The following is a 112,007-nucleotide window of genomic DNA, read 5'->3' as shown; positions in this document are numbered from 1 at the left end:
AGTCGGCGTACTTCTCGGTGACCACGTGCACCCCGTTGCGGGTGATGTTGCGGGCCTTGTCGGCCTGGCCGTAGCTGCACGGGAAGTCCATGACGACGCCCTCGTCGCGGACCACCTGGATTCGGTGCGAGGAGACCTCGGCGCGCACCACCTGCCGTCGGCCGATCGAGAAGTCCAGGCTCATGTCCTGGGCGCCGAACGCGCCGTCGCCGAACGCCAGCCCGTACAGCTTGGCGGCGACGCTGACCTTGGTACCGGCCGGGAAGTAGTCGCGGCTGCGCCAGTGCACCCGGGCTCCCTGCGCCTCGTCGGGCAGCCACGCCCAGCTGCCCTCCACCGGCGGATCGCAGGTGATGCTCAGCGCCCGCTCGACGGCGGCCTTGTCGGTGATCGGCGCGTCGAACTGCAGGATCACCGGGGCGGCGACGCCGACGGTCTGCCCGTCGGCCAGCTGGAACCCGCCGTCGATGACGACGGCCGGGGTCACCGTGGTGATCTTGCCGGCGATCGGCACGGCGTGACCGTCGTGCCCGACCACCGAGCCGCTCCAGGTGTAGACGGCGTCGTAGCCCAGCGGTTCGGTGACGGTGTACTCGGTGCGCTCGTCGTTGTACGTGCCGGTCAGCACCTTGCCGGCCGGACTGGTCAGCGTCACCCGCTGGAACCAGCCGTCGCGCACGCTGACGCCGAGTTCCGCCGTCGGCAGCACATCGGTGGTGCCGTCGGCGGGGCTGAACGTCAGCGCGGGTGCCGCCGGTGCGGTGGCATCCGACGGTTTGCCGGCGCGGCTGGCGCAGGCCGCCAGCGCGTTCGGGGCCAGCACCCCCACCGCCAGCGCAGCCAGCGCCCGGCGTCGACTGACCGCCGGGCCTGCCGTCGGCTCGTCCCCCCGGGTGTTCACGGCAGACCAAGATACCGGCCCAACCCTCTGACCACCTGAGATGCGGTGAACGAGGACTTAGAGCGTGCAGCCGACCAGCACCGGTTCCGGGTGCAGGGTGATCGAGAACACGTCGTGGACCCCGTCGCGCACGGTGCGGGCCAACGCCAGGATGTCGGCGGTGGTGGCGCCACCGCGATTGGTCAGCGCCAGCGCGTGTTTGCTCGACAGGCCGGCCCGCGCCGCCGGATCCCGCGGATAGCCCTTACCGAACCCGGCTCGCTCCAGCAGCCAGCCGGCAGCCAGCTTCACCCCGCCGGGGGCATCCCAGTGCGGGACGGGCCCGTCGGCCTGCTCCACCACTTGTTGATAAATAGCTTGCGGCACAACAGGATTGGTGAAGAAGGAACCCGCGCTCCAGGTGTCGTGGTCGGCGTCGTCGAGCACCATGCCCTTGGCGGAGCGCAGCGCGAGCACCGCGGCGCGCGCCGCCGCCGGGTCCGCCCGGTCCCCGTCGGCCGCCCCCACCGCCGCAGCCAGCTCGCCGTAGCGCAGCGGCGCGCTGCGACCGGCCGGGTCCAGCGCGAACTCCACCTCCAGCACCACCGCCGCATCCGAATGCTTCAGCACGCTGGTGCGATAGCCGAAACCGAGTTCGGCCGCCGGCACCCAGGCCACGTCGCCGGTGCGCCGGTCCAGCAGCCGCACCCGGGTGAGCAGGTCGGCGACCTCCACCCCGTAGGCACCGACGTTCTGCACGGGGGTGGCGCCGGCCGAGCCGGGGATGCCGGACAGGCACTCCAGCCCGCCCAGTCCCAGCGTCACCGCGTGCGCCACCACGTCATCCCAGACCGCGCCGGCCTGCACCCGCAGCAGGTGACCGTCACGCTCGACGCCGTCACCGGCCAGCCGCACCACGGTCAGGTCGGTCAGATCGTCACTGATCACCACGTTGGAGCCGCCGGCCAGCAGCAGCGGTTCGCCGTCGAGCGCGCCCAGCGTCGCGACGATCTGCTCGGCGGTGACGCAGGTGATGACCCGGCGGGCCACCGGCCCGACCCGCAGTGTCGTCAGCGGCGCCAGCGGCACCGCCTCGGCGACACGCGCACCCGCGAACTGAGAACCCGCCACGGGCGACAACGGTAGCCTGACCAGCTATGTCGCGCACATTCACGCTGTCGCAGCACTATCCGGCGACCGTCGACCAGGTGTACGCGGCGTTCGCCGACGAGCGCTACTGGCGGGCCCGGCTGGCCGACTCCGGGGCGGACACCGCGACGCTGGACTCGATGACGGTCAACGGCGGGATCGCGGTCACCACCACCCAGGGCATCCACCGCGACAAGCTGCCCGCGCTGGCCGCGCAGTTCCACCCCGGCGACCTTCAGGTGTCCCGCAGCGAGCACTGGCATGCGGTCTCCGCCGGGCGGGCGAGTGCCGAGTTCACCGGCAAGATCGTCGGCGCCCCGGCGAAGGTCTCCGGCGACGCCGTGCTGGAACCGGCCGGCACCGGCTGCGAACTGCGGCTGAGGGCGACCGTGCACGTCGACATCCCGCTGCTGGGCGGCAAGATCGAGAGCTTCATCGGCGGGCAGCTCACCGAGCTGATGACGGCCGAGCAGCGGTTCACCGCGGGCTGGCTGGGTCAGCACCGCTAGGCCGAAGGTGAATCGCCAATGCAGGCGAAACCGGCCACAATCGGTCGATCGACGCCGAAGGCCATCCCAGGAACCGGCTCAGCCGGATATTTGCCGCGCAGTCGGCGTCGGCGAACGCCGACCAGCACGCAGCGGTCAGGCGTTGGCAAGGGTTCGGTCGGTACTACGAACGGGTACAGGCAGCGGTGACGGACGAAGAGGATCCATCCACCGAAGCCGTGCGGGTCGCAGCCGCACTGCAGGAGTTGGCCTCGCCGCTGAGCGGCGACGTCCAGGTGTGGCGAGGTATCCGATCCATCGAAGACACCTTCGGGACCACAGTCGACGGGCTGAAAACCTGGTCGTCCAGGATCGTGAACCGGTTCATGTCGACCACCGTGCACAGAGACCTTGCGTGCGGTGAATTCCTACAACCGGGTAGCGACCCCGCCGTGCTGAAGGTGACCGCTCGCGCTGGTTCGTACGCGATCTGGGTGCCGCCGATCGGCTCCCCGGAGCACGCCTACCAGGGCGAACTTCTCTTCACCCGCGGACATCCCCTGCGTATCCTGTCGGTAGGCATGTCCGGCGAAGTGCCGTTGATCGAAGTGGAGGTGCGCAGGCCATGAGCCGGTTCTCCGACGACCTCGATCTGGTGTCCCCGCAAGACTATCGGCCTGCCTCAATGCAAGACCTCCTGCTTCACCTGCATCTTGAGGACGCGCCGCCCGCCGAGCAGGAACCCGCGATCCGATCCTGGTTGAGCCAACACCCGCCGGGAAAGCTGATGACGCTCACGTTGAAGCGCGGCGGTTTCGCACACCTGCTGGAGCGCCGCTCAACGGCCTAGCCCCCGGCGCAGCGCCCCGAACACGCCGCCCCGATCCAGTTCACCCCTACCCTGGACGCATGCGGATCGCCCTCGCCCAGATCCTCAGCGGCACCGACCCCGCGGCCAACCTGCAGCAGGTGGCCGACTACACCCAGCGGGCCGCCGAGGCCGGGGCTTCGTTGGTGGTGTTCCCGGAGGCGACGATGTGCCGGTTCGGGGTCCCGCTGGGACCGGTCGCCGAACCGCTCGATGGGCCGTGGGCCGACGGCGTGCGCACCATCGCGGCGCAACACGACATCACCGTCGTCGCCGGGATGTTCACCCCGGCCGGTGACGGGCGCGTCACCAACACCCTGCTGGCCGTCGGCCGCGACGTCGACACCCACTACCACAAGATTCACCTGTACGACGCCTTTGGATTCACCGAATCACGCACCGTCGCACCGGGTTTCGTGCCCACCGTGATCGACGTCGACGGGGTCGGGGTGGGCCTGTCCACCTGCTACGACATCCGGTTCCCGGCGCTGTTCACCGAACTGGCGGACCGCGGCGCACAGCTGATCGCGGTCTGCGCGTCCTGGGGCGCCGGCCCGGGCAAGCTGCGACAGTGGGAGCTGCTGGCGTGCGCCCGCGCCCTGGACTCCACCTGCTACGTCGCAGCGGCCGGGCAGGCCGACGGCGGACCGGCCAACAGCGCCAACGCGCCGACCGGGATCGGGCACAGCCTGATCGCCGCACCGCTCGGGGAGATCACGGCCTCGGCGGGCGCCGAACCGGAACTGCTGGTCACCGAGATCGACCTGAACGCGGTCGCCGCGGCCCGCCGGACACTGGCCGTGTTGAACAACCGTGCAGACTTCACGCAGGCCGGTAAGGCAGAATCGCGCGGGTGAGCATCCCGCCCGGACCGTCCAACGGCCCTGCCAGTGAGGACCAGTCGGCGTGGGCTCGTCCCACCGACCCGCCGGCGCCCGGCCATCCGCACCCGCCGGTGCCGTCGGAGTCGCAGACCCGCGCGATGCCGGTCGGCAATCAGCAGCGCGACGAGTCCACCATCCGGATACCCGCGACCCCGCCCCCACCTCCGGCCGCGCAGTCGGCCGAGACGCTGACGACGCCGGTCGGAATCACCCCGCCGCCACCGCCGCCACCGCCGCCCCCGCCGGCCGTCCCCGCACCGGAGAGCGCGCCGGAACCCGAGGCCGGCCATCGCACGGCCCACCTGCTGCGCGACCCACTGGCACTGGTGCTGATCTTCATCACCGTGATCGCGCTGGTGCTGGCCGGGGTGATCGCGGCCGAGTTGATCGCCCGGCGTATCGCCGACGGCAAGGTGGCTGCCGCCACCGAGTGCGTGGTGCACGACAAGGCGACCGTGTCGTTCGGGGTGACGCCGCCGTTCCTGTGGCAGCACATCACCGGCGAGTACACCAATATCTCCATCCGCACCGCCGGGCACAACGTCAAAGACGCCCAGCAGATGACGGCCGACGTCAACATCGCCGACGTGAACCTGCATGGCAACGGCGACTCCAAGGGCACCATCGGGGCCCTGGACGTCACCCTGACCTGGCCGGCCACCGGCATTCAGGAGACCGTGCAGTCGATGATCCCGCTGTTCGGCGCCGCGGTGACCGACCTGAAGACCAACGCCCACGACGGGACCGTCGAACTCAACGTCCCGCTGGCCAACATCACGGTCAAGCCGGAGGTGGTCGACGGCGGACTCTCGCTGCAGGTGCAGAAGCTCTCCGGCCTGGGTATGTTCACGCTGCCCCGGGAGCTGATCCAGCCCGCACTGGACGAGTTCGCCAGGCAGCTCACCAAGCGTTATCCGCTCGGATTGCGCGCCGACAGCCTCGAGGTGACCGACACTGGCGTGGTGGCGAAGTTCTCCGCCCGCGATGCGGCCATCCCCCGCACCGATGACCCCTGTTTCGCGAAGTTGTGAGGGATTGACGATGACGACGACACCCACCCCGCAGCATCACCGGTTCACCGGTCTTCCACTGGCGATGCTGGTACTGACGGCACTGCTCGCCATCGTGCTGGTCGGCGGCCTGGGCGCGGAGATGTTCGCCCGGCACAAGGCGGACAGCCTGGTCTCCGACGCCGTGCAGTGCGAGGCGCAGGACACCGCGACGGTGTCGTTCGCCACCAGCCCGCCGATGCTGGCGCAGTACTTCCAGGGCCACTACCCGGACATCTCCGTGCAGACCGCCGGCAACCAACTGCGCAGCGCCAAGGGGATGAAGCTCAACCTCGACATCCACGACATCCAGGTGCAGAAGACCGCCGATTCCAAGGGCACGATCGGGTCCATCGACGGCACCATCACCTGGCCGGCCGACGGCATCAAGTCCTCGATCGAGGACGTGGTGCCGGTGATCGGCAGCCTGGTGGCCAGCCACGTCACCACCAGCCCCGGTGACGGCACCATCGAACTCAAGGGTCTGCTCAGCCACGCTACGGTCAAGCCGCAGATCAGCGACAACGCCCTGAAGCTCGAGGTGGTCGACCTGTCGGCGCTCGGACTGGACTTGGACAACGCCAAGGTGCAGAGCAATCTCGACGAGCTCACCACCAAGGCCACCAACGATCTGCCGCTGGGCATCCACCTGGACAGCGCGCAGGTCACCGACTCCGGCCTGGTGATCAAGTTCGCGGCGCAGAACTCGACGATCCCGGCGCAGAGCTCCAGCTCCAACGGCTGCTTCGCGAGCCTCTAGCCCTCGGTCAGCCCGTCGAGCACCGCGCGGGTGCCGGACAGGCCCAGCCGGCTCGCCCCGGCGTCCAGCATCGCCAGTGCGTCCGCGGCGGTGCGGATGCCGCCGCTGGCCTTCACCCCGAGCCGCCCGCCGACCGCGTCGGCCAGCAGCGCCACCGCCCGCACCGAGGCGCCGCCGGCCGGGTGGAACCCGGTGGAGGTCTTGACGAAGTCCGCGCCGGCGTCCTCAGCGGCCCGGCAGGCACCGGTCACCGCGGCATCACCACCGGATTCCAGCAGCGCGGCGGACTCCACGATCACCTTGAGCACCGCGTGCGGCACCGCGGCCCGCACCGCCGCGATGTCGGCGCGCACCGCGGCGAAATCCCCCGCCAGCGCCGCACCGACGTCGATCACCATGTCGATCTCGGCGGCCCCGGCGGCGACGGCCAGCGCCGCCTCGTGCGCCTTCACCGCCGGCAGGTGCTTGCCGGACGGGAACCCCGCCACCGCGGCGATCGGCACCCCGGCCCCCGCACCGGCCGCGACGGCGACCATCGACGGCGACACGCAGACGGTGGCGACGCCCAGGTCGGCGGCTTCGGCGACGACGGCGGCGACCTGCGCCTCCGTCGCCTCGGGTTTGAGCAGGGTGTGGTCGACGAGCGCGGCCAGTTCGGCACGGGTGATCGGCATCAGAACGTCTCCTCGGGTCCGCCGGGGTTACAACCGGTTTCGAGCATGGTGACCTCGTCGACCACCGGCCGCCACGGCTCCAGGTTCCAGCTGGTCTTGCCGGGCTGGGCCAGTTCGGCGTAGTCCCAGTGGCAGCGGAACTGCTCGCGCATGCCGGGGGTGTCGGCGTCGGGTGCGGCGGTCAGCACCTCGCGCCAGGCTGCGTCATCGTCGGTGTCCAACCGGGCGGCCGCCGCCCGGCCGGCCGGGGTCGGATACACCCGCAGGCTCGGCCGGCCCGCGAGGCTCACCCATTCGGTGTGATCGACCAGCGGCGCCTCGGCCCGGGCCGGGACCGCGATCGAGAACGAAACCGAGGCCGCGAGTGCCACCGGCACCGCGGCGATCCAGCAGCGCATCCGGTCAGCGGGACTTGCCCTGGACCTCCAGCAGCCGGGGCCGGACGTCCACCAGGTAGATGCTCGCCGCGCAGATCGCCACGACCGGCAGCAGCACGTCCATCCCCGACCCGCGCAGCGCCACGAAGGCCAGCAGCGCCCCGATACCCAGGATCACCAGCCACACCGGCTTGGTCAGCTTGTCGGTGGCGGTGTAGGCATCCGGCCGCTGCATCGCCGCGTGAACGAACGCGTAGACCGCCGTGAAGAACACGGCGATCTGCAAAACGAGAAGGACGGTACCCACCAGGCTCATAGCGAACACGCTGCAAGCCTAGGCGGGCACCGCCCTCAACGTCGACTGCGACTACTTCTGGGTGACCTTCTTGGCGGCAGCAGCCTTCTTGGCGGGAGCCTTCTTGGCCGGGGCGGCCTTCTTCGCAGCCGGGGCAGCCTTCTTGGCGGCCGGGGCAGCCTTCTTGGCAGCCGGAGCCGGCTCGGCGTCCTTCTTCGGCAGCTCGATGCCGACCAGCTTGGCGGCGCGCTCACCGACCTCGCGGGTCTGCGACGCGACGTTGCCCAGCACCTCCTGGGTCAGCTCGACGGCCTGGTCGACGTAGCCCTCGACCTGCGCCGACGCGTCGTCGATGCGGGACTGGTTGCGCAGCCGCTCCAGCGCCGCCTCGCCGCGGGCCACCAGGTCGTTGTAGCGACCGGACGCGGCCTCCACGTAGCCCTCGGCCGCCTTGCGCAGCTCGTCGGCGGTGAAGCGCTCGCGCAGCTCGGCGAACTGCTCGGGCAGGTCCTCCTGCAGCTTGGTCAGGCGAGCGCGGCTCACCTCGACGCGGCTGGTGCCGGCCTCACGGGCGTCCTCGGCACGCTCACGCAGGCTGACGACCAGGTCGTTCACGGTGGCCAGGGCCAGGTCCGCGGCGCCGAGCGCGGCGAGCAGCGGGGTCTTCAGTTCATCGATGGTCGGGTTCTCCGCCATGGTCATTTCCTTCCGTAGGGATTTCTCGTTGTGGTCTGGTCAGGTGTTGGACGGGAGATCAGGCAGATGGCGTCTCCTCACCGTCGGCTTCGTTCTGCTGGACGAAGGACGCGTAGGTGTCGAGCAGAAACTGCTTCTGCCGTTCGGTGATCGCCGTGTCGACGATGACGGCGTCGCGGACTCCGCTGCGCTCGCTGGGTTCGAGGATGCCCGCCCGGATGTAGAGCACCTCGGCGGAGACCCGCAGTGCCTTCGCGATCTGGTTGAGGATGTCCGCGGAGGGCTTGCGCAGCCCGCGCTCGATCTGGGACAGGTACGGGTTGCTGACGCCGGCCTTGTCGGCGAGTTGCCGCATCGACACGTGGGCCGCTTCGCGCTGCGCCCGGATGAAGCCGCCGATGTCCGACGCGGCCGTCGACACGACGGCGGCGAGCTTGTCGTCCTGCGCCATGGTGACCCCCTTCACGTCGGCGACGAATGCGGACAGTCACCACGCTACGGGGCGGTGCTAATTTTTGCAAGCGTTCGCTAGCGTGAGTTAGCGCAGGTCAGAACATAAGTTGGGCTATGGTGTAGATCGCCAGCCCGGCCAGGGAACCCACGACGGTGCCGTTGATCCGGATGAATTGCAGGTCACGGCCGACGTGCAGTTCGATGCGCCGGCTCGCCTCGTCGGCATCCCAGCGCTCGATGGTCTCGGTGATGATCGCGGTGATCTCCACCCCGTACTGGGCGACCAGCCGGTTGGCGGCCCGCACGATCCAGTTGTCCACCTTGTCGCGCAGTTCGGCGTCGTCACGCAGGGATTCGCCGATCTGCACCACCGCCGCGGCGATCCGGGTGCGCAGCGGACCGGTCGGATCGTCGACCCCTTCGAGTACGTACCGTTTCAGCGTCGCCCACGCCGTCGCCGCCGCGCGCGCGACCTCCTCGCGCGCCATCACCTGGTCCTTCACCGAGTCCGCCTTGGCGATCGTCGCCGGGTCGTGCTGCAGGTCGTCGGCGAACTCGAACAGGAAGCGGGTGGCGTTGCGCCGCAACTCGTGGTCGGGGTTGCGCCGCACCTTATCGGTGAAGTCGATCAGCTCACGGTGGATCCGGTCCCCGAGCAGATGGTCGACGAACCGCGGGGACCAGCTCGGCGAGTCCCGCTCCACCACCCGCTGGATCACCTCACCGGCGTTCAGCGACCACTGGAACGCCCGGTCCGCCAGCAACTGGATCATCGCCTCCTGCCGGTTCTCCGCGAGCAGGCTGCCCAGCATCCGGCCCACCGGCGGTCCCCACTGCGGCTCGGCGATGCGGCGGACGATCATCCGGTCGATGACGTACGCGATCTCCTCGTCGCGCAGCAACTCCACCAGCACCCGCGCCACGGTCGCGACCTCGCCGGCCACCCGCTCGGCGTGCGCGGAGTCGGCGAGCCATTTGCCCAGCCGGCCCGAGATCGCCGCGTCGCGCAGTTTGGCCTCCACCACCTGCGGCGACAGGAAGTTCTCCCGCACGAAGTTGCCCAGCCCCTCCCCCAGCTGATCCTTCTTGCGCTTGATGATCGCGGTGTGCGGGATCGGCACGCCCAGTGGATGTTTGAACAGGGCGGTCACCGCGAACCAGTCCGCCAGCGCACCGACCATGCCCGCTTCGGCGGCCGCCCCGACGTACCCGACCCAGGCCCCCGCCCCGCCGTCCATCTGCACCCACCGGCAGAGCAGGAAGACGACGGTCGCACCGAGCAGAAAGCCCAGCGCCACCAGCTTCATCCGCCGCAGATCCCTTAGCCGCTTGGCGTCGGCGTCCGGGTCGGCGCCGGCAAACGACTCCGCCAGCGATCGCACTGCCCGCCCTGAACCGGTTCGATGCACCACCCGACCATAATCCGCCATTTCACCCTCGGTAACTGTTACCGCTGCGCGGATGTCGCAGCACCGGGCCGTATTATCTGAAACGTCTAGTGAATGGGAACCCGCGATAGTGGCAGAACAGCTCCGAGCCGGATCGGCGAAGACCGATGGTCGCAAGCGGCGGTGGCACCAGCACAAGGTCGAACGTCGCAACGACCTGATCGACGGCACGATCGAGGCGATCCGGCAGCGCGGCCGGTACGTCAGCATGGATGAGATCGCCGCGGAGATCGGCGTCTCCAAGACCGTGCTGTACCGCTACTTCGTCGACAAGAACGACTTGACCACCGCGGTGATGATGCGGTTCACGCAGACCACCCTGATCCCCAACATGGCCAAGGCGCTGTCGTCGAACATGGACGGCTTCGACCTGACCCGCGAGATCATCCGGGTGTACGTGCAGACCGTGGCGTCCGAGCCCGAGCCGTACCGGTTCGTGATGGCCAACAGCTCCGCGGCGAAAAGCAAGGTGATCGCCGACTCCGAGCGGATCATCGCCCGGATGCTCGCGGTGATGCTGCGGCTGCGGATGAACGAGGTCGGCATGGACACCAGCGGCGTCGAGCCGTGGTCGTACATGATCGTCGGCGCGGTGCAGCTGGCCACCCACTCCTGGCTGCTGGACCCGCGGATGACCGCCGACGAGCTGATCGACTACCTGACCATGTTCGCCTGGAGTGCGCTGTACGGGATCGTCGAGGTGGGCGGCTCGCTGGAGAAGTTCAACGCCGTGCCGCACCCGTCGCCGATGCTGCCGTGGCGACGGGTGCCGGCGGGTGATCAGTAGGTGTAAAAACCCCGGCGGGACTTCTTGCCCAGCTGGCCGGCCTCGACCATCCGGAGCAGCAGCGGCGGCGCGGCGTACAGCGGTTCCTTGAACTCGTCGTACATCTTGTCCGCGATCAGCTTGAGGGTGTCCAGGCCGACCAGGTCTGAGAGCCGCAGCGGTCCCATCGGGTGCGACAGCCCGGCGACGACGGCCTTGTCGATGTCCTCGACGGTGGCGAACCCGGATTCGAGCATCCGGACCGCCGACAGCAGGAACGGCACCAGCAGCGCGTTGACGACGAAGCCGGACCGGTCGCTGCAGCGGACCACCTGCTTGCCGAGCACGGTGCCGGCGAACTCCTCGACGCGGGCGGCGGCGGCGTCGTCGGTGACCAGCGTGCTGATCAGCTCGACCAGCGGCAGCACCGGCACCGGGTTGAAGAAGTGCAGCCCCAGCACCCGCTGCGGGTTCTTGGTGGCGGCGGCGATCTTCATGATCGGGATCGACGACGTGTTCGACGCCAGCACCGCATCCGGATCGGTGATGACCGCGTCGAGTTCGGCGAAGATCTTCGCCTTGACGTTCTCGTCCTCGATGACGGCCTCGATCACCAGCTGCCGGTCGGCCAGATCGGCCAGGTTGGTGGTGAAGGTCAGCTTGTCGATGGCGGTGTCGCGCTCGCGCTCGGTGATCTTGCCGGCGCTGACGCCGCGTTCCAGCGACTTGACGATCCGGTTGCGTCCCGCGGTGACCAGTTCGTCGGTGGTCTCGAAGACCTTCACGTCGACGCCGGCGCGTGCCGACACCTCGGCGATGCCGCCGCCCATCTGGCCGGCTCCGATGACGCCTACTCGTTCGATCGACACTGTGTTCCTTTCATGCCTTCCATACGCCGCGAGCGTGCAGAGTTGTACGCCCCGACCTGGGGAATACCGTACAACTCTGCACGCTCGCGCTCAGTGAGCTAGTGAAGCTTAGGTTAGTGGCTTACGCCTTCGGTTCCACTTCACCTCGGGGCTGGCGCCCCTCGGCTTAGTGGCTTACGCCTTCGGTTCCACTTCACCTCGGGGCTGGCGCCCCTCGGCTTAGTGGAACTGGCCCTCTTCGGTGGAACCGGCCAGCGCGGTGGTCGACGACGTCGGGTCCACGGTGGTGGCGATCTTGTCGAAGTAGCCGGCGCCGACCTCACGCTGGTGCTTGGTGGCGGTGTAGCCCCGCTCCTCGGCGGCGAACTCGCGCTCCTGCAGCTCCACGTAGGCGCTCATCTGCTTGCGGGCGTAGCCGTGCGCCAGGTCGAACATCGAGTAGTTCAGCGCGTGGAAGCCGGCCAGGGTGATGAACTGGAACTTGAAGCCCATCGCGCCCAGCTCGTTCTGGAACTTGGCGATGGTCGCGTCGTCCAGGTGCTGCTTCCAGTTGAACGACGGCGAGCAGTTGTAGGCCAGCATCTGGTCCGGGAACTCCGCCTTGACGCCCTCGGCGAACTTCTTCGCCAGCTCCAGGTCCGGGGTGCCGGTCTCCATCCAGATCAGGTCGGCGTACGGGGCGTAGGACTTGGCGCGGGCGATGCAGGGCTCCAGGCCGTTCTTCACCCGGAAGAAGCCCTCGGAGGTGCGCTCACCGGTGACGAACGGCTGGTCGCGCTCGTCGACGTCGGAGGTGATCAGGGTGGCGGCCTCGGCGTCGGTGCGGGCGATGACCACGGTCGGCACGTCGGCGACGTCCGCGGCCAGACGCGCGGAGGTCAGGGTGCGGATGTGCTGCTGGGTCGGGATCAGCACCTTGCCACCGAGGTGGCCGCACTTCTTCTCCGAGGCCAGCTGGTCCTCCCAGTGGCTGCCGGCGACACCGGCGGCGATCATCGCCTTCTGCAGCTCGTAGACGTTCAGCGCGCCACCGAAGCCGGCCTCACCGTCGGCGACGATCGGGGCCAGCCAGTTGGCGACCGAGGTGTCGCCCTCGACCTTGGCGATCTCGTCGGCACGCAGCAGCGCGTTGTTGATCCGGCGCACCACCTGCGGCACCGAGTTGGCCGGGTAGAGGCTCTGGTCGGGGTAGGTGTGGCCGGACAGGTTGGCGTCACCGGCGACCTGCCACCCGGACAGGTAGATGGCCTTCAGGCCGGCCCGGACCTGCTGGACGGCCATGTTGCCGGTCAGCGCACCGAGGGCGTTGATGTAGTCCAGGTCGTGCAGCTGCTCCCAGAGGACCTCGGCGCCGCGGCGGGCCAGGGTGTGCTCCTCGACGACGTGGCCCTGCAGCTTGACGACGTCCTCGGCGCTGTAGGTGCGGGTGACGCCCTTCCAACGCGGGTTGTGGTCCCAGTCGTGCTGAATCTGCTCGGGGCTCTTCGGCGTGCCGACAGTCGACATAGTGCGCTCCTTCATCTTGGCGATCACCCCTCGAAGGCTTGCTAACCCTCAACAGATTTACCGGGGTGTTAAGGCGACCTTGGCATAGCCGATCCGCCCAGGTCCACCGGTTTTCGCTGCCAACTTAAGCAATGAAGTAACGAGCGTTTGCTAATTCTGCGAAGAACTGGCAGGTATGGCCATCGTGGAATTAGGCAGTGAAGCTACCGATCGGTAACCGGTTTGCACAGGTCAGCGTCGGCGTTAGCAGTACGGACGTACTGACTAGAACGTGTTACAGCGCGAAGATCGCGGCGAGGGCTTTCACCTCGTCGCCGACGAGGTATGTGAGCGTTCTAACAGTGCGATCGGCCAGGTCGGGGCCGAACAGATCGGTCGATCCGGCGGGGTGGACGTGCGCGACGATCTCCAGCTTGTCGCCGAGCGCCACCGGCGCCTCGTGCTCCAGGGTCACCCGCAGCGGGGCGGCCAGCAGCTCCGGATAACCGGACAGGTAGTCCTCCACCACGCTCCAGTACACCGAGTTGTTCATGTGGTCGAACAGGTCGATGTCGGTGAACCGCAGCGGGAAGTCATGGATCTCCGCAGCGTCATCACGACCGCCGGCCTTCAGGTAGGCCTTCCAGCGCAGCCGGTCCACTGTGGTGGTGCGTTTCAGGCCGGCCTGGAAATCGTCGACGAGCAGCGACGGGCCCTGCGTCTCCCGGTTGATGTTGATCCAGAACGACTCGGCTTCGATGCGGCCGCCGCGGCGCCCGTCGATGCGGACCCGCATCTCGCACCAGCGGCTCGACGTCCCCGAACACCAGCGCCGCACCCGCAGCATGTCCTGGAACTCGATCGGCGCAATCATGTCGATCATCGTCCGGCGCACGATCCACAGCGGGTGGACGTCCTGGTAGCCCATCTCCCGCAGCTGGTCCTGGCCGATGTCCTGGATGTAGCGGGCGGCGCCGTCGAACCGCAGCCGGCCGGTACGGTCGATGTCGGCGACGCGCAGCGGCCACTGCCGGTCGAATACGTCGGGATGCGGATCCGGCACCGGCATCAGAACCTTGCCCAAACCGGTCTGCTGCTGCGATTCGCTACCTGTCATACCGTGCGCTCCCTGCCCCGGATCATCTGTGCAAACGATAGTCGGCGACCCGGCCCAGCACGTCCCGCACCACGTCGTCGCCGAGCGACAGCGCCATCGACAGCTCGGCGAAGGCGTGCGTGCCGCCGGCCGCCGCGGCGGCGAACAACCCGATGAGCGCGGCGGGCATGTCGGGCTCGGCCCGCACGGTGCTCGCGAAGCCGCCGTGCAGCAGCCAGCCGGCGACGGCGCCCGCATCGTCGCCGCGCGCCGCGATGGCGATCCGCGGATCGTCCCGCCCCGCAACGCAGACGTCTGCGACCACCGCCGGCGTCACCAGCCCGAGCCGGCCGACGGCCACCGGTTTCACGGCACCCGACGGGTCGGCCCAGCGGACCGCCACCCATTCGTCGGGCAGCGTCCCGCTGCCGGCGATGGCGTAACCCTCCGGGAAGGCCCGCGGCCCGTCGACGGTCTCCAGCACGTCCCACCGGTCGTCCTCGACGTACACCTCGTAGGACTCCGGCGGGTGCGCCTCATCGAGCATCCGCAGCAGCAGCGGCAGCTCGTCCAGCACGTCGCGGCGGCCGCAGATCTCGGTGACCTCGATCGGGTCGATGCCGTGCAACCCCGGATCGGCGGCGATCGCCGCAGCGGCGCTGTGCTGCGGGCACGGGCTCACCCGGCCGTCGCCGTGCCGCACCGCCAGCGAGCCGTCGGCGCCGGTGATCAGCTGCCGGCGGCCGCTCAGCCCGTCGGAGTCCTCACCGCGGCGGTAGCGGGCGATCTCGTATATCGCGTCGGCGTCCACGTCGTGACACTACCGCCGGGCCGGCCGCCCACCGCCGGCCTGCCAATCATGCGAACAGCCTCTTCGCAGCCGGGTAACCTCGGCTGGGTGGCGAAGACCTACGTCGGCTCCCGGGTGCGCCAGCTGCGCAGCGAACGCGGGTTCAGCCAGGCCGCACTGGCGCAGATGCTGGAGATCTCCCCGAGCTACCTCAACCAGATCGAACACGACGTCCGCCCGTTGACGGTCGCGGTGCTGCTGCGGATCACCGACGTGTTCGGGGTGGACGCCACCTTCTTCGCCTCCCAGGACGACACCCGGCTGGTCGCCGAACTGCGCGAGGTCGCCATGGACCGCGACCTGGACGTCGACGTGGACTTGCCCGAGGTCGCCGAGCTGGTCAGCACCCACCCCAAGCTGGCCCAGGCGATGGTCAACCTGCACCGGCGCTACCAGATCACCAGTGCGCAGCTGGCCGCCGCCACCGAGGAGCGCTACGCCGCCGGCAGCGGGGTGATCACGATGCCGCACGAAGAGGTCCGCGACTACTTCTATCAGCGGCAGAACTACCTGCATGAGCTCGACACCGCCGCCGAGGGCCTCGCCACCCGGATGCGCCGCCACCAGGGCGAGCTCGCCGTGGAGCTCGCCAACCGGCTGACCGAGGTGCACGGGGTGCACATCAACCGCCGCATCGACCTCGGTGAGAGCGTGCTGCACCGCTACGACGCCGCCACCCGCACCCTCGACATCTCCAACCACCTGTCCTGGGGGCAGCGGGTGTTCAAGATGGCCACCGAGCTGGCGTTCCTGGAGTTCGACGAGCTGATCGACAGCCTGGTGGAAGAGGGCAAGTTCACCTCCAAGGATTCCCGCACCCTGGCCCGGATGGGGCTGGCCAACTACTTCGCGGCGGCGATCGTGCTGCCCTACGGGCAGTTCCACGACAGTGCCGAGACGTTCCGCTACGACATCGAACGGCTGTCGGCGTTCTTCCGGGTCAGCTACGAGACCATCGCCCACCGGCTCTCCACCCTGCAGCGCACCTCGATGCGGGGAGTTCCGTTCTCGTTCGTGCGGGTGGACCGCGCCGGGAACATGAGCAAGCGCCAGTCGGCGACCGGGTTCCACTTCTCGTCATCGGGCGGCACCTGCCCGCTGTGGAACGTCTACGAGACGTTCTCCAACCCGGGCAAGATCCTGGTGCAGATCGCCGAGATGCCCGACGGGCGCAAGTACCTGTGGGTGGCGCGCACCGTCGAGCGCCGCGCCGCACGCTACGGCCAGCCCGGCAAGATGTTCGCGATCGGGCTGGGCTGCGAATTGCGGCACGCCCACCGGCTGGTGTACTCGGAGGGCTTGGACCTGCACGGCGGCACCGCCACCCCGATCGGGGCGGGCTGCCGGGTCTGCGAGCGCGACAACTGCCCGCAGCGCGCGTTCCCGGCGCTCGGCCGCGACCTGGATCTCAACGAACATCGCAGCACGGTCTCGCCGTATCTGGTAAAGCAACAGCGGTGACCTCCCGTATCCCCGCCTCCCCCGGCCTGCGCGATCTCGGCGTCGCCAACTGGGTGTTCTGCAAGCTCGCCGCCCGACGTCAGCACGTCCCACAGGCGCATCTGTTCACCACGCTCGGCCAGCACCGCCGGCTGCTGTGGAGCTGGCTGCCGTTCGGCGGGGTGCTGATGCGCGGTGGGAAGCTGCCGACCCGGGACACCGAACTGGTGATCCTGCGGGTAGCCCACCTGCGGGACAGCCGCTACGAGATGCAGCACCACACCCGGATGGCCGCCGCGATCGGCCTGGACGACGCCACCCAGGCCCGCATCTTCGAGGGGCCGGCGGCCGACGGGCTGACCGACCGGCAGCGGGCGCTGCTGACCGGGATCGATGAACTCGTCGACACCCGCACCCTCTCGGATGCCACGTGGGCTCAGCTGTCGCAGCACCTGGACCGCACCCGGCTGATCGAATTCGTCATGCTGACATCCCAATACGACGCGCTGGCGGCGACGCTGAGCGCACTGCGGGTGCCGCTGGACTACCCGGGATAATCACGTGGTGGATTTCGCGCTGCGCTCCTGCGGACTGCGCGGGCATGCGACCTTCGCCCCCGACGAGCCGGACCTGCGGGAGCGACTGCGGGCCGACACCCCCGCCGGTGAGGCGTGGCGCTGCCTGCGCTGCGAGACGTTCGTCGTCGGCCCGCCGCGGCGCCGTGGGCCGGCGGCCACCGCACCGGAGATCCCCCGCGGCCGGCTGCTGCGGGACCGGACGCTGATGCGCGCACTGGCCGTCGAACGGATGCTGCGCGCCGTCGTCTTCGTACTGCTGGCGGTCGGTGTGCTGAAGGTCCGCGGCTCGAAAGCCCAACTGCAGCAGGCCTTCGAGCAGGACCTGCCGCTGCTGCGGCCGCTGGCGGATCAGATCGGCTGGAACCCGGACGACTCCAAGATCATCCAGCACATCGCAAGCGCGTTCACGCTGTCGTCGTCGACGCTGCTGTGGATCGCCGCCGGGTTGGCCTGCTACGCGGTGATCGAACTCGTCGAGGCCGTCGGGCTGTGGTTGATGCGGCGCTGGGGCGAATACTTCGCGGTGATCGCGACCAGTGTCTTCTTGCCGCTGGAGATCTACGAGCTGACCGAGAAACTGACCGCCCTGCGACTGGGCGCGTTGCTGGTCAACATCGTCGCGGTGGCCTGGCTGCTGTGGAGCAAGCGGCTGTTCGGACTCAACGGCGGTGCCGCCGCCTACGCGCAGGAGCACCGGGCGGAGAGCCTGCTGACGGTGGAACGCGCCGGCCTCGACGGCCCGCGGCCCGGCGCGTGACGGCGCTGATCCGGCACGATCTGGCCGTCGCCGGCGGTGGGACGCTGCTGATCGCGGCGGTGCTGATCCTCACCGGACGGCTGTTGGTCCGGTTCGGCGCGGGCCCGGTCGTCACCCGCAAGATCCCGCACGCGCTGTGCGGGGCGTTCGCGGCGCTGGCCGCGTTCCAGCTGTCCAGCGGTGCGGTGGTGGCGTGCGTGCTGGCGGTGGCCACGGTCGCGCTCGCGCTGATCGTCGAGAAGGGCCTGGTCCCGGTGCCGGGGGTTTTCGACGGCACCCGGATCCGGGATTACGGGCTGGTCGGGTTCGCCGCTGGCGCGCTGATCGCGGTGCTGGCGTTCTGGCCGGATCGGGTGGCGATCGCGGCGGGCGTGCTGGTGCTCGGCCTGGCCGATGCGGGTGCGGCACTGGTCGGGCACCGGTTCGGCCGGCACCGGGTCGCGGTCAGCGGTGCGGTGCGGTCGCTGGAGGGGTCGGTCGTGTTCGTCGCGGTGGCGTTCACGGTGTCGCTGACGTTCTGCCTCACCGGGTTGCGGATGAGTCTCGTTGTGGCGCTGGCGGCTTCGGCGTTCGTCGCGGTGACCACCGCCGCCGTCGAACTGCTGGTGGCACCGGCCGCCGACAACCTGCTGATCACGCCGTGGGTGGCGCTGCTGCTGCACGTGGGTCGCGACCTGTCCGATGCGGCGGCGTTGCACTGGCTGGTCGGGCTGGCGTTCGGCTGCGCGATCGTGCCGTTCATGCTCCGGATGCGCTGGCTGGATCTGCCGGGCGCGATCTGCGGCGGGCTGGTGGCGGCGGTCGCGGTGGGCCTGGGCGGCTGGGCCTGGATCATCCCGGCCGCGGTCTTCTTCTCGGTGACCAGCGTGCTGACCGCCTATCGGCGGCCGAAGCAGACCCGGGGGCTGCGCGGCATGAGCCAGGTTGCGGTCAATGCGGGCCTGCCGGTGGTGGTGCCGGTCCTCGGCTATGCGCTGACCGGCGCCCCGGTCTGGTTCGCGGTGTCGATCGGTGGGATCGCCGCTGGCATCGCCGACTCCTGGGCCTCGGAGATCGGCCGCTTCTCCTCGAAAGAGCCGCTGTCACTGCGCAGTTGGCGGCGGGTACCGAAGGGCACCTCGGGGGCGGTCTCGCCGCTGGGTTCGGCGGCGACGGTGTTGGGCGCGGTGGCCGTCGGCGGTTTCGGGGCCCTGTTCGCCGGGCCGGCGATGATCCTCGTCGGTGTGGTGGCGGGCATCGTCGGCTCGCTGACCGACACCGTGATCGGCGCAACCGTGCAGGGCCGGTTCACCTGCCCGGGGTGCGGCGCCGTCGTCGAAGACCGGGAGCACTGCAGCGTCCCCGCTGTCCCGCGTTCCGGCTGGCGGTGGGTGAGCAATGACGCCGTCAACGCCGTCGCCAATGCCGTCGGCATGCTCACCGGCTTCGCCGTCGGCGCCGTCATCTAGACCACCCACGCGATTTCGGCGCGGTTCGGCCCGCTGAGCGAGCCGAACCGCGCCGAAATCTCGGACTACCAGCGGTGCCCGACCGTGCTGAGGTCCTGACGGTTGTGCTTGAGGTCGTGCTTCTCCTGCTTCAGCGCCTTCTTGCGGTCGTGGTGGTCCAACCGGATGTCCGGACCGGACTGGCTGAACACGCTCATGCCCGGCTGGAACTCCGCGGGGGCGGCGTTGGCCGCCCCGATCCCGGCGCCGAACAGTCCGGACAGCCCGACCCCGACTGCGATCGCGGACGCACCCATCACACGCTTTGCGTTCATGATCAACCACCTCTCTCGATTCGATCCCTGGTGCCGGCTGGGCCGACAACCCCCAGGTTGCAGCAACGCCCTTGCGGAACCCTCGACGGATTCTTGAGGAATTCTTGCGCCGCAGGACGTTCAGCGGTCTCGGAGGAATCACCGGTATACCTGTTACGTCTCGGCAGCGGGCCGACACCGGCGAACCTCGAAAGGGTGGTGACGCGATGCCGACCCCCACCCTGGAATTCGGCGTCCTGGGGCCGCTGCAGGTCAGTGTCAACGGGACGCCGGTGCCGCTGGGCGCGGCGAAACAGCGGGCGGTGCTCGCCATGCTGGTGATCCACCGCAACCGGCCGGTCTCCGTCGATTCCCTGATCCACGCCGTGTGGGGAGATGAGCCGGTCGCGGCGGCCCGGGCGAGCATCCACTCCTACGTGTCCAATCTGCGGCGGCTGCTCGGCACCGCCGGGGTCGACCCGCAGGCAGTGCTGGCGAGTGCGCCACCGGGATACCGGCTCTGCTTCGCCGACACCGACTGGGATCTGGGCCGCTTCACCACCGAACGGAACCTGGGCATGCAGGCCGTCACCGCCGGGCGCTACGGCGGGGCCGCCGGCCACCTGTCGGCGGCGCTGGCCGAATGGCGCGGTCCGGTCCTCGACGACCTGCGCGATTTCGCGTTCGTCGACGCCTTCGCCACCGTGCAGTCCGAGGACAAGGTGGTGACCCAGGTCGCGCGGGCCGAAGCCGACATCGCCTGCGGGCGCGCCCACGCCATCATCGGCGAACTCGAGACGCTCAGCACCGAACATCCCTACCGGGAACGGTTGTGGGCGCAACTGATCACCGCCTATTACGTCGCCGAACGCCAATCCGACGCACTCGACGCCTACCGACGGCTCAAGACGGCCCTGGCCGATGACCTCGGCATCGACCCCGGGCCCACGGTCAGTTCGCTGCATGACCGGATCCTGCGCCAGCAGCCGCTGCCGGCCGCGGCAGTCGCCTGCAGCACCACCGCGCACCGCGTCGCCGACCTCGTTCCGCAGGTCGGCGTACTTGAGCGGCCCGCGTCGGCGGAGTTGCGTGACGCGACCGGACGCCGTCATCGGCTGGACGCCGCGGCCATCCGGATCGGGCGGCTCCCCGACAACGACATTGTTCTCGACTCCGACGACGCCAGCCGCAACCACGCCGTGATCGGTTACACCGGAGCGGGTTTCGTCATCACCGATCTGCGGTCGACCAACGGTGTCGTGGTGGCGGGCCGGCGGATCGATGCCAGCGTCGTCCTCGCCGACGGTGACCGCATCCGCATCGGCAGCCACGAGTTCGTCTTCGAAAGTCGCCCCGGTCAGGGCTGACCGGGCTGTGCCGTTGGCTTGTACCGGGAACTGAAGCGCAGCAGGAAGATCGCGGCGGCGACGGTCAGCACCAGCAGGCCCAGCGCACCCAGTTCGTAGAGCAACCGGGTCAGTTCGTCACCGGTCGGGTTCTGCTCGAACGCGGCGGTGACGATCAGGATGCGCCGCACCGCCGCGATCAGGCCGATCAGCAGGAACGGTTCGGCGGCGATCTGCCGATACTGCAGCACGGTGCGCAGGGTGTAGGCCAATTCGGCGACGATCAGCACGAGCAGGACGCGATCCAGGATCAGCACTCCACCGTCAATGGCGTCGACTCGCCGGGTCACCGCGGCGACGACAGCGTCGGCACTGCCGATGACTACCAGCACCGCCGAGATCACCAGCAGCAGGAACGCGACCGCGTAGATGACCGGCTCGAAACCCACCACCAGGGCTCCCAGGCGTCGGCCGAGCGCGCCGTGCGTCGGCGTGTCGCTGTCCGCGGTCATGTAACCAATCTCCGACACCGGCCGTATTTTGACCAAGAATTGCTGGTGTTAGATTTCCCACACCAGATGGCCTGTCCCCCATCGTTTCCCGGTCGTTAGGCTTCGGCCCATGACCCAGATCGCCGAATCCCACTCGACCGCGGACCTGCTCGACCGGGCCGTGACCGCCAGCCGCGACGTCGTCGCACGGCTGACGCAGCACGTCGAAGGCGGCGATGGCATGACCGCGCTGGAGCAGAGCGCCCGGGGCACCGCACTGATCCACGAGCTTCGCCAGCACATCAACGAACTCGACAAGCTGCTGCCGTTCAAGGGCTGAACCGGCGACCGCGGGGGCAGTACCTGCGCTAACGTCGTCGGCATGCCCCTCCACCACGTGATTTCGGCGCGATAATGCCCGCTCAGCGACGTTTATCGCGCCGAAATCGAGGGGCCGCCGCCGCGGTGGTGGCGCTCGGGCTGGTCGGACCGGGCTTGGCAGGGCCGGCGCACGCCGACCCCGACCCCACCTGGTTCCGCAGTCCCACCGGCAACATCGTCTGTGACATCCGCCCCGGCGATGACGTCCCGTACCTGCGCTGCGACGTCAAGGACCCGACGTTCACCCCGCCGCCCGCGCCGCCGATCCACACCCGGTTCTGCGGCCAGGGTCCATGGGGTCGCAGCCTGCAGATGAGCCGCGACGAGCCGGCGCACTTCCAGTGCATCTCCGACACCGTGTTCAAAGACGGCCTGCCGGTGCTGGCCTACGGCACCGAGACCACCCGCTACGGCTTCCGCTGCGCCAGCGCCACCGACGGCATCACCTGCACCGACCAGGGCACCGGCCGCGGATTCCGGTTGGCCCGGGACTCCTACGCGATCTTCTGAGCCGGCCGCACGTCCGGATCAGAAGTTGATCATGTGCCCGATCAGCCCGTGGAAGCACTCCTGCAGCGCCTCGGACATGGTCGGGTGGGTGTGCACGTTGCGAGCCAACTCGGTGGCGGTCAGGTCCCACTTCTGCGCCAGGGTGAGCTCTGGCAGCAGCTCGGAGACGTCGTGGCCGACCAGGTGCCCGCCGATCAGCTCGCCGTACTTGGCGTCGGCGATCAGCTTGACGAACCCGCTCGGGTCACCGACACCGTGCGCCTTGCCGTTGGCGGTGAACGGGAACTTCGCGACCTTGATGTCGTAGCCCTCGGCCTTCGCCTGCTCCTCGGTGAGGCCGAAGCTGGCGACCTGCGGCTGGCAGAACGTGGCGCGCGGCATCATCCGGTAGTCGCCCAGGCTCATGGTCTCCACGCCGGCGATGGTCTCGGCGGCGACGACGGCCTGCGCCTCGGCGACGTGCGCCAGCTGCAGCAGTCCGGTGACGTCGCCGATCGCGTAGATGTGCGGCTGCGAGGTCTGCAGGAACTCGCCGACGCCGATCGCGCGGCGTTCGGTGAGCGCCACCCCGGCCGCCTCGAGCCCGTAACCGTCGACGTTGGGCGCGAAGCCGATGGCCTGCAGCACCTTGTCGGCCTGCAGGGTCTCGGTGGCGCCGTCCTTGCTGACGGTGACGGTGACAGTGGAACCGTCATCGTTGATGGACTCGACCTTGGTGCCGGTGCGGATCTTCACGCCGAGCTTCTTGAACTGCTTCTCGATCTCCTTGGAGACCTCGGCGTCCTCGTTGGGCAGCGCGCGCGGCAGGAACTCCACCACGGTCACGTCGACGCCGTAGTTGGACAGCACGTAGGAGAACTCCATGCCGATGGCGCCGGCGCCGGCGATGACGATCGATTTCGGCAGCTCCCGGGTGAGGATCAGCTGCTCGTAGGTGACGACGTTGGCGCTCAGCGACGTGCCGGGCACCAGCCGGGTGCTGCTGCCGGTGGCGATGATCGCGTTGCCGAACGTGACGGTCTCGGTGCCGCCCTCGTTGAGCTCGACCGCCAGCGTGTTCGCGTCGGTGAACCGGCCGTAGCCGTGGATCTCGGTGATCTTGTTCTTCTTCATCAAGAAGTGCACACCGGTCACGCGGCCCTCGGCCACCTTGCGGCTGCGGTCGAACGCCGCGCCGTAGTCGAACGTGGCCTCGCCGCTGATCCCGAAGTCCTTGGCTTCCTTGGTGAAGATGTGCGCCAACTCGGCGTTGCGCAGCAGCGCCTTGCTCGGGATGCAACCGACGTTGAGGCAGACTCCGCCCCAATATTTCGGTTCGATGATGGCGGTGTTCAGGCCCAGCTGGGCGGCGCGAATGGCCGCGACGTACCCGCCGGGGCCGGCTCCGAGGACAACGACGTCAAAGTGGGTCACCCGTCCACCCTATCCGGGCGTCGCCCGCACCGGACAGTGGCGGTGCGCACGTGCAGAATCAGGCCAGATCATGACTGTGTTTCAGGGTTACACTGAAACACATGCCGTCGAAGAACATCACGCTGACGATGCCTGCGGAACTGGTGCGACGAGCGAAGGTTCTGGCGGCTCAGCGCGACATGTCGGTGTCAGGCCTGGTGGCGCGACTGCTTGAGCAACTCGTCGGCGAGGTGGACGACTACGACGACGTGGCCGAACGCGAACGCCGGATTATGAGCGGGGATTCCGGGCTGCAGATCGGGCCGATGACGTGGTCGCGCGACGAGTTACACCAGCGCTGATCATGGAGTTCGTCGACACCAACGTCCTGTTGTACGCCTACGATACGACCGCCGGCGATCGCCATGACGCCGCTCGCGCGCTGGTCGATCGGCTGTGGCGGGAACGACGCGGCGCTCTGAGCATGCAGGTTCTGCAGGAGTTCTACGTCAACGCGACGCGCATGGCTGCCAAGACGCTCACCCCCGAGTCCGCAGCCGACCGCTTGAAGAGCCTGTCCCGGTGGCGGGTGCATTCACCGCTGGCGGACGACGTCGTCGCCGCGGCGGCGTGGACAACCCGGCACCAACTATCCTTCTGGGACGCGATGATCGTTCGCAGCGCCGCCGAACTGCGTTGCGAAACCCTCTGGACCGAAGACCTCAGCCACGGCCAGGTGATCGAAGGGGTCCGGCTGGCGAATCCGTTCACTGCTTCGTGACGGGCGAGGTCACGGAGTCCGCACCGACGTTTTCTAGGCGGGTTCACAGGTTTCGAGCCGGTAATCTATCTTTCCGAAGTTTTCGAGAGGACGGATAGACCGTGACCGGGCCGAGCATGGAAGTCGATACTGCGCATCTGCAGGCAGGCGCGGGCCGGTGCGGTGACGCCGCACAGACCGCGTCGACCGCAGCAGGCAATCTCGCGGGGAAGAAGCCGGCAGCCGGGATCTTCGGCGATTTCGCCGAAGCCCACGCATTCCACCAGGCGGTCTCGGCGGCACACCAGGGCCATGTCGAGCAGTTGCAGAGTCATCACCACACCCTGACCGACATCGGCGACAAGAGCCTGTCCGGCGCCCAAGCATTCACCGCGCGCGACACTGCGTCCGCCGACTCCCTGCGGGCGGCCGAAACCGGCTTCGGCACCACCTGATGCCGTGGCCGCTGGGGTTGGTCAAGCTCTCTGTCCGTGCGCTAATCGATGAGGCGGGCGGGGATCCCTGGCAGCTCAACGACGAACTGCAAGCCGGGGACGCCGGCGCGATCAACACATTGGCTGACGCCTATCACGCGGCGGCCGGCTCCGCCACCGAGGTCGAAGACGACTTCAAGAGGGCCAAGGAATATTTTGAGAAGGGCTGGCGGCACAACGGTGCCGAGCATCCGATCACCGAGTCGCCCGAGGTGACCTACGCAACCGAAACTTTGCGCCTGCAGAAGTCCCAACTCGGCAAGATCGCACTGCAATTGGAGAACGTGGCTACGGCGTTGGCGACAGCGCAGCGCTCCTGCGATGCGGAGATCGCGGTAGTGGACAACGGACTCCATGAACTTGACGATGCGATCGGGGCCGCCGAAGCCAACGACGAGGATGCCCAGGAACTGCGCGACGGGGCAGTCGCGATGGTGGGGGTCGCATTGGGCGACGTCCAGGCCACGCGTGATGGGTACGCGGCCACGATGGCAACTGCCCAGGCGTCGATCGAGGCGGTGCAAACAGCCGGAAACGCAGGTGCTGACGGTGGGGCAGGCGTGCTGGGCTCGCCCGGTGAGAATTCGGCCCGCGGAGCCGAAGGGGACGGCGGCGCAGGCGGTTTGGGCCTGCCCGGAACGGTGCCGGCACCAACCGGCAGCCCCAAAAAAGACACAACGAGGCGCGACGTGATACTCGGTAGCGCAGGGGCAATCACTGGTGGCACCGCGGACGGTGTGGGCAAAGCGGTGGAAAAGGTTCTCGCGGAGGGTCCCAAAACCGGTCCCGGCGCACCCAGCCCTACCTTGACGAAGTTCTTACAGGATCCGACGATCCGCGGCGTCGAATTGAAAGGCCTCTCTCGCCTCGGGCGAGTCGCCGGTGCGGCCGGCGCGATTCCGGCTGTGTTCACCGATCACGCCGACGGCAACTCCTGGTCGGAGGCAGTATTCCGGGAAAGTGCCGGAACTGGTATAGGGCTCTATGCTGGTGCGGCAACTGGCGGTTTCGTGGCGGACATGTTAGCTGCTGGAGCAATTGGCTCTGTCGTTCCCGGCGCGGGAACTGCGGTTGGCTTGGTAGTCGGCGCAGGCGTGGGGGCGTTCGCTGCCTTCAAAGGATCAGCGATCGCCGGGGATGTGTGGGAGTGGACAGCAGATAATGTTGTTGGCGGTGCAATCCGCGGCCTGAAGTCCGTATTTGGGTCAGGGTAGGACATCGATGATGCGATTCGATGAGTTCGTGCAGCAGCATGGAATAGCCATGTCTCCAGCCGACCGCTTCGGCGGATTTGCAGTGGAGGTGGAAGGCCCACCAGGATGGGAACTCTTCGACTCCGCTGTTGGATGCCGCATATGGATCTGTCGCACCGACCCGTACATCGACACGTTCTGCGCTAACGCGGTGCTGACGAAGCATCGCATCAAGGCGTGCTTCGCTACTGTTGAGTTGTTCGCCATGCTAGCTGAACAGCAGCTGCAGTCGGTAGCGCAGTGTCATGAATTGCATCGTGAACTTGGACCGGCCGCTGAGGGCCCTGGCGCCGCAGGGACACTCACCATGCAGATCACCCATGAACTCGGGATTCTCGACAGTCAGTCACGGTCTCGGATCATCACGGAGGGAAAGGAGACGCTCATCGCACAGTTGACGGTGACCGCGTTGCATGCCTCACCGGTCGACCGTAAAAACGTTCAACTGTCGGTCCGAATTGACGACACAAGACAAACGGATGGTGCGGCAGGTCCAACATCCGCGCATGGCTACGGCAACGCTCCAGTAATGAGAACACGGGACGGTCGCTGATGGCAGACAGCGGAGTAAAACGCGAATCGAGACGCGTCTTCCCATACGTTTTCAGCGGGTTCCTCTGCCTCATGGCAGTGGTAGCAACAACGCAAGGGAACGCACCCTGGTACGACTCAGTAGTACTTTTATATGTAGCAATGATTATCATGGTCGGTAAACGCCGCATCCTTCGGACGAGCGTCAGACGTATGCCCGATGGGATCATCTGCCGCTACATCCCGTGGTACGAGGGAAATGCATACATCGTACTCCTGGCACTTCCACTGATGGGAGTCTCCGCCATGGTAGCGGGGGGCGATCCCGGCAACCCGCCATGGCTTCGGTTCGTAGGAATACTGCTACTCGCCGTGACACCATTCACTCTGATCAGCGCCGTCAGCATGTGGCGTCTATGCATCCTCTACATTTCCCCATCAGATCTGACCGTACGATTGGCCAAGATCGGTTCTGACCTCATTCGAATTCAACGCGAGCAAGTCATTTCGATCATTCCGTTAACGGTTTCGAACGGGGTGGGTGGACGGTCGTTGCAGGTTGAAATCGCCTATCATCCCGAAGTTGCAGGAGTCGATAACAACGAGGTCAAAAAACTTCTGATCGGCCTACAATTCAGCGTCCGTCCAATCAACCTTACCAATGCGCTCATCGCATGGGAGGACGCCGCCATAGACGACCCAGACGAACTGCTAGACCTGATCGAACGCATTCTCCAATCAAAATCCGTGTCCGATGTGATACCGCCACCGAGTCGCTCAGCGCTTGAATCCAACGCCGATGTGCACGACGACCGTTCCGATCACGAGTGACTCGAACACTCGCTAATGACCAGCAGCCAAGCGAGATTCTCCCAGAGGAACATGCTGCGATACAGTTTAGCGTTCGCACTTTGCCTTCTGGCAGTCGCAGCGATACAGGGAGGCCTGGAGTGGTACTGGTCCGTTTGGATTATTTTTGCAGTGTTCATCATTGCCGTTGGGCGGCGACGAATTTTTCGGCCAGATGTCATCCGAACGACCGATAGCATCATCTGCCGCTACGTTCCCTGGTACGAAGGCAATAACTATTTCTTGTGCCTGCTGCTCCCACTAATGGGCGTCGCCCTGATCGCGGCGGGCCGCGATTCGGACAATCCGGCCTGGCTCCAGTTCGGCGGCATCGTTCTCTTGTGCCTGATGCCATTATTCCTGCACAGCATCATAAACATGTGGCGGCGATGCGTTCTCCACATCTCGCCATCCGCATTGACACTACGGTTGGGTATGCCCGGGTCTGAATTGACCGAAATACGCCGCGACCAGATCGTTTCGATCACGCCCATGATCGTCACAACGGGGCCGAACAAGTCATTGCAAACGCAGATCGTCTACCACCCCGTCACCGGCGAAACCGAAACCATCCTGCTCGGCCTACAACTCACCGTCCGGCCGATCGACCTCGCCAACGCGCTCATGTCCTGGAATGATGCCGACGTCGATGACCCGGACGAATTGCTGGATCTGATCGAGCGGGTGCTCCGCGGCGGGCGGCCCGCGATTCCGGTGAAACCGCCCCAGGACCGTTCAGATCACGACTGAAGCACCCCACCCGATCGGATCAGCTCCTTGATCTCCCCGATCCGCCCCATCACGTTGACCGTCATCCCGGCGAGCACGCGGTCGTCGGCGGCGAGCCAGAACACCAGGTAGGCACCGGAGTCGACGTCGCCCTGGAACACCACCCGCGCATAGTCGGGGGCGTAGCCGACGTACTCCATGCCCAGTTCGTACTGGTCGGTGAAGAAGTACGGCAGGTCGGCGTACTGCGCCTGCTGCCCGAGGATGCCCGCGGCCACCACCGCCGGCTGCTTGAGCGCCTCCGCCCAGTGCCCGCCGGCCAGTCGCGCCCCCAGCAGCGGATGCTCAGCGGCCGCGACGTCCCCGACGGCGAAGACGTCTGGGGCGCTGCTGCGCAGTGCGGCGTCGACGGCGACTCCCCCGTCGGCCACCGTCAGGCCGGCCTCACAAGCGAGTTCGACGTTCGGTTGCGCCCCGACCGCGATCAGGACGGTGTCGGCGGCGACCACGGACCCATCGCCCAGTTCGACACCGGTCGCGACCCCACCGGCGGTGCGAATGCTCACAACGGCAGCCGACAGTCGCAGGTCCACTCCATGCCCCCAGTGCAGGTCGGCGAAGATCTGACCGACCTCAGGACCGAGGGAAGGCAGCGGCAACGCGGAACGGCCCAGCACGGTCACGTCGACCCCGCGTGCCCGGGCGCTGGCGGCGACCTCCAGTCCGATCCAGCCAGCCCCGATCACCACCAGCGACGAGCCCGTACGCAGCACCGCATCCAGCGCGGCAGCGTCGTCAGCGGTGCGCAGGTAGTGCACCCCGGCCGCGTCGGCACCGGGAATCGGCAGCCGGCGAGCCCGCGCGCCGGTCGCCAGTACCAGCCGGTCGTAGCCGACCCCGCTACCGTCGGCCAACGTCACCCGGTGTCCGGCCGGGTCCAAAACGGTCACACGAGTCCCCACCCGCACCTCAACACCCTGACCGGAATACCAGTCAGCGTCGTGCACGGTGATGGCGGGCAGCCCCAGCCGCCGGCCGGCCTCGGCATAGCCGACCGCCACCGCCGAGGTCTTCGCGGCGAGGAAGTCCTTGGACAGCGGCACCCGGTCATAGGGCAGGTGCGGCTCCGCGGCGAACAGGGTGATGCGGCCGTCGAACCCCCGGTCGCGCAGTTTCTCAACGGTTATCGCACCCGCCAGCCCGCCACCAACGATCACCACAGCCGTCACGGCAACAGCCTACGAGGCGCTCAGTAGGGCAGGATGCCGGCCAGGCACCGGCTGGCGTGGTGGCAGTAGTGATGCCCGTACAGCGGCGCCGCGGCCACCCCCGAGGCGAACACCGCCGACATCACCGCGATCGCCACCGCCGCGACCAGCGGTTTCTCCCCGACCATCGCCAGGATCAACCCGGCCACGACGCACACCACCGCGTAGACCAGCGTGACGAACACCGCGGGGGTCTTGTCGGCCAGCGAGTACCACCAGGCGAACAGCCCCAGCCCGATCCCGGCGGCCGGTATCCACACCGCGGCCAGCACCAGCGGCAGCTGCCACCACTGCAGGAATTGCAGGTGCCCGCGCACGGTCACCGACCCGGCCGACGACGACCGCGGCCGCTTCGGGACTTCCGGTTCGACAGCGACTTCCTGAACCGGTTGCGGTTCCGGTGTCGACTCCACCTCATCAGACAGCGGCGTCGGGTGCGGGCCGGTGTCCAGGCTCGGCGGCCAGTGCGGCTCGGTCATCGGCAGCGACCCGGTGTCGACCACTTCCTGCTCAGCCACCGGACGCCACCTGCACCACGGTCAGCACCCCGAACCAGCCGACCCCCAGCGCGAGCAGGGCCGCCCCCAGCCCGGTCAGCCACCGCCGCGTGGAGAGCACGATCGTCAGCAGCCCGGCGGCGCTCGGCACCGCGAGCACCAGCGCGATCACCACATCCGGGCGCGGCCGCACCGAGACCAGCAACGGCACACCGACCCCCAGCAGCACCCCGGCGGCCACTCCGACCAGCATCGCGGCACTCAGGGCCCACGGGCGCGGCAACGGGATCACACCTGCAGATTTTACGGTCGCCGCTCCCGCTCAGCGTGGTAGCGGCTCGGCGCGCCCACCCGGCATCTCGGCCACCACCGGACCTCGCGTCGCCGGCCGCTCCCCGCGCTCGTAGTCGGCGCCGGTGATCACCCCGGCGGCGTCCAGCGCGGTGTTCTCGGCACCGGTGAAAGCCCGGCTGCGGGACAGGAATCGCATGCCCTCCGGCGCCTCCAGGCTGAACCCGGCCCCGCGCCCCGCCACCACGTCGAGGATCAGCTGGGTGTGTTTCCACGCCTCGAACTGCGGCCCGGAGATCCACACCGGCACCCCGTCACCCACATCGAGCACCCCGAGCAGCACGTCGCGGTCGCCGACGATGAAGTCTCCGTCCGGGTAGCACATCGGCGCGGACCCGTCGCAGCAGCCGCCGGACTGATGGAACATCAGCGGGCCATGCCGGGACATCAGCCGGACCAGCAGGTCGGCCGCGGCGGCGGTGACGACCACCCGGTCCGGAACACCCATCAGAACAGGCCCTGTGCCTTGTCGGAGTAGGACACCAGCAGGTTCTTGGTCTGCTGGTAGTGATCGAGCACCATCTTGTGGTTCTCCCGGCCGATGCCGGACTGCTTGTAGCCGCCGAACGCCGCGTGCGCCGGGTAGACGTGGTAGCAGTTGATCCACACCCGGCCGGCCTGCAGGTCACGGCCCGCCCGGTAGGCGGTGTTGCCGTCACGGCTCCACACCCCGGCAGCCAGCCCGTAGAGGGTATCGTTGCCCTGGGCGATCGCGTCGTCGTAGTCGGTGAACGACGCCACCGACACCACCGGGCCGAAGATCTCCTCCTGGAAGACCCGCATCTTGTTGTGGCCGGAGAAGATCGTCGGCTGCATGTAATAGCCGCCGGACAGGTCCCCGCCGAGTTCGGCGCGCTCCCCGCCGATGACGGCCCTGGCACCTTCCTCCTTGCCGATCTCGATGTAGGACAGGATCTTCTCCAGCTGGTCGTTGGAGGCCTGCGCGCCGATCATCGTCGTGGAGTCCAGCGGATCGCCCTGCCGGATCGCCTTGGTGCGGATCGCGGCCAACTCCAGGAACTCGTCGTGAATGTCGGCCTGCACCAGCGACCGGGACGGGCAGGTGCACACCTCGCCCTGGTTCAAAGCAAAGCCTGCAAAACCCTCCAAAGCCTTGTCCTGGAAGTCGTCGTTGGCGGCGAGCACGTCGTTGAAGAAGATGTTCGGGCTCTTGCCGCCCAGTTCCAGGGTGACCGGGATGATGTTGTGGCTGGCGTACTGCATGATCAGCCGGCCGGTGGTGGTCTCCCCGGTGAACGCGATCTTCGCGATCCGGTCGCTTGACGCCAGCGGTTTGCCGGCTTCGGCGCCGAATCCGTTGACCACGTTGATGACTCCGGCCGGCAGCAGGTCGCCGATCAGGCTCATCAGGTACAGGATCGACGCCGGGGTCTGCTCGGCAGGCTTGAGGACGACGGCGTTGCCGGCGGCCAGTGCCGGCGCCAGTTTCCAGGCGGCCATCAGGATCGGGAAGTTCCACGGAATGATCTGGCCGACGACGCCCAGCGGCTCGTGGAAGTGGTAGGCGACGGTGTCCTCGTCGATCTGGGACAGTGCGCCCTCCTGGGTGCGGATGGCCGCGGCGAAGTAGCGGAAGTGGTCGGCGGCGCCGGGGATGTCGGCGGCCAGCGCTTCCCGGATCGGCTTGCCGTTGTCCCACACCTCGGCCACCGCCAGCTGCTCGCGGTGCGCGTCGATCCGGTCGGCGATCGTGTTCAGGATCGCCGCCCGTTTGGCCGGGGCGGTCTTGCCCCAGGCCGGCGCGGCGGCGTGCGCGGCGTCCAGGGCCAGGTCGATGTCGGCCGCGGTCGAGCGCGGCACCTCGCAGAACACCTGACCGGTGACCGGCGTGCTGTTCTCGAAGTACTCGCCACCCACCGGCGCCACCCATTGACCACCGATGAAGTTGCCGTAGCGGGACTCGTAGCTCATCAGTGCGTCTGGCGAACCCGGACGGGCGTAGACGGTCATCTGGCCTCACTCCTCGTAGGACGGTGTTATACAGCTCACACTACCGTCGTCGGCACAATGTCTTCCATGCCTTCCCTGCCCAATGCAGCACCCGAGGACCCGTATCTGTGGCTGGAAGACGTCACTGGCGACGACGCCCTGGACTGGGTGCGCGCCCACAATGCGCCGACGCTGGCGCGGTTCTCCGGTGACGACTTCGAGGCGATGCGCACCGCCGCGCTGGAGGTGTTCGACACCGACGCCCGCATCCCATATGTGCGCCGGCGCGGCGAATTCCTGCACAACTTCTGGCGCGACGCCGACAACCCGCGAGGGCTGTGGCGGCGCACCACACTGGAGAGCTACCGCAGCGACGCACCGGAGTGGGACGTGCTCCTCGATGTCGACGAACTCGCCCGGGCCGACGACGAGAACTGGGTGTGGGGCGGCGCGAACGTCATCGAGCCGGAGCGCACCCGGGCGTTGATCACCCTGTCGCGTGGCGGGGCCGACGCCGCGGTGGTGCGTGAATTCGACCTGGAGACACGGGAATTCGTCACCGACGGTTTCGAATTGACCGAGGCGAAGAGCCGGATCGCCTGGGCGGACCCGGACACCGTGCTGGTGGGCACCGACTTCGGTGAGGATTCACTGACCGATTCGGGCTATCCGCGGATCGTCAAGCTCTGGCGGCGCGGCGAGCCGCTGCCGCAGGCCCGCACCCTGTTCACCGGGTCCCGCGAGGACGTGACGGTGGGCGCCGGCACCGACCGCACACCGGGTTTCGAGCGGGTCTTCATCTCCCGGGCGATCGACTTCTTCAACGAAGAGATCTATGAACTGCGCGGCCTGCCCGACGATCTGGAGCTCATCCGGATCGACGCTCCCACCGACGCGACGGTCTCGACGCACCGGCAGTGGCTGCTGATCGAGTTGCGCACCGACTGGGTCACCGGAACCGCGTCATATCCGGCGGGTGCGCTGCTGGCCGCCGACTACGACGAATTTCTCGCCGGCACAGCGGAGTTGACGGTGGTGTTCGAACCCGACGCACACACCGCGCTGAACCACTACGCGTGGACCCGGGACAAGCTGGTGATCGTCACGCTGGCGGATGTCGCCAGCCGGGTCGAGATCGTCACGCCCGGCGACTGGCAGCGCGTGCCGGTGGCCGACGTGCCGCCCAACACGAACACGGTGATCGTGGCGGCCGACGACACCGGTGATGAGATCTTCCTGGACTCCAGCGGATTCGACCGGCCGTCCCGGCTGCTGCACGGCGCGGTGGACGGACCGTTGACCGAGATCAAGTCCGCACCGGCGTTTTTCGACGCCGACGGCATCAGCGTCACCCAGCATTTCGCCACCTCCAAGGACGGCACGCAGATCCCGTATTTCGTGGTGCGCCCGCCGAACGCCACCGGCCCGACCCTGCTGGGCGGCTACGGCGGCTTCGAGGTGTCGCAGACACCCGGCTACGGCGGGGTGCTGGGCCGGCTCTGGCTGGCCCGCGGCGGCACCTACGTGCTGGCGAACATCCGCGGCGGCGGCGAGTACGGGCCGACCTGGCACACCCAGGCGATGCGGGCGGGCCGGCACCTGGTGGCCGAGGACTTCGCCGCGGTCGCAACGGATCTGGTGGAGCGTGGCATCACCACGGTGGCACAGCTGGGCGCACAGGGTGGCAGCAACGGCGGCCTGCTGATGGGCATCATGCTCACCAAGTACCCGCAACTGTTCGGCGGCCTGGTCTGCCAGGTGCCGCTGCTGGACATGCGCCGTTATCACCTGCTGCTGGCCGGCGCGTCCTGGGTGGCCGAGTACGGCGACCCGGACGACCCGGACGACTGGGCGTTCATCGGCGAATACTCGCCGTACCAGCACATCTCGGCCGACGCGACGTATCCGCCGCTGCTGATGACCACCTCCACCCGCGATGACCGGGTGCATCCGGGGCACGCCCGCAAGATGACGGCGGCACTGGAGGCGGCCGGGCACCGGGTGTCCTACTACGAGAACATCGAGGGCGGCCACGGCGGGGCGGCTGACAACGCGCAGGCCGCGTTCAAGTCGGCGCTGAGCTTCGCGTTCCTCTGGGAGACGCTGGGTCGGCACTGAGCGACTCACGGCCCGCCCGATACGTCGAGATTGCCACCACGGTTGCACTCGACGGCGATTCACGACCCTGACGGCGATCTCAGCGCACACGCCCGACCCGCTGGGAGTACCAATTCGCCGTTAACAACCGTGCCATTGACAACTGGCACGGTTTCTGGTGTCGTTTGATCTCATGCAGTCCTGTCCGCAGGTGCCCACGGTCGCCTCGACCCGCTCGAAGGTCACCGCCTTCCTCACCCGGTACACGCTGGGCGTGCTGACCGGGATCATCCCCACCAACACCGCCGGCGTGTGGTTCTCCCGGGGCCTGATCGCCACGATCATGGGCGTCGGCGGGTCCAAGCCGCGCGGCACCACGGTCACACCGGTGCGGGCGCCCGGCGTGCGCGGCGAGTGGGTGCTCGCCCCCGGCGTCAGCATGGGTGCCGCACGAAACCGGGCGATCTACTACGTGCACGGCAGCGCGTACGTGATCTGCTCGGCGCGCACCCACCGCAAGATCGTCGCCCGGCTGTCGGAGGCCACCGGCCTGCCGGTGTTCGTGGTGGACTACCGACTCGCCCCCGAGCACCGCTTCCCAACTGCGGCCGACGACGTCGCCGCCGGTTATCGCTGGCTGCTCACCCAGGGCTTCGCCGCGTCCGACATCGTGTTCGCCGGCGACTCCGCGGGCGGGCACCTGATCTGCGACCTGCTGCTGGCCCACGCCGACGAGCCCGGATTCCAGCCCGCCGGCGTCACGTTGTTCTCGCCGCTGATCGACCTCACCCTGGACCTCGCCGAGCGGCAGGAGAAGATCGCCGGCCGTGACCCGGCGATGTCGGCCGGCGCGGCCCGCGAGGTGGTGGCGCTGTACACCCGCGGGCACAACCCCGACAACCCGCGACTGCGCCTCGACTTCACCCGCGCCGACCGGTTGCCGCCGCTGCTGGTCCAGGTCGGCGGGGCCGAGATGCTCGCCGCCGACGCCCGTTACCTGGCCGATCAGCTGACCCGCCACGGCGGCGACGCGACGCTGGAGGTCTGGCCGGGTCAGGTCCACGTCTTCCAGGCGCTGCCGCGCATCGCCCCCGAGGCCAAGCAGGCGCTGCGCCGGGCCGCCGACTTCATCGCCGCCGTGTACGCCACCGATCACACCGAACAGGAAGTGAGCTGATGCTCGGTCCACTGGACAACCTCTTCAACAAGCACATCTCGGCGAACGCCAAGGCCGTCGTCACCGGCGCCGGCAGCGGCATCGGCCGGGCCTTCGCGCTGGAACTGGCCCGCCGTGGCGGCGACGTCGTCTGCGCGGACATCGACGCCGACCGGGCCACCGAGACCGCCAAACTCATCGCGGACCTCGGCGTCGGCAGCGGCCACCCGGTCACCTGCGATGTCTCATCCCGCGACGACGTGGCGACACTGGCCAAGCTGGCACAGGAGATCTTCAACGGGCCGCCGACGCTGGTGATCAACAACGCCGGCGTCGGGATCGGCGGCAAACCGGTCGGCGAGATCGGACTCGACGACTGGGACTGGGCGCTCGGGATCAACCTGTGGGGCGTCATCTACGGCTGCGAGGTGTTCACACCGCTGCTGCGCGAGGCCGGCCGCGGCGGGATCATCAACGTCGCCTCGGCGGCCGGTTTCGCCGCCGCCCCGGTGATGGGCCCCTACAACGTCTCCAAGGCCGGCGTCATGTCGCTGTCGGAGACGATGGCCGCCGAACTGTCCGGCAGCGGCGTCAACATCACCGTGCTCTGCCCGACGTTCGTCAAGACCAACGTCGCCAAGGACGGCCGGATCACCGCGGGCGCATCAAGCCTGGCCGACCGGCTGATGGCGTGGACCGGCCTCTCCCCGGAGAAGGTCGCCGCGCAGACCCTGGACGCCAACGACCGCGGCCGGCTGTATGTGGTCCCGCAGTTCGACGCCAACGTCATCTGGCATCTCAAGCGGCACTTCCCCGGCCCCTACGCACGCGGCGCCGGCCTGCTCGCCCGTGTGCTCCCCGACAACTGACCAACTCCCCGCTCTAGAAAGGAATCACCGCCATGGCAATGGATTTCGACAGCATGCTGCAGAAGATCAAGGACAAGCAGTGGGCGCTGGCAGACATCGACTGGGACGCCCCCGGCGCCGAACTGATCGATGACGAACTGCACGCCAAACTCAAGCCGTTCATGGCCGACCTGATGTGGATCGAGAACGTCGGCGCCCGCGGTTTCGCCGCGCTGGCCAAGAAGGCCCCCACCCCGACGCTGAAGAGCATCTACGAGCACTTCCACGCCGAGGAGCAGAAGCACGCCAACGCCGAACTGGCGCTGATGCGGCGCTGGGGGATGCTCGACGACGACGAGATCCCGGCCCCCAACGTCAACGTGCAGTTGATCATCAACTTCCTCGACAAGCACTCCGACGACATGTCGCTGTCGTTCCTGGGCACCGTCATCCCGATGCTCGAGGTCGCACTGGACGGCGCGCTGATCAAGTTCATCACCGACGAAGTGAAGGACCCGGTGGCCCAGGAGGCGTTCAGGCGGATCAACTCCGACGAATCCCGGCACCTGGCCGTCGATTTCGAGGTGATGGACCTGCTCGGCCACACCGCGATGCGCAAGCTGCTGATCGAGTTGGTCGGCGGCTGGATCAAGCCGACGTTCCTGATCGGTGTGCTCAGCTACATCCCACTGCTGAACAAGATGCGCGACAACGTCATCGCGATGGGGGTCAACGAGGAGAGCCTGTACGTGGCGCTGGGCCGCTTCCAGAAGGTCGGCGAGCGCAGCGAGTTCGCCCGCCGACTGCCGATGTACCAGGTGATCTCCTGGCAGGCCCGCAACGTCATCAACCGGAAGTCGAAGTACCACTGGATGGCCGATTCGCTGGTGAAGGTGACCGGCCTGATCCCGATGCCGCTGGTGCAACGCACGCCCACCTGGTCGCAGGAACTGACCTACGAGCCGGTTGCGTGAGGACGGACGACATGACCATTTCCGTAGCGATCATCGGTGCCGGTTTCGCCGGCATCGGCTCAGCAATCCGCCTGAAGGACAAGGGCGTCGACGACTTCGTCATCTTCGAGCGCGGCGACGCCGTCGGCGGCACTTGGCGGGACAACACCTATCCGGGCGCAGCCTGCGACATCCCGTCCCGGCTGTACTCGTACAGCTTCGCGCCGAACCCGGACTGGTCGCACACCTACTCGGGCAGCGCGGAGATCCTCGGCTACATCGATCACATGGTCGAGTCGCGGGACCTCAAGCCGCACATCAAGTTCGGGCATAACGTCACCGGCCTGACCTACGACGCGGCCGCCGGCGAGTGGACGATCACGTTCGACAAGCGCAAGGCCGTCCGCGCCCGCACCGTCATCGTCGGCTCCGGGCCGCTGGCCAACGCCAGCTTCCCGGCGATCCGCGGGATCGAGACCTACGAGGGCCACAAGATCCACAGTGCCCGCTGGGATCACGACTACGACTTCACCGGCAAGAAGGTCGCCGTCGTAGGCACCGGAGCCAGTGCGGTGCAGATCATCCCGGAACTGGTCAAGCAGGCCGACAGCGTCAAGGTCTTCCAGCGCACCCCCGGCTGGGTGCTGCCGAAGCCGGACAAGGCGACCAGCGGGCCGCTCAAGAGCCTGTACCGCAACTTCCCACTCAGCCAGCGCCTCGCCCGCGCGGCCTGGTTCTGGGGCCACGAGTCGGTGGCACTGGGTGTGGTGTGGGACAGCCCGTTCACCCGTGTCGTGGAGGCCGTCAGCACCGCGCACCTACGCTGGCAGGTCAAGGACCCGTGGCTGCGGCGTCAGCTGAAGCCGGACTTCTCGGCGGGCTGCAAGCGACTGCTGCTGACCAACGACTACTACCCGGCGCTGCAGGCCGACAACTGCAAGCTGGTCACCTGGCCGATCGCCCGGTTGTCCCCCAAGGGAATCCGCACGGTGGAGGGCATCGAGCACCAGTTCGACTGCATCGTCTTCGCCACCGGGTTCGACGTCTGCAAGGCCGGCACCCCGTACCCGGTCACCGGGCTCGACGGCCGGGACCTGGCGACCGAGTGGAAGGGCGGCGGCTACGCCTACCGCAGCGTGGCGGTGTCGGGTTACCCGAACCTGTTCTTCACGTTCGGGCCCAACTCCGGCCCGGGGCACAGCTCGGCGCTGGTGTACATGGAGGCGCAGATCAACTACATCACCGATGCGATATCGACGCTGCTGCAGCATGACTGGACGTCGATCGACGCGCGCGAGGAGATCCAGGACGCCTACAACGAGGACATCCAGCGGCGGCTGAAGGCGACCACCTGGAACTCCGGCTGCCAGAGCTGGTACCTCACCGACGACGGGTTCAACGCGACGATGTTCCCCGGGTTCGCCACCCAGTACGTCAATCAGCTCAAGAACCTCGATTTGGCGGACTACAAGATCACCGCAAGGCAGACTGTGACGTCATGACCGAATACCGGATCGACGACCTGGCGCGCGCGTCGGGGACGACGACCCGGAACATCCGGGGGTATCAGGAGCGGGGGCTGCTGCCGCGGCCGACACGGCGCGGCAGGACGGCGATCTACGACGACTGGCATCTGCGGCAGTTACGGGCGATCAACCGACTGCTGGGCGACGGGTTCACCATCAAGCACATCACCCGGTTCCTGACCGGGCTGCAGCGCGGCGCCGGCCTCGCCGACGTGCTCGACGTGCCCGATCTGACGGACCTGCTCGCCCAGCGCTGGTCGGATTCGCCGGAGGGCACGCTGTCGGTGGCGGATCTGGAGCAGCGGCTGGGGCCGATCGACCCGGCCGGGCTGGCCGGGCTGGTCGACGCCGGGCTGATCCGGCCCACCGACGCGCCGGAGTCGTTCACGATCACCGACCTGGACGCGATCGACAACTTCGCGGCGCTGATCGAACGCGGCATGGACCTGCCGACGCTGATCGACGTCCACGTCCGGATGAACGAGAAACTCGAGGAGGCGGCCCGGGTGCTGACCGGCGCCGCCCGCGAGGAGGTCGCTCGGCAGCGCGGCCCCGGCTGGATGCCGGCCACCGCCGACGAGAACGCCTGGGCGACCGACCTGGTCGCGACCATGCGGCGGGTCGCCACCCAGTCGTCGCACGCCGCGATGAACCGGGCCCTCGACGAGGCGCTGCGCACCGAACTGCGGCTGCACCAGCAGGCCGGCAAGCACGTCGAGCCGCAGGCGGCGGATGCCGGGTCGACGGCGCAGCCCGTGCCGTGATCTGCTGACGGTGGTGACACCGTAACTGGCGGGAGGACGACGTTGACCCGACGAGTTGTGCTGCTGGCGGCTTCCGCCGCGGCGGCGACGGCGTTGCTCACCTCGTGCACGACCCTGGTGCCCGGATCAGCGGTGCCGGAGCCGGGTGCCCACGGCGCCGTCGAATCCGACGCCACCCCGACCGCCACGCCGTCCGCGTGCGAGCCGGTGTCGGCGCCACTGGTGTCGATCGACCCGCGGGGGGCGGATGAGCCGGGCCTGCGCATCCCGGAGTTGCCGGGCTGGGTCCGGATCACCCAGTTGGACTCCGAGTTGGTCCGCTACGTGCTGCGCAACGACGAGCTGGCCGCCGATGGGTTCGCCCCGACCACCGTCGTCACCCTCGAATCGAAGCCGGGTGTGACCGACGAGGACGAGGTGTTCGACGAGGAGGAGGCGGGGGTCAGCCGAGTCGGGGCCACCGACCTGGTCAGCACCCCGACGACACGATGCGGCTACCGCGCCCGGACCGCAACCTTCACCCTGCCCGCCGACGGGCCGCTGCAGGAACGCCGCGCAACCGCGCTGACCGTCGTCGCCGCGTTCGGCGACACCATGTACGCGGCGACGGTCACCATGCAGGCCGCCAACGCCGACGATCCGGCCTACACCGACGCGGTGAACACGGTGATCACCGGCTTCGAAATGCTGCCGCCCGGCCGGTGACCCGGCTCGACCGTCGGGTCACCGCGCCCAGCATCGCCACCAGTGCCCCGACCACCACCAGCGCGGCACCGCCGGCCAGGGCGCCGTTGAACCAGCCGTGCAGGCTGTCCTCGGCGAGATCGGCCAGCACGTCGGCGATCCGGCGGACGTCGGCGGTGGTCTCGGCCAGCGCACGGCTCAGGTAGCGCCGCCCGGTCTCCAGCCCCGCCCAGCCGGCCGCCCCCACCAGCAGCGCGGCGACCCCGAGCGCAGCCAACGCCCGGCCGCGGTGCCGGGCGACGCCGACGGTCAGCACGGCGCAGACCCCGGCCAGCGCCGCCAGCCCGAGTGCCAGGACCGGCCCCCAGCGCGTCAACGGTTGCAGCGCACCGGACTGATCTTCGTCGGCCCCTGGCGGTGCCATCCGGATCGGCAGCGTCTTCGGCATCTCGACACCGCGATCGGTCAGCAGCGATGCAAATGCGGTGTCGCGCAACATCGGTTCCACGTCGATCACCCAAGGACCGGTCCGCCCACGCTTGAAAAGCCAATCGTGCGCATCCCGGTTGAGCCGCACGAACTGCGCCGGGAATGCGCGCCCGGCCGTGTAGTCGGACGCGGCGTCGCGCACCTCCGCCGGGTCGACGGTGTACCCGTGCGCGGCGATCAGACGCACCGCCTGGACGCTGAGTTCGGCGGCGACCGCCTGCTGCAGCGTCGGATCGGCCGCGGCCCGCTGTGCCAGCCGCGCGTAGCCGGAGGGGTCAATCACGTTGCACTGCAACCACGTCACCGGCAGCGCCGCCGCCAGGGCCGCCGTGGCGAGCAGCCAGCACAGCGTCGCCGCGACGAACCGCACTACTTTGCGGCGCGGCGCGGCCGTCGCAGCGCGACCTGCGTGATCATCTTGGTGGTGGCCGCCAGCCGCTTCAGCGAATTGTGGTAGTAGTTGCCGCCCGCGCCGACGTTGGTGCGCGGTGCGACGACCGCCTCCTGCCGGCAGAACTTGCGCATGCCGTCGGCGCCGCCGAACCGTGCGCCGATGCCCGACGACTTCCAGCCGCCCATCGGCGCCGTCGTGCACATCAGGTTGGAGATCACGTCGTTGATGTTGACCGCGCCGCAATCCAGTTGCACCGCAATGTCCTTGGCTCGGGAGACATCCCCGGAGAACACCGAGGCGCTCAGGCCGTACGGGCTGTCGTTGGCCAGCCGGATCGCCTCGTCGACGCCGGCGACCTTCATGATCGGCAGCGTCGGGCCGAAGGTCTCCTCGGTCATGCAGGTCATCGAGTGGTCGACGTCGACCAGCACGGTCGGCGGGTAGAAGCTGCCGACACCGTTGGGTCGCTTGCCGCCGGTCAGTGCCCGCGCCCCGGCGGCCACCGCCTCGTCGACGTGCCGGGCGGCGATCGACACTTGGCTGTCGTCGATCATCGCGCCGAAGTGGTGGCCCTCACCGGCGCCCATCTGCAGTTCGTTGACGTCGCGCACGACCGCCTCGACGAACTTGTCGTAGACCTGCTCGAGCACGTACACCCGCTCCACCGACACGCAGGTCTGCCCGGCGTTGAACATCGCACCCCACACCGCGGCGTGCGCGGCCAGTTCGATGTCGGCGTCCTCGCAGACGATCATCGGGTCCTTGCCGCCCAGCTCCAGGCTGACCGGGGTGAGCCGCCGCGCGGCCCGCTCGGCCACCTTGCGGCCGGTGGCCGTGGATCCGGTGAACTGCACGTAGTCGGAGTTGTCGACGACGGCCTCGGCGACCGCACGCGCCCCCTGCACCACCGCCAGCACGTCCGGGGCGCCGGATTCCAGCCAGCCGCGCCGCAGCACCTCCGCGGTGAGCGGGGTGCGCTCGGACGGCTTGAGCAGCACCGTGCAGCCCGCCGCCAGCGCACCGATCGCGTCCATCAGTGCGTTGGCCACCGGATAGTTCCACGGCGCGATGATCCCCACCACCGGGCGCGGCCGGTAGTAGACGGTGATCTTCTTGATCGCCAGGATCGGCAGCGACGCCGGGCGGTGCTCGGGGGCCAGCGCCTTCTCCATGGTCTTGATGACGTAGGACAGGATCATCACCAGCAGCGTCACCTCGACCGCGGCGTCGGAGGCGGACTTGCCGGTCTCGGCGATCAGCAGGTCCTCGATCTCGCCGCGGTGGTCGTCGAGCCAAACCGCGAACCGGGCCAGCGCCTTGGCCCGCCCCTTGGCGCCGCGCTGCTCCCAGTCCCGCTGGGCGCGGCGCAGGTCGGCGGCGATCGCGTCAATGCCGGCCGGGTCCGTCCAGCGCACCTCGCCGGCGACCGCGCCGGTGGCGGGGTTGAGGATGGTGCCGACGCCGGTGAACTCGTCCGCAGGCGTGATGTCAGGTGTGGTGGCGGTCATGGCGCCATGCTAGTCGGGTCTGTGACGCCGGTCGCAGCCGCCTCGAAAGATTTTAGACAGGTGTCAACTCGCCGTCGGCGCGATCCCCCGCAGGTACGCGGCCTGCCCCAGGTGCTGCGCGCAGTCGTCGATGATGCTGACCAGTCGCACCCCGGCGGTCACCGGCGGATTCCAGTGCGTGTCGACGACCCGGGCCAGCTCCGCCACGGTGATCCCGGCGAGGTAGTCGAGGGTGAAGTCATGCACCGCCCGGTAGTAGCCGGCCAGCAGTTCGGCCGGCGCGTGCACCTTGGCCACGTCGCCGGGGCGGTGGCCGTAGCCGCTGTCGCCGCGGGGCAGGTCCAGGCCGAACCGTTCCACCCAGCCGTCGCGCGTCCACACCTGCTCGTCGCCGGCGATCTGCGCGACCTGGATGTCCTGCACCCGGGCGCTGTGCCAGAGCAGCCAGGCGATGCTGTTGGCCTCGGGTGTCGGCCGCCAGTCGGCCTCCTCAGCGGTGAGCCCGTCGGTGAGTTCGTCGGCGTGTTCGATCAGGCGGGTGAACGCGTCGCACAACAACTCCCGGGTGGCGTCGGCGTCTGTCGTCATACCGGTGACGCTACGCCGCGGTGGGCGTAGATTTTTTAGATGAGCTTCGACCTGCTTATCCGCAACGGCACCATCATCGACGGCATGGGCGGGGACCCGTACGTCGGTGATGTCGCGGTGCGCGACGGCCGGATCGTGGCGGTCGGGGCGGTGGTCGGTGACGCGCAGCAGGTGATCGACGCGACCGGACTGCTGGTCACCCCGGGCTTCGTCGACCTGCACACCCATTACGACGGGCAGTCGATCTGGTCGGATCGGCTCAACCCGTCGTCGGCGCACGGCGTGACGACGGCGCTGATCGGCAACTGCGGGGTGGGGTTCGCGCCGTGTCGGCAGAGCGACCATGAGGTGCTGGTGGACCTGATGGCCGGCGTCGAGGACATCCCGGGTGTGGTGATGACCGACGGCCTGCACTGGACGTGGGAGACGTTCCCGCAGTTCATGGATGCCGTCGACGCGCACGCCCGCGACATCGACGTGGCCGCGTTCCTGCCGCACTCACCGCTGCGGGTGTATGTGATGGGCCAGCGCGGCGTCGATCGGGAGGAGGCCACGCCGGCCGATCTGGCGAGGATGCGGGCGCTGGCGAAGGAGGCCGCCGAGGTCGGGGCGCTGGGGTTCTCGTCGTCGCGGCTGAACACCCACCGCACCCGCACCGGCGCCCAGATCCCCAGCTACGACGCCGCCTACCCGGAGATCCTGGAGATCGGGCGTGGCATCGCCGAGGGCGGCGGCGGGCTGATCCAGTTCGTGCCGGACATCCCCGACGGCGACTACCAACCGGTGCTGCAGCAGGTGTTCGACGCCGCCACCGACGCCAGCCTGGCGGTGACGTTCACGCTGCTGATCGGTAACGCCGGCGCCCAGATGTGGCGGGACGCGGTGACGATGGTGGAGCGGGCCAACGCATCCGGGGCGTCGGTGACCGCGCAGGTGTTCCCGCGGCCGATCGGGCTGATCGTCGGCCTGGACTGCAGCATCAACCCCTTCGTGCTGTACCCGAGCTACCGGGAGATCGCCGGCCTGCCTTTGGCGGAGCGCGTGGCGCTGATGCGCAAACCCGAGGTGCGCCAACGGATTCTGGCCGACAAGCCGAGCATCGTGCCGGCCAACCCGATCGTCTACCTGGCACAGTCCTGGGACTGGCTGTTCCCGCTCGGCGACGACGCCGACTACGAACCGGATGCGTCACAGAGCATCGCCGCACGCGCCCGGGCGCGCGGGGTGTCCCCGGCCGAGGAGGCCTACGACCGCCTGCTCGACGATGACGGCCACGCCATCCTGCTCGACGCACTCGCGAACTTCCAGGACAACTCGCTGGACACCGTCGGCGCGCTGCTGCGCCGCGACGACGTCATCCTGGGCCTCGGCGACGGCGGTGCGCACTACGGGATGATCTGCGACTCAAGCTATCCCACGTATTTCCTGACGCATTGGACCCGGGACCGCGCCGCGGGGCGGCTGTCGGTGCCGGCAGCTGTGCGCGAGCTGACGTCGGTGCCCGCCCGGGTGGCGGGCCTATTGGACCGCGGCCGGATCTCGGTGGGCTACAAGGCCGACCTCAACGTGATCGACCATGCGGGGTTGCGGTTGCACAAGCCGGTAGTCGTCTACGACCTGCCCGCCGGGGGGCGGCGGCTGGATCAGACCGCCGACGGGTACGTGGCGACGATCGTCTCCGGGGAGATCATCGCGGAGAACGGCAAACCCACCGCCGCGCGGCCGGGGAAGTTGGTGCGCGGTCGCCAGTCCGCGCCGACTGTGTAGGTTGTGCGCGCCAGATCAGCAAATCCGGGTGCACAACCGGCACACTCGGCGGTCAGATCGGGCAGCCGGCAGCTCGCAACTTGGCTCTCACCTGGTCGACGACGACGTGCGGGCGAGACAGCAGTTCGGCGCTCACCCGGACGACCACCCAACCCATCTCCTCCAGAGTCGCGATCCGATCGATGTCCCAGGACCGCTGGTAGCGGTCCGACCAGTGCTGGGCGCCGTCGTATTCGACCGCGACCTTCCATTGCCGCCAGCCCATGTCCACCCTGATGAACGCACGACCGTACTCGTCGAAGAACTGAATCTGCGTTTCAGGCGCCGGCAACCCCGCTCGCACCAGCAGCAGCCGGAGTCGGCTCTCCGGCGGGGATTCCGCGCCGCCGTCGATCAACGGCAGCATCGACTGCAGCCGCCGGACGCCACGGGCACCGGGCTTCACGTCGGCTAGCGCGGCGACGTCGTCGACGGCTACGCCCGTCGCCCGCACCAGAGCATCGAGGATCGGGACCGCCTGCGAAGACGGCAGTGTGCAGCCGATATCGAATGCGGTGCGTGCAGGCGTCGTGATGCGCATTCCCGCTCTGAGACAGGTTTCCCCGACAGCCAGGTCGTAACTGTGCGCGATGATCCCCGGCGGATGCCGCCGGTTCAGCCGGTTCAACTCAGCCGGATGTGCAGCATCGAGCCACTTGGTCCCGTGCACTGCCGCTGCCGTCAGTCCGGTCAGGATTGCGGTGCCGCCCGACCACAGCCAGGCTGCGAGTGCCCTGTTGAGTGGCGTCACGACCACGTCGTTACGCAGATAGACGTTGCGATAGATCCTGCGATGGTCACGGCGCAGAGCGTGGGCCGTCAACTGCCCGCGCCGCACCGCCTGCCGTCCAAGAAACGGCCGGTCTCCGATGCTCATGCCGGGATGTTGGCACTACCGGCCGTATGACGTGTGCCGCCATCCACAGCAGCACCGACTGTGCAGGTTGTGTTCGTGGCGGAGTCGAATTCGCGCACACAACCGGCACACTCAGCGAACTAGATGAGCCGCTTGGTCATGGTCGATTTCGCGACAATCGCCGGGTCGGCGGTGACGGCGTCGCCCAGCGCCGCGTCGATGCGGGCCAGCAGCTCCGGCGGGATCGTCACCCCGGCGGCTTTGACGTTCTCGGCGACCTGTTCCGGCCGCGATGCCCCCACGAGGGCGGCGGCGACGTTGTCGTTCTGCAGCACCCAGGCGATCGCGAGCTGCGCCATCGACAGCCCGAGCTCGTCGGCGATCGGGTGTAGCTGCTGCACCCGGGTCAGCAGGTCGTCGTTGAGGAAACGTTTGATCATGTCGGCACCACCGTGGGCGTCGGTGGCGCGCGACCCGGCCGGCGGCGGCTGGCCGGGCCGGTACTTGCCGGACAGCACGCCCTGCGCCATCGGCGACCAGACGATCTGACTCAGGCCCAGTTCCCGGCAGACCGGCACCACCTCGGGTTCGATCACCCGCCACAGCATCGAGTACTGCGGCTGACTGGAGATCAGCGACACCCCGAGTTGACGGGCCAGTGCGTGCGCGGCACGGATCTGCTCGCCGGTCCACTCGCTGACCCCGATGTAGAGCGCCTTGCCGGCCCGGACGACGTCGGCGAAGGCCTGCATCGTCTCCTCCAGCGGGGTGAACAGGTCGTAGCGGTGCGCCTGGTAGAGGTCGACATAGTCGGTGCCGAGGCGGCGCAGCGACCCGTCGATGCTCTCCATGATGTGCTTGCGCGACAGCCCGGTGTCGTTGCGGCCCTTGGGGTCCGGACCGGTCGGCCAGTACACCTTGGTGAAGATCTCCACCGATTGACGACGCTGGCCCTTCAGCGCGGCGCCCAGCACCTCCTCGGCGCGGCCGTTGGCGTAGACGTCGGCGGTGTCGAACGTGGTGACGCCGGCGTCGAGTGCGGCGTGCACGCAGGCGGTGGCGACGTCGTTCTCGATCTGTGAGCCGTGGGTGAGCCAGTTGCCGTAGGTGATCGCGGAGATCTGCAGGCCGGAGTTGCCCAGGTAGCGGAATTCCATGTCTCCAGTGTGGTGGACCGCCGAGTCGCGTGGTGGCGGTTCAGTCGACGAACCGGTAGTCGACATCGAGCAGACGGTAGGTGCGTTCGGCTCGTCGATCACGGGTGAGCAGGACGCGTTGATTGACGGCGGCGGCCTGGCCGACGAGCGCGTCGTAAACCGCTCCCCCGACGATATCGAGTTCGCCCAGTCTGACTCGGAACTCACGGGTTTCGGCTGCTGCGAGCCAGCAGTCATCCGGAAATGCCCGCGTCAGCACTGATTCCGCCTGTCTTGCGCTCAACCGCAGCGGCAGTGGCAGTCGGGTCAGGACCGAGTAGGTCTCGAACACGGCATGCCCGGCGAGCGCCGGACGGAACATCAGCAGGGCTTGACGGCAGGCCGCGTGCGCCTCATGCGTGGAGTCCAAGGCGGCGACGGCGACGCTGGTGTCACACGCCCATCGCTCAGCGCTGGCTGTCATCACGAAGTCGACGCACATCAGCGTCGGTCAAGACGGCCCCGTCGACGCTGCCCAGCAGTGGGAGGCCATCACTGACGTCGACCGCACGCTCTGCTTTACGGACCAGTTCGATTCGCAGGCCGGCCCCGTCTGGGATCAGTTCAAGCGGCGTGTCCGGCGTGATGCCCAGCGCGACGCGCAGCGACTTGGGGATGACGACCCGACCCGCCCGGTCCACTGTCACGTGCATGAAATCAGCATACCGCCGTAGTGGGAAAATGCCATTCAATTACCATCGCCGAGGTGAGCCCGGGACCAGTCCGGCGCGGGTTCGGGTCACTCCGCGACGCCGCGCGGAATGACGAAGACGCCCTCTTTGACCGTCGGCTGAAATCCCGCGCGCACAAAGACGTCTCGACACGGGGTGTTGGCCTCGGCCATCTTGACCAGTCCACCGATGGTTCGCCCGGGCCGTCGGTGGCGAGCCGCTCGCACGACCCGTTGCAGCGCATCGACTTCAACGTCCATCCCGAGGACACGGCAGCTCATCACATATTGCACGATCAGGTCGTCGGCCTCGCGATTGTTTACGAACACCGCACCCACGAGGCCGTAGTCGGAGAACTTGTCCTGCACGCTGAACGCGTAGACACTGCCGTTGTTCGCGATCAATGCGGTCAACTCCGGCATCGTCCACTGCAGACCGGTCGTGTTGAACTGGGTGGTCTTGTTCGCCAACTCCAACACCCGCGGCAGCAGTGGCGAGTCGACGTCGGTGACCACATCGAGGTCGATGCGGATCTGCAGGCCTTGCAGGAATGTCTCCCGATCCATCGATGCGGCTTCAGCGTTCCGCGCCACGATGCTGCGATAAGAGTCCTCGCGGTTCAGTGACTCGCTGCTCATCCTGCTGCGTTGAGTCTCCGACGACCACAGCAGAATCCGGCGGGTCGTGAAAGGGTTGCCACCGATCGCCCGCACCCCGGGTACATTGGCCAGCACCTCGGCGCGTTCAACCGGGTTGTCGTCGACGAACACCGCGCTCTTTGCAGTCAGATTCAGTTCGGCGAGGATCGCCTTTACGTTCTCCGACTTGCGGTTCCAGTTGATCTTGACGACGACGAAGTCATCGAGGGATACCCACGGCAACGGGACCGCACGCGACCAGCGTTCGCGCACCAGCGCCTCGTCGTTCTTCGAGCACACCGCTACGGCGATACCGCGCCGGCGGAGGTGCTGGATAGCTTCCCAAATCCCTGGTGGAAAAGTATATATATCAGGCCAGGCTCGTCCATTCTCATAATGCTCGGCAATCTGCCCGCACCACATCGTGTCATCGAGATCGAAGATGACTACCTTCACCTGGTCGGCCTGTAGAGCAATTCGGTGCAGATGCCTGATTTGGTCGAGCACAAGCCTGTAGAAAGACTTGGATTGCAACCGATACATTCCAGAAAGATTGGGAGCCGACTCGATACGACCCAGGCTCGATGTCGCCCAAGGCGGGTAATTTAAATGCTCACTCCAATCGATGAAATTCAGCCACGGGTGACTGCCAAGGACTGCACCGTGGCTATAGAACGACACCGGATCATCCAGGAAATTTCGTTTTCCGAACGAGTTCGCCAAACCCTCGACATCTGCCACATAGGCGTTTCCATACGTCCGCACCAGCTGCGCCAACGTCCGGTTCAACTCGACAACCAGCAGCGACAAGTCTGCGTCACCAGCCTGGTCAGCGAGGCTCGGCGCCACATTCCCTTGCGGCACAAAAAAATTAGCAACCAGCGTCAGAATTCCGGCCTGCTTGTTGTAGACCATCGCAGCCTCCAACATGGCGGCGAGGATCGTTCGCGCATCATCAAGGATCGAGGAAAATCCCCCAGCCCGATCCAGGTCAAAAACGCGGACGACACGATCGGTCAACACCACACGCAACGGAATTTGAATATATTGAAGTTGATAAGCGTTGAGTTGATCTGAATTCAACTCCGGCAATTTACGCGCATTGTTGAATAATATGTAATCAATTTGAAGATCAGCATCGAATTCTTTAAGTTGAGTTACATATGCTTCACTGAGGCAGGAGCCGACCAGCAGCATCTTCGTCAACGGAACATCGGTGACCTTCAGTTCGCCAGGAAAGAGATAGTCCGACGTGTCCATCAAGCCATCACCTGACTCGGACACTGACACACGTGCATCCACGACGTTTTCCATTTCTGCGCTACCGCACGCCGATGGGAGCTTCGGTGTACCGCCGCAACGTGCCGACCTCCACTGCGCCGCGCTCCTCAAGCAACTGCACGCAGCGGATCGCCAGGTCGAAGGACTTGTAGCAGTGATGTGCCACCAGGGCAAGGTGTTTCAGCTGCTCGTCGGTCATCTCGTCGGGGCGGAAGAAGTCGCGGACGTACACCAGGTCGGCGTCGAAGATCTGGTTACACGGCCGGCGCACCGGCAGGATCGGCTGCTTGTGGATCTCAGCGAAGCAGTGCGGGATGAATCCCTGGCTGCGCAGTTCCACGTCGATGTCGCCCATCGAGGGCTGCCCCTCGTAGCCCGGGGCGAAGGAGACCTCGGTCTGAATCGCCACGCATTCGGCAAGCTTCTGCCGGCCGTTCTGGAAGACCGCGAGCTCGCCGCCCTGGATGTCGATCTTCAGGAAGTCGAGGTGTTCGATCTCGGGGATGTCGTCGAGGCGCTGGGTCTGCACCGGCACGCGCTGCACGACCTCCGCGCAGAGACCCAGGTTCCCGAGCAGTCCCAGGTTCTCTGGAATGGGCGTCAGCAGGCTCGTCATCCCGTCGCTACGGCACAGGTTGAGGGTGTGCTCACCGCCGTCACCAACCGCGTACGGGAGGTAATTCTCGTTCGGCCCGCACTTGGCCAGCAGGTCGGCCAGGGCGTGCGGTTGCGGTTCGAACCCCGTCACATGGCACTCCCCCTGTGCCATGAGTGTTGCGTAGGGCGGGTTGCCGTGGCCGGCCTTCGCCCCCACATCCACCACGTGGGTCAGCCGGGACGGGGCAAGCAGATCGCGCAGAGCACTCAATCCAGGACCTCTCAGTGTGAAGTCAGGATCATTCACATGCTCCTGTTACGTGCGTCATAGTGTTACACCAGACCGCGCAGCCGTCTAGAGCCGGTCCCACTACCCTCGATCCCATGGGAAAGACCGTTGATCTGGACCGGGTGGCCACCCTGGCCAGGGACTACTCGTTCGCCTTCCTGGTCACCGTCGGTGACGACCACCGCGCCCACACCACGGCGGTCACCCCGAGCTACGCCGACGGGCTGTTCGACATCGGCCCGGTGGGCCGGCACGGCTGGGCGAACCTGACCGCGCACCCCGCCGTCACGCTGGCTTTCCCAGCCCGCGACGTCACCGAGTACTCCCTGCTGGTCGACGGCGAGGCCGAACTATCCGACGACCCGGAATCCCCGGTGCGGGTACGTCCCACCAAGGCGCTGCTGCACCGGCCGCTGCCGGCAGACGCCCCGCCGAGCGCCTTCGGCGCCTACGACTGCGTGCAATTGACCTAGGGCTGCCATTCGGCCCTGTCACCGGTTCGATCTGCCTGGCTAGGCTGGCCGCATGACCTCCAACGTCGATTTCGCCCAGCTCGCCGAGAAGCTCGCCGGCCGGGACTACGCCTACCTGATCACCGTGATGGAAAGCGGGCACCCCAACCCGGTGCCGGTGATGCCGGTCCTCAAGGGCGACACCATCCACGTCACCGCGATCGGCGGGCGCAAGAGCCGGGCGAACCTGGCCCGCAGCAAGGACGTCACCGTGCTGTGGCCGCCGGTCACCCCCGGCGAGTACACAGTGATCTGCGACGGTGTGGCGCAGGTGACCGACCCGGGCACCCCCGGTGACGACGCTCTGGCCAGTCTGACGTTCGTGCCGAGCCGTGCGGTGCTGATCCGGGTCGCCACCCCGGCCTCTCCGGGTGAAACCCCTTGCTACAGCGACTGCATGGACCTCAAGCTCACTCCGCAGCAAGCCTGAGCGGCCGGCCGGCCACCATCAGCACCACGTCCTGCGACGTCGCGGCGATCCGCGCGTTGAGCACGCCGAGCGTGTCACGGAATTGGCGTCCGGACGCGGTGGCCGGCACCACGCCACTGCCGACCTCGTTGCTGACGGCGACCACCGTGACCGGGCAGTCACGCCAGGCTGCCACCAGTTCGTCGATGTCGGCGTAGACGCCGTCGAGCGTGCCGGTGTCCCACACCCGGTGCTGATCCATCCGGGCAGTCAGCCAGGTGCCCAGACAGTCGATGAGCAACGGCGTTTCGGGGTCGCGCAATTGCGTTGCCACATCCACGGTTTCGACGGTGCGCCACGACGACGGGCGTCGCTGCCGGTGCAGCTTGATTCGCTCGGCCCACTCCGGATCGCCTTCTCGCACACCGCCGGTCGCCAGGTACGTCACCGCCGCCTCGCCGGCGAACAGTGCTTCGGCGTAGGCGGATTTGCCGGAGCGCGCACCACCGGTCACCAGGGTGCGCGTCACCGGTCGCACACCCGAGCCAACCCGCACCACGTCACCGTCGCGTCCCGGGTGCGCCCCCGAAACCGTCAGGGCCGCAGCCAGTTCCGCTTCTGGCGGGTTGTGATGCCCCAGGTGGATCGCGACGACGTCGGTGCGCTCGACGACGGCCCCCGAGGACCGCAGCTCGGCAACCGTCGCGGCGAACGAGGTCAGGTCGTGATGCTCGGTGCCGTGCTCGGGCCAGGTTCCGAACGTCTCCTCCAGGAACACCGCGTCGAAGGCCGCACCGGCCAGCGCGGCGTGGGTGGCATCGGACAGCGGACCGGTGTCGGTGGCCCACAGGAGGCGCTTGCCGTCGCGGGAAACGTCGTAGAGCACCGCATGGTCGCCGTCGCCGTGGAACTTCAGGTCGGCGCCGTGCTCGGCGGCCAGCACCCGCACTCGGTAGTCGCCGACCAGGACGTCATCACCCGCGACCACCGGGCGGAAGATCACCGGGTCGTCGACTCCGATCCAGATCTTGCACTGCTCCAGTGCACTGGCCGGGCCGATCACCTCCAGCGGCTCGTCGAGGCGCAGCCAGTGCCGCATCAGCAGGGCCATCGGGCCGACGTGGTCGGGGTGGCCGTGCGTGAACAGGATGTAGCGCACGCCGGCCAGCGACCGTCCGTGGTGCAGGGCGGCACGCGGCGCCTCCGGGCCGCAGTCCAGCATCAGGACGTCGTCGATCAGGGCGGCGCTCTGGGCGCGGATCAGCCCGGCGTCAGCGGCCGACCGGCAGGACGCGCAGCGGCAGAACGGGTTGGGCCAGCCGTCGGCGCTGCCGGTGCCCAGCAGGACGATTTCCATACGCGACATCCTGCCCCGTGATCGACCGTGCGGTTTCATCCGCCGCCTCTCGGGCGTTACGAATGAAACCGCACGGTCGATACCAGCTACGGGGTCGGGAGCCCCAGGTCCAGCGCGCTGTACAGGCCAGCGTCGGTCAGGTCGCTCACCGGGGAGGCCGCGGTCAGATCGGAGACGTCCACCGTCGGGGCGAACCAGGAGGCGAGCGGCGAGATGTCGAAGTTGCCAAAGGCCGAGTGCAGCACGTCCACCGCGGGTCCGTTGACCGGGTCGTAGTACAGGTTGTCGACCCCGAAAATGCCGCCCGACAGCAGGTGCTGGTCGAAGACGTCACCGGCCTTGTCGATGAACTCGGTGTTGGTCGGAGACAGGATGTACTCAGTCCCCGTCAGCGTCGTCGCGTCGGCGCCGTTGCTGGTGAACGTAGCCGGTGCAGACCAGATCAGCGACGAGGAGTCCGGGGCTTGCAGTGCGGTCAGAGCGTCGTGGTCGTCGCCACCGGTCCACGTAGCGTCAGCGTCCTTGTACAGCCCCAGCGCGGCGCCGATGAACGCATCACCGACCGGCGCCGCCGGCGAGGTCGTCGCGTCAAAGGCTCCTGGCAGCAGCGACGTTCCCAGCGACGACAGGTCGACGTTGCCGAACGGGGTCTTCATGGTGTCGACGATATGGCCGGCGCCGTCGTCGTAGAACAGGTTGGTGAACCCACCGCCCAGCTGATCCTGCTCGTACATGGCCCCAGTGTTGGTGATGAACTGGTCGTTGAACCCACCGGCCGACTTCGTGATGTAGTCCGTTCCGGTCAGGGTGACCGCGTCGGCGCCGGTGCCGTGCGTGAAGCTGGTGTCCGGCAGTTCCCAGGCCGCCGAGGTCTGGTCTGGGCCCAGAAACAGCTTGGCATTGTCGACGCTGTAGTCCGGTACCCACGACGCGGAGTCGGCGTTGGCCGTCGCCGAACCCGCGAACGCCGCCGCAACGGCTCCACCGACGACGATCCCCCATGCCACGCGCTTCATCGATCACTCCTCAGTCAGCCGGGACTCTCCGCCCCGCAGCTAAGGAAAAGTAACCGTTCTCTAACCTGGAAGCCAAATTACTTTGCTGGGAATTCGCTGGTCATACGCTGCCGAAACGGTGACGGCTCGGCCCCGCGAAAGGGACCGGGCCGCACTGCGCTCAGCTACCGATTACGCCGACGGCAGACCGAGGTCCAGCGCGCTGAACATGTCAGCGTCCGGGATATCGGCCGGCAACGACGGCGCCGTCAGGTCGGAGACAACGGTCGGGGCGAGCAACGACGCGAACGGCGACAGGTTGAGGTTGCCGAACATCGTCTCGAGTTCGTCCTGCGCCGGGCCGTTGGCCGGGTCGTAGTAGAGGTTGACGAAGCCACTGCCCCAGTTGTCCTGGGCGAAGACGGTGCCGGAGTCGGTGACGAACTCGGCGTCGGTCGACGACGACACGTACTCGGTACCGGTCAGCACCGGCGCATCTGGCCCGGTGCCGTCGGTGAAGGTGGCGGGCGCCGACCACACCAGCGCGGAGCTCGAGGTCTCCAGCGGCGTGAGGGTCGCGTGGTCGGCCATCCCCCCGGTCCAGGTCGTCGTCCCGCCGCCGCCCATCCCGAGCGCGTCCTGGATGCTGGGCGGCGTCACCGGCGACGAAGTCGGCGGTGACACATCGGAATCCGGCGCGGAAGGCTGCGCGGGCAGTGACCGCTTCAGGTCACCGAAGGGGGTCTCGAACACCCCGACACCCGGGTCACCGGCGCCGGGGTTGTAGGCCAACTGGGTGAGGCCCGGCAGGTCGTGCAGCACGCCGTAGCTCGCCCCGCCGCTGGTGACGAAGCGTTCATCGAGCCCCAAGGGCGAGACCTCGAGATATTCGGTGCCGGTCAGGGTCGTCGCGTCCGCGCCGGTTCCGTGCGTGAAGGTGACGGGCAGCTGCCACCACGGCTCATAGGAGTAACCCGGGGTGGCGACGAACTGGGCATCCTTGACGTCGTAGTCCGCGGTCCAGTCGCCGCCGGTGGCGTTGGCCGCCGCTGCACCCGCGAACGCCGCGACAACGGCTCCCCCGCCGATAACTCCCCAGGCAATACGCTTCAACTACATTCCCTTCGATCCGGACGCTTATAAGTACCCACTGAGATACGACTGTGCGAACGTAGGTCTTGTTCGCAATTGCGAGCAAGGTTCATCCGCTGTGGAACGACTGTCAATTGGGTACTGCCGCAATGGATCCCATCGAAAAAGCCCGGCCTGCCGAAGCAGACCGGGCCTTCTCGTGAAGCGCAGGACTTAGAAGTCCATGCCACCCATGCCACCGGTCGGGTCGCCGGCCGGAGCCGCCGCCTTCTCCGGCTTGTCGGCCACGACGGCCTCGGTGGTCAGGAACAGCGCCGCGATCGAGGCTGCGTTCTGCAGCGCCGAACGGGTCACCTTCACCGGGTCGGCGACGCCGGCCTTCAGCAGGTCCTCGTACACGCCGGTGGCGGCGTTGAGGCCGGTGCCGGCGGGCGAGTTGGAGACCTTCTCGGCGACAACGCCCGGCTCCAGGCCGGCGTTGAAGGCGATCTGCTTCAGCGGGGCCGACAGCGCAACCTTGACGATGTTGGCGCCGGTGGCCTCGTCACCCTCGAGCTTGAGCTCGTCCAGCGTCGGGGCGACCTGCAGCAGGGCCACGCCACCACCGGCGACGATGCCCTCCTCGACGGCGGCCTTGGCGTTGCGCACGGCGTCCTCGATGCGGTGCTTGCGCTCCTTGAGCTCCACCTCGGTGGCAGCCCCGGCCTTGATCACCGCAACACCGCCGGCCAGCTTGGCCAGGCGCTCCTGCAGCTTCTCGCGGTCGTAGTCGGAGTCGCTGTTCTCGATCTCGGCACGGATCTGCGAGACCCGCCCGGCGATGGCCTCGGCGTCACCGGCACCCTCGACGATCGTGGTCTCGTCCTTGGTGACGACGATCTTGCGGGCCTTGCCCAGCAGCGCGATGTCGGCGCTCTCCAGCGACAGGCCGACCTCTTCGCTGATGACCTGGCCACCGGTGAGGATCGCCATGTCCTGCAGCATCGCCTTGCGACGGTCACCGAAGCCCGGGGCCTTGACGGCGACGGACTTGAAGGTGCCGCGGATCTTGTTGACGACCAGCGTGGAGAGCGCCTCGCCCTCGACGTCCTCGGCGATGATCAGCAGCGGCTTGCCGCCCTGGATGACCTTCTCCAGCAGGGGCAGCAGGTCCTTGACCGTCGACACCTTGGAGCTGACCAGCAGGATGTACGGGTCCTCCAGGACCGCTTCCTGACGGTCGGCGTCGGTGACGAAGTAGCCCGAGATGTAGCCCTTGTCGAAGCGCATGCCCTCGGTGAGCTCCAGCTGCAGGCCGAAGGTGTTGGACTCCTCGACGGTGATGACACCCTCGTTGCCGACCTTGTCCATCGCCTCGGCGATCAGGTCGCCGATGGACTGGTCGCCGGCGGAGATCCCGGCGGTGGCCGCGATCTGCTCCTTGGTCTCGACGTCCTTGGCGTCCTTGAGCAGGGTCTCGGTGACCTTCTCGACGGCCTTCTCGATGCCGCGCTTCAGGCCCAGCGGGTTGGCGCCGGCGGCCACGTTGCGCAGGCCCTCGCGGACCAGGGCCTGGGCCAGCACGGTGGCGGTGGTGGTGCCGTCACCCGCGACGTCGTCGGTCTTCTTGGCGACCTCTTTGACCAGCTCGGCGCCGATCTTCTCGTAGGGGTCCTCCAGGTCGATCTCCTTGGCGATGGACACACCATCGTTGGTGATCGTGGGGGCGCCCCACTTCTTCTCCAGGACGACGTTGCGGCCCTTGGGCCCCAGCGTCACCTTGACGGCGTCGGCGAGGGCGTTCAGGCCCCGCTCCAGGCCGCGACGGGCCTCTTCGTCATACGCAATTTGCTTGGCCATTGCGAAGTGATTCCTCCGGTTAGGGGATGACACGTTCTGGGCCGGGCGCAGTGCCCGCGACGGACGATCGAGGCTGTGCTCTGCCCCGACCTCACCGACCCGACCTAGCACTCACCGGTCGTGAGTGCCAACGTCCATTCTTAGCACTCGACCTGGGAGAGTGCAAGGACAGCCCAGTGTTCGACGACCGATTTCGGATAACATGTTCAACATGAGTACACACAGCCTGCGGGACTTGCGGTCGCAGCTCGGCGTCATCATCCGCGGCGTCGCAACAACCGGCGAGGAGGCGATCATCACCGACAGCGGCAGCGAGGTCGCGGTGATCATCTCGATGGCCGACTACGAGCGACTGCACGAGCACGCCGACGTCGCCGACGCCCTGCGTCTGCAGGCCATGCGAGCCAGCGATTTCACCACGATGTCGATGTCGGAGATGCTCGACGCCCTGGGAGTCAGTGCTGAGGCGATCGCGGCGCCGTGAGGATCACCTTCCACCCGGACGTCCTCAAACAGCTGCAGCGGCTACCGCGAGACGCCTTCGAGACGGCGCTGCTCGCGATCATCGACCTCGCTGAGAACCCCCGCCCGGCCGGCGCGAAGAAACTCGTCGGTGCCCATGACGACTGGCGCATCCGGTTCGGGCAGTACCGCATCGTCTACCACGTCGACGACGACGAATCGGTGATCCTCATCTTCACGGTCGCCAAACGCAGCGACGCCTATCGGTGAGCCCACCTCACAGATCGAGGCTAACCCGCAGCGAGTCAGCTCCCGGCGGCCAGCACGAACAGCTCCATCCCGCCACCGGCGTCGGCCACCAGCAGGGTTACAGCACCCGGCGGGGTGCCGTGGTAGTGGTCGACTGCGACGTCGACTCCGCTGACAGTGCGGGTTGTGACCGACACCCGTGTGCCGTCGTCGCAGCTGAACCAGGGCAGACCCGGGTAGGCCGTCACGACGATCTCGTCGGCGCACGACGTCCGGCGCGGAGCGGGGAAATCCGGATTGGCCGAAGCGACAGCACGCACCGCCGCGTCGAAGTCGCCGCCGACCCGGTAGCGCGCGACGTAGCCGTTGGCGCCGACGAATTCGCGGAACTCGGTCCCCTCCTCGAAGGTGAACCCGGCGGGTATGACGACCTTCCGATCGTGCATCGCCCAGGCCGCGGTCTTCGGCGTCATCGGATGTGCACCGAGATCGTCCATGCCCGGCATGAAGAAATAGCCGAAAACGAACACCAGACCCAGCAGCAGCGCGCCCGCGGCGATCAGCGCGCCGACAGCCCACCCGGCGATCACCGCCCACCGCCTCACAGATCCAGCAACTCCTCGCAGAAGCCGCCGAACCCGCGCGCCGGGTTGGCCAGGTGCACCTCGAGAATCCAGTGGCAGGCCCGCCCGGTCGGGTCCGTCCGCCGCATCGGGTGATCCGAGCCGGGGGTGATGTAGGACGCGGCGTCGTCGCCGGAGATCTTCTTGTGCGGGAACTCCCCCACCAGATGTCCGGCGATCGGCGCGCCGAACTCGAACCCCTCGGCGCGGGCCAAGTCCACGACGTGGGCGTAGAGCTGCGCACCGGTGATCTCCGGCTGCGCCGCGAAGAACGCCCGCCCGGCCTGCCACACCCGCGGCAGTGCGTCGCGGATGGCGTGCTTGTCGGGGTCGTCGCCGAGGACGAAGGTGCGGCCGAAGTCCGCCTCCCACGCCTCGAAGATCGGACCCAGGTCCAGGAACGCGATGTCGTCGTCGAGAAGCACCCGATCCGGTGGGTTGGCGTGGAACGGCAGCAGCGTGTTCGGCCCCGCCCGCACGATCCGCCGGTGCCAGTGCCGGGTCACCCCGAACATCTCCTCGGCCAGGCTCTGAATCTCGTCGGACAGGTCCCGCTCGCCGACGCCGGGGCGCACCAGGGCGCGGCGTTCGATCTCGTCGAACAGCTGCACGGCCTTGGCCTGCGCGTCGAGCAGCCGCTCGACGCGAACCGCTTCCGACTCCCGGGTGGACACGCAGGCGATGCTATCCGCTTGCCTTAGACTGCATCTCGATCAGAGGGGAGATCTTGGGTGTCGGTTGAGGCAGCACCTGGCACCGGGACACTGCGGAGCTGGCAACGCCGGGCGCTGGTGCGGTATCTGACCGCCAAACCCCGCGATTTCCTGATGGTCGCCACCCCCGGCGCCGGCAAGACCACGTTCGCGCTGCGGATCGTCGCCGAACTGCTCGGCGACCGGACCGTCGAGCGGATCACGATCGTGGTCCCCACCGAGCATCTGAAGATCCAGTGGGCGAACGCGGCCGCCGGCCACGGCATCGCCCTGGACCCGCGGTTCTCCAACTCGTCGTCGCAGACCAGTTCGGAGTATCACGGCGTCGTCGTCACCTACGCCCAGGTCGCCAGCCACCCCACCCGGCACCGGGTCCGCACCGAGGACGCGAAAACCCTGGTGATCTTCGACGAGATCCACCACGGCGGCGACGCGAAAAGCTGGGGCGACGGCATCCGGGAGGCGTTCTCCGACGCCACCCGCCGGCTGGCGCTGACCGGGACGCCGTTCCGCAGCGACGACAGCCCGATCCCGTTCATCAACTACGAGCCGGACAGTTCCGGCGCGCTACGGTCGGTGGCCGACGACAGCTACGGCTACACCGACGCGCTGGCCGACGGCGTGGTGCGCCCGGTGATGTTCATGGCCTACTCCGGGGAGGCCCGCTGGCGGGACAGCGCCGGCGAGGAGCACGCGGCCCGGCTCGGTGAGCCGCTGACCGCCGAGCACACCGCGCGGGCGTGGCGCACCGCGCTGGACCCGGCCGGCGAGTGGATGCCGGCGGTGATCGCCGCCGCCGACACCCGGCTGCGTCAGCTGCGGGCGGGCGGCATGGACGACGCCGGCGGCATGATCATCGCCTCCGACCAGAAGGCGGCGCGCGCCTACGCGGTGCTGTTGAAGCGGCAGACCGGCGAGGAACCCACCGTGGTGCTCTCCGACGATCCCACCGCCTCGGACAAGATCGCGGCGTTCTCCGCGGCCACCACCCGCTGGCTGGTCGCGGTGCGAATGGTCTCCGAGGGCGTCGACGTGCCCCGGCTGGCGGTGGGTGTCTACGCCACCAGCGCGTCGACGCCGCTGTTCTTCGCCCAGGCCATCGGCCGGTTCGTGCGGTCCCGGCGACCGGGTGAGACGGCCAGCATCTTCCTGCCGTCGGTGCCGAACCTGCTGGGCCTGGCCAGCGAGTTGGAGCAGCAGCGCAACCACGTGCTGGGCAAACCGCACCGGGAGAACGAGCGCGACGAGTACGCCGAGGCCGAGCGCCGCAAAGACGAGAAGACCGAGCAGGAGAACGCCTTCGAGTCCCTCGGCGCGGACGCCGAGTTGGATCAGGTGATCTTCGACGGCGCCTCGTTCGGCACCGCCACGCCGGCCGGCAGCGAGGAGGAGGCCGACTACCTGGGCATCCCCGGGCTGCTCGACCCCACTCAGATGCGTGACCTGCTCAGCCGGCGCCAGGAGGAGCAGTTGGACCGCCGGAGCAAGGCGGCCGTCGGCGGCACGGCACCGGTGACGACGGCGACGACGCGGTACGGGGAGCTGCGCGAACTGCGGTCCGAACTCAACGCGCTGGTGTCAGCGGCGCATCACCGGCTGGGCAAGCCACACGGCTGGATCCACAACGAGTTGCGCCGGATCTGCGGGGGGCCGCCGGTGGCGGCGGCGACCGGCGATCAGCTGCGCGCACGGATCGTCGCGATCCGGCAGCTCTGAACCGAATCCGACTTGCTGTGAAGTCGATGCCAAGGCACTGCGACGTCCCTTCGAGGCATCTCTGAATTCGCTGTCGTCTCGTTAGAGTGACCGACGACGTCGCCGCGTCGACGACACCCCACCGATGCACCCGAGAGGCCCCGCATATGGTCGCGCACTCCGCAGCGAACTCCATCGAACCGCACCACGTCGCGATGCTGACCCCGCCGCAGATGGCGCAGGCCGCCGAGGACGCGCTGTTCGCCAAGGCGACCTACCCGCCGCACAAGTCGTTCCTGCTGGGCCTGACCGCCGGCGCCTACATCGCGCTGGGCTTCATCTTCTACATCACCAGCCAGGTCGGCGCGGACGCGATGCCGTGGGGCATCGCCAAGGTGCTCGGCGGTTTCGTCTTCGCCACCGGCCTGGCGCTGGTGGTGCTCACCGGCGCCGACCTGTTCACCTCGTCGACGATGACGCTCACCGCGCGGGCCAGCGGCCGGATCAGCACGCCGCAGCTGCTGTCCAACTGGGTGGTGGTCTACGTCGCGAACTTCCTCGGCGCCCTGACCATGGTGGCGCTGGTGTTCTTCGGCGGCAGCTGGCACAACGCCAAGGGCGGCTGGGGTGCGGTGGTGCTCAACACCGCCAACATGAAGGTCCACCACACCTGGTCGGAGGCGTTCTGCCTCGGCATCCTGTGCAACCTGATGGTCTGCCTGGCGGTGTGGGCGGCCTACGGCGGGCGCAGCACCACCGACAAGGTGATGGCGGTGACGATGCCGATCGCCCTGTTCGTCGCCTCCGGCTTCGAGCACTGCGTCGCGAACATGTTCATGGTTCCGCTGGGCATCCTGATCAAAGACGAGGCCGGCGCGGACTTCTGGACCTCGACCGGCCTGGACAAGGCGAAATTCGCCAACGTCACCTGGACAAACTTCATCGAGCACAACCTGATCCCGGTGACGCTCGGCAACATCGTCGGCGGCGGCATCATGATCGGCGTCCTGTACTGGACGATCTTCCAGTTCCCGAAGCGCCGGGCGGACGCGAACTAACGTTGGGCCGCACCGAACGTGCGGTTTGCTACACATCGCCCAAGTGCAGGCGGATGAAACCGCACGCTCACCGACTGGCGGGTCAGCTCGCCCAGCGACTCTCGGCCACCCACGGCGAGGCCGTCGCCGCCACCGACCACGCCCACTCGACCGGCACGTCGAGCACCCGGTAGGCCTTCACCCCGGCGGCGGTGGCCGCGATCAGGGTGGCGACCCCGGCCCGGCGCTGAAACCAGCTCTGCCGCACCGTCCAGCCGACGATCCCGGCGGTGGCCAGGCAGTAGCGACGCTGCTCCCAGCTGCCGGTGGCCGCCACCAGCCAGTGCTCGTCGACGCGGTGGCCCAGCACGCGCACCCGGTCGGCGGCCAGCAGCGCGCAGGCCACCGTCAGCACCGCCCAGCCCGCCCACCACCAGGCCGGGACCTCTGCTGTCATCGCGGCTGCGCCCAGCGCCGCACCGGCCGCGACCGGCAGCATCATCGCCCGCGTCCAGCGCCGCCGCGCAGCCACCGGACCATGCCTTCGCACCGGGCCGCTGACCGCGTCGGCGTCACCGACCAGCCCGGTCAGCACGGTCTCGGCGGTGGGAAACGGGCACGGCGGCAACAGGATCGACGACTCCCCGGCGCCGGTGACACCCGTCATCGCCGCATCCAGCCGGGCCCCGCCGAACAGCCGCACCAGCAGCGGCCGGCGCAGCGTGCCGCCCCGCAGCCGGCGCATGTCGTAGCTGTGCTGGCGCACCCGCAGCAGGCCGTACCGAAGCTCCAGCACATCCGCGGGTTCATACGGCGGTCCCAGTGTCGCCTCTCCGTCGTCGAGGCTCGCTGAACCGCCGGGTCCATACGGCGGTCCCAGTGTCGCCTCTCCTTCGTCGAGGCTCGCTGAACCGCCGGGTTCACCGGACCGGCGGGTCAGCACCAGGTTTCCGTAGGTGATCAGCGAGCGCAGCACCGCCAGCAGCATCGCCACCACCACCAGCACCGCGACCAGCACCGCCGTGCTCTGCTGCACCCCGAACCGTTCCACGGCGTCCAGCCAGGACTTCCCCACCGGCGAATCCTGCAGCGCCGCCCAGATCCCGGACTGGTACACCGCCCCGGCCGCGGCGAAGATCGTCACCAGCCCGGACAGGCTCAGCGGGGTGTACCGCAGCCACGACGGCTGCCACCGGGCCAGCAGGGTCGACTCCCCGACCGATGCGGCATCGGCCTGCCCGGCGGTCGCCAGCAGCAGCTCGCGCAGCGCCGGCACCCGCTCGGTCTCGACGGCGTTCAGCTCGAACGCGCTGTCCTCGGTCGCGTGCTGTCCGGTGCTGACCCGCAGCACTGTCAACCCCAGCAGCCGGTGCAGCAGCCGGGCCTCGGTCTCCACCGAGCGGATCCGGTTGCGCGGCACGGAGAGCACCCGTCGGCGCAGCACCCCGGAGCGCAGCTGCACCCGGCCCTGCGGGTCGGGGTCGATCCGGTAGGTGGTGGTCACCCAGCGCAGCACGCCGACCACCGCGATCACCCCCACCACCGCCGCCACCCACGACTGGTTGCCGGTGGTGGAGCCGAAGAACACCGCGGCGGCCAGCAGCGGCAGCTCACGCAGCAACTCGTGCAGCGGGTGCACCACCAGCATCCGCGGGCTCAGCCGCTGCCAGGCGGGCTCGCTCATGTGGCGTCCCCAGCCTCGAGCGCGGCGATCTCGGTGAGTTGCGCGACGATCCGGTCGGCGACCGGGACGTCCAGCGCGACGATGTGCACCGCCCCGGCCGACGACGCCGTCGTCACCCGCACGTTCGACAGCCCGAGCAGCCGGTCCAGCGGTCCGCGGTAGGTGTCGACGGTCTGCACCCGGGAGATCGGCGCGATCCGGCGCTCCTGCACCAGCCAGCCGGTGCGGGTGTACACCGCCTGGTCGCTGATGTCCCACCGGTGCACCCGGTACCGCCAGATCGGCGCCACCAGCACCGCCACCAGCAGCCCGAGAACGGTCAGCACCAGCGCCAGCACGTGCAGTTCCGGGAATCGCGGGTCGACCAGTGCCCAGCCCAGCTGCAGCAGTGCCAGCAGCAGCCACGGCACCGCCCCGATCAGCGCCCACACCAGCGGCGCACTGCTGCTGGGGCGCTGGGTGGGCTCGGTCATGGTCACAGTCATGCCCATGAGGATGGCAGCAGCCGCGCCGACGGCACCATCGGCGCTGGAATTGCTGCGCGTACCGGGGTGCGGCAAGCGGTAATGTTGGACATCCGAGTGGGTTTTTCGCGAATAAGGAGACCGGAGTCGCATGGGGCAGATGCCTGAGACCAGCACATTCGGCTCTCAAACTCTGCTGGGGCCGGCCTGGGTGACCATGGACGAAGACCTGCTCGGCGCGACGGCCGAAATGTTCGAGGCCCTCGCCATGCATCTGCGGGGCGTAGTCGTGCCGCAACTGCAGGGCCAGTTGGCGATGCAGAACACCTCATGGAGCGGTCAGGGGTCCGATGCGGCCTCACACGAGGCCAGCGCGATCATCAACGGCCACGAGGTGAACGCCACGCAGGCGTCGGCCATCGCGAACAAGCTGCGCCGGATGGAGCAGGTCGTCTTCCAGACGAAGAGCATGCTCAACATGACCGCCCAGCAGGTCGAACAGCAGTGCCAGGCGGCGCTCTCCGGTGGAGGATTCGGACCGGAGATATACGCCAAAATACAGGCGTATGTGGCGCAGGGCCTGGCCCAGAACATCGAGCACGTCACCACGGGCACGGCTCAACTCGGCGGCGACCTGGGCGTTCCGGCCTCCGGCATGCCGGAGATGCCCGGCAGCGGCAACCCGCAGCAGATGATGCAGATGGTCAGCCAGATGACGCAGCAGGTCGGCAAACTGCCGCAGCAGCTCGGCAAGATGGGCGGCGGCGGGCAGGGCATGCAGCAGCTGATGCAGCCGATCCAGCAGATGACCTCTATGTTCGGCAAGGGCGGCGGGAGCAAGGGCCTGTCACCGTTCTCGAACCATCCGCTGACCGGCGGCACCGGGCCGAAGGCCGGTGCCGGCATGGCGCGCGGCGGGTTGCCGGGCGGCTCCGGCGGCGGCGCCGCACGCACCCCGTTGATGGGCAGCCTGATCGGCCACACCACGAACGCCACCGCCACCGCCCCGGCACCGGCCGGTGCCGCGTCGGGTGCCCGCGTCGGCGGCGGGTCCGCCCCGGTGGGCGCCGGCGGAACCGGCGCCGGCGGTACCGGCGGCATGGCAGGCACCCGAGGCACCACCGGCAGTTCCCGGGTCGCCATGGCCGCACCCGCGCCGCTGGATCAAGATTTCGGCGACGAAGACATCGATGACGACTGGTGAGGCATCCGGCGATCACCGACACGGCTGACCGGCGACGACATCTTGGACGAGAAGGAGTGATCTGAATGACTGGCCCGCAGATCGGAAGTGGCGGCATACCGCCTTGGATGATCGGGATGGCGCAGATGCCGACGGTCCCACTGCTTCCGCCAGGGGAAGACCCGATGAGCAACCTGATCGCCGGAATCCTGCCGGGCTTGTCCGCCCAGTTGGAGGGGCAGATGGCGGCGCTGACCGGCAAGGAGACCATGTACGCCGGCAAGCTGGGTGCGGCGAACACGGCCTACGCCAACGCCGACGACTCCGGCAGCCAGTCCGTCGGCGACATCGTCAAGACGCTCAGCGACATGGGCGGCCAGGCCGGTGAGATGGGCGGCCAGGGCGGTGGCATGGGCCAGATAGGCTCGTTCACCCAGTTGATGCAGCCCCTCATGCAGGCGATGCAGGGCGCCGGCGGTGGTGGCCAGGGCGGTGGCGCTGACGGCGGCCAGGGTGCCGGTGGCGGTGACGCCGGCGCCGGCCAGGGCCTCGGTGGCGGCGCAGGGGGCTTCGGCGGGGGCGCGCCCGGCGCCGGGCAGGGATCCGGCGGCAGCAGCCCGGCGAGTAGCAGCCAGAACTCCGGCGGCTTCGGCGACTCCCAGCAGGCGGACTCCGGCAGCAGCATGAACCAGGACCAGCGGGAGATGATGGAGCCGTTGCAGCGCTCCGACGACGCGTTCGCCCAGGGCAACGATCCGACGGACATGCACCACCGCAGCACCTCGGCGCCGATCGGTCCGCTGACGAACCCGGGCCAGCACGGCGGCGGCGATCTTGCCAGCAAGATGTGACGGTGACCCGGCCGGCCGTTAGCCGAGCGGGGACAGTAAGGCGATGAGCGACAACGCAACACCGGGCGGGCTGGTCGTGCGCGTGGCCGGGGTTTCCCACACCGTGGCCCCCGACGACGGACCGGTCACCATCGGCCGGGATGCCGGAGCCGGGCTGCGTGTCGACGACTCCCGGATCTCTCGGCTGCATCTGCAGGTGGCGTTCGCCGACGGCGCCTGGCGGATCACCGACACCAGCATGAACGGGATGTACCTCGACGGGGAGCGCACCCCGGAGTTGACCGTCGACGGCCCGATCAGCGTGCGGCTGGCCAACCCGGTCGACGGCCCGGAGGTGGCCTTCGAACTCACCGACGGGCCGGCCGTCGCAGCTGACGATCCCGACGACGACGAGCGCATCGGCGGCGGTCACGATGTCACCACCACCTGGGAGATCGGCGAGATCGACCCCGGGGTGGCCCGCGCCGGGGCGGCCGCCGCCGCGCGCCGACGGAGGCTGGACATCAGCCAGCGCAGCCTGGCCGCCGACGGCATCATCAACGCCGGCGCGCTGATCGCATTCGAGAAGGGCCGCAGCTGGCCCCGCGAACGCACCCGAACCAAGCTCGAAGAACTGCTGCGGTGGCCGACGGGAACCATCGCCCGGATCCGGGCCGGTGATCCCGCACCCGGCGACGACGTCACCCACGTGCTGTCCCACGACGACGAGGTGCCCCTGCTGGTGCAGGCCGTCGTCGCCGGCGTGGACGGCTGCGACCTGGCGATCGCGGCACTGCCACCGGCCGACGCCCCGGATTTCCCCGGCCGATTGACGCCGATCCTGGTGGACCTGCACCGCCTCGAGGCCGTCGCCGTGCGCGCCATCGGGATGGGCCGGGTCACGCCCGCGCTGACCAAGGCACTGAGCACCATTCGCCGCCACTACGACCAGCTGATGATCCTGGGCGCCACGGCGCCGGACGCACCACTGGCCCAGCGGCTGTACGCCGCGCGGCGCCGCGCCAACCTGTCGCTGCCCGAACTGGCGCAGGCCGGCGGCATCCCCGAGGACCTGATCCGCAACGCCGAGGCCGGCGACACCCTGCCGGGCGCCGACGCCGAGGTGATCGAGGCGCTGATCAGTCAGATCAGCTGGGGTTGAGCGGCATCCCGCCAAATTCCGCCGCGCACATCGGCAGGAGGGTTTCCAACACCACCGCATTCGGTACGGTCACATCAAAGCCAGTGACAATCCTCGGCTTAGCCCCCGGACTCGACCGCGCCCACACTCGCGTCTGACCGTTTCGCCCCCGCGGAGATACATTGTCGAGGCAAGGGTTCGTCACAACGTGGTCGAAATCCGACCATCGCCATTCATGCGACCTAAGAAATCGTCCCGAAAATCCATGATTCGATAATTTAAGAAATTTCCATACTTCTTTCATGGAATATTCCCCTCCAGCTCGAAGTTGGTCGAGGATACGCCGCGCAACAAGCGGTTCGATAAATCTTCGCGAAATTTCAACAACCCCCTTCCAAGCCAACTCAAGTTCAGGGACATCCACCAGTGACGCAACACCCAGATCTAACATGCTGAAGTTCCCTCGGACATCCGTTATTGAGAAACCTCGGGCAATGCGGGACTGTCCGGACGACTGATACGCCGGACTGGGGACCGTTCGTATTCGTTTATTCCAGTAAGCGACTTCAACGACATCGCGAAATGCGATCCATCTGTCCTCGATCATCAACTGATCGGAAGTCTGTGCGATCAGCCATCGCTGGCCATCCCAGAAGCCAGCGACGCAGCGCTGATCAGGATGTTGACACCACGGCATAGCACACACCTTACCCACGACGCGTTCCGGAGCCGATCACGCGCCCCCGTCACTCCCAGCCGCGCCAGCTGCTTCGAGGTGCCCACGGGACGTCGACGACCGCACCCACCAGCGCAGGTAGACGCAGGTCAGTGTCCCGAAGGGCGGCAGAAATAGTGCTCCGACCATCCTGCGTGCGCTGTTAGGCTGGAGAGAACGACAGTCAACGCTGATACATGCCAGCGACACACGCAAGGACTCGCCTGATATGGGATACCTGCCCGATGCTCTCACCGGCATCGAAAAAGGACTCGATGCCGCAAAGTTTCCGTCAGATGTTTTGAATCTGATAAATGGCCCCGGTAAAGGCATACCTTCAAAGGCATTTACCGGACTTGGCGCGCTCAACACTGGACTCAAGACTGCTAGTCATCTAGACAGCTTGATGCATCCAAAATCTGCACTTGACTTTGCCAAATCAGCATTCGATCTCCAAGCGGACGGCGCGAAAATCGGTGTCAGCACGCTGCGGAGTGCCGTTACCGCAGCACGAGCACTCGAGAACGCCGGGAGAATACTCGGCCATGAAGGACTCCAACTTTATGGAGAAAAGATGGTCTCCAGACTGTCTCGTGCAGGGTTGGCCAACGCAGAAGCCCTTGCTACGCCGATTCTCGAAACCGCATTACTGGCACTGACGGGAATGAGTCTGATGTTAGGATTCGGCGACCCTGAGACCGGTAATCGATTCGGAGATGGCGTCAAGATTTTCGATACGGTTGACAAAGAACTGGACAGCGCGAAGGCAGACAGCTGGAAGGGCTCCGCCTCAGACGCATACGCTCATCGAAATTCGGAGCAGAAAGATCGCGTCACACGACTCGGGAAAATAGATGGCGACATACAGCGTATAGTCAGCGCCGAAGCGGACGAAATCAAAACGACAAGCACAACGGTCGATATCGCCTCAGACTTTCTCACGCTCTGCATACCCGCAGCTATCGCATTAAATTTTTTCGGCCCAGAGGCCTCCCTTCCATTTCAAACAGCCATGGTAATTCTGGCAATGCCGCCAGCAGCTTTGATGATGGAACGTATGCAAGTACTGGCTATGCAACACACTATGGAGATCTTGAAACTGGTCCAGGCGTACTCGAAGGTCGCTTCCGAGGCGCACCCGACTGGTTCCCCTCCCGCCATCTCACCGACCCCCACCGCCAGCATCCCCAAAGACGAGGGGACCAGGGGGAAGGGTGGCACCGGAAGTAGCACTGACGGAAAGCCGGGCGACATCAATCTGGCGGCTAAGCCGCAGAACCCGAGTGCCACCCCACTCAGCTCGAAGGCATCGGGGAACGCCCCTGGCAACACGTCCGGCGGCACAGCGCCGAGCAACTCCAGTACGCCAAGCCAACCAGGCGCACCCCACTCAACAGCAACACCGAACTCATGGCAGGGGTCCAGTCCGGCGAGCGCGTCCACCTCAGTCGGATCCAGCCCGACGCCCTCCCCCAGCACTGCCGCTACACCGAGCGCGTCAGCAGCCCCCGGTACGTCCGCAGGCCCAGGAACCCCGCCGGTGACACCCACCTCGTCCAGCCCCCAGTCGGTCGGCGGCAGGCCGACCGGCGGCGACACCTCGACAGCACGCCCAGTCTCCGTCAACCCCAACGGAGCAGGTCCCGGCCCGGGCGTTCGCGACCCGGCGGGCGGGACCACAGGCGGATCGACACCCGGCGCACAAGCGGGGGCGACCAAGCCGAGCAGCCCCGCACCCGTGGGCCCCGTAGCCAAACCGGGCAGCGGCGCACCAATCGCCCATGAGACGCGATCCGACACCGAAGTCGAGGTCACGGCCACATGACGCAGCACTCAGCTCACCGCCTGACGGTTGAACCCGCAGCGTGCACAACACGATCACCAGACCGAGGAGGGCCGTACCAATGGGCGACCTGTTGAAAGTTGATCCCGCCGATGTTCGTAAGGCCGCCAGTCACCAGCAAGAAGCCGCCACTCAGCTAGGGTCCGCGGCCACCGCCGCCAACGGCGTCGGTGCCTCAATGGGTGTGAACCACGGCTTCATCTGCTCAGGAACCGCGGCCGCAACGGTAATGGCGGAGCAAGCGCGAAGCCTTGCCACCCTTGGGGTTCAGTCTGTGTCGGTAGACCTCAGTGAGAAACTTCAAGCTGCGGCCACCATGTACGAGACCACCGACCAACAGCAGGCTGCCAAGATCAACGAGCGGATGCACCCACAGTGACCAACCCCTACAGCCCCACCCAGGCCGGCGCCAACACCGACGACGTCGTCGCCGTCGAGGTGACCATCGACGGCATGCTGGTGATCGCCGACCGTCTCGGCATTTCGGATTTCCCGGTCTCGATGGCGATCCATCCGAACATCCCACAGCGAGAGCTGCGCGACATGGTGTGGGATCAGGTCCGCAAGGACCTCACCGACCAGGAGATCCTGGACATGTACGGCAACGTGCACCCCAGTGTCGCAGCGATGGTGGACACCTTGAGCCGGCCGGACCGGACCCTGGAGTGCCGGTGGTGGCGGCGGAAGGTCAACGACGGCACGATGGTGCGGTTCGTAGTCTGCCGGAAGGGCAACCGCCACGTCGTCGCCGCCCGCGACGGCGACCTGCTGGTACTCCAATGGGTGGCCCCGCAGGTCGGCTTGGCCGGCATGGTGAACACCGTGCTCGGGACCGCCGAGCCGGCGAAGGTGGAACCGCTGACCGCGCTCTCGGCCAAGCTGAACGAGTGCCGCACCCCGGAGCAATTGGCGCAGTTCGGGATCCCCGCCATCGCCGCCCGGACGTTCTGCGAGATCGTCGCGGACCCGACCAGCTGGGTGGAGATCACCGCCAACGAACGTCACCCGGGCGGCACCTACAGCCACACCGATGTGGCGGCCGGTGTCGCCGACTCCCCGCTCGGCCGCCTGGTGTCGATCCCGCGTCGCGTCAACGGCGAACTGTTCGGCAGTTTCCTGCCCGGCAGCGCCGAGAACCTGCAGCGTGCCCTGGACGGCCTGCTGGAGTTCCTGCCGTCGAAGTCCTGGTTCGAGCGGGACGCCGCGGATCAGCGCTGAATTAGAGTATTGACCACGCCGGGCGGGCCACCGCGTCGGGCCGGGTCGCCAGCAAGCCGAAAGGAGGACACGCGATGGATTCATACCCGTCCGACCCGCATGGGGACGACGATCTCGCCGCCCTCGACTTCTCGGTCGGTGACCAGGATGAAGGTTCAGGCCTGGATGCGTTCGACGCCTACACCGCGGTGGAAGAAGACGCGGATGACGGTGGTTGGGCGTCGATCGACCCGTTGGCACAGGCCGACGAACCCGACGAGGTCGACATCCCCGGCTTCCTCGTGACCAACCCGCCGGGGACAGTCTCGGTGACGGCGTACATGGACGGTCGGGTCGGCAGCATTGAACTGTCCCCGAAGGTCACGGACATGACCGAAGCCGAACTGGCCGACGAGATCGTCGTCATCGCCCGTCTGGCACGTGAGAAAGCGCGATCCGCACAGTACGTGTTCATCTCGGAAGTCATGCAGCAACTCGGCCCCGGAACCGCGGAGACGCAGGAGTTCCTGGGCCGCACTATGGGGCTGCCGTCGCCTGCCGAAGCACAAGAAGAAGAGGCAAGGGTGTTTTCCACCAGGTATGCGAGTGACCATGAATGACCATCTAGTACGACTCTTCGGCAGCGCCGTCGGCATGCTGGGCAGTGCGCCGAATCGGTCGCTGGAGCTGTTCAGCGAGATCACCAGCTACGACGAGGCGGCGTGCGACGCCTGGGTGGGCCGGATCCGCTGCGGCGACCTGGACCGGGTGACGCTGTTCCGGGCCTGGTACTCACGCCGGGAGTTCGGCCAGCTGGCGGGTGCGGCGGAGATCTCGATGAGCGGCCTGAACGCCCGGATCCCGGTCGGCGGCCCGTTCGGCGAGATCACCTACCCGATCAATTCCCCGCTGGCGATCACGATGGGGTTCGCCGTCAGTGAGGCCCAGGCCGGCAACTACGCCGACGCCATGGAAGCCCTCGATGAGAACCCGATCCCCGGCACCGAGCATCTGGTCGGGTGGACCAAGACCGTCGTCTACGCCGCCGCCGGCCGCTGGACCGACGTCATCGAGCAGGCTCGCCAGGCTCCCGGCTGGCCGGACCCGTTCCTGAGCGCCGCCGGTGTTGTCGCCCACGGGGTCGCCGCCGCCAACATGGGCCTGTTCACCGAGGCCGAGCGGCGTCTCACCGACGCGCACGGTTCCACCGCGGGCAAGGCCTGCGAGCCGGTCATCGCCTGGTACCTGGCGATGGCGAAACGCGGTCAGGGCAACGAGGAGGGCGCCCACGCCCTGCTGGAGTGGCTGCAGGCCAACCACCCCGAACCGAAGGTCACCGCCGCGCTGAAGGATCCGTCCTACCAGCTGGACACCATCAGCGCCGAGAACATCGCCGCGCGCAAGGACCCGTGGGACTCCAGCAGTGCGGTGGCCGACACCTCCGACCGTGACAAACTGCTGGACGAGGCGCAGGCCGAGCTGGATCGCCAGATCGGCCTGGGCCGGGTCAAGGAGCAGATTCAGCGGTACCGTGCCGCGACGCAGATGGCGAAGGTCCGGGCGGCCAAGGGCATGAAGGTCGCCAACACCAGCAAGCACATGATCTTCGCCGGCCCGCCCGGGACGGGCAAGACCACCATCGCCCGGGTGGTGGCGAACATCCTGGCCGGGCTCGGCGTCATCGCCGAGCCGAAGCTGATCGAGACGTCGCGCAAGGACTTCGTCGGCGAATACCTGGGCCACACCGCGGTCAAGACCTCCAAGACCATCGACCGCGCGCTCGGCGGGGTGCTGTTCATCGACGAGGCCTACACGCTGGTTCAGGAGTCCAGTTCCGGTGGTGACCAGTTCGGCCAGGAGGCGCTCGACACGCTGCTGGCCCGGATGGAGAACGACCGCGACCGGCTGGTGGTGATCATCGCCGGTTACGCGGGCGACATCGACCGGCTGCTGGAGACCAACGACGGCCTGCGGTCCCGCTTCTCCACCCGGATCGAGTTCGAGTCCTACTCGCCGTCGGAGATCCGCGAGATCGCCGAGGTCATCGCCACCGCGAACGATTCGAAGCTCGACCCCGACGCCCTCAAGCAGGTGGAGCAGGCTGCGACGGTGCTCAGCGAGCGCACCATCGGCGACAAGCCCGCCCTCGACGTCGCCGGCAACGGCCGCTACGCCCGCCAGCTGGTGGAGACCGCGGAGCAGTGCCGCGACATGCGGCTGACCCAGTCACCGGACTTCGAGAGTCTGGACGCCGACCGGCTCAGTGAGATCAACGGCGCCGACATGGCCGAGGCGATCAGCGCCGTGCATTACCGGTTGAACATCGGCGACTGATGGCAGGCTTCCGGCTCACCACCAAGGTCCAGGTCAGCGGCTGGCGTTTCCTGCTGCGCCGGGTGGAGCACGCGATCGTGCGGCGCGACACCCGGATGTTCGATGACCCGCTGGCGTTCTACAGCCGGTCGGTGGGGGCCGGATTGGCGGTCGCGATCGTGTTCATGCTCGGCGCCGCGGCGCTGGCCTACTTCAAACCGCTGGGTCATCGCGGCGGCGACAACCTACTGGTGGACCGGACCACCAACCAGCTGTACGTGATGCTGCCCGGCACCGACCTGCTGCACCCGGTCTACAACCTGACCTCGGCCCGGCTGGTGCTGGGCAACGCGGGTGCGCCCTCGGCGGTGAAATCCGCTGAGCTGGACCGTATCCCGAAGGGGCAGCCGATCGGTATCCCCGGCGCCCCGTACGCCACGCCGGTGGTGGCCGACGCGTCCTCGGACTGGGCGCTCTGCGACACCGTCGCCAACCCGGACAGCGTGCAGCCCGTCATTCAGACGTCGGTGATCGCCCGCCCGCTGGGATTCGATGCGGCGATCGGCGCCATGCAGCCCGACCAGGCGCTGCTGGTGACCTACGAGGGCAACAAGTGGGTGGTGACCAAGGACGGCCGGCACCTGATCGACCTGGCCGACCGCGCGGTGGTGTCGTCGCTCGGCATCCCGGTGACCGCGAAGACGACGCCGATCTCCCGCGGCATGTTCGACGCACTGAACAACGCGGGTCCCTGGACCATCCCGATCATCCCGAAGTTCGGCGAACCCAACACCATCGGCCTGCCGCCGAACCTGGTGATCGGCGCCATCTTCCAGACGCTGTCCGAGAACGGGCCGCAGCACTTCGTGGTGCTGCCCGACGGGGTCGCGAAGATCAACCACACCACGTCGGCCGCGTTGCGCGCGATCAACTCCTTCGGGCTGGTCACGCCGCCGTCGATCGAGTCCAGCGCGGTATCGCGGATCAACGAGCAGGTGTACCCGTCGCCGCTGCCGGACGGTCAGCTCAAGGTGCTGCTGCGCCACGACGCCCCGACGCTGTGCTGGGCATGGCAGCGCGACGCGGGCGACTCGGCCCCCAAGGTCACGGTGCTGGCCGGCCGGCACCTGCCGATCCCGCCGGCCGACCGAGCCACCGGGATCCAGCAGATCGACGGCACCGCGACCGTGTACATCGACGGCGGCAAGTTCGTGCAACTGCAATCGCCGGACCCGAAGTACGGGGAGGCGCTGTACTACATCGACCCGCAGGGCGTCCGGTACGGCCTGCTCGGCGACAGTGTCGCCCAAAACCTCGGTCTGGCGGCGCCCAAGCGGGCACCCTGGTCGGTGGTACGCCTGCTGGTGGACGGGCCGGTGCTGTCCAAGGAGGCCGCACTGCTCGAGCACGACACCCTGCCCGCTGACCCCAAACCCCGGAAGATCGACGTCGGAGCCGGCTGATGACCACGAAGAAGTTCACCCCGATCTCCAAGCGGGGACCCCGACTCACCCCCGGCGAGATCAACGTCAGCCCGCCGGAGGACCTCGGGATCGAGATCCCGCCGTCCGGCGTGCAGAAGGCGATGCCTTACGTCATGGGCGGCGGCATGCTCGGCATGATCGGCATCATGGTGTTCACCGGCGTCCGCCAGCTGTCGCCGTACATGCTGATGATGCCGCTGATGATGATCATGACGACGTTCGGCTTCATGGCCGGCGGCGGCCCCGGCGGCAAGAAGGTCCCGGAGATCAACGCCGACCGCAAGGAGTACCTGCGCTACCTTGCCGGGTTGCGTCAGCGCGTCACGTCGTCGGCCAGCGCCCAGGTGGCGTTCTTCGGCTACCACGCGCCGAATCCGGAGGACCTGCTCTCGCTGGTCGGCACCCACCGGCAGTGGTCGCGCGCCGCCGACAACGACTTCTTCGGCGCGGCCCGGATCGGGCTGGGCGCCGAACCCGCCGTCGACCGGTTGCTGAAGCCTTCGCTCGGCGGTGAACTGGCCGGCCCGAACGCGGCCGCCCAGCCGTTCCTGGAGCCGGTCAGCCACATGTGGCTGATCAAGTTCCTGCGCACCCACGGCCTGGTGCACGACTGCCCGAAGCTGGTGCAGTTGCGCAGCTTCCCGACGATCGCGATCGGCGGCGACGAGGTCCGCCGGGCCGGGCTGCTGACCTCGCTGATCTGCCAGCTGGCGGTGTTCCATCCGCCGGACCTGCTGCAGCTGCGGGTGCTCACCGATGACCCGGAAGACCCCGACTGGTCCTGGCTGAAGTGGCTGCCGCACGTCCAGCACCCCACCGACAAGGACGCCGCCGGGTCGACCCGGATGGTGTTCACCCGCCCGGAGGGGCTCAGCGACCTGGCCGCCCGCGGGCCGCACACCCCGGACGCCACCCCGGGCGGACCGTACGTTGTCGTGATCGACCTGACCGGTGGTCGGGCCGGCTTCCCCGTCGACGGCCGGGCCGGGGTCACGCTGATCACGCTGGGCAACCATCGCGGCTCGGCCTACCGCATCCGGCTCGACAAGGAGGGCACCGCCGACGACCGGCTGCCCAACCAGAGTTTCCGGCTGGTCACCTCGGCGACCGATTCGATGACGCCGGCGCAGGCCAACCGGCTGGCCCGCAAGCTCGCCGGCTGGTCCATCACCGGCACGATCATCGACAAGACCACCCGCGTCCAGAAGAAGGTGTCCACCGAGTGGCACAACCTGGTCGGGGCGCAGCAGGTCACCGACGTGATGCCGCGCCGCTGGCGGATGTTCACCGACCTCGACCGGGACCGGCTGAAGATCCCGTTCGGCCACGAACTCAAGACCGGCGATGTGATCTCCCTCGACATCAAGGAGGGCGCCGAGTTCGGCGCCGGTCCGCACGGCATGCTGATCGGGACCACCGGCTCGGGCAAGTCGGAGTTCCTGCGGACGCTGATCCTGTCGCTGGTGGCCACCCACGACCCGCACCAGGTCAACCTGCTGCTCACCGACTTCAAGGGCGGTTCGACCTTCCTCGGTATGGAGAAGCTGCCGCACACCGCGGCCGTCGTCACCAACATGGAGGAGGAAGCCGAGCTGGTCAGCCGCATGGGCGAGGTGCTCACCGGTGAGCTCGACCGTCGCCAGGGCATCCTGCGTCAGGCCGGCATGCAGGTCGGCGCGGCCGGTGCCCTGTCCGGTGTCGCCGAGTACGAGAAGCACCGCGAGCGCGGCGCCGACCTGCCGCCGCTGCCGACGCTGTTCGTGGTGGTCGACGAGTTCGCCGAGCTGCTGCAGAACCACCCCGACTTCATCGCGCTGTTCGACCGGATCTGTCGTGTCGGCCGGTCGTTGCGGGTGCACCTGCTGCTGGCCACCCAGTCTCTGAACACCGGCGGTGTCCGCATCGACAAGCTCGAACCCAACCTGACCTACCGGATCGCACTGCGGACCACGAGTTCCGCGGAGTCCAAGGCCGTGATCGGTACCCCGGAGGCGCAGTACATCACCAACAAGGAGAGCGGTGTCGGGTTCCTCCGGGTCGGCATGGAGGACCCGGTGAAGTTCAGCACCGTCTACACCGGCAGCAACTACGTCCCGCCCGGCGAGGACGATCTCGCGACCAACGGTGACAACAACCAGCACCGCAAGCAGGAGATGCGCATCCGCGAGTTCACGACGGCGCCGATCCTGGATGCACCGGTGGCGCGATGATCGACGCGAAGCGGACCGACGCAGGGGGGCACCGCCGATGAGCACCGAATCCCAGCCCAGGGTGCTGCGCGAGGTCATCCTCGAGCAGCTCGGCACGGGCGAGGAAGTCGCCTACAAGATGTGGCTGCCGCCGCTGGCCGACCCGACCCCGGTCAACGAGCTGATCGAGGCCGACACCCACCAGCCGCTGCGGATCCCGCTGGGCATCATGGACGAGCCGCGCCGGCACCGCCAGGACGTCTGGGGCATCGACGTCTCGGCGGCCGGCGGCAACGTCGGCATCGGCGGCGCGCCGCAAACCGGCAAGTCGACGTTCCTGCAGACCCTGGTGGTCTCGGCGGCGGCCACCCATTCGCCGCGGGACATCCAGTTCTACTGCATCGACCTCGGCGGTGGTGGCCTGATCTACCTCGAGGACCTGCCGCACGTCGGCGGGGTGGCCACCCGTTCGGAGCCGGACAAGGTCAACCGGGTGGTCGCCGAGGTCAAGGCGGTGCTGCGCGCTCGGGAGGCGATGTTCAAGCAGTACCGGGTCGGCTCCATCGCCGCCTACCGGCAGATGCGGGCGGACCCCAACAACCCGGTCTCCCAGGACCCGTTCGGCGACGTCTTCCTCATCATCGACGGCTGGCCGGCATTCATCTCGGAGTTCCCAGACCTGGAACCGCTGGTGCAGGACCTCGCCGGTCAGGGTCTGGCGTTCGGCGTGCACATCATCATCTCCACCCCGCGGTGGACGGAGTTGAAGTCGCGCGTCCGCGACTACCTGGGCACCAAGGTCGAGTTCCGGCTCGGTGACGTCAACGAGACGCAGATCGACCGGATCACCCGGGAGATCCCGGCGGGCAAGCCGGGTCGCGCGGTGTCGATGGAGAAATTCCACCTGATGATGGGGGTGCCCCGCCTCGACGGCGTGCACAGCGGGAGCGACCTGGTGGAGGCCATCACCGCGTCGGTGCAGCACATCGCGGCCCAGCACACCGAGTCCGCGCCCGAGGTGCGGGTGCTGCCGGACCGTATCCACCTGCACCAACTGGACCCCAACCCGCCCGGACCGGACGCCGACTACCGCACCCGGTGGCAGATCCCGATGGGCCTGCGGGAGTCGGACCTGTCCGTCGCGTACGCCGACATGGCGAACACCCCGCACATGCTGATCTTCGGGGCGCCCAAGTCGGGCAAGACGACGATCGCGCACGCCGTCGCCCAGGCGATCTGCTCCCGCAACAGCCCCGACCAGGTCCGCTTCATGCTCGCCGACTACCGGTCCGGCCTGCTCGACGCGGTCCCGCAGAGTCACCTGCTCGACGCCGGCGCCATCAACCGCAACAGCGCGACGCTGGAGGACTCGATCCGGGCGCTCGCCACCAACCTGCGCAAGCGGCTGCCGCCGGACAACCTGACGACAGCCCAGCTGCGTTCCCGGTCCTGGTGGAGCGGTTTTGACGTCGTCCTGCTGGTCGACGACTGGCACATGATCACCGCGGCCAGCGGCCCGATGAACCCGATGATTCCGCTGTCACCGCTGCTGCCCGCGGCGGCCGACATCGGCCTGCACATCATCGTCACCTGCCAGATGAGCCAGGCGCACCGCGCCACGATGGACAAGTTCGTCGGCGCCGCGTTCGGGGCGGGTTCGCCCACCCTGTTCCTCTCCGGTGACAAGCAGGAGTTCCCGTCCAGCGACATCAAGGTCAAGAAGCGGCCGCCCGGCCAGGCCTTCCTGGTCGCCCCGGACGGCAAGGAAGTCATCCAGGCCGCCTACATCGAACCGCCCGCGATCAGCTGAAACACCAGTTCGGACACCACCCGAGAAAATTAGTGTTCGGAGCACACCGACGGCGTGGTTAGGATAATTCCAGCAGCATTTCACGCGGTCACGGCCGCAGGGAGCCTGCTCGGTAAGGCGACATCTTCCGAGTAGCCAGCCTTGTGACAGCGTCCGCCTGTAGGCTGCGCCACGGCATACCCGTAGCACCCCCACGTAGTAAGAGGAGAAGCGCATGCAACCGTTGTCCTTCAACCCCGCTGTCTTCGGCATCGGCGCCCAGGTCGTGGGCACCGGCGGCGCAGGTCTGGCCGCCGGCACCACCGCCACCACCGCGGTGACCGCGCTGGTCCCGGGCGGCATTGACGAGGTTTCGGCGCAGGCCGCACTGGCCTTCGCATCCGAGGGCGTCGAGGCCATGATGATCAACGCCATGGCCCAGGAGGAGCTGATCCGCGCGGGCGCGGCGTTCTCCGAGGCTGCCGGCATCTACACGGCCGTCGACTCCGCCAACGCCAGCACCCTCCTCTAACCAACCATCATCCAACCCACGGCCTGAGTCGGCCCAGACCGAGAGCTGAGACGAGAGCAGCATGGCGCCCGGAGCTATCGCCACCCTCACCGAGTGGAACGCGATGCCACCAGAGCTCAACACCTTCCGCCTGCAGGCGGGGGCGGGCGAAGGGCCAATGCTGCAAGCCGCTGCCGGGTGGGAGGCACTGGCGCTCGCGATGACGACTCAGGCCATGGAGTTGGGTGCGGCGCTCGCGTCGTTGGCGGCGGCCTGGCAAGGCACCGCCAACGAGCGTGCGGTCACTGCGACCATGCCGATGGTGGTGTGGCTGGAAATGCTGGCACTGCAGGCGCAGAAGCGGGCGATCCAGGCGGCCGCGCAGGCGGCGTCGTACGCCACGGCATTCGCCACCACCCCGCAGTTGCCGGAGATCTTCCAGAACCAGATCACCCACGCGGTACTCGAAGCCACCAACTTCCTCGGTTGCAACATTCCGCCGATCGGGGTCAACGAGATGGACTACGCGCGGATGTGGGCCCTGGCAGCTGCGGTCATGGACGGCTACGAGGTCGAATCCCAGGCCAACGTGCTGTTCGAGCCGATCATGCCGATGCAGCCGATCGTGATCCCCGGGGTGGGTGAATCCGCGATCGCGGCGGCGGCGGGTCGCGCGGCGGCAGGTGCGCCGGGTGTGGCGATGCGCAACTTCGCGTTCGCCCAGGCCAGCGTGCAGTCGACGATCGAATCGGTGGCGATGAACGCCGGCCGGATGGCCGCGATGGGCGACATCGCAGCCACCCGGGCCGAGGGTGCGGCCAGCAAAGAACGCAACCTCAACACCACCGTGCATCAGAACTCCGGGCAGTCCGAGCGGGGCCCGCAGCAGATGATGCAGAACCCGATGCAGATGGTCTCGCAGATGGGTTCGCAGCTCGCGTCGGCACCGCAGCAGATGAGCCAGATGGTGCAGAGCCCGATGCAGCAGCTGACCCAGCCGTTCCAGCAGGCTACGAGCATGTTCACCCAGATGGGCGGCAGCCACGGGCAGCAGATGGGCTTCATGGGGACCAGCCCGCTGTCCAACCATCCGCTGACCGGCGGGTCCGGCATGAGCACCGGCGCCGGACTGGTCCGGGCCGCGTCGCTGCCCGGCGCCGGGGGGTCGGCCCCGCGGACGGCGCTGTTGGCCAAGATCCTGGAAACGCCCACCCCGCCGCAGGGCGCTGCGGCGGGCCCGACCATGACGACCACCAGCGCGCCGGTCGGCGGTGGCAGCGGCGGCGGTGCCGGTGGCGGCGCCCCGGTCAACGCCGGTCAGCGCAAGAAGAAGTCGGCCGAGGTCGAGAACAAGGAGGCACTGGCCACCCCCATCCTCCTGCTCCAGGACCTGGGCGACGACGACGCCGACGACTGGTAGGTCGTCGCACCACAGAACTTTCCGGCTGCCCGGCCGGAAGACTCGCCAAAAGCACTTGGTGAGGACACAGAGAAAAGAAAAGGTAACTCAGCATGGCACAGATGAATACCGATGCCGCTGTCCTCGCCAGAGAGGCCGGCAACTTCGAGCGGATCTCGGGAGAGCTCAAGGGCGTCATCGCGCACGTCGACGCGACCGCGGGCGCGCTGCAGGGTTCCCTGCAGGGTCAGTCCGGCACCGCGGCGCACGCCGCGCTGATGCGCTTCCAGGAAGCTGCCAACAAGCAGATCCAGGAGCTCAACGACATCTCCAACAACATCTCGACGGCCGGTGTGCACTACACCTCGACCGATGAGGACCAGTCCTCGTCGCTGTCGTCGGCAATGAACTTCTGATCCCTCCCCCCAGAACACAAGGAGCAAAAATATGAGCGAACAGCTTTGGAATTTCGCCGGCATCGAGGGTGCGGCGAGCGACATTCAGGGCAGCGTGCAGCAGACCCACGGCCTGCTCGACGAGGGCAAGAGCTCCCTCGCGGCCCTGGCCTCGGTCTGGGGCGGTGGCGGTTCGGAGGCCTACCAGGGCGTGCAGATGCGCTGGGACAGCACCGCCGCCGAGCTGAACTCTGCGCTGCAGAACCTGGCGCAGACCATCAGCGAGGCCGGCCAGACCATGTCGCAGACGGAGGCCAGCGTCACCGGTATGTTTGCCTGAGTCAGGCCCGTGCGAGGTGGGCGAGTCGAATCCGCAAAGGGTTCGCCTCGCCCACCATCGTGCGATAAAGTTCTTCGGTTAAATCGTTGAGAGGTTTTTCATGTCGGCTGACTACGACCGGCTGTTCCACGCGCCCGATGCCGACCCCGCCGAGGTGACCTCCCAGGTCAACCTCGAAGACATCATGCGGATGACGCAGTCGCCGGCGGCTGGTGGCCCGCCGATGCCCCTCGATGGCCCGTCGGCCGCGCCCGCGCAGCCCGCTCCCACCCAGGCCGCGCCGGCACAGCCCGCACCCACCATGCCCGGAGCTGCGAACTCCCAGCGGGTGCCCTGGCCACCGACGATGCCCCAGCAGGCCGCCCCCGCCCCCGCGAAGCACGGGGCACCGGGTGCGCGCCACGGGCAGCCGCAGCAGCTTCCTCCCCCGCCGCCGCAGGCCCAGCCGGCGCCGGCGCCGTCACACTTCACCGGCAACGAGACCGGTGGCTGGCAGACCTTCCAGCAGCCTCAGCACGCGCAGACGTCCGCGACCAGCATCGGCAACCACCGGGCGATCGACGCGATGTCGCACGTCGGGGTCAAGACCGCGGTCAAGGCGCCGTCGCAGCGCGGCTGGCGGCACTGGCTGTGGCTGATGACGCGCCTCAACCTGGGCCTGTCCCCCGATGAGCGCTACGAGATGGACCTGCAGGCGCAGGTCCGCCGCAACGTCCGCGACTCCTACCAGATCGCCGTCCTGGGTTTGAAGGGCGGCGTCGGCAAGACCTCGGTGACGGTGTCGCTGGGATCGGCGCTGGCGAAGGTCCGGGGCGACCGGATCCTGGCGATCGACGCCGACCCGGGCGCCGGCAACCTCGCCGAGCGCGGCGGTCGGCAGTCCGCCGGCACCATCGCCGACCTGCTGGCCGACCGCGAGGTGGCCCGCTACAACGACATCCGCGCGCACACCAGCATGAATGCCGCGAACCTGGAGATCCTGCCCAGCGACGAATACAGCATGTCGGCACGGGCCTTCAACGACGAGGACTGGCGTCGGGCCATCGAGGTCGTGTCGCAGTACTACAACCTGGTGCTAGCGGACTGCGGCGCGGGCCTGTTCGACCCGGCCACTCAGGGTGTGCTGTCGTCGGCATCCGGTCTGGTGATCGTCGCCAGCACCTCGATCGACGGGGCGCGCCAGGCGGCCGTGGCCATGGACTGGCTGCGTCAGAACGGTTACCAGGACCTGCTCAGCCGGGCCTGCGTGGTGATCAACCAGGTCGTGCCCGGCAAGGCGAACGTCGACGTCGCCGATCTGGTCCAGCAGTTCGAGCGGCACCTGCAGCCCGGACGCGTCGTCGCCCTGCCGTGGGAGAAGCACATCGCCACCGGCACCCAGATCGAGTTCGACCTGCTCAGCAACACCTACCGCCGGCGGGTGCTGGAGTTGGCGGCCGCCCTGTCGGAGGACTTCGAGAGAAGTGAGCGACGTCGTTGAGTGCCCCGGTCGCCCAGTCCGGTACCGCCGCCTCCGGTGAGGCCGGCGGGCCGACCCAGCAACCGACCACCCGGGTGACGATCCTCACCGGCAAGCGGATGACCGACCTGGTGCTGCCGTCGAGCGCGCCGATGCAGGCCTATCTCGATGAGACCGTCGCCGTGCTGGCGGACCTGCTGTCTGACACCCCGGCCGACGTGCTGTCCGGCTTCGACTTCAACGCGCAGGGCACCTGGGCGTTCGCCCGGCCGGGTGCGCCGCCACTGCCGATCACCGACTCGCTGGACGACTCGGGCGTGGTCGACGGGTCGCTGCTGACGCTGGTGCCGATCACCCGCACCGAGCGCTACCGGCCCCTGGTCGAGGACGTCATCGACGCGATCGCGGTGCTCGACGAGTCCCCGGAGTTCAACCAGCACGAGCTGAACCGCTTCGTCTGGCTGGCGATCCCGGTCGTGACGCTGATGCTGGCGATCACGACGCTGCTGGCCTGGTCGCCGTCCGGGCAGAGCATGTGGTGGTCACTGGCTCTGGGCCTGTTCGGCGCCGGCCTGCTCGGCGGCAGCGTGCTGGCCCGCACCCGCTACAGCAACGTCCCGCTGTGCGAGAGTCTGCTGCTCGCCGCGGGACCGCCACTGATCGCGGCGATCGCCCTGGTGGTGCCGCTGCCGGAGGGGGCCACCGGGCTGGGTGCGCCGCAGGTCGCCGGTGGCGCCGTCGCGGCGCTGCTGCTGGCGGCGGCGACCCGCGGCGGGCCGCGCCGGCGTGCGGCGGTCGCCACCTTCGTGATCATCACCGCGATCGCCGTCATCGGCGGCGCCATCGCCTACGGCTACGACTGCCAGTTCTGGGTGCCGGCCGGTGCGATCGCGTTCGGGCTGATCATCGTGACGAACGCGGCGAAGATGACCGTCGCGGTCGCCCGGATCGCGCTGCCGCCGATCCCGGTGCCCGGCGAGAACGTTGACAACGACGAACTGCTCGACCCCATCGCCGCGCCCGACGCCGAGGCGGAGAAGTCGTCGACCTGGCAGGCGATCATGGACTCGGTGCCCGAGTCCGCGGCGCGCCTGACCGAGCGCAGCAACCTGACCAAGCAGTTGCTGGTCGGGTTCCTGGCGGCCGGCACGCTGATCCTGTCGGCCGGTTCGATCATGGTGGTGGTGCAGGGGCATTTCCTGGTGCACAGTCTCCTGGTCGCGGCCCTGGTCGCCACCCTGTGCGGCTTCCGGTCCCGGCTGTACGCCGACCGCTGGTGCGCGTGGGCGCTGCTGGTCGCCACCGTGGCGATCCCCACCGGTGTGATGGTGCGGCTCTGCCACTGGTTCCCGGAGCGGGCGTGGCTGATCCTGGCCATCTACACGTCGCTGGCGCTGGTGGCGCTGGTGACGATCGGCGCGACCGAGGGCGTCAAGCGCACTTCGCCGATCACCAAGCGAATCCTGGAACTCCTCGACGGCGCCTCGATCGCCGCCATCATCCCGCTGCTGCTGTGGATCGCCGGTCTGTACGACGCGATCCGCAACATCCGATTCTGATTCCGACGAACGGAGGTTCCCGATGACGCACGAACCGTTGCGCGTGGATCCAGTGCGGCTGGCTCAAGCTGGGGAGAAGCTCGAGCAGTTGGCTCAGCAGATCCCGCAGATCAAGCCGGACTTCTCCGTCTCCGGGTCGGATCCGTTGACCGCCGCGATCGGCGCGAAGATCCCTGAGCTCGAAGAGCCGGTAACCGGCTGATGCCCAAGCCATCTGAACTCATGGCGCAGGGCGCGGAACTCGGCCGCACCGTCGGTGCCGCGGCCAACCGCTACGCCGAGACCGATCAGACCCTGTCGCAACGCCTCACGCCGAGTCAGTTCGATGAGAACGGCAACCCGGTCATCGGCTCGGGTACCAACCCGGCCTCCCAAGCAGGACAGTCCGGCATGGGCGGCATGGAGCAGATGGGCCAGATGATGCAGATGCCGATGCAGATGGCCCAGCAGATGGGCCAGATGCCGATGAGCATGATGGGCATGGTCGGCCAGGCTCCGCAGATGGCCATGCAGGCGGCCCAGCAGTTCGGCAAGATGGGCGGAGGCGCCGGCAAGATGGGCGGCGACCCCAAGGATGCACTCGGGGACCCTCCCGGTGGGATTCCCGGCGAACCCCCGCACGACGACAAACCTGCCGACGACAAGCCCGATGACCAGGGCGCTGCCGGGCCGGATGAGGCGAAACCGCAGAGCGCGCCCGCACCGGTACAGCAGGGTGGTGCACCTGCCGAACGCATGGAGCCGATCCCCGTGCAGCCGGACGCCCCGTCGTCCGCGCCGGTTGGACCGACGACTTCACCTGACCAGCCCAAGCCGTTCCGGAGCATTGACCTGTGAGCGGCGACGAGATCCTGATCGTCGACCCAGCGGTGTTGGACAGCGTCGCCGCCGACTTCAGCGGCATCGGCGATGACCTGGACGGTTTGGATGCCGGCGCGCCGCTGGGTGATGCTGCCGCGGGCGTGCCGCAATTGACCACCGCAGCAGCCTGCCGCAACGCCCAGTCGACGGTCGAGACCGATACCGCGGCGCTGGCCGATGCGGCCCGCGATTACGCGGAGAGTCTGCACAAGGCGGCCACTGACTACCGGTTGCGCGACTCTGCTTCAGCGGAGACGATCACGCGGGTGCCGGTCGGCGGCTGAAACCGACGTTCAGGAACCAGCTTTCGGGTGCACCCAGGTCACCGTGTTGCCCCGACCGATGTAGCTCAGTTGCAGGGACGTGCCGGTGACCTCCAGCGGCAGATAGACCAGGGCGTCGGCGGGTCCGGAGCCGTTCCAGCGCAGCCAGAGCACGCAACGGTCGGCCTGATCGGCGGGCATGGCGGACTTCGCCGGGGTGAATTCCCACGGCGAGTAGCTCCACTTCCCGGCGCGCCGGCCATCATGCCCGTGTGATGTCAGGATGCCGTCGGCGCCGAGGGTCACGACGGTCGTGTCCCCCGGCTCGGTCCAGTCCCCGACGAACTGCTGCGGCGTGAATTCCGCGTCACCACAGGGATTGTTGCCGGGGCCCGAGAGCGGGTGGACGGTGGAGACCGACTCCGAGGCTGGCTGTGGCAGCGTGGGCCGGGTTGGCGAACCACACCCGACCGTGCCCATCACGACAGCCGAAAGGGCGCACCCCACAACCGCTTTGGCCATCATCCGGTTGATCACTCGCCCAGCACCTGCAATCCTCGGTTGTAGTAGTCGGTTCGTTCGGCCAGTCCGTAGTGACCGCCGTTGACCATCTCGGTGATCTTCACGATGTCGCCCCCGTCGGCGACGGCGTTGCCGTTCCGGCTGTTCCAGTACCAGAGCGCACTCTTGAAAGCGTATTCCGGTCTCGCCGCCAGCTCGGGATGGTTGACGAAGTCGACGCCGAGATCCTCGCTCATCCTGGTGTAGTTGTAGCGGCCGGTCACCTGGATCGCGCCGCGCCCCTTGTACCGCTCACCGTCACCGGGTTCGGTGTTGCCGAGGTCGGCGCGGCCCTCGTACTCGCTACCGCTGGCGTATTCCTCGAAGGTGCGGAAGCGGTCGGATTCAACGGCCAGCTGCGAGATGAACGCGGCCTGCCGTTCCGGGGTGTCCATCCCGCCGTCGCGCATCGCGTCGTTGAGCGGGCCGACGATCTCCTCGGCGCGTTCCGGGGTGAGTTCGGGCACGATGCGGCGCAGTTCGTCAGCGCTCACCGGGTGGTAGCCGTCGTCTGGTCCGTGGTCACCGGCTTCATCTGCCGGCCGGTCTTCGGGTTCCACGCCCTCGATGCGGTCAGCAGCAGCGGCGTCGCCACGCCGGTAGGCTTCCGCAGCAGCCTGCAGATTCTCGGCGTAGCCGGACAGGTCCGTGCCGAGTTGCCGTGATTGGTTCTCGACGGCGGAGGCGACCTGCTGGCAGGCGAGCGCGGCATCCAGCCCCGACAGCGGCCCCGCCGCACCGCGCAACGCGGGGGCGGCCGACGTGTTGCCCAGTTCCGTGGCGATACCGGCTAACCCAGCAGACGTCTGCTCCAGCACCGCAGGATCCACCCGCAACAACCCGGTCATCGGCGCCCCTCGCAGTCGACCTGAAAATCGTATCCCGGCGACCGGGGCACCTGGTGCAGCAAAATTCTGCTAGTTGCTGTCCTGCGCAGCGCGCCTATACCGTTGGGCGCATGCCCTTCCGTAGTGCGCGGTTGCTAGTGCTGCTCTGGTCGGTGAGCCTTGCCGCCGCTGCCGGTGCGTGGGCAGATGCGGCCGCACCGCCGCACGCCGTCGACCCCGGTTCATCGGAGGGGGCTGCAATCACTCAGCCCGCGACTGCGGCACTCGACACCGACCTCGGGAAGCCGGCCACGCTGGTCGTCAAGCAACTCAAGGTCTTCGGCGACTGGGCTTTCGTCTATGGATCGTTGCTCGGTGCCGACGGCGGGCCGATCGACTACGCCGGCACACCGTATGCGGAGGCCGCCACCAATCACGCGAAGTCACGCAGTTACGCGGCGCTGCTGCGACGCGACGGGGATGGCTGGGCGCTCACCGATCAGGCCGTCGGCCCCACCGATCCCGCCTGGCAGGCCTGGCCGAGCCAGTACGGGGTTCCGGCACCATTGGTCGAGGTTCCGGGGAACTGACGCTTGCTAGGGCGGCGACAGGTACACCACGTTTCCGTACGGGTGGCCGTAGCTGATCCGTTGCGAGCCATCAGGATTGACGTTGTTCGAGCCGATCAGGGTGAGTTGCCCATTGTTATTGGCGGAGACCAACTCGGTGTGCTCATTGCCGTTGATGATCGCGACGTCGCCCGGCCTGGCCTCCGATGCCGGCACCACCCGCCAGCCCTGCGCCTGCAGGCGTTGCGACGTCTCGGCGACCTGATTGCTGTGCCAGTCGATCAGACCGGCTTTCTGCAGGGTTGCGGTCACGAAGTTGGCGCAGCAGACGTCGTTGGGGACGTTCGGGTCCATCGGCAGGTCACCACTGCCCTTGAGTTCCGAGGCGTCTCGGTCGAGGACTTGATCGGCGATGTCGGCCGGGTTGGCTTTGTGGGGCGGGTCGGGTTGCGGCTGGGGTTCCGGCACATCGGTGGGGGGCGCTTCCAGGGTGTCGTCGAACTTGCGGATTTCCGCCCCAGCACGCAGGTCGGCCCAGGTGAATTCGGCCAGCTTCGTTTTGATCTGACTGGTGAACTGCATACCCATCAGGGCCAGTTCCATGCTCATCACCGATGACGTCTCCGCCAACTGGTTCAGCACCGATCCGGGTGACACCGAACCGTCGTCGGCAACCTCCCAACCGGACGCCTGCGCACTGTCGACGGCCTCCCGCAGCTGCGCGCGGATGCCGGCCATCTCCTGCCCACCGGAGGCCATGGCCTGCTGGAGCGAACGCAGCCGATCCCGGTGCTGCTCTTGACCGGAGATCCGCTCACTGAGGTGGTCTTGGGCGGCCGACGAAGCCCTGCCCTCCCACGCCGCCTGCAACTGCGACAGTTTCGCGCGCTGGTCGGCGATCTGGCTGTCGAGGGCGGTGATCGAGGCGCTCAGTTCGCCGGCGCCGGTGGTGAGCGCATCGGCGTTGGCGTCGAGGACCTGCGGGACCGTCAGCACGGAGCCACCGTCCTCCCCCGCTCACACCGACTGGACACGCTCGGAGTGTATCGGCGCACCTGGCGTTGCGGCAGCGGTTGCGAGCCTGGTCGGCGCAGCCCGAGGGCCCTGCCGGTTACGCTGCCCATGCACTGGACGAGAGCGAGGACGTGCACGATGCGGTTCAACCCTCCACCCACCTGGCCGCCGGTTCCACCGGGCTGGTCACCGCCGCCCGGGTGGAGCCCCGATCCGTCGTGGCCTGCGCCGCCGCCGGGCTGGCAGCTCTGGGTGGACGACGCCGTGGGGTACCCAAGCCCGCACTCGCCAGCACCCGCGTACCCACCGGCCTACCCGACACCGTTTCCGGCCGCGCGGCCACCAAAATCCCGGGCCGGGTTGTGGGCGGGCTTGGCGGCGGGTGTCGTAGCGGTGCTCGTGGTCGGTGGAGTGATCTGGCATTTCAGCGGTGGCGATAACCACGGGTCCCACGTGGCGAAGACGTCCGTCGCCAGCGCCTCTAAGAAGGGGCCGCTGTCGTCGCTGACCAAGGACCTGCTGCTGGACCGCTCCCAGTTCACCGGCTTCAGCGGGGACCAGTGGAAATCAGACCTCGGCCGTGGCAGTGCGCCCACCGAAGGGCCTGCACCGGGCAGCTACGGGACTACGAGTCCGCAGGAATGCAGCACGCTGGACACAGGCAAGCCGACGGGCAGTCTGGCGGGAACCCAGGCGGCGTCGTCGGAGCTGAGCGATACCGATCCCGAGGGGACGCACATGGCGTCGGTGTCTTTGACGCTTCCCGCACCCGATTTGGACGTGAAGCGGTACATCGACAGATGCGGGCAGTACACGATCACGTCTGACGTCGGCGGCCAGACGCTGACCCAGACCGTCACACTGCGGCTTCTGCAGCCCAGTGGCCTGCCGAAGTGGGCTACCGCCTACGGCACGACCATTGACTCGAACTCCCCCATCCCCGGGCTCGCGCCGCTGCACGGGTACACGGTGATGGTTCGGGGTGCCTACCGCGATGTGCTGGTCAACGCCGTCCAGTTCACCATGAGCCACGACGCGGGCTATGACGCGGCGGGTGTCGCGGGTCAGCTCACGACGCTGTTCAACGCGCAGGTGGCCAAGTTGGAGGCGGCGCCGTAGGGGTGGGCGATGAGACGCAAGAGAGGACGACCAGGGGGTTCCTGACACCGAGGTCGGCCTGCCGACACCTGATGCCGTGCACGCGCAGATCCCCCAGATGTTCACCACCCAGTACGAGGCCGACGGTGACTGACCCCCGGACCAGCAACGTCGCACCCACCCGGGCTGCGTCGCGGTATAGGCGGTGGTGGCCGGCGGTGGTGGCGATCGTGGCGATGGTGATCGCAGCCCTGGTGATGGTGCCCCGGATGCCGGGTGAAAACGCCCGTGGCGCTTGGCAGCCCCCGGCGCAGACCTCGCTCGCCGAGCCGATGGACGCGCAGCCGGTTGTCGGCTGGCGGGCGCACGTCACCGATCTGGGGTTGCCGGCCGCCGACCCCGGTGCGGTGCAACTCAGCAGGATCGGCGCCACCAACCCGCCGTATCCACGCGACCCGTTCCTCGGAACCCTCGGCGATTCGGCGTATTTCCTGGCCACCAGTCCCGGTGAGCCCACAGCGCGGTGGTGGTTGGTCGGAGTCGATGTCCGCGACGGGCACCGCCTGTTTCCGGCGGTCCCGCTCAACGTGCAGAGCGCCCTTCCGCCGCATTGTTTTCGCAACGGTCCCACCGCGCTGCTGTGTGTGCATACCGGCAATGACGCCGGCCGTACCGTGTGGGTCATCGACTCCCGCAGCGGCGCAGTGATTTTCACCGGCCCCACAGAGCTCAACACCGGTGCCGGGCACAACTGGGTGCAGCAGGTCGGGGATTACGCCGTCGCCGAAACGATGAACAAGGGAATCAGCGGCATCGGCCCACACGGCGAGCTGACCTGGTTCGTTCCTGGTGATGGCACCGTCGGCGGGCGCCAGCCCCGGAACTCGGATCTGCCCACGCAGACGCTGACCAGCCAGCGCAGCGCGCAGCGAGGTTCAGATCAAAGCGTGGTCTTCTCGGTGGTCGACGGCACAATCGCCACCCCGGAACTCAACCCTGACATCGTGCAGCAGAGCACGATCGTGCATTCGAGCGGCTTCGTCGCTGAACTTCACGGCCGCGATGACTCCGCACGCAGGGCGATCGGGTTCTTCGACACCGCCGGTAAACAGCGTGGGCAGCGCAACGACGCCACCGTGACGGCTCTGGGCTGGCAGGACGTGCCGGTGCTGCGCCGAGCCGACGCACCCCATTACTGGGTGTCCAACGCTGAGGGTGAATCGCTTGCTGCGGTACGCCTTGACGGTGCGCTGGCCGCGGTGCGATTAGTGGGATCGCGACTGTTCCTTGGCGCTGACCCCACCCGCTGGGATGCGTGGGTGCAGTACGACCTCGCCACCGGTGAGCAGGCTGCGACCTGCAAGGTCGCCATGGCCGACGACTACTTGGGTTCCCACGGTTCGACCGCGGTGTTCACCTTCGGCGATCCTGACACCGGAATCGGCATGGTCGCGCGTGATCTCGACACCTGCGAGACCCGATGGCGCATGGAACCCGAGGCCGGGTCATCGCGACGGGTGTGGCGGGCCGGGCTCACGCTAATCCAGTTCTCCGCCGATGCCACCGAGTTGTCCAGCCTCGTCGCACCCCACTGAAGCGAGCAATCGCCAGCCCAGGCCGTGACGGACCGGTGCCACACACCCCCTGCTGTACGACGAAAATCAGTGCACCGGACTGGCCGTTTCGTCGCTTAAGCTCGTTAACAATAGGCCGGTAGCATCACCGGGACAGTTGTGACTGATGTGAGCGGTGAAAGGTGAGCGACCGTTGAGCCGGAGTGACTTGCAGGAGAGCCGATGACCACCCCTCCTCCGCCAGCACCCCAGGGACCGTATGGCCAACCGGGTCCGCAGGGATCCTGGCCCACTCAACCGCCCGTTCCCGGGCAACCCCCCACCCCACCGCCCGGTCCCCCGGCACCCGGTCATCCAGCACCCGGTCAACCCTATGGGCCCCCACCCGGGCCGTACCCAGGCTGGCCACCGGTTGGACCCCCACCGAAGTCCAATGGATTCAAGTGGGCGCTGCTTGGGGTTGCGTTGATCGCTGTCATCGCGGTCGCGGTCACTATCACCATCGTCGTGCTGCACTCCGGTTCCGACGGTCGCGGCGGCAAGAACGGCACGGGGGCGACATCAGATATCGTCAGCGCCGAGGACACAGGGTCTATCGGAATCATCACCGACGAGCCTACCTGCGACAAATTCATGCCGATAAACAATGCCCTTGCCGCACTGGAGAAAAAGGGCTGGAGTGATCGCAATCCGTCGATTCCAGCCACCGAATGGTCTGCCGATCAGCGAACACAATACGAAGAAATCGCGGCGGCAATGCGCAACACTGCAGACCAGTACGTGACACTGGCGAAGCAGACACCTCATCGCGTCGTTCGGGAACTGTATGAACAATCCATCGCCTATGCGAGATCCTACGCAGACAGCGTGCCCAACTATACTGCGCAAGATGAGCAACTAGCGAGAACTTTCATCAGCGCGACAAACGTCATCGTAAACGTTTGTGAATCAATTACGTACGGTTCGGCGGGAGGAAGAGCAATCCTTGCAGACCCGCAACCTGGATCGCATCAGGTACCCGCACTTGAGGACCCGGCGAAGCCCACACGTTTCCTAACAAGCCCTGATTCAACTTGTAAGGGTGCGATAGCCAACTCAACAGACACGAGCAGGGGCTTGTCCGAATGGCTGAAGATCGACGCGAGCATACCCGCGACGGAATGGACTTCCGAACAGAACGCCATAAATGACGCCGCAAGTCAAACGATGCTCTCCAGCGCGGACAGAGCAGCAGAGTTAGCTACGAGGACCAAGAACACGGTGCTGCAGGATTTTCTCGACCTCGCCGCCCAGTATCAGCGGGTATACGTGAAGGCTGTTCCGACATACGTTGCCGCCGACAGCTACCTTGCCAGTGCAGGAAACCAAGCAAATGCAATAGTTACGGCGGCATGCTTGGCAGTCGGAGGTTAGAGAATGGCCATACCAGAGCCCTCAGATGCCCGCAAACCCGACATGATTCATGGGCTATGGCCCAACGCGGACGAAGACCAATTGGAGTCACGAGGCAAGAACTTCTCGACTGCCGGATCCCAGTTATTGAATGTGCTCCACAGCTGGGACGAACAGAAGCACATGATTTTTAACGACAATATATGGGCGGGTTCGAGCGCAGGAACTGCCGAATCGATATTGCAGCATTATTCTAAGTTATTAGAGGATTTACATACCAAATTTGTCGAGGTTTCCAGACGGTACCAAAAGTTGTCGAAAACAGTACTGGACACCAAGAATGCGATTGTTACGTCTACCAATAATCATCAAGGCAAAATCGATGAATTTCAAAAATCTCTCGACGCAGCTAGGCGAGAGTTAAATAATTCCAATCTAACTGATGACGAGGTAAAGGATCTACAAAATAAAATCACGCGACTCGAACGACAGATCGAAAACGAAGTAACCACGGCGTGGAACGAGAATGCCAAGACCGTCACTGCGGCCGGGAACGAACTTGGGCTCAAACTAGACATGCCCACAGCACCATCTAAACCCGTTGAAACGGGTTCACCGAGCAACACGCTGGACGGACCAGTGCCTGTCGGCAGGAAACAAGGCACTGACCCACTTGTGAGCACGCAAACAGGCACCTCCCCACAGCCACCCCCGAACACCGGCAGCAAACAGGACACCACCCCAGAGGTCAACACGCAAACAGGTACCTCCCCACAGCCACCCCCGAACACCGGCAGCAAACAGGACACCACCCCAGAGGTCAACACGCAAACAGGTACCTCCCCACAGCCACCCCCGAACACCGGCAGCAAACAGGACACCACCCCAGAGGTCAACACGCAAACAGGTACCTCCCCACAGCCACCCCCGAACACCGGCAGCAAACAGGACACCACCCCAGCAGTCAACACGCAAACAGGGGCTACAGCGCCACAACAACCGCTCACTTCGTCCCCTGGTACGGGCGGCACCAAGGTCGGGGGCACTCCCAGCGTTTCGGCACCGTCGTCACCTAGTTCCAGTGGTGGCTCACCGGCTGGTGGTATGCCTTCACCATCGATGACCAGCATGGGCGCTCCGAGTCAGGGCGCGCCGTCGATGGCGAATGCGCCACAACAGCCAGGGCCCGGGCAGCAGAACCCCACCCAGAACACCAACACGCAGCAGAACGGCCCTGGGGATCAATCCGGGGCGCCGGGGTCGCCAGCTGCGGCGGCAGCGGCAGCAGCGGGGGCCGAACCTGCGATTCACGCGGCGTCGGCCGGGGCCGGTGCCGCGCCGGCAGCCGCCAGTGCAGCCTCTGCGGCCAGCGGTGCACCGATAGAGCAAACCGCGTCAACGACGAGTTCCACGGCGCGCGCCGGGACAGCAGCCGGCGAATCAGCCGCCAGTGGGGCGTCCGGTGGCGGGTTCGGTGGACTCGGCGGGTTCGGGGGCCTCCACGGCGGCGGTGGTGGCGGCGGTGGATCGATAGGTCCCTCGATGCCGCTCGGCCCAGCACCGACACCACCACCGGCAGCCCCGGTCACCGCACCGGGCACCGGTGGCCCCGCAGCCGGCGCGTCAGGTGGACCTGGCGGCCAGGGTGGGTCCGGAGGATCAGGCACCCCGGGTAGCGGCGGTGCGGGTGTACACGCCGCGTCGGCAACCGGTGTGCCTGGTGCGGCCGGCGATATGGCCGCGGGCCCCGTTCCGGTCAGCGCCGCCCGAGCCGAACGCGACGCGATCGCCGCTGCCACCTCCGCGGGTGCTTTGCAGCGCAAACGGAACCAGAGCGGCGGTGATCCGGTCGCGGTTGCTCGCCGGATCGCCGCCGCCCTCAACGCACCCGACATCGCCACCGAGATGCTGGTCGCCAGCGAGTTCTACTGGATGACCGCCGTCACCATCGACGGCAGGATCATCCTCGCCAACAGCTACGCCCTGGGCTTCATCCCAGACGGTATACTGCTTCCCGAATCGGTGGTGCTGGTCTCTTCCGACACCAGGGTGCCGATCAGTGATCGGGCACGCGCTGCCACCCACCCGTCATCCGCACTGCAACAGTGGGCGAGCCATCACAACACTCGCCTGCGGGTCGTGATCGCAACCGCCGAACAATTCGTCGGCTCCGACCCCGGCGCGGCCAAGATCGTCCTCGAGCCCGCCGACATCCCTCCCAGCGGCAAAATGAGAGGACGCGACCGGCTGGAAGTAGTGGCACCGGGCAAAGCGGCCCAACTCGCCACGACCGACGACCTGGGGTTGTTCGAACTGATACCACCCGCCCCGACCGCAGCCGAAGCTCCGGCAGATCGACTGATGGAGTTCTGGTACGGCGCGATGATGCCGATGGTCAGCACGGCGCCCGATCGAGGTGTCGCGCATCTGCAGCACTTCGCTGCTTACGCCGGCAACGCCCGTGATCTAGCCCTGTACGCCGCCCACACGGCAATCCATGCGGAGGCCCAACGCGCTGCGGTTGCAGACTGGCTGTATTGGAACTACCTCGTCGAACTGCTCGCGGAGGCGGTACCAGCAGCAGCGATGTTGAGCTGAGTCGCGCAATCAGTCCAGCGCAAACTGCTCGTCCCGCAAACGTACAAGTGCCCGCCCGTCGGTGAGCTCAGGCCGGCATTCAGGGTGCAGCCAATAGAAGTGGACCAGCTTCCAGAGGGCGTCGCCGTTATCCGCATAGAAGTCGGGTCGACCCACAGTTGCCGTCTTCCCGTCAGCTCGCACCAGCGTCATAGAACGCGGCGACAGCCAACGTCGGGGATCGACCGTGCTCATGGCAGTTACCTCCGACCACAGCCCGGTCCGCGACACGATCCCCTCGGCGAACAGGAACCCGTCGACGGTCAGTTGAACATATGCGCAGCCCCGGCGTTTGAGCATCAGCCACAGGAACGACGCACAGACAAGCGCCGGACCACCGAACAGCATGAGAAAGCTTCCGCCGTTGTCGTGGATAACTGCCGGCGTGGTGATTCGGCCCAAGTGCCCGAGAACCGCCCACGTCCCGAACACAACGGTTCCGTCGAGCATCGCCAGCACGCTGAGCACGTCGATCCGTCGGTCAGGTCGAAAGATTGTGCCCTTCGCGCCGGATGTCGCAGTCGGCACAAATTTGATCATCGGAAGCCATCCGGCGATCTGGATGAAGCAGAGCAGTGCAAGACCGGCACACAGGGCTGCCACGACGTACTCGCGGTCCATCCCCATGCGTACTGCCTGTACCGCACAGAACAGGCTGCCGTATACCAACATCCCTGCGGAGAACCACTTCGTCACCTTATTGGGTGCAGTCGCATCCGGAGTGTGCGTTGCGTCCGGCGGAAGTCGCTTGTCACTCCACCGTGTTCGTCGCGGAACGGCCGGGTTGTCACGCTTCCCCGCAGCATCGTTCACGGCCGGAGTCTACCGCCCACCTCGGGGCCTCCAGGTAGGTGCCACCTTGGTTACGGAGCGCCTATGAGTCATCGAAATTGCTGCGCAACCAGCCACCATCGTCCTGGTAGCCTTGGTCGGGACGACCTGACTGATGCCCCGTTGCGTGTCGCGGGGGGACGACACAGGGTTTCGGCGCTGTCACCTGACGTTGACGCCGCTCTGCTCGAATCCATCTGGATCGACGAGAGGAACGGGAACTTGGTTCGCATGGGTAATGTTTCGCTCAGCAATGTCAAGGACATCTACTCGGGAGCCAACTCCTGGAAATCCGTATTCGATCACGCCACAGAGGGGTCGATGGCGGGCCTCGCGAGTGATTTCATCGGCCTGGGACAGAGTGCGGTGCAACAGGGCGCGAAAGCCCTTGGTAACGCGAGGCTGGCAGAAGCGGTGGCGACACCAGTAATCGAAGCCGGATTGCTGATCCTGATGGGTATGTCCAACTCGTTGGGTTTCGGTGAGCCTGAGTCCGGTCACCGTTTCAAGGACGCGTCCAACGAATTCGGTCGGATCGAGCAGACACTGGCGTCGACCCATTCGCCCGGAAGTTGGAAGAGCGACAGTTCGGAAAAATACGACCAGAGGAACGAGAGTCAAAAAACTCATATCCAAGAAATGGCGCAACAGGATGCAACGGTTGCACTTGTCCTCAATGAGCAACGCATCAATGTTAAGGATACGCGCAGCTTCGTTGATAATCGTGCAACAGCCCTCACCGCTGCGATCGCTCCGGCAATAGCCGCAATGGGTTGGGAGTTTCCACCAGGCTCAGGGTTGGCCCTCTCTATGGAAATCCAATGGGCCGCCTACGCAGCAACGGTGCCGTTCGCCTCCGAACGCTACGGCGAGATGCTTAGCCATGCTGCAGATCATGCTGCAGTCATCCAACAGGCTGGGTTCGAATACGACCGAATTGCACGCGAAGCTAACTACACGGTCTCGTGACACAGGATCGTCGGCCATTTGTTTCGGCTGCGTTCCGACAGACTGTCACGACACCCAATGAAGAGAGGCACTGCACATGGGCCGTGAAACACGGGTCAACACCACCGATCTACGCGACCTGGCGGACACACTGCGGGACGTCGCAGCCCACATCAACACCGCCGACCACATGACAAACGGTGTCGCAAAGAATGTTGCATTCAGCCACGGCGTCGCCTGCCTGCAGTCCATCGGAGCACTGTCCGCGGCGAACTATTCACGCGGTGCGGCCGCACAGGCGCTGCAGGCCGTCTCCAACAGCCTGGCCTCAAAACTGGATGCGGCCGCAGGCCAGTACGACAGCACCGACCAGCAGCAGGCGGGCGGCCTCGACGGGCAAATGCACCCGCGCTGAGTTACTGCTAAGACAGGTCGTCGGTGATCTGGCTGAGGTGACCGGTGATGTCGGCCAACTCGGCGTTGATGCGCTCCCGGTCACCCTCGATCGACGTCGTGGCGGCGGCAGTGGCCTTGTGCAACGCCTCAGTGATCCGCTGCTGCACGGTTTCCGCACCCAGCCGAAGCACGCCCTCTTCAATGTGGAGTCCGGTCAACCAGTGACGGCCGTTCAGAGTCACCTCGACGGTTTCGGATTCGTCAGCAGCCGTGAACGATTCACTGTTCATCTTGTACAGCTGATCGTCCATGAGTGACTGCAGGCGCTGAGCCTGGCCCAGCACCGCGGCCACCTGCGGGTGCATCTCCTCGGTCACTTGGACTCCTTACCACCCGGGGTGGTCTTGTTCGACCGGCGGCCGATGACCCCTTCAGTCCAGGCTCGGTCTTCCTTGTACAGAGCCTCTTCCGGATCCATCGCCTTCCCCTTCTTACCTTGGCCTTGGTTCCCGTGGCCGCCCATGGGCATACCGCCGCCCATGCCACCACCAGTACCACCACCGGGACCCGCGCCGGCGGCTGCGCCGCCGGCATGCGGGGTTGGGGTCGCGCTCACCGAGTGGGCCCCCACCCCAGGCTGCAGGGTGCCGCCACCGGCGCCACCGCCGGCACCGCCACCCGCGTGGGCGGGCTTCATGCTGGGGCCCTGCGGCAGATGCGGAGTGGCTTTCGCCGCCGCGGGCATTCCTCCAGGCATACCGCCCGGCATGCCACCGGGCATACCTCCCGGCTTTCCACCGCCAGGTGAGCCGCCTTGAGGCATGCCCCCAGTCGGCGAGGCGGGTTGCTCAGGCATGCTCGGCGCCGAAGGTGTACCAGGCATGGATGGCATCGACGGCATTGACGGGGCACCCGGGCCGCTTCCCGGCCCGCTGGGAGTTCCGCTGTAGGGATTAATGCTCGGAGTCGCTGCCGGTGGCTGATAAGTGATACCCGGAGGCGGCGGCTCCGACTTCACATCATCGAGGTTCGCCCCGATGGCATAATCCTCCATCACATCGTTGGATTTCTTCTGATTGATCTTGTCGTGCATCCAATCGTATGCAAGCCCACCCGCAGCTTCGTAAAGGTCATCCCGACCACCCGGCTGCGGATGGTTATCCACGGCACGCTTATGTTCATAGATCAGGCGATCTGTCTGATCGGACAACGCTTTGCACGAATCGTTCATCGCGATACGCCACTCTCGATGCTTGCTCAGCGCCTCGGCACACGCTTCGGCGGCGTCACCTTCCCAGTGCACCCCGCCAAGGTTGAATTCACTGGCGCTATCGCTGAGCTCTTGACCAGCCTCTCGGCATTTTCGGGCGAATTCCCCCAGATCCACAGTGTTATCCGGATTCTTGACCCGCTTGGCGGCGGCCCGCCATTCCATGTACATGTGCTGCGGACCGGGAGGTAGCGGCATCGACGGCGTCACCGGAGGGGCGGGAATGGGGGGTGGAAAATTTTTAATTGAAATGTTTTTAAGGGACGGAGAATCGCTCTGCAGGGCGTTCTCCCCCTCCCCGTCAAGCGCTTCGTACGCTTCAGCAGCCGCATTGATCGCGTCTGCAAGCTGTTTGGCGACAGTGCGGCCTGCGAGCAAATGCGAATTGACCTTGGTGCGCAGCGCTTGCAACTGGGTCACCGAAGCTTGCGCAACGTGGGTCGAATCCGGCGCCTTGGGAACTTCCGGCAATACGGGTATTTCTTTCTCTGTGAGCTTACCGGCGCGCTCCTTCATGCTCCCAACTTCGGCTTTCAAAGTCATCGCCATGCCAAACCCTCTCCCTTACCGTTCCAGCGCCATCTGGTACCGGCTCTCCTCACGCGGCTCGATGAGCCGGATCGGCAGCTGCCGGTGCCGTGGTGTGCCGATGAAGTTGTCCCGCAACAGAACCCGATCCACACCCTGGTGCGGGGTCAGGTAGGTGGTGGCGTTGGGCCACATCACCCGCGCGGTCTGCCCGACGCGGCCGTTGACCGCGGAGGCGAATTCGCCGAACTGCTGGCCGAGCACCACCTGCGCCCCGGCCGCCGCGGCACGCACCACGAACTGGGTGAACAGCCGGGCGTCGCCGAGGTTGATGGCGGAGTCGACGTCGTCGAACGGCATGTACACCGGGAACCGCTGCCCGGTCTCCCCGATCAGCACGCCGGCCGAGCCGATCGGCAGCTGGTAGTGCCGGTCGCTCACGGGCGTCAGGCCGGACAGCGCCGCCCGCTGCCCGCCGTACAGGCAGGAGAAGCCGTGCGGGGTCTTCGGGGTGGCCAGCGTGGTCAGCAGCACCGTCGACTGCGGCGCCGCACCGAGCGCGATCCGCACCCGGGTGATGGTGTGGTCCGCCCGCACCGACCACCACACGTCCGGCCCGCCGGCCGCGGTGTAGGCGGTGGTGAAGGTGCTGCGCCCCTTGATGACCGACCAGGTTTCGTTCTCGAAGCTGATCTCGGTGGCGCGGTCGTAGTCGTCGAAGCTGCGGGCGCACCGGGCGTCCACACCGTGGCTGGCCAGCTGATCGGCCATCCGTGTCGTGGACGACACCAGGTAGCGGGCCAGTCCGGAGACGCCGTCGGCGCGGCGCTGCGCGGACTTGCGGCATGCTTCGGGGTTGGCGCGCAAGATGATCCAGGTGCGCCGGTGCGCCGGTGCGGGGTTCGGACCCATCACCTGCTCGTAGAGCCCGACCAGGTTCGGCGGTGCACTCCGACCCACCCGATAACCAGCCGACACCACGTCGGCCACCAGTTCCGGGCAGTGCGCGCTGAGCAACCGCTCCACCAGCCGGGTGTCGATGGTGTCGTCGGTGGTGGCGTGCCCGTCGACGATCACGGTCGGGGTGAACGGCCGCGGGATCAGCTCGATGGCGGCTTCCAGCTCCTCGCCCGTCCACCGCATCGCCACGTGGTCGCCCGGCATGACGGTCTGTCCCACAACGGGTTCCGACGGTGCGGGCGGCGCCGTCTTGTGCCGCCGCCGCCACGCCCACAGCGCGGCGATCCAGCCGGTGAGCCGTCGGCCGCGCACGGTGACCACGGCGATCAGCGCCGCCAGCACCGTCAGCGTGATCCCGACCCACGGCTTGCCCCAGGCATAGCCGGCCGCGATCAGCGCCGGGCCCAGCAGGGTCGCCGTCAACAGGTGTCCGGTGGTGAATCGCAAACCCACCCAGGTGCTGTTCATCGGCGCCGCAACGCTCGTCGCACCAGGGCGGTGAGCCCCAGCAGCACCAGCAGCGACGCCCCGCCGATCACCACCATCGTGATCGGCCGCCGGTCCGGCGGCGGGATGTACACCGGCGGCGGGATCTGCTTCACCCGGACCGCGGCGTGCTTCGGCCCGGTCGGGATGTCCCAGGTCAGTGCGGCCACCGGGTCGATCACCCCGGCCCCGACGATGTTGTCGACGCCGCCGCCCGGGTGCCGGGCGGTCGCGGTGATCCGGTTCATCACCTGCGCCGGGGTCAGGTCCGGGAACCGCTGTCGCACCAGCGCCGCCACCCCGGAGACGTAGGCCGCCGAGAAGGAGGTCCCCGAGATCGGCACCGGGCCGTCCTCACCCTGCAGGGCGTTGACCGGGTTGCCGAAGTAGTCGAGCGCGATCAGGTCCTCCCCCGGCGCGGCCGCGCCCACCCACGGGCCGTGCATCGAGAAGCCGCTCGGCACGCCCTCCCGGCTGGTGCTGCCGACGGTGAGCACCAGCGGGTCGTACCAGGCCGGGGTGACGATCGTCGTCACGCTCTTCCAGCCGCGCGGATCCTGCGGGTTGCCCTGGTCGGCCGGCGGATTCTGCGAGCAGTCCCTGCCGGTGTTGCCGGCGGCGACGACGATCACGGCGTTCTTGACATTGACCGCGTAGTTCACCGCCGCGCCGAGCGTGCTCTCGTCGATCGGCCGGGTGGCCTTCACACAGGCCGCCTCGCTGATGTTGATGACGTTCGCGCCCAGGTTCGCCGCATGCACCACCGCCCGCGCCAGGCTGCGGATCGAACCGGCGGTCTGCGTCGTGTTGGGGTCGTTGGGGTCGGTTCGCGCACCGGTGGGCTGGAACGCCTCCGAGGACTGCCGCAGCGAGATCAGCCGCGCCTCCGGTGCGACGCCGACGAACGCGTCGGTGGGCGCGGGCCGCCCCGCGATCAGCGACGCGGTCAGCGTGCCGTGCGCGTCGCAGTCCTCCAGTCCGTTACCGCCGGCCTCGACGAAGTCGCCGCCGGCCTCGGCGGGCACCCGTGGCGACGGCTTGATCCCGGTGTCGATCACCGCGACCGTCACCCCGGCCCCGGTGGCGAACTTCTGCGCCTCGGCGACGCGGAGATAGTCGTTGGCCCACGGCGCGTCCGCGAAGTTGGCGTTGGGGAACGACGTCGGCGCCGCACAGACCCGGCGCTGCTCCATCGGCTGGTCCGGGCCGGTCTCGTCGGGCGGCATCGCGCCCGCGTCGATGATCGGCGGAGCCACCGCCACGGCCGGCGGCGCGCTGAGGAATGCCAGCGCCCCCACCATGAGAATCACGGAGATTCGTCGCACCTCAAAGCCATCCCACTCTGTCTACACGCCCGTTCGAGGCATTGTCGCGGGTAATCCTAACTAGGCCGCTTGTCGGACGTGTCGCGCTGAGGCAAGCGAGTGCCCCGGGAGCAACTAGGCGGAGATCAACTCGGGCCGGGTGTCGCGGACCGGGTAACCGTTGCGCTCGGCCATCGACCGCAACTGGTTCAGCGCGAACGCCCGCCCGCGGCCGCCCTCCGGGATGTCGATGCCGGCCCACAGGCCGACGGCTCCGGGCAGTTCGACGGCTTCCTTCGCGCACAGCCACCGGCGGGGGCAGGCGCGGCACAGGGCCTTGGCCTCGTCATCGGGCGTCGACATCCAGCGCTCCGGGTCAGCCGCGCAGGCGCCCAGCGGGAACTCGTCAACCATGACTGCGGTCATCTGCAGCTACCTCCTCGGAAACGTCGCATCAATCGTGTTGCGTTGCGGATGACGCTACAGTTCGAACCGTCGCAGTGCAACAGTTTGTGCGACGTTTCTGTCACATACCGAAGTTTTCCTGCGGTTTCCAGGGGTTTTACCGCGACGTAACCGAGTATCCGCTGCGGTTTACCACGACCGAACCGCACTTATGCGACTGTTTTAGGGCTGCCTAACCGACGTGCGGCACCGCTACGCTTCGCCGCGAGGTGCAACAGTTACCCTGACAAGGTCGCGGTCGACAGCAGGTCGCGGTCGGTACCAGGTTGAGGAGTCGGTGGAGATGAGCCACGCAGCCACCGACGCCACCGACGAGGACGTCCCGGACCCCGGGATAGCGCGAGCCGGGGCGGCCACCGCTGCACGCCGGCGTGAACTCGACATCAGCCAGCGCCGGCTCGCCACCGACGGCATCATCAACGCCGGCGCACTGATCGCGTTCGAGAAGGGCCGCAGTTGGCCCCGGGACCGCACCCGGGCCCGGTTGGAGGAGGCCCTGCAGTGGCCGCCGGGCGCCATCGCCGACATCCGGCGCGGCGCCGCGGTCCCCAACCGGCCGGCCGCCGCGCCCGAACCAGCGAGCCCGCCGCGGGTCGACAGCCAGGAAGCCAACGTCATCGCCCAGGTCGTCACCGCCGCGGTCGACAACTGCCGGGCCGCCGCCGAATCACTGCCGGCGATCACCGCCCCCGGTTTCACCGCCCGGCTCAACGGGATCCTGGCCGAACTGCGGCAACTGGAATCGGTCGCGTCCCGGTCGATGGAGGTGTACGGCGTCACCGCGGCGCTGATCAACGCCCTGGGCACCATCCGGCGGCACTACAACGGCCTGATGCTCACCGGCGCGGCCGCGCCCACCGCAACGCTCGGGCAGCGCCTCTACGCCTGCCGGCACCGCTCGAACCTGTCCGTTTCGGAAGCCGCCCAGGCCGCCAACGTCGCGGAGGAGGCGGTGCGTCAGGCCGAGGCCGACGAGGAACTGACCTCGGACGTGTCGGCGGCACTGGAGACGCTGGTGCGCACGATCAACCTGGCGTGACCGCCGGTTACGAGTGGCTGCTCCACCACGCGGAGAGCTGTTCCAGGGTAGGACCGCCCTCCCCGCCGTGCACCACGCTGAGGAACAACTGGGCGTAGTTCGACCAGGCCAGTGTCGGGCTGCCCTGCTGGCTGCCGCACATCAGCATGCCGCTGGCCTGCTGCGGCGTCGCGGCACGATGCCACGGTCCCGGCGACTGGACGCCGCCCGGGCAGTTCACCAGGCTGGTCAGGCCCGTCGCCTCCTCGAAGCCGGCCCGCAGCCCGTCGACATCCGGGAACAGGGTGAAGGTGGCCGACGCCGGTCCACCGGGATCGGTGTTCCGCCGGCAGGACAGCTTTGCGACGGCCTTGCCCTCCAGCGGGGCCGCGGTGCACGCCTCCTTGGCGTAGCCGGCCGGCAGCAGGCCGGACAGCCGGTCCTGCATCTCCGCGGAGCCCATCGGCGCCGACGGCTCGGCGATCTCGTCACCGTGCCCGCGGTGCGATCGGACGATCAGCACGACCGTGAGCAGGATCAGCACCGCCGCCACCGCGATCAGTGCGTTGCGGCGCTTGGCGCCGCTGTCGGGCAGTGGGTGCGCGTGCCGTGACGGGCCGCGCGGCGGCCGGCCGGGACCCGGCCACGTGCTGGTGCCGAAATGCGGGCCGGGCGACGGGGTGGAGGCCAGCCCCGGCGGCGGCGTCAGCACCATGCCCGGCGGCGGGGTGTGCGTCGGCCCCGGCGGCGGGGTCGGCGTCGGACCCGGCAGCGGCGTGGGCGTCGGCCCAGGCAGCGGCGTGGGGGTCGGCCCGGGCGGCGGCGTCAGCACCATGCCGGGCGGAGTGGTGTGCGACGGGCCCGACGGCGGCGGCGTGGGCAGCGGCGTCGGTGACGGGTTCGACGGCGGCGGTGTGGGCACCGAACCCGGCGGCGGGGTGAGCACCATGCCCGGCGGCGGCGTGGGCGTGCTGACCTGCGGCGCCGGGTTCTGCCCGCCCGCAGCCGCCGACATCCGCGCCGGGCTGCTGCTCAGCGCCCGGTACGCGGCCCGCGCCAGGTCACCGGCGCTGGCATAGCGCTCCTTGGGGTCCTTGGCCATCCCGCAGGCGATGACGTCGTCGAATCCGGCCGGAATCTCCGGAGCCAGCCGGCTCGGCATCGGCACCGGCTCCATCAACTGCGCGGTGATCAGCGCACCGGGATTGTCGGCGCGGTACGGGGGTGACCCGGTGAGGCATTCGTAGAGCACGCACGCCAGCGCGTACACGTCGATGCTGGAGTCCACCTCGTCACCGGTGAACCGCTCCGGCGCGGAGTACTTCCAGGTGCCGACCGCGTTGCCCATCTGGGTCAGCCGGTCATCGGTGTTCGCACTGGCGATACCGAAGTCGCACAGGTAGGCGAAATCGTCGCGTGCGACCAGGATGTTCTCCGGCTTGATGTCGCGGTGGATCACCCCGGCCGCGTGCGCCGCGTCCAGCGCCGACGCCGCCTGGCTGATGATGTTCACCGCCCGCCGCGGCGGCAACACACCGGCCTCGCGCAGGATCGCGGCCAGATCCAGCCCCTGGATCAGCCGCATGTCCAGGAACAGCTGCCCCTCGAGCTCACCGAAATCGTGCACCGGCACCACGTGCGGTTCCTGCAGCCGGCCGGCGGTCCGCGCCTCACGCTGCAGCCGTTCCCGGAACACCGGATCCTGGCTCAGCGCCGGCGAGAGAAGTTTGAGCGCGACGGTCCGGTCTTTGACCAGATCGTCGGCCTCGTAGACCTCACCCATGCCGCCGCGGCCGAGCAGTCGCTTGAGCTGGTAATGCCCGAACTGCGACCCAACCCGCGAACCCTGCGCGGTGTCGCTCATCGCCGACTCCTTAAGACCAACCGACGACCTCAACCGTGATTGCCTGATCCGACCTTCCTGAGATGGCCCACGAGACGCAGCCTGTCATACAGCAATGATGACACCAGGCCCGAACTCGCCCCGTAACGGTAGCAGCCGACCCCCGTCGGTCAGCCACCTTCGAGACACAGCTGTAACCGCGATGCAGCTTCGCCGGTCATGTCCCGTGAGTATCGTTTGCAACATGGGTGACCGGGGGAAATGGACCGCTGGCGACGTGCCGGACCAGTCCGGGCGGGTGGCCGTCGTCACCGGTTCCAACACCGGGATCGGCTATCACACCGCTGCGGTGCTGGCCAAGCACGGCGCCCGGGTGGTGCTCGCGGTACGTGACCTCGACAAGGGCCAGGCCGCCGTCAAGAAGATCACCCGCGCCGCGCCGGACGCCCAGGTCACCGTGCAGGAACTCGACCTGAGCTCGCTGGAGTCGGTGCGCGCTGCCGCCAAGGCACTGGGTGCGGCGTACCCGCGGATCGACCTGCTGATCAACAACGCCGGCGTCATGTACACCCCCAAGCAGACGACGGTCGACGGGTTCGAGCTGCAGTTCGGCACCAACCACCTCGGACCCTTCGCGCTCACCGGCCTGCTGCTGCCCCGGATGATGCGGGTCAAGGGATCCCGGGTGGTGACGGTCGCCAGTGCGGCCCACCGGATCATGGCGCAGATCCACTTCGAGGACCTGCAGTGGGAGAACGGCTACAACCGGATCGCCGCCTACGGGCAGTCCAAGCTGGCGAATCTGATGTTCACCTACGAGTTGCAGCGCCGGCTGGCCGCCAAGCACAAGTCGACGATCGCCGTCGCCGCACACCCGGGCGTCGCCAACACCGAACTGACCCGCTACCTGCCGGCGTTCCTGCGCCCAGCCGACCGGCTGCTGATGCCGCTGGTGGTGCAGAGCGCGGCGATGGGCGCGCTGCCGACGCTGCGCGCCGCCACCGACACCGCCGTGCAGGGCGGGCAGTACTACGGCCCGGACGGCATCGGCGAGCAGCGCGGCCACCCGAAGCTGGTGGACTCCAGCAAGCAGTCCCAGGACGTCGAACTGCAGGACCGGCTGTGGGCGGTCTCCGAGGAACTGACCGGGGTCACGTTCCCGGTGTAGGGCTTTCGGGCTCCGGCACCGATAATGTCGTCATGCGATCTGTTCAGGAACATCAGCGGGCCGTCACCGACCTGATCCGGCCCCGCCCACCGGTCACCGCCACCCTGGTCGACGCCGAAGGGCTGGTGCTGACCGAGGACGTGATCGCACCGATCTCGCTGCCGGTGTTCGACAACTCCGGCATGGACGGCTATGCGGTGCTCGCCACCGACATCCCCGCAGCCACCTCCCCCGAGCACCCGGTCACCCTGCCGGTCGCCGAGGACATCCCAGCGGGCCGCACCGACGTCCCGACGCTGGCGGCCGGCACCGCTCACCGCATCATGACCGGCGCCCCGATGCCGGCCGGCGCCGACGCGGTGGTGCCGGTGGAGGCCACCGACGGCGGCGCCGACGTCGTCACGATCAGCGCCCCCACCGCCCACGGCCGGCACATCCGCCGGGCCGGCGGCGACGTCGCCGAGGGCGCCATCGTGCTGCGGGCCGGGCAGGTGGTCAGCGCCTCGGTCGCCGGGCTGGCGGCGGCGCTGGGGCTGAAGGACCTGCCGGTGCGGCCGCGGCCGCGGGTGCTGGTCATCTCCACCGGGTCGGAGCTGGTCGAACCCGGTCACCCGCTGCAGCCGGGGCAGATCTACGAGTCCAACGGGGTGATGATCGCCGCCGCGGTGCGCGCCGCCGGCGCCGAGGTAGTGGGCACCGCAACCGTCCCCGACGACACCGCGCAGTTCGAGGCGGTGCTGGACCGGTACGGCGTGCACGACGGGGCGGTGGACCTGATCATCACCAGCGGCGGGGTGAGCGCCGGCGCCTACGAGGTGGTCAAGGACGTCTTCGGCCGTTCCGGCGACCAGGGGGTGGAGTTCGTCAAGGTGGCGATGCAACCGGGGATGCCGCAGGGCTTCGGCCGGGTCGGCGCGGCCGCGATCATCACCCTGCCCGGCAACCCGGTCAGCGCCCTGGTCTCCTTCGAGGTGTTCCTGCGCCCGGCGTTGCGCCGCGCGATGGATCTGCCCGCCCCCGACCGTCCCCGCCGCGAGGCGGTGCTCAGCGAGAAGATCACCTCACCGCCCGGCAAACGGCAGTTCCGCCGCGGCCTGCTCGACCACCACACCGGCACCGTCACCAATTACGGCCCGCCCGCCTCGCACCATCTGCGGTACCTGGCGTCGGCGAACTGCCTGCTGGACGTCGCCGAGGACGTGACCGAGGTGCCGGCCGGCACCCGGGTGCAGGTCTGGGACCTGACCGACTGAGACGAACGGCTCCGTAAGATAGCCGGGTGGCCAGACGCCCCCGCCCCGCAGACGCCCCCGGTGGTCTGCGGCACCTGACCGACCTGGTGCGGTCGACGGTGCCGCCGATGCACCCCGCCGGATTGCCGTTCGTCTCCGGCGCCCTGGGGCTCGCCGCCCTGGGTCGCCACCGGCCGTGGCTGCGCCGCGCCGGCCTGCTGGCCGCCGGGGCCTGCGCCGGATTCTTCCGGCATCCGCACCGGGTGCCGCCGACCCGCCCGGGGGTCGTGGTGGCCCCCGCCGACGGCGTCGTCTGCCTGGTCGACACCGCAACGCCGCCACCGGAACTCGGCATGGGCGACGTCGTGCTGCCCCGGGTCAGCATCTTCATGTCGGTGCTCGACGCCCACGTGCAGCGCGCCCCGATCGCCGGTGAGGTACTCGACGTGCGGCACCGGGCGGGCCGGTTCGGCTCCGCAGACCGTGCCGACGCCAGCACCGACAACGAGCGCAACAGCGTGCGGATCCGCACCGCCGACGGCGCCGAGGTGGTGGCCGTGCAGATCGCCGGCCTGCTGGCCCGTCGGATCGTCTGCGACGTCGCGCCCGGCGACCGGCTGGCGATCGGCGACACCTACGGCCTGATCCGGTTCGGCTCCCGCCTCGACACCTACCTGCCGATCGGCACCCAGCCCCTGGTCAGCGTCGGCCAGCGGATGGTCGCCGGCGAGACCGTCCTGGCAGTGCTGCCATGACCGGTACACCCCGCGCACGGCGCACGGTGGGCCTGCACATCCTGCCCAGTTCGATGACGGTGCTGGCGCTGTGCGCCGGCCTGACGTCGATCAAGTACGCCCTGGACGGCCAGGCGCACCTGGCGATGGCGCTGATCGCCGCCGCCGCCATCCTCGACGGGCTCGACGGCCGGGTAGCGCGCATCCTCGACGCCGAGTCGCGAATGGGCGCGGAGATCGACTCGCTGGCCGACGCGGTGAACTTCGGGGTGGCGCCTGCGGTGGTGATCTACGTGTCGATGCTGTCGACGCAGCCCGCCGGCTGGATCGTGGTGCTGCTGTACGCGGTCTGCGTGGTGCTGCGGCTGGCCCGGTTCAACGCGCTGCTCGACGACACCGGCCTGCCCGCCTACACCAAGGAGTTCTTCGTCGGGATGCCCGCGCCGGCCGGCGCGATCTGCCTGATCAGCCTGCTCGCCGCCAAACTGCAGTTCGGCGAAGGCTGGTGGACGTCGCAGTGGTTCGTCGGCGCCTCGGTGGTGGGGATCGCGATGCTGCTGGTCAGCCGAATCCCGATGCGCAAGATGCACGCGGTGTCGGTGCCGCCGCACCTGGCCGCGGTGCTGCTGGCTGTGCTGGCACTGGTGGCCGCGGCGGCGTTCCTGTTCCCCTACATCCTGGTCATGGTGCTGGTGGTGGCCTACCTGGCCACGATCCCGTTCTCGATCCGCAGCCACCACTGGGTCGCCTCGCACCCCGAATCGTGGGAGGACGCCCCCAAGCAGCGGCGGGCGGCCCGCCGGGCGATCCGCCGGGCGCAGCCGAACCGCCGGTCCATGCCACGGCTGGGGGTGCGCCGGCCCGGTGGACGGTCCACGGCCCGGTTGGGGCTGCGCAAACCCGGCCGCTGACCATCTGAGCCGTAAACACATTCGTCAACACCGCAGTAGACTGCTGAGATGTTGCGCGTAAGCGATGAAACCCGAGACCGCATCCTGCGGATCGGCCGTGAGGAGTACGACGGCGCATCGGCCGATGAGACGGTGCGCCGCCTCATCGATGAACACTGGCGCTCCAAGGCCGTTGCCGCGGTGCAGCAGTACCGGGAGGCCGACCCCGAGGCCTGGGCGGCATACATCGCCGATGCGGACGCATCCGGTCTGGCGGACGCCCCGATCACCGACGACTGGGACGACGCGAAGTGAGCCGCCGGCCCCCGATCGAGCCCGGCCAGGTCTGGTTCGTCGACTTCGATCCGGTGCGGGGCCGCGAGCAGGGCAAGGATCGGCCTGCCCTCGTCGTCTCATCCAGATTTCACCTCGACGTGACCCTAGGGCACCTGGCCTGCGTGCTGCCGTTGACCAGCGTCGAACGGCGCGGCTGGCTGCATCGCGTCCACGTCGCCGCAGGTGGCGGCTGGGTGATCACCGAGCAGATCCGCACCGTCTCCGTCGAACGCTTCCGACGGCCCGCACCGGAGATCCGCCTGTCCGAGTCTGAACTGGCCGACGTGCGCACGATCCTAGCCCAAATGCTATTCGTCTGAGCCGTACCGGCGAGCTCATGCGGCGGCTATGCCGATAATGGCCCGGTGGGCTCCGACACCTCCCGGCATCTGACGCTGATCGCCCGACTCAACACCGCGGCCGTCGACACCCGGCGCGGCGTCATCCGGCTGCACCCGGAAGCCGTTGCCGCCCTGGGCATCCGGGAGTGGGACGCGGTCTCGCTGACCGGCTCCCGGACGACGGCGGCGGTCGCCGGGCTGGCCGGTGCGACCACCCCGGCCGGCGTGGTGCTGCTCGACGACGTGACGCTGTCGAACGCCGGGCTGCGGGACGGCGCTCAGGTGCTGGTGGCCCCGGTCACCGTCCACGGCGCGAAGTCGGTGACGCTGAGCGGCTCCGCACTGGCGTCGAACACGGTACCGCCGGCCACCCTGCGGCAGGCGCTGCTGGGCAAGGTCCTCAGCGTCGGCGACGCGGTGTCGCTGCTCCCCCGCGACCTCGGTCCGGGCACCTCGACGTCCGCCGCCACCACCGCGCTGGCGTCGGCGGTCGGGATCAGCTGGACCTCGGAGTTGCTGACCGTCACCGGGGTGGATCCGGCCGGACCGGTGAGCGTGCAACCGAATTCATCTGTGGGCTGGGGCAACGGGATCACCGTGTCCTCACCGGCGGCGACCGCTGCCCCGGCCGCTCCGGTGCGGGTCGCCGTCGACGAGCTGAAGGGGTGCGAGGCGCAGGCCGCGAAGCTGGCCGAATGGCTGAAGCTGGCGTTGGACGAACCGCAGCTGCTGCAGACCCTCAACGCCGCAACGGATCTCGGGGTGCTGGTGTCCGGGCCGGCCGGGGTCGGCAAGACCACCCTGGTGCGCGCGGTCTGCGCCGGGCGGCGGCTGGTGGAACTCGACGGGCCGGCGGTGGGGGCACTGGCCGCCGACGACCGGCTGGCCGCGGTCCGCGCGGCGGTCGCCCGGGTGGGTGAGAGCGGCGGCGTGCTGCTGATCGCCGACGTGGAAGCGCTGCTGCCCGATCCGCCGGAGCCGGTCTCGACGCTGATCCTCACCGAACTGCGCACCGCGGTGGCCGCCGCCGGGGTGGCGTTCATCGCCACGTCGGCACTGCCGGATCACGTCGACGCGAGGCTGCGGGCGCCGGACCTGTGCGATCGGGAGCTGCGGTTGAGCCTGCCCGACGGCCCGGTCCGGGCGGCGCTGCTCACTGGGATGCTCCGATCGGTGCCAGGCGGCAGCCTCGATCTGGGTGAGATCGCCGACCGCACACCTGGTTTCGTCGCCGCGGACCTGGCGGCGCTGGTCCGGGAGGCGGCGCTGCGGGCGGCGTCGCGGGCCAGCAGCAACGACGAGGCACCGAAACTCATCCAGGATGATCTGGTCGGCGCGCTGAGCGTGATCCGGCCGCTGTCCCGATCGGCGACCAGCGAGGTGTCGGTCGGCTCGGTCACCCTCGACGACGTCGGCAACATGGTGGCGACCAAGCAGGCGCTGACCGAGGCGATCCTGTGGCCGCTGCAGCATCCGGACACCTTCACCCGGCTCGGCGTCGAACCGCCGCACGGGGTGCTGCTGTACGGGCCGCCGGGCTGCGGCAAGACGTTCGTGGTCCGGGCGCTGGCGGGCTCCGGCCGGGTCAGCGTGCACACCGTCAAAGGTGCTGAGCTGATGGACAAATGGGTCGGCAGCAGTGAGCGGGCGGTGCGGGACCTGTTCCAGCGGGCCCGCGACTCGGCGCCGTCGCTGGTGTTCCTCGACGAGGTCGACGCGCTGGCGCCGCGGCGCGGCCAGAGCTTCGACTCCGGGGTGACCGATCGGGTGGTGGCCGCGCTGCTCACCGAACTCGACGGCGCCAACCCGCTGCGTGACGTGGTGGTGGTCGGCGCCACCAACCGCCCGGAGCTGATCGACCCGGCGCTGCTGCGGCCGGGCCGGCTGGAGAAGCTGGTGTTCGTCGAGCCGCCGGACGCCGACGCCCGCCGGGCGATCCTGCGGGTGACCGGGAAGTCGGTGCCGCTGCACGGCGACGTCGACCTCGACGCGCTGGCCGCCGATCTGGACGGCTACAGCGCCGCGGACTGCGTTGCGCTGCTGCGTGAGGCGGCGCTGACCGCGATGCGCCGCTCGATCGACACCGCCGACGTCACCGCAGCCGACGTCACCGCTGCCCGCGAGACGGTCCGGCCGTCCCTGGACGCCGCCCAGGTCGACGCGCTGCGGGCGTTCGCCGAGGGCCGGTAATTCCCGCCACCGTGCAGAGTTCACCACCCCGACCGGGCTGTTGCGGA

General features: G+C 67.9%; 118 protein-coding genes (1 of these 118 running past the window's edge). 70 read left to right on the top strand and 48 right to left on the bottom strand.

Going from position 1 to position 112,007, the window contains the following annotated elements; genetic code table 11:
- Both KIH27_RS04680 and KIH27_RS04675 read right to left on the bottom strand, forming a co-directional pair.
- Positions 1–901, bottom strand: partial view of a L,D-transpeptidase gene (locus tag KIH27_RS04680; protein ID WP_307856784.1) — the 5' portion only. 422 nt of this gene lie to the left of the window's left edge; 901 of the gene's 1,323 nt are visible here — the first part of the coding sequence; it begins with the start codon at positions 899–901; its stop codon lies beyond the left edge, outside the window.
- 57 nt (positions 902–958) lie between these two features.
- Positions 959–2,011 (bottom strand): UDP-N-acetylmuramate dehydrogenase, encoded by a 1,053-nt coding sequence (locus KIH27_RS04675; protein WP_214091761.1) that lies wholly within the window; start codon positions 2,009–2,011, stop codon positions 959–961.
- Positions 2,012–2,037: 26 nt separating this feature from the next.
- Here KIH27_RS04675 and KIH27_RS04670 point away from each other — a divergent pair, with 26 nt between their 5' ends.
- The 6 genes from KIH27_RS04670 to KIH27_RS04645 all read left to right on the top strand — a co-directional run bounded on the left by KIH27_RS04670 (position 2,038) and on the right by KIH27_RS04645 (position 6,078).
- Positions 2,038–2,538 carry a DUF2505 domain-containing protein gene (locus tag KIH27_RS04670; protein WP_214091760.1) on the top strand — a complete coding sequence of 167 codons (501 nt, stop codon included), beginning with the start codon at positions 2,038–2,040 and terminating at the stop codon, positions 2,536–2,538.
- A 185-nt stretch (positions 2,539–2,723) separates the two neighbouring features.
- Positions 2,724–3,146 (top strand): hypothetical protein, encoded by a 423-nt coding sequence (locus tag KIH27_RS04665; protein WP_214091759.1) that lies wholly within the window; start codon positions 2,724–2,726, stop codon positions 3,144–3,146.
- Positions 3,143–3,367 carry a hypothetical protein gene (locus KIH27_RS04660; RefSeq protein WP_214091758.1) on the top strand — a complete coding sequence of 75 codons (225 nt, stop codon included), beginning with the start codon at positions 3,143–3,145 and terminating at the stop codon, positions 3,365–3,367. The genes KIH27_RS04665 and KIH27_RS04660 overlap by 4 nt, the downstream gene beginning before the upstream one ends.
- 59 nt (positions 3,368–3,426) lie before the next feature.
- Positions 3,427–4,242, top strand: coding sequence for a carbon-nitrogen hydrolase family protein (locus KIH27_RS04655; protein ID WP_214091757.1), 816 nt, complete (start codon positions 3,427–3,429; stop codon positions 4,240–4,242).
- The gene (locus KIH27_RS04650) at positions 4,239–5,300 is read left to right on the top strand and encodes an LmeA family phospholipid-binding protein (RefSeq protein ID WP_307856783.1); all 1,062 of its coding nucleotides are present in this window, start codon (positions 4,239–4,241) and stop codon (positions 5,298–5,300) included. Before KIH27_RS04655 ends, KIH27_RS04650 begins: the two co-directional genes overlap by 4 nt.
- Before the next feature lie 10 nt (positions 5,301–5,310).
- Positions 5,311–6,078: an LmeA family phospholipid-binding protein gene (locus KIH27_RS04645; RefSeq protein ID WP_214091756.1), complete on the top strand. Its 768-nt coding sequence runs from the start codon at positions 5,311–5,313 to the stop codon at positions 6,076–6,078.
- Here the strand turns inward: KIH27_RS04645 and deoC are convergent.
- The 6 genes from deoC to KIH27_RS04615 all read right to left on the bottom strand — a co-directional run bounded on the left by deoC (position 6,075) and on the right by KIH27_RS04615 (position 10,003).
- Complete coding sequence (gene deoC, locus KIH27_RS04640; protein ID WP_214091755.1) at positions 6,075–6,752, bottom strand: deoxyribose-phosphate aldolase; 678 nt, start codon at positions 6,750–6,752, stop codon at positions 6,075–6,077. The two genes, KIH27_RS04645 and deoC, sit on opposite strands and share 4 nt — an antisense overlap.
- Positions 6,752–7,150 carry a DUF2599 domain-containing protein gene (locus tag KIH27_RS04635; protein WP_214091754.1) on the bottom strand — a complete coding sequence of 133 codons (399 nt, stop codon included), beginning with the start codon at positions 7,148–7,150 and terminating at the stop codon, positions 6,752–6,754. Before KIH27_RS04635 ends, deoC begins: the two co-directional genes overlap by 1 nt.
- 4 nt (positions 7,151–7,154) lie before the next feature.
- Positions 7,155–7,445: a DUF2516 family protein gene (locus KIH27_RS04630; RefSeq protein WP_214091753.1), complete on the bottom strand. Its 291-nt coding sequence runs from the start codon at positions 7,443–7,445 to the stop codon at positions 7,155–7,157.
- A 51-nt stretch (positions 7,446–7,496) separates the two neighbouring features.
- Entirely contained in the window at positions 7,497–8,120 is a 624-nt protein-coding gene (locus KIH27_RS04625; protein WP_214091752.1) for a heparin-binding hemagglutinin, read from the bottom strand.
- A 58-nt stretch (positions 8,121–8,178) separates the two neighbouring features.
- Positions 8,179–8,571 (bottom strand): helix-turn-helix domain-containing protein, encoded by a 393-nt coding sequence (locus KIH27_RS04620; RefSeq protein WP_214091751.1) that lies wholly within the window; start codon positions 8,569–8,571, stop codon positions 8,179–8,181.
- Positions 8,572–8,668: 97 nt separating this feature from the next.
- On the bottom strand, positions 8,669–10,003 hold the full coding sequence (locus KIH27_RS04615; protein WP_214091750.1) for a DUF445 domain-containing protein: 1,335 nt from the start codon (positions 10,001–10,003) through the stop codon (positions 8,669–8,671).
- Between the two features lie 88 nt (positions 10,004–10,091).
- Between KIH27_RS04615 and KIH27_RS04610 the strand changes: the two genes are divergently transcribed.
- Positions 10,092–10,808, top strand: coding sequence for a TetR/AcrR family transcriptional regulator (locus tag KIH27_RS04610; RefSeq protein WP_214091749.1), 717 nt, complete (start codon positions 10,092–10,094; stop codon positions 10,806–10,808).
- On the opposite strand, the gene KIH27_RS04605 is transcribed toward KIH27_RS04610, so the two are convergent.
- The 4 genes from KIH27_RS04605 to KIH27_RS04590 all read right to left on the bottom strand — a co-directional run bounded on the left by KIH27_RS04605 (position 10,802) and on the right by KIH27_RS04590 (position 15,048).
- Positions 10,802–11,656, bottom strand: coding sequence for a 3-hydroxybutyryl-CoA dehydrogenase (locus KIH27_RS04605; RefSeq protein ID WP_214091748.1), 855 nt, complete (start codon positions 11,654–11,656; stop codon positions 10,802–10,804). The two genes, KIH27_RS04610 and KIH27_RS04605, sit on opposite strands and share 7 nt — an antisense overlap.
- A gap of 219 nt (positions 11,657–11,875) precedes the next feature.
- Positions 11,876–13,162 (bottom strand): isocitrate lyase, encoded by a 1,287-nt coding sequence (aceA, locus tag KIH27_RS04600; protein ID WP_214091747.1) that lies wholly within the window; start codon positions 13,160–13,162, stop codon positions 11,876–11,878.
- Between the two features lie 274 nt (positions 13,163–13,436).
- Positions 13,437–14,258, bottom strand: coding sequence for an acyl-[acyl-carrier-protein] thioesterase (locus tag KIH27_RS04595; RefSeq protein ID WP_214091746.1), 822 nt, complete (start codon positions 14,256–14,258; stop codon positions 13,437–13,439).
- 22 nt (positions 14,259–14,280) lie between these two features.
- A complete protein-coding gene (locus KIH27_RS04590; protein WP_214091745.1) occupies positions 14,281–15,048 on the bottom strand; it encodes a hypothetical protein in 768 nt (255 codons plus the stop codon).
- 87 nt (positions 15,049–15,135) lie between these two features.
- On the opposite strand from KIH27_RS04590, the gene ramB reads away from it, so the two are divergent.
- From ramB to KIH27_RS04570, 4 genes are read left to right on the top strand one after another with little or no spacing between them, the layout of a single operon-like run.
- The gene (ramB, locus tag KIH27_RS04585) at positions 15,136–16,548 is read left to right on the top strand and encodes an acetate metabolism transcriptional regulator RamB (RefSeq protein ID WP_214091744.1); all 1,413 of its coding nucleotides are present in this window, start codon (positions 15,136–15,138) and stop codon (positions 16,546–16,548) included.
- Positions 16,545–17,084, top strand: a complete 540-nt coding sequence (locus tag KIH27_RS04580) for a carboxymuconolactone decarboxylase family protein (RefSeq protein WP_214091743.1) — start codon at positions 16,545–16,547, stop codon at positions 17,082–17,084. Before ramB ends, KIH27_RS04580 begins: the two co-directional genes overlap by 4 nt.
- Before the next feature lie 4 nt (positions 17,085–17,088).
- A complete protein-coding gene (locus KIH27_RS04575) occupies positions 17,089–17,862 on the top strand; it encodes a DUF2127 domain-containing protein (RefSeq protein ID WP_214091742.1) in 774 nt (257 codons plus the stop codon).
- The gene (locus tag KIH27_RS04570; RefSeq protein ID WP_307856782.1) at positions 17,859–19,310 is read left to right on the top strand and encodes a DUF92 domain-containing protein; all 1,452 of its coding nucleotides are present in this window, start codon (positions 17,859–17,861) and stop codon (positions 19,308–19,310) included. Before KIH27_RS04575 ends, KIH27_RS04570 begins: the two co-directional genes overlap by 4 nt.
- Before the next feature lie 65 nt (positions 19,311–19,375).
- Here the strand turns inward: KIH27_RS04570 and KIH27_RS04565 are convergent, their stop codons facing one another.
- Positions 19,376–19,624 carry a hypothetical protein gene (locus KIH27_RS04565; protein WP_214091741.1) on the bottom strand — a complete coding sequence of 83 codons (249 nt, stop codon included), beginning with the start codon at positions 19,622–19,624 and terminating at the stop codon, positions 19,376–19,378.
- Between the two features lie 206 nt (positions 19,625–19,830).
- Between KIH27_RS04565 and KIH27_RS04560 the strand changes: the two genes are divergently transcribed.
- Positions 19,831–20,970: a BTAD domain-containing putative transcriptional regulator gene (locus tag KIH27_RS04560; RefSeq protein WP_214091740.1), complete on the top strand. Its 1,140-nt coding sequence runs from the start codon at positions 19,831–19,833 to the stop codon at positions 20,968–20,970.
- Here the strand turns inward: KIH27_RS04560 and KIH27_RS04555 are convergent.
- Positions 20,961–21,479: a phosphate-starvation-inducible PsiE family protein gene (locus KIH27_RS04555; RefSeq protein ID WP_214091739.1), complete on the bottom strand. Its 519-nt coding sequence runs from the start codon at positions 21,477–21,479 to the stop codon at positions 20,961–20,963. The genes KIH27_RS04560 and KIH27_RS04555 overlap by 10 nt on opposite strands.
- Before the next feature lie 91 nt (positions 21,480–21,570).
- On the opposite strand from KIH27_RS04555, the gene KIH27_RS04550 reads away from it, so the two are divergent.
- Positions 21,571–21,780: a hypothetical protein gene (locus KIH27_RS04550; protein ID WP_214091828.1), complete on the top strand. Its 210-nt coding sequence runs from the start codon at positions 21,571–21,573 to the stop codon at positions 21,778–21,780.
- 125 nt (positions 21,781–21,905) lie between these two features.
- Positions 21,906–22,331: a DUF6636 domain-containing protein gene (locus tag KIH27_RS04545; protein ID WP_214091738.1), complete on the top strand. Its 426-nt coding sequence runs from the start codon at positions 21,906–21,908 to the stop codon at positions 22,329–22,331.
- An 18-nt stretch (positions 22,332–22,349) separates the two neighbouring features.
- Here KIH27_RS04545 and lpdA read toward each other — a convergent pair whose 3' ends face one another.
- Positions 22,350–23,744, bottom strand: a complete 1,395-nt coding sequence (gene lpdA, locus KIH27_RS04540) for a dihydrolipoyl dehydrogenase (RefSeq protein ID WP_214091737.1) — start codon at positions 23,742–23,744, stop codon at positions 22,350–22,352.
- Positions 23,745–23,845: 101 nt separating this feature from the next.
- Here lpdA and KIH27_RS04535 point away from each other — a divergent pair, with 101 nt between their 5' ends.
- The 7 genes from KIH27_RS04535 to KIH27_RS04505 all read left to right on the top strand — a co-directional run bounded on the left by KIH27_RS04535 (position 23,846) and on the right by KIH27_RS04505 (position 28,360).
- Positions 23,846–24,085 carry a DUF6364 family protein gene (locus tag KIH27_RS04535; RefSeq protein ID WP_214091736.1) on the top strand — a complete coding sequence of 80 codons (240 nt, stop codon included), beginning with the start codon at positions 23,846–23,848 and terminating at the stop codon, positions 24,083–24,085.
- 2 nt (positions 24,086–24,087) lie between these two features.
- Entirely contained in the window at positions 24,088–24,504 is a 417-nt protein-coding gene (locus tag KIH27_RS04530; protein WP_214091735.1) for a PIN domain-containing protein, read from the top strand.
- 116 nt (positions 24,505–24,620) lie between these two features.
- The gene (locus KIH27_RS04525) at positions 24,621–24,938 is read left to right on the top strand and encodes a DUF2563 family protein (protein WP_214091734.1); all 318 of its coding nucleotides are present in this window, start codon (positions 24,621–24,623) and stop codon (positions 24,936–24,938) included.
- Positions 24,938–26,191, top strand: a complete 1,254-nt coding sequence (locus KIH27_RS04520) for a putative alpha/beta hydrolase (protein WP_250149564.1) — start codon at positions 24,938–24,940, stop codon at positions 26,189–26,191. The genes KIH27_RS04525 and KIH27_RS04520 overlap by 1 nt, the downstream gene beginning before the upstream one ends.
- 7 nt (positions 26,192–26,198) lie before the next feature.
- Positions 26,199–26,783, top strand: coding sequence for a hypothetical protein (locus KIH27_RS04515; RefSeq protein WP_250149563.1), 585 nt, complete (start codon positions 26,199–26,201; stop codon positions 26,781–26,783).
- 191 nt (positions 26,784–26,974) lie between these two features.
- Positions 26,975–27,592: a hypothetical protein gene (locus KIH27_RS04510; protein ID WP_214091733.1), complete on the top strand. Its 618-nt coding sequence runs from the start codon at positions 26,975–26,977 to the stop codon at positions 27,590–27,592.
- Between the two features lie 150 nt (positions 27,593–27,742).
- Positions 27,743–28,360 carry a hypothetical protein gene (locus tag KIH27_RS04505; protein ID WP_307856781.1) on the top strand — a complete coding sequence of 206 codons (618 nt, stop codon included), beginning with the start codon at positions 27,743–27,745 and terminating at the stop codon, positions 28,358–28,360.
- Here KIH27_RS04505 and KIH27_RS04500 read toward each other — a convergent pair.
- The 5 genes from KIH27_RS04500 to exaC are packed head-to-tail and all read right to left on the bottom strand — an operon-like array spanning position 28,351 to position 32,426.
- Positions 28,351–29,568, bottom strand: a complete 1,218-nt coding sequence (locus KIH27_RS04500; protein ID WP_214091731.1) for an NAD(P)/FAD-dependent oxidoreductase — start codon at positions 29,566–29,568, stop codon at positions 28,351–28,353. The genes KIH27_RS04505 and KIH27_RS04500 overlap by 10 nt on opposite strands.
- A gap of 20 nt (positions 29,569–29,588) precedes the next feature.
- The gene (locus KIH27_RS04495; protein WP_307856780.1) at positions 29,589–30,125 is read right to left on the bottom strand and encodes a hypothetical protein; all 537 of its coding nucleotides are present in this window, start codon (positions 30,123–30,125) and stop codon (positions 29,589–29,591) included.
- Complete coding sequence (locus KIH27_RS04490) at positions 30,118–30,396, bottom strand: putative holin (RefSeq protein WP_214091730.1); 279 nt, start codon at positions 30,394–30,396, stop codon at positions 30,118–30,120. The genes KIH27_RS04495 and KIH27_RS04490 overlap by 8 nt, the downstream gene beginning before the upstream one ends.
- Before the next feature lie 30 nt (positions 30,397–30,426).
- Positions 30,427–30,903 carry a DUF779 domain-containing protein gene (locus KIH27_RS04485; protein ID WP_214091729.1) on the bottom strand — a complete coding sequence of 159 codons (477 nt, stop codon included), beginning with the start codon at positions 30,901–30,903 and terminating at the stop codon, positions 30,427–30,429.
- Positions 30,903–32,426, bottom strand: a complete 1,524-nt coding sequence (gene exaC, locus KIH27_RS04480; protein ID WP_214091728.1) for an acetaldehyde dehydrogenase ExaC — start codon at positions 32,424–32,426, stop codon at positions 30,903–30,905. The genes KIH27_RS04485 and exaC overlap by 1 nt, the downstream gene beginning before the upstream one ends.
- A 66-nt stretch (positions 32,427–32,492) precedes the next feature.
- Here exaC and KIH27_RS04475 point away from each other — a divergent pair, with 66 nt between their 5' ends.
- From KIH27_RS04475 to KIH27_RS04445, 7 genes are all read left to right on the top strand, one after another.
- Positions 32,493–34,523: a prolyl oligopeptidase family serine peptidase gene (locus KIH27_RS04475; RefSeq protein WP_284144683.1), complete on the top strand. Its 2,031-nt coding sequence runs from the start codon at positions 32,493–32,495 to the stop codon at positions 34,521–34,523.
- A gap of 172 nt (positions 34,524–34,695) precedes the next feature.
- Positions 34,696–35,679 carry an alpha/beta hydrolase gene (locus KIH27_RS04470; protein WP_214091817.1) on the top strand — a complete coding sequence of 328 codons (984 nt, stop codon included), beginning with the start codon at positions 34,696–34,698 and terminating at the stop codon, positions 35,677–35,679.
- Entirely contained in the window at positions 35,679–36,527 is an 849-nt protein-coding gene (locus tag KIH27_RS04465) for an SDR family NAD(P)-dependent oxidoreductase (RefSeq protein ID WP_214091726.1), read from the top strand. The genes KIH27_RS04470 and KIH27_RS04465 overlap by 1 nt, the downstream gene beginning before the upstream one ends.
- 32 nt (positions 36,528–36,559) lie before the next feature.
- Complete coding sequence (locus KIH27_RS04460) at positions 36,560–37,480, top strand: ferritin-like domain-containing protein (protein WP_214091725.1); 921 nt, start codon at positions 36,560–36,562, stop codon at positions 37,478–37,480.
- Between the two features lie 11 nt (positions 37,481–37,491).
- Positions 37,492–38,961: a flavin-containing monooxygenase gene (locus tag KIH27_RS04455; RefSeq protein WP_214091724.1), complete on the top strand. Its 1,470-nt coding sequence runs from the start codon at positions 37,492–37,494 to the stop codon at positions 38,959–38,961.
- The gene (locus KIH27_RS04450; protein ID WP_214091723.1) at positions 38,958–39,749 is read left to right on the top strand and encodes a MerR family transcriptional regulator; all 792 of its coding nucleotides are present in this window, start codon (positions 38,958–38,960) and stop codon (positions 39,747–39,749) included. The genes KIH27_RS04455 and KIH27_RS04450 overlap by 4 nt, the downstream gene beginning before the upstream one ends.
- 42 nt (positions 39,750–39,791) lie before the next feature.
- The gene (locus tag KIH27_RS04445; protein WP_214091722.1) at positions 39,792–40,454 is read left to right on the top strand and encodes a hypothetical protein; all 663 of its coding nucleotides are present in this window, start codon (positions 39,792–39,794) and stop codon (positions 40,452–40,454) included.
- On the opposite strand, the gene KIH27_RS04440 is transcribed toward KIH27_RS04445, so the two are convergent.
- The 3 genes from KIH27_RS04440 to KIH27_RS04430 form a co-directional block, all read right to left on the bottom strand.
- Complete coding sequence (locus tag KIH27_RS04440) at positions 40,420–41,292, bottom strand: Nif11-like leader peptide family natural product precursor (RefSeq protein WP_214091721.1); 873 nt, start codon at positions 41,290–41,292, stop codon at positions 40,420–40,422. The genes KIH27_RS04445 and KIH27_RS04440 overlap by 35 nt on opposite strands.
- A complete protein-coding gene (locus KIH27_RS04435) occupies positions 41,292–42,824 on the bottom strand; it encodes an aldehyde dehydrogenase family protein (RefSeq protein WP_214091720.1) in 1,533 nt (510 codons plus the stop codon). The genes KIH27_RS04440 and KIH27_RS04435 overlap by 1 nt, the downstream gene beginning before the upstream one ends.
- Before the next feature lie 63 nt (positions 42,825–42,887).
- A complete protein-coding gene (locus KIH27_RS04430; RefSeq protein ID WP_214091719.1) occupies positions 42,888–43,412 on the bottom strand; it encodes a mycothiol transferase in 525 nt (174 codons plus the stop codon).
- A gap of 39 nt (positions 43,413–43,451) precedes the next feature.
- Between KIH27_RS04430 and KIH27_RS04425 the strand changes: the two genes are divergently transcribed.
- Positions 43,452–45,179: an N-acyl-D-amino-acid deacylase family protein gene (locus KIH27_RS04425; RefSeq protein WP_214091718.1), complete on the top strand. Its 1,728-nt coding sequence runs from the start codon at positions 43,452–43,454 to the stop codon at positions 45,177–45,179.
- 52 nt (positions 45,180–45,231) lie between these two features.
- On the opposite strand, the gene KIH27_RS04420 is transcribed toward KIH27_RS04425, so the two are convergent.
- The 6 genes from KIH27_RS04420 to KIH27_RS04395 all read right to left on the bottom strand — a co-directional run bounded on the left by KIH27_RS04420 (position 45,232) and on the right by KIH27_RS04395 (position 50,728).
- A complete protein-coding gene (locus KIH27_RS04420) occupies positions 45,232–46,095 on the bottom strand; it encodes an endonuclease domain-containing protein (RefSeq protein WP_214091717.1) in 864 nt (287 codons plus the stop codon).
- A 119-nt stretch (positions 46,096–46,214) separates the two neighbouring features.
- Positions 46,215–47,231, bottom strand: coding sequence for an aldo/keto reductase family protein (locus tag KIH27_RS04415; protein ID WP_214091716.1), 1,017 nt, complete (start codon positions 47,229–47,231; stop codon positions 46,215–46,217).
- A gap of 40 nt (positions 47,232–47,271) precedes the next feature.
- Positions 47,272–47,712: a PIN domain-containing protein gene (locus KIH27_RS04410; RefSeq protein ID WP_250149561.1), complete on the bottom strand. Its 441-nt coding sequence runs from the start codon at positions 47,710–47,712 to the stop codon at positions 47,272–47,274.
- The gene (locus tag KIH27_RS04405; protein ID WP_214091715.1) at positions 47,678–47,923 is read right to left on the bottom strand and encodes an AbrB/MazE/SpoVT family DNA-binding domain-containing protein; all 246 of its coding nucleotides are present in this window, start codon (positions 47,921–47,923) and stop codon (positions 47,678–47,680) included. Before KIH27_RS04405 ends, KIH27_RS04410 begins: the two co-directional genes overlap by 35 nt.
- Before the next feature lie 86 nt (positions 47,924–48,009).
- Positions 48,010–49,839: an HAD-IIIC family phosphatase gene (locus tag KIH27_RS04400; protein WP_214091714.1), complete on the bottom strand. Its 1,830-nt coding sequence runs from the start codon at positions 49,837–49,839 to the stop codon at positions 48,010–48,012.
- 61 nt (positions 49,840–49,900) lie between these two features.
- Positions 49,901–50,728 (bottom strand): FkbM family methyltransferase, encoded by an 828-nt coding sequence (locus tag KIH27_RS04395; protein WP_250149560.1) that lies wholly within the window; start codon positions 50,726–50,728, stop codon positions 49,901–49,903.
- Positions 50,729–50,841: 113 nt separating this feature from the next.
- On the opposite strand from KIH27_RS04395, the gene KIH27_RS04390 reads away from it, so the two are divergent.
- Both KIH27_RS04390 and KIH27_RS04385 read left to right on the top strand, forming a co-directional pair.
- Positions 50,842–51,219 (top strand): pyridoxamine 5'-phosphate oxidase family protein, encoded by a 378-nt coding sequence (locus tag KIH27_RS04390; protein WP_214091713.1) that lies wholly within the window; start codon positions 50,842–50,844, stop codon positions 51,217–51,219.
- A gap of 52 nt (positions 51,220–51,271) precedes the next feature.
- On the top strand, positions 51,272–51,688 hold the full coding sequence (locus KIH27_RS04385; RefSeq protein WP_214091712.1) for a pyridoxamine 5'-phosphate oxidase family protein: 417 nt from the start codon (positions 51,272–51,274) through the stop codon (positions 51,686–51,688).
- On the opposite strand, the gene cobU is transcribed toward KIH27_RS04385, so the two are convergent.
- From cobU to groL, 4 genes are all read right to left on the bottom strand, one after another.
- Complete coding sequence (gene cobU, locus KIH27_RS04380; protein ID WP_214091711.1) at positions 51,669–53,024, bottom strand: bifunctional adenosylcobinamide kinase/adenosylcobinamide-phosphate guanylyltransferase; 1,356 nt, start codon at positions 53,022–53,024, stop codon at positions 51,669–51,671. The genes KIH27_RS04385 and cobU overlap by 20 nt on opposite strands.
- 86 nt (positions 53,025–53,110) lie before the next feature.
- The gene (locus KIH27_RS04375) at positions 53,111–54,040 is read right to left on the bottom strand and encodes a hypothetical protein (RefSeq protein ID WP_214091710.1); all 930 of its coding nucleotides are present in this window, start codon (positions 54,038–54,040) and stop codon (positions 53,111–53,113) included.
- 171 nt (positions 54,041–54,211) lie between these two features.
- Positions 54,212–55,132: a hypothetical protein gene (locus KIH27_RS04370; protein ID WP_214091709.1), complete on the bottom strand. Its 921-nt coding sequence runs from the start codon at positions 55,130–55,132 to the stop codon at positions 54,212–54,214.
- Between the two features lie 192 nt (positions 55,133–55,324).
- On the bottom strand, positions 55,325–56,950 hold the full coding sequence (gene groL, locus KIH27_RS04365) for a chaperonin GroEL (RefSeq protein WP_214091708.1): 1,626 nt from the start codon (positions 56,948–56,950) through the stop codon (positions 55,325–55,327).
- A 211-nt stretch (positions 56,951–57,161) separates the two neighbouring features.
- On the opposite strand from groL, the gene KIH27_RS04360 reads away from it, so the two are divergent.
- Together KIH27_RS04360 and KIH27_RS04355 are read left to right on the top strand one after the other, a co-directional pair.
- Positions 57,162–57,434, top strand: a complete 273-nt coding sequence (locus KIH27_RS04360; RefSeq protein ID WP_214091707.1) for a type II toxin-antitoxin system Phd/YefM family antitoxin — start codon at positions 57,162–57,164, stop codon at positions 57,432–57,434.
- Positions 57,431–57,682, top strand: a complete 252-nt coding sequence (locus KIH27_RS04355; protein WP_214091706.1) for a type II toxin-antitoxin system RelE family toxin — start codon at positions 57,431–57,433, stop codon at positions 57,680–57,682. Before KIH27_RS04360 ends, KIH27_RS04355 begins: the two co-directional genes overlap by 4 nt.
- Positions 57,683–57,717: 35 nt before the next feature.
- Here the strand turns inward: KIH27_RS04355 and KIH27_RS04350 are convergent, their stop codons facing one another.
- The gene (locus tag KIH27_RS04350; protein ID WP_214091705.1) at positions 57,718–58,251 is read right to left on the bottom strand and encodes a hypothetical protein; all 534 of its coding nucleotides are present in this window, start codon (positions 58,249–58,251) and stop codon (positions 57,718–57,720) included.
- An 11-nt stretch (positions 58,252–58,262) separates the two neighbouring features.
- Positions 58,263–58,958 (bottom strand): M24 family metallopeptidase, encoded by a 696-nt coding sequence (locus tag KIH27_RS04345; RefSeq protein WP_214091704.1) that lies wholly within the window; start codon positions 58,956–58,958, stop codon positions 58,263–58,265.
- A 57-nt stretch (positions 58,959–59,015) separates the two neighbouring features.
- Between KIH27_RS04345 and KIH27_RS04340 the strand changes: the two genes are divergently transcribed.
- The gene (locus KIH27_RS04340; RefSeq protein WP_214091703.1) at positions 59,016–60,713 is read left to right on the top strand and encodes a DEAD/DEAH box helicase; all 1,698 of its coding nucleotides are present in this window, start codon (positions 59,016–59,018) and stop codon (positions 60,711–60,713) included.
- Between the two features lie 146 nt (positions 60,714–60,859).
- The gene (focA, locus tag KIH27_RS04335) at positions 60,860–61,750 is read left to right on the top strand and encodes a formate transporter FocA (protein WP_214091702.1); all 891 of its coding nucleotides are present in this window, start codon (positions 60,860–60,862) and stop codon (positions 61,748–61,750) included.
- A gap of 82 nt (positions 61,751–61,832) precedes the next feature.
- Here focA and KIH27_RS04330 read toward each other — a convergent pair whose 3' ends face one another.
- A complete protein-coding gene (locus KIH27_RS04330) occupies positions 61,833–63,413 on the bottom strand; it encodes a PH domain-containing protein (protein WP_214091701.1) in 1,581 nt (526 codons plus the stop codon).
- Positions 63,410–63,904 (bottom strand): PH domain-containing protein, encoded by a 495-nt coding sequence (locus KIH27_RS04325; RefSeq protein ID WP_250149573.1) that lies wholly within the window; start codon positions 63,902–63,904, stop codon positions 63,410–63,412. Before KIH27_RS04325 ends, KIH27_RS04330 begins: the two co-directional genes overlap by 4 nt.
- Before the next feature lie 133 nt (positions 63,905–64,037).
- Here KIH27_RS04325 and KIH27_RS04320 point away from each other — a divergent pair, with 133 nt between their 5' ends.
- From KIH27_RS04320 to KIH27_RS04310, 3 genes are all read left to right on the top strand, one after another.
- A complete protein-coding gene (locus KIH27_RS04320) occupies positions 64,038–65,081 on the top strand; it encodes a hypothetical protein (RefSeq protein WP_250149559.1) in 1,044 nt (347 codons plus the stop codon).
- Between the two features lie 164 nt (positions 65,082–65,245).
- Positions 65,246–65,911, top strand: a complete 666-nt coding sequence (locus tag KIH27_RS04315; protein ID WP_214091699.1) for a hypothetical protein — start codon at positions 65,246–65,248, stop codon at positions 65,909–65,911.
- Positions 65,912–65,954: 43 nt separating this feature from the next.
- The gene (locus KIH27_RS04310; RefSeq protein ID WP_214091698.1) at positions 65,955–67,052 is read left to right on the top strand and encodes an FHA domain-containing protein; all 1,098 of its coding nucleotides are present in this window, start codon (positions 65,955–65,957) and stop codon (positions 67,050–67,052) included.
- On the opposite strand, the gene KIH27_RS04305 is transcribed toward KIH27_RS04310, so the two are convergent.
- Positions 67,039–67,728, bottom strand: coding sequence for a hypothetical protein (locus tag KIH27_RS04305; protein WP_214091697.1), 690 nt, complete (start codon positions 67,726–67,728; stop codon positions 67,039–67,041). The two genes, KIH27_RS04310 and KIH27_RS04305, sit on opposite strands and share 14 nt — an antisense overlap.
- Positions 67,729–67,975: 247 nt before the next feature.
- On the opposite strand from KIH27_RS04305, the gene KIH27_RS04300 reads away from it, so the two are divergent.
- From KIH27_RS04300 to KIH27_RS04220, 17 genes are all read left to right on the top strand, one after another.
- Complete coding sequence (locus KIH27_RS04300; protein WP_214091696.1) at positions 67,976–69,571, top strand: EspA/EspE family type VII secretion system effector; 1,596 nt, start codon at positions 67,976–67,978, stop codon at positions 69,569–69,571.
- A 79-nt stretch (positions 69,572–69,650) separates the two neighbouring features.
- Positions 69,651–69,968 (top strand): ESX-1 secretion-associated protein, encoded by a 318-nt coding sequence (locus tag KIH27_RS04295; RefSeq protein ID WP_214091695.1) that lies wholly within the window; start codon positions 69,651–69,653, stop codon positions 69,966–69,968.
- The gene (locus KIH27_RS04290) at positions 69,965–70,807 is read left to right on the top strand and encodes an ESX secretion-associated protein EspG (protein ID WP_214091694.1); all 843 of its coding nucleotides are present in this window, start codon (positions 69,965–69,967) and stop codon (positions 70,805–70,807) included. The genes KIH27_RS04295 and KIH27_RS04290 overlap by 4 nt, the downstream gene beginning before the upstream one ends.
- Before the next feature lie 74 nt (positions 70,808–70,881).
- Positions 70,882–71,406 carry a YbaB/EbfC family DNA-binding protein gene (locus tag KIH27_RS04285; RefSeq protein ID WP_214091693.1) on the top strand — a complete coding sequence of 175 codons (525 nt, stop codon included), beginning with the start codon at positions 70,882–70,884 and terminating at the stop codon, positions 71,404–71,406.
- The gene (eccA, locus tag KIH27_RS04280) at positions 71,399–73,120 is read left to right on the top strand and encodes a type VII secretion AAA-ATPase EccA (protein ID WP_214091692.1); all 1,722 of its coding nucleotides are present in this window, start codon (positions 71,399–71,401) and stop codon (positions 73,118–73,120) included. The genes KIH27_RS04285 and eccA overlap by 8 nt, the downstream gene beginning before the upstream one ends.
- Entirely contained in the window at positions 73,120–74,562 is a 1,443-nt protein-coding gene (gene eccB / locus KIH27_RS04275; protein ID WP_214091691.1) for a type VII secretion protein EccB, read from the top strand. The genes eccA and eccB overlap by 1 nt, the downstream gene beginning before the upstream one ends.
- Positions 74,562–76,793 carry a type VII secretion protein EccCa gene (eccCa, locus tag KIH27_RS04270; protein ID WP_214091690.1) on the top strand — a complete coding sequence of 744 codons (2,232 nt, stop codon included), beginning with the start codon at positions 74,562–74,564 and terminating at the stop codon, positions 76,791–76,793. The genes eccB and eccCa overlap by 1 nt, the downstream gene beginning before the upstream one ends.
- Before the next feature lie 37 nt (positions 76,794–76,830).
- The gene (gene eccCb / locus KIH27_RS04265; RefSeq protein ID WP_214091689.1) at positions 76,831–78,582 is read left to right on the top strand and encodes a type VII secretion protein EccCb; all 1,752 of its coding nucleotides are present in this window, start codon (positions 76,831–76,833) and stop codon (positions 78,580–78,582) included.
- Positions 78,583–78,796: 214 nt separating this feature from the next.
- Positions 78,797–79,093, top strand: coding sequence for a PE family protein (locus KIH27_RS04260; RefSeq protein ID WP_214091688.1), 297 nt, complete (start codon positions 78,797–78,799; stop codon positions 79,091–79,093).
- A 61-nt stretch (positions 79,094–79,154) separates the two neighbouring features.
- Positions 79,155–80,492 (top strand): PPE family protein, encoded by a 1,338-nt coding sequence (locus KIH27_RS04255; protein WP_250149558.1) that lies wholly within the window; start codon positions 79,155–79,157, stop codon positions 80,490–80,492.
- Between the two features lie 92 nt (positions 80,493–80,584).
- Positions 80,585–80,887, top strand: coding sequence for a WXG100 family type VII secretion target (locus KIH27_RS04250; RefSeq protein WP_214091687.1), 303 nt, complete (start codon positions 80,585–80,587; stop codon positions 80,885–80,887).
- 31 nt (positions 80,888–80,918) lie between these two features.
- Positions 80,919–81,206, top strand: a complete 288-nt coding sequence (locus KIH27_RS04245) for a WXG100 family type VII secretion target (protein ID WP_214091686.1) — start codon at positions 80,919–80,921, stop codon at positions 81,204–81,206.
- Positions 81,207–81,306: 100 nt separating this feature from the next.
- Positions 81,307–82,686: a MinD/ParA family ATP-binding protein gene (locus tag KIH27_RS04240; RefSeq protein WP_214091685.1), complete on the top strand. Its 1,380-nt coding sequence runs from the start codon at positions 81,307–81,309 to the stop codon at positions 82,684–82,686.
- Positions 82,683–84,224, top strand: a complete 1,542-nt coding sequence (gene eccD, locus KIH27_RS04235) for a type VII secretion integral membrane protein EccD (RefSeq protein WP_214091684.1) — start codon at positions 82,683–82,685, stop codon at positions 84,222–84,224. Before KIH27_RS04240 ends, eccD begins: the two co-directional genes overlap by 4 nt.
- 22 nt (positions 84,225–84,246) lie before the next feature.
- Entirely contained in the window at positions 84,247–84,426 is a 180-nt protein-coding gene (locus KIH27_RS04230; protein ID WP_214091683.1) for a hypothetical protein, read from the top strand.
- Positions 84,426–85,061, top strand: coding sequence for a hypothetical protein (locus KIH27_RS04225; RefSeq protein WP_214091682.1), 636 nt, complete (start codon positions 84,426–84,428; stop codon positions 85,059–85,061). The genes KIH27_RS04230 and KIH27_RS04225 overlap by 1 nt, the downstream gene beginning before the upstream one ends.
- Entirely contained in the window at positions 85,058–85,369 is a 312-nt protein-coding gene (locus KIH27_RS04220) for a type VII secretion target (RefSeq protein ID WP_307856779.1), read from the top strand. Before KIH27_RS04225 ends, KIH27_RS04220 begins: the two co-directional genes overlap by 4 nt.
- 9 nt (positions 85,370–85,378) lie before the next feature.
- Here the strand turns inward: KIH27_RS04220 and KIH27_RS04215 are convergent, their stop codons facing one another.
- Together KIH27_RS04215 and KIH27_RS04210 are read right to left on the bottom strand one after the other, a co-directional pair.
- Entirely contained in the window at positions 85,379–85,885 is a 507-nt protein-coding gene (locus tag KIH27_RS04215) for a hypothetical protein (RefSeq protein WP_214091681.1), read from the bottom strand.
- Entirely contained in the window at positions 85,882–86,757 is an 876-nt protein-coding gene (locus KIH27_RS04210) for a glycoside hydrolase family 19 protein (protein WP_214091680.1), read from the bottom strand. Before KIH27_RS04210 ends, KIH27_RS04215 begins: the two co-directional genes overlap by 4 nt.
- Positions 86,758–86,867: 110 nt before the next feature.
- Between KIH27_RS04210 and KIH27_RS04205 the strand changes: the two genes are divergently transcribed.
- Positions 86,868–87,326: a hypothetical protein gene (locus KIH27_RS04205; RefSeq protein ID WP_250149557.1), complete on the top strand. Its 459-nt coding sequence runs from the start codon at positions 86,868–86,870 to the stop codon at positions 87,324–87,326.
- 6 nt (positions 87,327–87,332) lie between these two features.
- On the opposite strand, the gene KIH27_RS04200 is transcribed toward KIH27_RS04205, so the two are convergent.
- A complete protein-coding gene (locus KIH27_RS04200) occupies positions 87,333–88,301 on the bottom strand; it encodes a WXG100 family type VII secretion target (protein ID WP_214091679.1) in 969 nt (322 codons plus the stop codon).
- Positions 88,302–88,772: 471 nt separating this feature from the next.
- Here KIH27_RS04200 and KIH27_RS04195 point away from each other — a divergent pair, with 471 nt between their 5' ends.
- The 4 genes from KIH27_RS04195 (at position 88,773) to KIH27_RS04180 (ending at position 94,981) form a co-directional block, all read left to right on the top strand.
- Entirely contained in the window at positions 88,773–89,438 is a 666-nt protein-coding gene (locus KIH27_RS04195) for a hypothetical protein (RefSeq protein WP_214091678.1), read from the top strand.
- Between the two features lie 125 nt (positions 89,439–89,563).
- Positions 89,564–91,012 carry a 9-bladed beta-propeller domain-containing protein gene (locus tag KIH27_RS04190; protein ID WP_214091677.1) on the top strand — a complete coding sequence of 483 codons (1,449 nt, stop codon included), beginning with the start codon at positions 89,564–89,566 and terminating at the stop codon, positions 91,010–91,012.
- Between the two features lie 444 nt (positions 91,013–91,456).
- Positions 91,457–92,404, top strand: a complete 948-nt coding sequence (locus KIH27_RS04185) for an ESX-1 system-associated protein (protein WP_214091676.1) — start codon at positions 91,457–91,459, stop codon at positions 92,402–92,404.
- 3 nt (positions 92,405–92,407) lie between these two features.
- Positions 92,408–94,981 carry an EspK C-terminal domain-containing protein gene (locus tag KIH27_RS04180; RefSeq protein ID WP_214091675.1) on the top strand — a complete coding sequence of 858 codons (2,574 nt, stop codon included), beginning with the start codon at positions 92,408–92,410 and terminating at the stop codon, positions 94,979–94,981.
- A 9-nt stretch (positions 94,982–94,990) separates the two neighbouring features.
- Here KIH27_RS04180 and KIH27_RS04175 read toward each other — a convergent pair whose 3' ends face one another.
- A complete protein-coding gene (locus tag KIH27_RS04175; RefSeq protein ID WP_214091674.1) occupies positions 94,991–95,716 on the bottom strand; it encodes a hypothetical protein in 726 nt (241 codons plus the stop codon).
- A 366-nt stretch (positions 95,717–96,082) separates the two neighbouring features.
- On the opposite strand from KIH27_RS04175, the gene KIH27_RS04170 reads away from it, so the two are divergent.
- Entirely contained in the window at positions 96,083–96,820 is a 738-nt protein-coding gene (locus KIH27_RS04170) for an EspA/EspE family type VII secretion system effector (RefSeq protein WP_214091673.1), read from the top strand.
- 76 nt (positions 96,821–96,896) lie between these two features.
- Positions 96,897–97,214 carry a type VII secretion target gene (locus KIH27_RS04165; RefSeq protein ID WP_214091672.1) on the top strand — a complete coding sequence of 106 codons (318 nt, stop codon included), beginning with the start codon at positions 96,897–96,899 and terminating at the stop codon, positions 97,212–97,214.
- Positions 97,215–97,221: 7 nt separating this feature from the next.
- Here the strand turns inward: KIH27_RS04165 and KIH27_RS04160 are convergent, their stop codons facing one another.
- The 5 genes from KIH27_RS04160 to KIH27_RS04140 form a co-directional block, all read right to left on the bottom strand.
- A complete protein-coding gene (locus KIH27_RS04160) occupies positions 97,222–97,572 on the bottom strand; it encodes a YbaB/EbfC family nucleoid-associated protein (protein WP_214091671.1) in 351 nt (116 codons plus the stop codon).
- Positions 97,569–98,981 carry a PPE domain-containing protein gene (locus tag KIH27_RS04155; protein ID WP_214091670.1) on the bottom strand — a complete coding sequence of 471 codons (1,413 nt, stop codon included), beginning with the start codon at positions 98,979–98,981 and terminating at the stop codon, positions 97,569–97,571. Before KIH27_RS04155 ends, KIH27_RS04160 begins: the two co-directional genes overlap by 4 nt.
- Before the next feature lie 48 nt (positions 98,982–99,029).
- The gene (gene eccE, locus KIH27_RS04150; RefSeq protein WP_214091669.1) at positions 99,030–100,421 is read right to left on the bottom strand and encodes a type VII secretion protein EccE; all 1,392 of its coding nucleotides are present in this window, start codon (positions 100,419–100,421) and stop codon (positions 99,030–99,032) included.
- On the bottom strand, positions 100,418–101,740 hold the full coding sequence (gene mycP, locus KIH27_RS04145) for a type VII secretion-associated serine protease mycosin (protein WP_250149570.1): 1,323 nt from the start codon (positions 101,738–101,740) through the stop codon (positions 100,418–100,420). Before mycP ends, eccE begins: the two co-directional genes overlap by 4 nt.
- 138 nt (positions 101,741–101,878) lie before the next feature.
- Positions 101,879–102,169 carry a WhiB family transcriptional regulator gene (locus KIH27_RS04140; protein ID WP_214091667.1) on the bottom strand — a complete coding sequence of 97 codons (291 nt, stop codon included), beginning with the start codon at positions 102,167–102,169 and terminating at the stop codon, positions 101,879–101,881.
- 322 nt (positions 102,170–102,491) lie between these two features.
- Between KIH27_RS04140 and KIH27_RS04135 the strand changes: the two genes are divergently transcribed.
- Positions 102,492–103,247, top strand: a complete 756-nt coding sequence (locus KIH27_RS04135) for a transcriptional regulator (protein ID WP_214091666.1) — start codon at positions 102,492–102,494, stop codon at positions 103,245–103,247.
- 7 nt (positions 103,248–103,254) lie between these two features.
- Here the strand turns inward: KIH27_RS04135 and KIH27_RS04130 are convergent, their stop codons facing one another.
- Entirely contained in the window at positions 103,255–105,090 is a 1,836-nt protein-coding gene (locus KIH27_RS04130) for a serine/threonine-protein kinase (RefSeq protein ID WP_214091665.1), read from the bottom strand.
- Positions 105,091–105,313: 223 nt separating this feature from the next.
- Here KIH27_RS04130 and KIH27_RS04125 point away from each other — a divergent pair, with 223 nt between their 5' ends.
- Genes KIH27_RS04125 through KIH27_RS04095 form a run of 7 tightly spaced genes read left to right on the top strand, consistent with a single transcriptional unit; the run spans position 105,314 to position 111,960 of the window.
- Positions 105,314–106,237 carry an SDR family NAD(P)-dependent oxidoreductase gene (locus tag KIH27_RS04125; RefSeq protein WP_214091664.1) on the top strand — a complete coding sequence of 308 codons (924 nt, stop codon included), beginning with the start codon at positions 105,314–105,316 and terminating at the stop codon, positions 106,235–106,237.
- Between the two features lie 32 nt (positions 106,238–106,269).
- On the top strand, positions 106,270–107,490 hold the full coding sequence (gene moeA, locus KIH27_RS04120; protein ID WP_214091663.1) for a molybdopterin molybdotransferase MoeA: 1,221 nt from the start codon (positions 106,270–106,272) through the stop codon (positions 107,488–107,490).
- A gap of 26 nt (positions 107,491–107,516) precedes the next feature.
- Positions 107,517–108,224 (top strand): phosphatidylserine decarboxylase, encoded by a 708-nt coding sequence (locus tag KIH27_RS04115; RefSeq protein WP_214091662.1) that lies wholly within the window; start codon positions 107,517–107,519, stop codon positions 108,222–108,224.
- Positions 108,221–109,114 (top strand): CDP-diacylglycerol--serine O-phosphatidyltransferase, encoded by an 894-nt coding sequence (pssA, locus tag KIH27_RS04110; protein ID WP_214091661.1) that lies wholly within the window; start codon positions 108,221–108,223, stop codon positions 109,112–109,114. The genes KIH27_RS04115 and pssA overlap by 4 nt, the downstream gene beginning before the upstream one ends.
- 48 nt (positions 109,115–109,162) lie before the next feature.
- On the top strand, positions 109,163–109,408 hold the full coding sequence (locus KIH27_RS04105) for a hypothetical protein (RefSeq protein ID WP_214091660.1): 246 nt from the start codon (positions 109,163–109,165) through the stop codon (positions 109,406–109,408).
- Complete coding sequence (locus KIH27_RS04100; RefSeq protein WP_214091659.1) at positions 109,405–109,749, top strand: type II toxin-antitoxin system PemK/MazF family toxin; 345 nt, start codon at positions 109,405–109,407, stop codon at positions 109,747–109,749. The genes KIH27_RS04105 and KIH27_RS04100 overlap by 4 nt, the downstream gene beginning before the upstream one ends.
- Before the next feature lie 45 nt (positions 109,750–109,794).
- The gene (locus KIH27_RS04095; protein WP_214091658.1) at positions 109,795–111,960 is read left to right on the top strand and encodes an AAA family ATPase; all 2,166 of its coding nucleotides are present in this window, start codon (positions 109,795–109,797) and stop codon (positions 111,958–111,960) included.
- The last annotated feature ends 47 nt before the right edge of the window (positions 111,961–112,007 follow it).

It is taken from the genome of Mycolicibacter acidiphilus (assembly GCF_018455725.1).
Taxonomy (GTDB): Bacteria; Actinomycetota; Actinomycetes; order Mycobacteriales; family Mycobacteriaceae; genus Mycobacterium; species Mycobacterium acidiphilum.
Note: the sequence above shows the minus strand (reverse complement) of the source record. Positions and strands in the feature narration are given on the sequence as shown.

Coding starts and splice junctions, on each gene's coding strand:
- KIH27_RS04390 (WP_214091713.1), top strand. CDS start 50,842: ATGGGAAAGACCGTTGATCTGGACCGGGTGGCCACCCTGGCCAGGGAC.
- KIH27_RS04435 (WP_214091720.1), bottom strand. CDS start 42,824: ATGACCGCCACCACACCTGACATCACGCCTGCGGACGAGTTCACCGGC.
- moeA (WP_214091663.1), top strand. CDS start 106,270: ATGCGATCTGTTCAGGAACATCAGCGGGCCGTCACCGACCTGATCCGG.
- KIH27_RS04660 (WP_214091758.1), top strand. CDS start 3,143: ATGAGCCGGTTCTCCGACGACCTCGATCTGGTGTCCCCGCAAGACTAT.
- KIH27_RS04635 (WP_214091754.1), bottom strand. CDS start 7,150: ATGCGCTGCTGGATCGCCGCGGTGCCGGTGGCACTCGCGGCCTCGGTT.
- exaC (WP_214091728.1), bottom strand. CDS start 32,426: ATGACCGTCTACGCCCGTCCGGGTTCGCCAGACGCACTGATGAGCTAC.
- KIH27_RS04180 (WP_214091675.1), top strand. CDS start 92,408: ATGGCCATACCAGAGCCCTCAGATGCCCGCAAACCCGACATGATTCAT.
- KIH27_RS04255 (WP_250149558.1), top strand. CDS start 79,155: ATGGCGCCCGGAGCTATCGCCACCCTCACCGAGTGGAACGCGATGCCA.
- KIH27_RS04375 (WP_214091710.1), bottom strand. CDS start 54,040: ATGAAGCGCGTGGCATGGGGGATCGTCGTCGGTGGAGCCGTTGCGGCG.
- eccA (WP_214091692.1), top strand. CDS start 71,399: ATGAATGACCATCTAGTACGACTCTTCGGCAGCGCCGTCGGCATGCTG.
- KIH27_RS04425 (WP_214091718.1), top strand. CDS start 43,452: ATGAGCTTCGACCTGCTTATCCGCAACGGCACCATCATCGACGGCATG.
- KIH27_RS04325 (WP_250149573.1), bottom strand. CDS start 63,904: ATGGGCATGACTGTGACCATGACCGAGCCCACCCAGCGCCCCAGCAGC.
- KIH27_RS04415 (WP_214091716.1), bottom strand. CDS start 47,231: ATGGAATTCCGCTACCTGGGCAACTCCGGCCTGCAGATCTCCGCGATC.
- KIH27_RS04405 (WP_214091715.1), bottom strand. CDS start 47,923: ATGCACGTGACAGTGGACCGGGCGGGTCGGGTCGTCATCCCCAAGTCG.
- KIH27_RS04240 (WP_214091685.1), top strand. CDS start 81,307: ATGTCGGCTGACTACGACCGGCTGTTCCACGCGCCCGATGCCGACCCC.
- KIH27_RS04250 (WP_214091687.1), top strand. CDS start 80,585: ATGGCACAGATGAATACCGATGCCGCTGTCCTCGCCAGAGAGGCCGGC.
- KIH27_RS04420 (WP_214091717.1), bottom strand. CDS start 46,095: ATGAGCATCGGAGACCGGCCGTTTCTTGGACGGCAGGCGGTGCGGCGC.
- KIH27_RS04625 (WP_214091752.1), bottom strand. CDS start 8,120: ATGGCGGAGAACCCGACCATCGATGAACTGAAGACCCCGCTGCTCGCC.
- KIH27_RS04130 (WP_214091665.1), bottom strand. CDS start 105,090: ATGAGCGACACCGCGCAGGGTTCGCGGGTTGGGTCGCAGTTCGGGCAT.
- KIH27_RS04530 (WP_214091735.1), top strand. CDS start 24,088: ATGGAGTTCGTCGACACCAACGTCCTGTTGTACGCCTACGATACGACC.
- pssA (WP_214091661.1), top strand. CDS start 108,221: ATGACCGGTACACCCCGCGCACGGCGCACGGTGGGCCTGCACATCCTG.
- KIH27_RS04565 (WP_214091741.1), bottom strand. CDS start 19,624: ATGAACGCAAAGCGTGTGATGGGTGCGTCCGCGATCGCAGTCGGGGTC.
- eccCa (WP_214091690.1), top strand. CDS start 74,562: ATGACCACGAAGAAGTTCACCCCGATCTCCAAGCGGGGACCCCGACTC.
- KIH27_RS04385 (WP_214091712.1), top strand. CDS start 51,272: ATGACCTCCAACGTCGATTTCGCCCAGCTCGCCGAGAAGCTCGCCGGC.
- KIH27_RS04400 (WP_214091714.1), bottom strand. CDS start 49,839: ATGGACACGTCGGACTATCTCTTTCCTGGCGAACTGAAGGTCACCGAT.
- KIH27_RS04320 (WP_250149559.1), top strand. CDS start 64,038: ATGCCTGAGACCAGCACATTCGGCTCTCAAACTCTGCTGGGGCCGGCC.
- KIH27_RS04305 (WP_214091697.1), bottom strand. CDS start 67,728: ATGCCGTGGTGTCAACATCCTGATCAGCGCTGCGTCGCTGGCTTCTGG.
- mycP (WP_250149570.1), bottom strand. CDS start 101,740: ATGGTGGGGGCGCTGGCATTCCTCAGCGCGCCGCCGGCCGTGGCGGTG.
- KIH27_RS04410 (WP_250149561.1), bottom strand. CDS start 47,712: ATGTGCGTCGACTTCGTGATGACAGCCAGCGCTGAGCGATGGGCGTGT.
- aceA (WP_214091747.1), bottom strand. CDS start 13,162: ATGTCGACTGTCGGCACGCCGAAGAGCCCCGAGCAGATTCAGCACGAC.
- KIH27_RS04165 (WP_214091672.1), top strand. CDS start 96,897: ATGGGCCGTGAAACACGGGTCAACACCACCGATCTACGCGACCTGGCG.
- KIH27_RS04455 (WP_214091724.1), top strand. CDS start 37,492: ATGACCATTTCCGTAGCGATCATCGGTGCCGGTTTCGCCGGCATCGGC.
- KIH27_RS04210 (WP_214091680.1), bottom strand. CDS start 86,757: ATGACCGGGTTGTTGCGGGTGGATCCTGCGGTGCTGGAGCAGACGTCT.
- KIH27_RS04615 (WP_214091750.1), bottom strand. CDS start 10,003: ATGGCGGATTATGGTCGGGTGGTGCATCGAACCGGTTCAGGGCGGGCA.
- KIH27_RS04620 (WP_214091751.1), bottom strand. CDS start 8,571: ATGGCGCAGGACGACAAGCTCGCCGCCGTCGTGTCGACGGCCGCGTCG.
- KIH27_RS04105 (WP_214091660.1), top strand. CDS start 109,163: ATGTTGCGCGTAAGCGATGAAACCCGAGACCGCATCCTGCGGATCGGC.
- KIH27_RS04560 (WP_214091740.1), top strand. CDS start 19,831: ATGCCGACCCCCACCCTGGAATTCGGCGTCCTGGGGCCGCTGCAGGTC.
- KIH27_RS04520 (WP_250149564.1), top strand. CDS start 24,938: ATGCCGTGGCCGCTGGGGTTGGTCAAGCTCTCTGTCCGTGCGCTAATC.
- focA (WP_214091702.1), top strand. CDS start 60,860: ATGGTCGCGCACTCCGCAGCGAACTCCATCGAACCGCACCACGTCGCG.
- KIH27_RS04465 (WP_214091726.1), top strand. CDS start 35,679: ATGCTCGGTCCACTGGACAACCTCTTCAACAAGCACATCTCGGCGAAC.
- KIH27_RS04550 (WP_214091828.1), top strand. CDS start 21,571: ATGACCCAGATCGCCGAATCCCACTCGACCGCGGACCTGCTCGACCGG.
- KIH27_RS04525 (WP_214091734.1), top strand. CDS start 24,621: ATGGAAGTCGATACTGCGCATCTGCAGGCAGGCGCGGGCCGGTGCGGT.
- KIH27_RS04330 (WP_214091701.1), bottom strand. CDS start 63,413: ATGAGCGAGCCCGCCTGGCAGCGGCTGAGCCCGCGGATGCTGGTGGTG.
- KIH27_RS04170 (WP_214091673.1), top strand. CDS start 96,083: ATGGGTAATGTTTCGCTCAGCAATGTCAAGGACATCTACTCGGGAGCC.
- eccCb (WP_214091689.1), top strand. CDS start 76,831: ATGAGCACCGAATCCCAGCCCAGGGTGCTGCGCGAGGTCATCCTCGAG.
- KIH27_RS04470 (WP_214091817.1), top strand. CDS start 34,696: ATGCAGTCCTGTCCGCAGGTGCCCACGGTCGCCTCGACCCGCTCGAAG.
- KIH27_RS04595 (WP_214091746.1), bottom strand. CDS start 14,258: ATGACAGGTAGCGAATCGCAGCAGCAGACCGGTTTGGGCAAGGTTCTG.
- groL (WP_214091708.1), bottom strand. CDS start 56,950: ATGGCCAAGCAAATTGCGTATGACGAAGAGGCCCGTCGCGGCCTGGAG.
- KIH27_RS04315 (WP_214091699.1), top strand. CDS start 65,246: ATGAGCAACCTGATCGCCGGAATCCTGCCGGGCTTGTCCGCCCAGTTG.
- KIH27_RS04655 (WP_214091757.1), top strand. CDS start 3,427: ATGCGGATCGCCCTCGCCCAGATCCTCAGCGGCACCGACCCCGCGGCC.
- KIH27_RS04430 (WP_214091719.1), bottom strand. CDS start 43,412: ATGACGACAGACGCCGACGCCACCCGGGAGTTGTTGTGCGACGCGTTC.
- KIH27_RS04295 (WP_214091695.1), top strand. CDS start 69,651: ATGGGCGACCTGTTGAAAGTTGATCCCGCCGATGTTCGTAAGGCCGCC.
- KIH27_RS04230 (WP_214091683.1), top strand. CDS start 84,247: ATGACGCACGAACCGTTGCGCGTGGATCCAGTGCGGCTGGCTCAAGCT.
- KIH27_RS04205 (WP_250149557.1), top strand. CDS start 86,868: ATGCCCTTCCGTAGTGCGCGGTTGCTAGTGCTGCTCTGGTCGGTGAGC.
- KIH27_RS04225 (WP_214091682.1), top strand. CDS start 84,426: ATGCCCAAGCCATCTGAACTCATGGCGCAGGGCGCGGAACTCGGCCGC.
- KIH27_RS04645 (WP_214091756.1), top strand. CDS start 5,311: ATGACGACGACACCCACCCCGCAGCATCACCGGTTCACCGGTCTTCCA.
- KIH27_RS04245 (WP_214091686.1), top strand. CDS start 80,919: ATGAGCGAACAGCTTTGGAATTTCGCCGGCATCGAGGGTGCGGCGAGC.
- KIH27_RS04125 (WP_214091664.1), top strand. CDS start 105,314: ATGGGTGACCGGGGGAAATGGACCGCTGGCGACGTGCCGGACCAGTCC.
- KIH27_RS04260 (WP_214091688.1), top strand. CDS start 78,797: ATGCAACCGTTGTCCTTCAACCCCGCTGTCTTCGGCATCGGCGCCCAG.
- KIH27_RS04510 (WP_214091733.1), top strand. CDS start 26,975: ATGCCCGATGGGATCATCTGCCGCTACATCCCGTGGTACGAGGGAAAT.
- KIH27_RS04460 (WP_214091725.1), top strand. CDS start 36,560: ATGGCAATGGATTTCGACAGCATGCTGCAGAAGATCAAGGACAAGCAG.
- KIH27_RS04360 (WP_214091707.1), top strand. CDS start 57,162: ATGAGTACACACAGCCTGCGGGACTTGCGGTCGCAGCTCGGCGTCATC.
- KIH27_RS04515 (WP_250149563.1), top strand. CDS start 26,199: ATGATGCGATTCGATGAGTTCGTGCAGCAGCATGGAATAGCCATGTCT.
- KIH27_RS04535 (WP_214091736.1), top strand. CDS start 23,846: ATGCCGTCGAAGAACATCACGCTGACGATGCCTGCGGAACTGGTGCGA.
- KIH27_RS04670 (WP_214091760.1), top strand. CDS start 2,038: ATGTCGCGCACATTCACGCTGTCGCAGCACTATCCGGCGACCGTCGAC.
- KIH27_RS04450 (WP_214091723.1), top strand. CDS start 38,958: ATGACCGAATACCGGATCGACGACCTGGCGCGCGCGTCGGGGACGACG.
- KIH27_RS04630 (WP_214091753.1), bottom strand. CDS start 7,445: ATGAGCCTGGTGGGTACCGTCCTTCTCGTTTTGCAGATCGCCGTGTTC.
- KIH27_RS04140 (WP_214091667.1), bottom strand. CDS start 102,169: ATGACCGCAGTCATGGTTGACGAGTTCCCGCTGGGCGCCTGCGCGGCT.
- KIH27_RS04475 (WP_284144683.1), top strand. CDS start 32,493: ATGCCTTCCCTGCCCAATGCAGCACCCGAGGACCCGTATCTGTGGCTG.
- deoC (WP_214091755.1), bottom strand. CDS start 6,752: ATGCCGATCACCCGTGCCGAACTGGCCGCGCTCGTCGACCACACCCTG.
- KIH27_RS04485 (WP_214091729.1), bottom strand. CDS start 30,903: ATGGGTGTTCCGGACCGGGTGGTCGTCACCGCCGCCGCGGCCGACCTG.
- KIH27_RS04310 (WP_214091698.1), top strand. CDS start 65,955: ATGAGCGACAACGCAACACCGGGCGGGCTGGTCGTGCGCGTGGCCGGG.
- eccE (WP_214091669.1), bottom strand. CDS start 100,421: ATGAACAGCACCTGGGTGGGTTTGCGATTCACCACCGGACACCTGTTG.
- KIH27_RS04135 (WP_214091666.1), top strand. CDS start 102,492: ATGAGCCACGCAGCCACCGACGCCACCGACGAGGACGTCCCGGACCCC.
- KIH27_RS04300 (WP_214091696.1), top strand. CDS start 67,976: ATGGGATACCTGCCCGATGCTCTCACCGGCATCGAAAAAGGACTCGAT.
- eccB (WP_214091691.1), top strand. CDS start 73,120: ATGGCAGGCTTCCGGCTCACCACCAAGGTCCAGGTCAGCGGCTGGCGT.
- KIH27_RS04285 (WP_214091693.1), top strand. CDS start 70,882: ATGGATTCATACCCGTCCGACCCGCATGGGGACGACGATCTCGCCGCC.
- KIH27_RS04155 (WP_214091670.1), bottom strand. CDS start 98,981: ATGAAGGAGCGCGCCGGTAAGCTCACAGAGAAAGAAATACCCGTATTG.
- cobU (WP_214091711.1), bottom strand. CDS start 53,024: ATGGAAATCGTCCTGCTGGGCACCGGCAGCGCCGACGGCTGGCCCAAC.